Raw genomic sequence first — 115,343 nt, 5'->3', positions numbered from 1 at the left:
GAGCATTCCTCAACGCACCGGCGAGCCCGATATCGCACGCGATTATCATCAGGCAGTTGATCATCTCAAAAACGGCCGCTTGGCCGAATCGGAAGTTGCGCATCGGCGCGTGCTCTCCCGTCTGCCCACCCATGCTCCAAGCCTGCACCACATGGGCCTCATCGCGTATAAGCGGCAGGAAACGCATGATGCGGTCGAATACATCCGCGAGAGCGTCGCCAATCAGCCAAATTACCACGAGGCGTGGCTCAACCTCGCGATCATCCTCGGCGAAATGCGCCGGTCCCATGAGGCAATCGCCGCCTGCCGCGAGTGCCTCGCTTTGCAGCCTCGTAACGCTGAGGTCCACACGGTGTTGGGCAACCTCCTCACGGTGGTTGAGAACGAAACCGAGGCGATATCGACCTATGTCAAAGCGCTCGAGCTGAAGCCCGATCAGCCCGCCGTGCTCGTGCGGCTCGGCAATCTGATGCTGAAGTCCGGCCAGCCGGAAGCGGCGGCGGCGCGCTGCAGGCAGGCCCTCCAGCTCGATCCGGACTTCGCGGAAGCACGCGTTCTCGACCGCCGAATATCGGCGATGACACGCCCCGTGGCGTTGATTGCAGCGGAAATCGAAGCAGAATCGAAGAGCAGCGATGAGCTTGCGAAGCGCCTTGACGAACTCGCTTTGTTTCTTCGCCAGGACCGGCGGTACGACGAAGCGATAGAACTTTGCCGGCGCGCCGTTGCGGCGAATCCGGATAATGCGGACTACGTCTTCAACCTTGCCCTTGCACTCGAAGCACGCGGCAATTTGGAGGAAGCCCTTGCAAGTTACCAGGCCGGCCTCGCGATCGATCCTCAACGGGCTGACGCATACACCGCCGTCGGCGGCGTGCTGCGCGCCTTGAAGATGGAAGCGGGCGCCGTTCAGGCGCTCGAGCACGCGATCAAGCTAGACCCGACTTCTGCGCAAGCGCATTACAATCTCGCGATCACGCACAAAATATGTGAGCGGTACGAAGAGGCGGACTTAGCCTTCCGAAAATGCCTCGAATGCGCGCCCGAGGCTTTCGTCAACCGGTTCGAATATTTGAACCTGCTCCATTTTCAATGTGATTGGTACGGCGTCGACGAAGAGGGAAGTTATTGCCTCGAAAACTTCCGAACGAAGCCGATGCATATCTCGCCGTTCCCGCTGATTTCGCTGTGGTCTACGCGAGACGACCAACTGAAAGCGGCCCGCAACTACATCAAGCCGATCGCCGTTCCGCAGCAGCTTCGGTTCGCATCCTATCAGAACAGTCTCGGACGGGGCCGCCGAATTCGGCTCGGCTTTCTCTCCAACGATTTCTTCGAGCACGCAACCGCCATGCTGTTCGCCGAAGTCTTGGAAAAGCTGGACCACGACCGTTTCGAGATCTTCGGCTACTGCTTCAGCCCGGAAGATGGCAGCGCGATGCGCCAGCGCCTGCTGAAGGCATTTGAGCACGTCAGAAAAATCGGCGAGATGACGAGCCGCGATGCCGCGGCAGTGATCAATGCCGATGCGATCGACATCCTCATTGACCTCAAGGGATATACGAAAGACGCCCGCTCGGAAATTCCGAGCTATCGCCCCGCGCCGATCCAGGTGAATTACTTAGGATATCCCGCGACGATGGGCGCCGATTTCATCGATTACATTCTTGCCGATGCCATCGTCGCGCCGATGGAGCACCAGCCGGACTATTCGGAGAAAATCGTCCATCTTCCGAATACCTATCAGCCGAACGACCGCCAGCGGAAGATCTCGGATGAGCCGGTGACGCGCGCCGATTGCGGGTTGCCGGAGGATGCCTTCGTATTCTGTTCATTCAATAACAGCTACAAGCTCAATCCGACGATGTTCGACGTCTGGATGCACGTGCTCAGGCAGGTGCCGGGCTCAGTGCTTTGGCTGCTCGTGCCGAACGAGACCTGCGCCAACAATTTGAGGCGAGAGGCAACCAGCCGCGGCGTCGATCCGGGTCGTCTCGTTTTTGCCAACCGCACGTCGATTCCAAAGCACCTCGCGCGGCAGCGCCTCGCCGATCTCTTCTTGGATGCGCTCCCTTGTAACGCGCACACGACGACGAGCGACGCTCTCTGGGTCGGCTTGCCTGTTCTGACGTGCCTCGGCGAAACGTTTTCCGGACGCGTCGCCGGGAGTCTCCTCTCCGCGATGGGACTTCCCGAACTGATCACCACCGACCTCGATGCCTACACCGACCTCGCGATTGAACTCGCGCGCGACAAGGGCGAGCTCGACCGGATCCGGCGCAAGCTCATATCGATGAGAGATACCGCGCCGTTATTCGATTCCACGCGCTATGCACGCAACCTCGAAGCATCCTTTGAGAAGATGGTGGAAATCATGCGATTGGGCCAAGCCCCTCAGGCCTTTGCGGTTGTCGAACAGACGAGCGTTCCGCCGACAGTGCAAGCGATCAAGCCGAAGCCGCAAGGTCCGCGGGCAATCTACGATGCCTGCCCGCTTTGCGAAGGTCACGAGATTGCGCGCGCGAATGAAGCGCGAATAACGAACGACCCAGCTTACAATTCGATGCTTCCGCCGATGCTGAAATGGTGTCGTTGCGGATCCTGTGCACACGTCTTCACCGAAGGCTATCTGACACCGGAAGGTCACGAGATCGTCTATCCGGCGGCCAGGACCGAACAGAAAGTCGGAAAGGACGCCGAAAATCAACGCAAGATCTCGGCGAAAATCGTCGCCCGCGTCGCGCGCCATGTGCCGTCAGGAGATTGGCTCGACGTCGGGTTCGGCAACGCGTCGCTCCTTTTCACGGCCGCAGAATGGGGATTTTCCCCGGCCGGAATTGACGCAAGCGAAGAGAGCGTCGCGAAGCTCAAAAAGTTCGGATACGAGGCGCACCGCGATCTGGAATCCCTCGCCGCCGAGGACCGCTTTAGCGTCGTCAGCATGGTCGACGTCCTGGACCGCACGCCATTTCCGGCAACAACGCTCGGCCTCGTCAACAGGATGATGAAGCGCGGAGGCGCGCTTTTCATCTCATCGCTCAACATGGATTCGATTGTGTGGCGAGCGCTCGATGCGACGGGAACAAACCCCTATTGGGCTGAGATCGAGCGCTATCATCACTTCACGCGCGCGAGGCTCGTCAAGTTGCTCGAGTCGCAAGGCTTCAAATTCGCCGAGTACGACATCGGCGATCGCCATCGCAGTTCGATGGATCTCATCGCTTTGAAAATCTGAGCGTGATACCCGGCGACGGCCACATGTGGTCTTACAGGCGGAGTTACTGACAGAGCCCGCGCTGGGATTTCCGGACTTTCATATCGAGATGAAAATGATCGCGATGCGCATCATTGGTTTCCGGCCCGAGTACGGTGCCGAAAATATCGCAGGCGTCATCGTGCGCTTGACGAAGGAACGTTGACGACGCGAGTTTCGCCGCGGCTTCCTTCTCGGCTTCCTCCGATTTCGGCTTGTCTTCGCCCTTTTTTGCTTCGCCCTGTTTCGCGAGGTCGTGAGCGCCGAGCTTGGACGCCGATACAAGGATCTTGCTGCCTTTGATCTTCTCGTCGGCGGGCGCCTCGCTGGATTTGTCAGCGGCCCGCTTCAGGTCGCCTGCTGTCGGGCCCCATCCCTTGGAAATGCGGATGATCCTTCCGTCGGCGAGCACGAACGCCGATATGTCGACCGCATCCATCAACGCATGCTCGCTGAGCGGCGCCCGTGCGAGGCCATACCGATTCCGGCATGAGTAGGATTCCGCAATTACGCGCGTGACGGGCGAGCCGAAGCTTTTTTGAGCCGCGGGCTGCAGCTTATCGGTGATCCAAGTGCTGAGGCCCGCGATCATCGGACAATTGAGCGTTGCAGGCGGCTCGATCTTCACTTTGCTCTCGCCGACACTCCTGAGTTCGCGAGGCGCCGGCGCGCCGCAAATTCCTTCGCGGGCCGGCGGAAGTTCTTCCGAAACGACCGTGACGTTTGCGAGAAGCTGCGCGCATTCGGCTTTCGCAGCCGCGATCTCCGCATCCGTCCACGGCAACGCGGCCTGTTTCGAAGGTGGCAGCGGCTTAGCCGGAGCAGCCTGCGGATCGCCCGGCTTCAGCGGCTGCAACGGAGCAGGTGTATCGGTCGCCGGTAACTCCGGGCCTTTACTGTCGGTTGTCTTCGCCGATGGCGGCTCGCCGGCGGCCGTCGCCGAAGGTGCCTCCGCTTCGGCGGTGACGCCAGGTGCAACCGCAGGCGCTATGGGTTTAACTTCTGATCGTGCATGCAACTCCTGCTCGGCGGGCAGGCTCACGCGGCCGGCACGGATGATGTAGAAGCTGTTGGGCTCGAGCAGTGGAAGGAGTAAGAGCCCGAAGAAGACGACGCGGCTGAGCGTGATCGAATACCGAACGGCAAGGCTATGTGCCTTGCGCGCGGCCTTGGATCGAAGCGCCATGGCACGGGCTAACAATTCCTGTTGCACGCTCAAGACGGGATCCTACCGGCTGTTACCCTTTACAATGCGCCCGCGCGCAATCTTCACTTCTATAGATGGAAATTTTGACCACAGATGGTCTCGGGGACCAAACAAAAGTAAATTGGCCCGCGGAAGGTTCCGCAAGCCACATCTCGTACCAGAATTTCGTTCAGATTTCGTCAACGACCGAGGATATTGAGCTTCCTGTATTCGCGAGGCGTCATACCGGTCATCGCCTTGAAGAGGCGCCCGAAGTGCGAGACGTCACCGAAGCCCCATGAGTACGCGATATCGCTGATCTGCCGATGCGCCTGGGCGGGATCCGCAAGTGCCGCTTGGCATTTCTCTATGCGCTGGCTGAACAACAGCCTTTGCAGCGAAATTTGCTCCGCATCGAGTAATTGATTGGCATAACGAACCGAAATGCCCGCTGCTGTCGCGAGTTCTTCGCAGGTTACGTTGCTGTTCGTCAGGTTGGACTCGACCACGGCCTTGAGACGCATCAAGGAAGCAAGCCGCGCCGACGAGTGAGCAAAAGCGACGCCTTCCATTTCCTTCACCGCCAAAGCGACGAGATCGAGGAATTGCCGCGCGATCTCCGGCTGCGCTTGTGTGCTAATGAAGGAGATCTGGTCGGGAAGAAGTCGCGCAAATGCGGAAGCCAGTGCACCGCCGCCTTGATTGCCGTCGATGCGACGCGCCGTCCACCGGCTGAGCGGACCGAGGCGAGCCTCGCACTCGCGCCTCTGGAATTCAACCACAAGGCAACGGGCATGCGGCGATTGAATGAACGTCGACGCCCGTCCGGCATCGCTGAGGCAGATGTCTCCGGTATGGAGTTCCGCCTCGCGACCGTCCTGCCTAAGCTTCACCGTGCCGGTGAGGGGCATGATGATATGAACGAGATCGCCAAAGATGTTGGCCTGACGTTCTGTGCGCCACGCTCGCATGCCATTGCAGCGGAAGATGATGAGCGACATCCCCGGTACCGGAAGAAAGCGCAAATCTCCTTCGAAACCAGCCCGCTGATCCGGGCGGTTCTCGTAAGGTCCCAACACACGGCGGCTCGACTCGTACCAATACTGGAATCGGTCCCGCGGGTGTACATCGGATGTGTGAATGGAATACTCGGCCAGCCCATCTGACGACGGATGTGGCCAATCCAACTGCGTGCGCAACATAATTCTCGTCCCCTACCACTTTTGGATGATAGGTGGCAATCACGACACGTCAATTGCAAATTCGATTGGCCGCCGACATTCTATGGATGAATTGCCGGCGACCTTGTGAATGCGAAAAAACTCAGAGTACTACGCAGATGCGCCGTCTTCTGAGTGCGCCGAGAGGATCGTTCTGAGGGTCGAGGCGAACTTTGTCGCTTCTGAAGCAGGAACCGACGCGAGAAGTTTCTTTTCTACCCGCGAGTAGAGGCGGTCGGCGCCGGAAACGGCCTTTGCGCCGCGCTTGGAAAGACGAACGCAGTAGGCGCGGCCATCGAGCGGCGAACGCTTGCGTTCCAGAAGGCCCTTACGGATGAGGCGGCTGACGATACCTGCAACCGTAGAGCGGTCAATGCCTGTGATCGCGACGAGATCAGTCTGGCTCAGGTTCTCTTGACGTGAAATCGCGGTGAGGATCGCAAGCTGACGGAGCGTGAGATCGCTGTCGGCGCTTTCGGTCAAGTAGAGTTGGGCAGCGCACTGATCGACGCGGCGCAGAAGATGGATGACGGAACGCTGGGGATTGGTAGACGGCGGTTGGCTCATTGAACTTCTTTTCCTTGGTTTTTGTATCGCGCAAGTTGTTCAGCACGCAAATACTCAGTGAAGAAAACAGGTTTCAGCAGTCGCAGTCTCTTCTCATCGGGGGATGAAAATCGGATGTGAGGGAGATGGCCTCCAAATCGCGTCAAACCATCACGGCGCATTGGGCGCAGCTGTTCTCGAACAGAGACTAAGTCGTCGACGACAGAAGTTGCATTGAGATCGCCCCTGCACTTCGCTCCTGCACAAAAGAGACGAGTGCATTGAGGCCACAGGTGCCTGCATTCGTGGTGTGATTGCAGCTCGCCGTGATGCCGCGTGGGATACAATGGGGCATCATCCGCCGCCAATCCGGCATGTGAGCACTATTTTTCGCGAGATAAAAATCCCGTAAAGCGAACGAGCGCGGAACGCGATCAAATCGTGATCGCAGGGGACTGCGTAGCGGGGACGGAGGAGGGGGCGTTGGCAACGATTATTGCGGTACACGGTACGTTCGCGGCCCCGACAGCTGCGGGCTCCGACGGCGAACCTCCGCCTGTGTTGCAATGGTGGGAAAAAGGCAGCGTCTTCGAAAACGATATGCGCGCTCTCATCGACGCGCGTGACGGCGAGCTGAACTTCTTGCCCTTTCCCTGGGCCGGTGACAACAGCGAAATGAAGCGGCGCGACGCCGGCGAACGGCTGACGAAGACAATGCGCGAGCTCGAAGCCAAGAGCGAGCCCTATTGCATCGTTGGCCATAGCCACGGTGGCTCGATCCTTTCCGATGCCTTGCTCGACAATGCCGCTCGCAAGAGGCCGCTCGCGAACCTTAAGCGCTGGATTACCGTCGGCACGCCGTTTCTCAAGCTGCGTCGAGAGCTTTGGCTTCTCACGCGGCTGAGTTTGATGCGCAAGGTCATCTTCGTCGCGTCGATGATGTTGCTCTTGATGTTCATCGTATACGTCCTGGCGTCCCAGCTCGGCGGCGACCAGACGGTCTTCGGGAGAACTTTCCCGCGTGTATGGGTTATAACCGGCGTTCTCGCTAGCCTGCCCGCGCTTGTTTTCTACTTAGCGCTGCACTGGCTCGATAGCCGAAGCTTGCTGAATTATCATTCCAGGATCACGCGGCGCGCCAAAACCAGTTTTGGGTCGCGCTGGCTGCCGCTGTCACATCCTGAAGATGAAGCCATCCAAGGCCTCGCGCTGCTGCCTGACGCGCGGCTGAATTTTTTTGACAAATCCTTCGCCGTCTCGTCGATCACGCTGCTGTCCGTCATCGCGCTGCCTGTAATTTATTTTATCATTCTGCTGTCGCCTCCGGCCATGGTCGGCATAGCCGAATGGCTCAAGACGGAAATCTACGACGCAAATGCGTCTCCCGAGGCCGAAGCGGCATTGAGCGCGCTCCGCGAGCAGCTGATGGTCGCGCACAAAGGTGATGGCGAAGCCGTAACGACGGAAAGCGGGGGCGCCGTGCAGACGCCGCTGGACCGCCAGGCGGCGTGGCGGCAGTACCGCGAAAAGCGCCAGCAACTTGAAACCCAATATCCGAACCTCGACGCGATCGAGCGGGGCATGCGCTTCAAGAAGCGCTTCTTTGAATCGAGGGGACGCCCGTGTGACGGTGGCACATTGTGTGGAGGCGGACGTGACGTCGTCACCAATAGCGGCCTCCTGCTTCATGTCGTGACTGACGAGCTATCATGGGCGCTCGGAGCCGCCGACCTCCAGGATCGGCGGAAGCGTTGGTTCTGGTCGCTGTTTGTTCCCGCGATTATCGTCCCCGTTATCTTGGGCGTGGTCGCGCTTCTACTGATGGTCGTCATTCAGGCGTTCGCGACGTTCATCAGCGCTGTCGCGAGCATGTTCCTGAACCGCATCACCAATGCCGAGGTGAAGCGCGCCGCTTACGGCAACGACACCGAAGGAGAAATTGCCATCGGCGCGTTGGATCGCCCGATGTGGCTCGAAAAATCCCTGCCGCGGCTTCCGTCGACCATCGCAGACCTCATAACGGATTACAGCAATGCCGCAGCGAGCCAGTCGATTGCCAAGTTTCGCCGCGCCATCGGGCAGATCAGGTTTGCGGTTCCGTCACATACCGCGGACACGGCGATAAGCACGTACTTCACCTGGAAGGAACTCGTGCACGCCTCGTATTTCGACGTTCCCGAATTCCGCAAGCTGATCGCTCAGACCATCAGCCGCGCCGAAGGCTTTGCTCCAAGCGAACGCTTCAAGGCCGACCCCGATTTCGAGCGGACGGCCAAATGGCTTGATGAGATCGAGAATGCGCCAGGCACGACTGACGAACCGGCAGATCGCGAGCCTGGCCCCCAAGATTCAAAAGCCGTAGCGGCCGTCGTCGGCTCGACCGTGAAGGCATCACCCTAAGCGTCGATTGGCGGCATTCTCGCGATTGCCGCCGCGGCAGAGCGCATCTGAAAGACACGAGAGATCGCAATCTTCCCGCCGTGCCTTGACGTCCGTCGAGCATGCTGGTTGCTTGCCGCGGGGACTGTATATTGGGGGATGTCAGATATGGCGAAGGCTCAACACGAGCTGGCAGGTGCCGGCTTGGAAAACGATGCAAGCGAGCCATCCGGACATGGCCGGGGCACGCTTTCGGCGATGATCTCGGTGCTGGCGCTCGTCTTCTCCGGTTACAGCCTTTGGGAAAGTTCTCTCAAGGCGCCGGACATCAAAGTCTTCGTGCCATCTGTCATTCAATTCAGCGCGCCCTACAACAACACGAATTTCGAGATCATCGAGGTGCCCGTAACGCTCCTGAATGATGGGGGCCGCACTGGCACGATCCTGTCGATGGATCTAGAAGCCACAAACCCCAAGACCGGCGACACGAAACGTTTCTACGCCGCCGATATCGGCAGGTGGACGATGGATAAAGCCCGCGCCAACGGCTTTGAGCCGTTCGCGCCGATCCCCTTGGCCGGCAAGTCAAGCAAGACGCAGACGGTGCTGTTCTACACGAATGGCCCGGCTCAAAAGCCCGATCAGCTCATTCGCGAGCCCGGCGCTTACAACTTTCGTCTGGTGCTGGATCAGGCAGAGGTTAACGATTTTGGACCTCTCGACCACATTCTCGGGCGTGGTCCCGCGCAGGTGACGTTTGCAATGGAGCTGCGCGACTACGACGCGCGTGCTTTCCAGACCGGAACGCTTCCGCTTTATTCGACGACGGGGCGCTCCGCCAAAGGCGGAGAAACCGCACAGCCGTAGGCTCGATTACAAGAAGCGATCAAGGTTCTTCAGCATCTCGAGTGGTGGCGCGGCGACGTCAATCGCTCACCAGCGGACGCTCTTGCCCTGATAGTTGAGATAGCTGAGGCCGCGTTTGCCTGACTGCGCCGTGATCACATCGACCACGCGCGGAATGCTCTCGCTGACGTCGAGCGTCGCGTGAGGCCCGCCCATGTCGGTGCGCACCCAGCCGGGAGATATGATCACCAGGGACCGGCCGTCTTTCCGGTGCTCGGCGGCATAGCTGCGCATGAACGTGTTGAGCGCGGCCTTGCTGCCGCGATAGACCTCCCAGCCGCCATCCTCGTTGTCGGCCACGCTGCCGAGGCCGGATGACATCACGCCGATCGTGCCGGTCGGCGTCACGAGGTCGTCGAGTTCCTCGATGACCCGCATAGGGCCGAGCGCATTGGTGACCATCACGCGGATGAATTCGTCGGTTGAAACGTTTCTCACCGCTTCGTCCGGGCCGTTGGCGACACCAGAATTGACGAACAGAAGATCGAAGGTCTGGCCCGCGAGCTTTTCGCGAAGAGCCGCGATCTGATCCTGCTCGGCGATGTCGACGGTTTCGATCTGAAGTGAGGCGCCGTGCTTGTCTTTGAGATCGTGAAGTCCGGTCCGGCCGCTGCCCCGAACGGTGCCGACCACATCCCAGCCGCGCGACAGATATTCCTCGACCATCGCAAGGCCAAGACCACGGGACGCGCCGACGATGAGGGCCTTTGGTTTGGCATCGGGCATAGGGCGTTATTCCTATTTCGGCTTCAGGCTTGATTCTGTTGGACGATATAGACGTTAATGCATCAACGTTCGGTAATCCGCCCCAGTGGCGTGCCGCCGCGCCTGCTGAAGCATTCATAGCGCATTGCCCGCACTGCCAACTCGCACTATTCCGTGCCCCATTAGCGCGGACGTTTACTAACGCGGACATTTAAGCCTGACAATCTGCAAGCTTTCGATGCCCGCTGAAAGCAGGACCCGGTTTGCGATACCAAGCCCATAGATTCTCCGTCGCCCCCATGATGGATTGGACTGACCGGCATTGCCGCGTCTTCCACCGTGGGCTGACGAAGCGTGCGCTGCTTTATACCGAGATGGTGACGGCGGATGCCGTCATCCGCGGCGATCGCCAACGCCTGCTTGGCTTCTCACCAATTGAGCATCCGATTGCTTTGCAGCTCGGCGGATCCAACCCTGCAAAGCTCGCCGAAGCAGCAAGCATCGGCGCCGAGCTTGGCTATGACGAAATCAATCTCAATATCGGTTGCCCTTCGGACCGCGTTCAGGAAGGCCGCTTCGGCGCCTGCCTCATGGCGGAGCCCGAACTCGTCGCCGCATGCGTATCGGCGATGCGCGCGAGCCAGCCTGTTCCAGTGACGGTCAAGTGCCGTATCGGCATCGACGACCAGGATGCCGAAGCCGACCTGCAGCGCTTTGTCGACGTCGTAGCGGCGACCGGTGTCAGCACGTTCATCGTCCACGCGCGCAAGGCGTGGCTGAAAGGATTGTCGCCGAAAGAGAACCGGGAAATTCCACCGCTGGATTATCAGCGCGTCTACCGTCTGAAGGCGCGCCATCCCGAACTCACGATCGTCATCAATGGCGGCATCGAAACGCTCGATGAAGCCAGCAGTCATCTCGAACACGTCGACGGCGTCATGCTCGGCCGCGCCGCCTATCAAAATCCTTTCATTCTCGCAGACGTCGACAGCCGGATATTCGGTGAGAACGCCGCCCCGGCTTCACGGGGAGAAGCGCTCGCCGAACTCATTCCCTACGCGGAACGCCACATCCAAAACGGCGGACGCCTGTCGAACATCACCAAGCACATCCTCGGCATTTATCATGGTCAGCCGCGCGGACGGGCGTTCCGTCGCCTGCTGAGCGAGCGAGTGACGGATCCGTCCGCCACGGTCGACGTGCTGCGGGATGCGATTGCTCTCGCCGAGCACGGCCTCGGCCGCGAAGAGCAGTCGGACGCGGCTTGAGGCAACCAGGATGCCCGCCGCCATATCGATGGAATATCTGATCGCGTTGCTTGCGCTGCTCGCAGTCGCAGGACTCCTCGCTGGGTTTCTCTCAGGGCTGCTCGGCATCGGCGGGGGCGGCGTTCTCGTGCCTGTGCTCTACGAAGCCTTCGGCGTGGTAGGCGTTCCCGAGGACGTCAGGATGCACGTCACGCTCGGGACGACGCTCGGCGTCATCGCACCGACGGTGTTTCGATCCTTCTCGGCGTTTCGCGCGCGAGGGACCGTCGATATCGACGTCGTCAAACGCATGGGTCCCTGGATCGTCCTTGGCGTGATCGCGGGCAGCGTCATTGCGCATTATGCCAGCAGCGAAGCTCTCCGCTGGATCTGGGTCGTCTTCGGCACGGCGCTCGCCGCGAAAATGTTTTTGGGCAGGGATGATTGGAAGATTGCTGATAAGCTTCCGCGGCCGCCATGGCTCTCGACCAGCGGCGGCGCCGTGCTGGAAGCGGGCAAGAACGCCGGAAGCGCGATCGGCGTCGGCAGGGAAATCGGGGGCGCGATCGACAGCCTGAAGTCCAGCGGAATCTTCGACCAGTCAGTTTCGCTGCTGAGAGTCATCCTGAAGCCATTCGCCATCGTGATCTGGGTTGGGCGCTCTCGCGATCATGTTCCTGCCAAGGATACTCGGCGCGTTTGCGGCGGCCTACGGACGGCGCTCCCACTAGCACGGCGCCAAAGGACACCCTCGGTGTGCTCGTCAATCCGGCTGACGCAGAAACCTGAGGCGAGTGTTGAGATGATGGTTCGAGCCACCGCTCCCTATCGGTCTCCATTGATCTTGGTACGAATACTTGAGTGCCGCCCTTACTATCCGTACGCTATTACTCCTCGCCATACGCTTAAGACTACGCGCCGGTTGGGCCTGTTCGGGGGCTATTACGGTCATCATTTTCGCGTAGACAATGGCGGCCATTGTAGCGGACATAGTGGCTTTGGTTTGATCGGCTTCTCTTCTAGCGCTGTGGTTTTTGTGGCCGCAGTATCTATATGATGGTGAGTGAAGGCTCGGGCTGACGGCGTCACCCGCAGATGAGGTAAGGGATCATGGGCTCGCATTTTTTAAGTCGCCTGCTCGGCGGTTTCGGCGGTGGCAGCCGTCATGGGCGGCGCGGCCACGGCGATCGTGGCGACTATGGCTACGGGTCGCCGTCGGGCCAAAGAACGGCTGCGTTTCAGCGTGTAGTCGTATGTCCGTCGTGCCGCGCGGACAACGCGCCCGACAGCCGGTTCTGCGCGCAATGCGGGCAGTCACTCGGCTCTGTGGAGCAGGCTTGCGCCAAATGTGGAGTGACCCTTCCTCCGGGAACCAAGTTCTGCCCTTCATGCGGCACCTCTGTCACCTCCGGAGGGGCTGGGGCAGCTTGAGGGCGCCTTCTTGGGCGAGGATTTCATATGGCCAGACCGGTCTGGACCCATCATCCGGGGTATACCGAATTTCGTCATTCGCGTCCGCCGGCCCAGACACGCATCACGGCGCGAGAAAGCGCCGAGGTCAACTATCGATGTGGCACAGACTGTGGTAACAGCCATCAATGAGAATGAACGCCCTGATGGTGTGGGAGGTCGCCTCCCACCTGCTGGATCTCGCGATTGCTTATGTTCTGGCGCTTCCCATAGGCTGGGACCGGGAGCACGAGGATCGCAGCGCGGGCGTTCGGACATTTCCTCTCGTGGCGATCGGCGGTTGCAGTTTCGTCCTGATCGCGATCCGCGTTTTGGGTGAGACTTCGACCGGTCAGGCGCGGATTATCGAGGGACTGATCACCGGTGTCGGCTTCATCGGCGGTGGCGCCATCCTCAAGACAAGCGAAGGCGCTTCCGGCACGGCGACCGCCGCCAGTCTGTGGGCGACCGGAGCTTTGGGTGCTGCGGTTGGTTATGGGCTTTACGATATTGCGCTGATCTTGAGCATCGTTACGTTTGTGACATTGCGTTATTCGAGGCCGCTCAAGAAAAAAGCTCGCGGCGATGCAGAATGAGAGTGTGCCGAATTTTTTTGCGCACTACCCCGCCACGTGAATGTGTCCTCCGGCGTCAGCAACCGCTTCAAGAACTCACGATCGTCATCAATGGCGGCATCGAAACGCTCGATGAAGCCAGCGGTCATCTCGAGCACGTCGACGGTGTCATGCTCGGCCGCGCCGCCTATCAAAATCCTTTCATTCTCGCAGACGTCGACAGCTGGATATTCGGCGAGAATTCCACCCCGCCTTCAAGGGAAGAAGCGCTCTCGAAGCTCATTCCCTACGCGGAACGCCATATCCAAAACGGCGGCCGCCTGTCGAACATCACCAAGCACATCCTCGGCATTTATCATGGTCAGCCGCGCGGACGGGCGTTTCGTCGTCTGCTGAGCGAGCGAGTGACGGATCCGTCCGCCACGGTCGACGTGCTGCGGGACGCGATTGCTCTCGCCGAGCACGGCCTCGGCCGCGAAGACCAGTCGGACGCGGCTTGAGGCAACCCGGATGCCCGCCGCCATATCGATGGAATATCTGATCGCGTTGCTCGCGCTGCTCGCCGTTGCAGGCCTCCTCGCTGGGTTTCTCTCAGGTTTGCTCGGCATCGGCGGGGGCGGCGTTCTCGTGCCTGTGCTCTACGAAGCCTTCGGCGTGGTGGGCGTTCCCGAGGACGTCAGAATGCACGTCACGCTCGGGACGACGCTCGGCGTCATCGCGCCGACGGTGTTTCGATCCTTCTCCGCGTTTCGCGCGCGAGGGACCGTCGATATCGACGTCGTCAAACGCATGGGGCCCTGGATCGTCCTTGGCGTGATCGCGGGCATCGTCATTGCGCATTATGCCAGCAGCGAAGCGCTCCGCTGGATCTGGGTCGTCTTCGGCACGGCGCTCGCCGCGAAAATGTTTCTCGGCAGGGATGATTGGAAGATTGCCGGCAAGCTTCCGCGGCCGCCGTGGCTCGAGGGCGCGGCAGGCATCATCGGCCTCATCTCGACGCTCATGGGGATCGGCGGCGCGACATTCACCGTTCCGCTGCTCACGCTTTACGGGATGCCGCTGCTGAGAGCCGTCGGAACCGCGACCGGCATTGGTACGGTCATCGCCGTTCCCGGTATCGCCGGATATATTATTTCGGGCTGGGGCGAAGCGGACTTGCCGCCGCTATCGCTGGGCTACGTCAACCTCGGCGCGTGCGTTATAGCTCCGCTCGCGGTGTTGACGGCACCCTTGGGCGTGAAGGTTGCGCACGGCATTTCGAAACGGACGCTCGAACTGGCGTTCGCGGTCTTCATCTCGACCGTCGTCGCTCGCTTTCTTTGGACGCTTCTTTGATTGGCGCTGGCGACTCCGCTACGCGGAGCCGGCCGCCAGCGCGACACATGTGGCACTGACGACGAAGCAATCCCGCGCCCGGCGGCCGGCTCGCGGAACGCGAGTCGCCGGGCGCAAACCTAGAACTCCGCGCCCGGCGGCCGGCTCGCGGAACGCGAGTCGCCGGCGCCAATATTAAACTGCGATCTTCTGATTGTATTCGCCGACCTCGGGGAAGCGCGCCAGCTGCTGGTCGATGTCCTTGAAGATCGCCTTCATGTTTGCTTCCGACGTCGGGCTTTCGACGACGACGACGAGTTCGGGCTTGTTCGACGAGGCGCGAACGAGACCCCACGTGCCGTCTTCCAGCATCACGCGCACGCCGTTGACGGTGATGAGATCGCGGATCGCCTGTCCGGCGACGTGTCCGCCGCTCTCCTTCTGGCGCGTATAATGTTCTGTGATGCGATCGACCACGCCGTACTTCTTCTCGTCATCGCAATGAGGCGACATAGTCGGCGAGCCATAAGTCTTCGGCAGCGCGTCGCGCAGATCGGCGACCGTCTTCCCCGGGCTGCGATCGAGCATGTCGCAAACGGCGATGGCCGAAACGAGCCCGTCATCGTAGCCCCGGCCGAGCGGCTCGTTGAAGAAGAAGTGGCCCGACTTCTCGAAGCCGACGAGCGTCTTGTGCTCGAAATTATAACGCTTGATGTAGCTGTGACCCGTCTTCCAGTAGCTCGTGGTCGCGCCGTTGGCGACCAGCACCGGGTCGGTCGAGAAAAGCCCCGTCGATTTCACGTCGACGACGAATTTCGCGTTCTTGTAGATCGCGGAAAGATCGCGAGCCAGCATCACGCCGACCTTATCCGCGAAGATCTCATGCCCGTCGTTGGCAACGACGCCGCAACGGTCCCCGTCGCCGTCGAAAGCAAGCCCGACATCCGCGCCGGTTTCGAGAACCTTCGCCGAAACCGCGTGAAGCATTTTCATGTCTTCGGGATTGGGATTGTGGTTCGGGAACGTGTAGTCGAGGTCGGTGTTGAGAGGCACGACTTCGCAGCCGATCGCCGCGAGCACTTGCGGCGCGAAGGCGCCCGCCGTGCCGTTGCCGCTCGCACAGACGACTTTCAGGCGGCGCTTGAGCTTCGGACGATCCGTCAGCGATTTGATGTAACGCTCGGCCAGATCCGGCACGAAGATATACCGGCCGCCTGTTTTCGGCTCGAACTCGCCGTTGAGAACAATGGACTTCAATTCCGACATGTCGTCGGGCCCAAACGTCAGTGGACGCGCCAATCCCATCTTGATGCCGGTCCAGCCGTTGTCGTTATGACTCGCGGTCACCATTGCGACGCCTTCGACGTCGAGCGCGAACTGCGCGAAGTACGCCATCGGCGACAGGGCCAATCCGATATCGTGAACTTCGCAGCCTCCGGCCAAAAGGCCGGTCATGAGCGCCTGTTTAACGGCGGCGGAATACGACCGGTAGTCGTGGCCGACCACGAGACGCTTCGGAACGCCGCGCCGCGCGAAGAGGGTCGCCATGCCGAGCCCGACGGCATTGAGGCCCATGAGGTTGATTTCTTGCGGGTAGAGCCACCGCGCATCGTATTCGCGAAAGCCGGTTGGCTTGACGAGGGGCAGGCGCTCAAAGTCGGCGGTATTCGGCTTCAGGTCGGCGCGTGGCTTCGGCAGCATATGCCTCTCCTCGAACGTGATTCATTCGGGGAACCTAACGCACTGCGACCAGGGCGGGGTTCCGGGTTGCGCTCTATCAGCAATGTTGAGGGCGGAATAGTGGAATAGTGGAGCGTAAAATTGCGGCAAAGGGGAAAGTTACTCTTGCAGCACGAGCGTTCCTCCGCGCATTTCGACACGGGACAGCCGCCCTAGAAACGACATGCCGAGCAGCGTCCGTTCAGATGCGCCACGCTCGGACACGACTCCGGCCACGTTCCGTACCGTAATGTCGCCGATGCTGATGCGCGGAATTGTGACAGGCGCAACTCGGGCGATTCCGTTGGCCGTCTGGGCCGTGTGGGTGAAGTCCGAGGGCTTCACGAGAATGCCGGCCCGGCGCGCGTCTTCGTAAGTCAGCGCGACAAGGGAAGCGCCCGTGTCGACCATCACATCGATATCGCGCCCGTTGATGTCGGCCTCGGCCCGGAAATGTCCATAGTCACCGGCGGGCAATGTCACGGTGCCGGATTGAACACGTGTCGCTTCCTGGGCGTCGAGAACCGGGGCATCGCTTTGACCGGCCGCTGTCTGCGCGGAGAGACCCGTCGTCGCCTTCGCATGATCGAACGCCGAGACGAGAACGCCGGGATGCGTCAGAGTATATGCGAGGCCTGCCGCTCCGAGAGCGGCGAGCGCAAAAGACCCGAAGAGGCTGACCGTTGCCGATGACATTCCAGATGCCCCTGTCCAAGAGAGCAGTTCAAGATCGTGATCGGCGCTCTACTGCCGAAGCGTTGCAAAATTTCCGGTGAGTTCAACAGACGCCAAACGTCTTAAAAAACTTGTACCGAGCAGGTTTTCGTTAAGGGTTCCGGGCCGCGCGACGAGCCCTTCGACGTCGTCGATCGCCAAGGGGCCGATGCGTACCGACTTCAATCGAACGGGCGCGAGGTAATTCGTTCCGTTCGCGGTTTTGAAAGGCGTATCGAAAGCGAGATTGCTGACATCGATGCCTGCCTTCTCGGCGTCGGATTGCCGGAGCACGACCGTCGCCGACCCATTGTCGATCCGCATGGTCATCGCTTGTCCGTTGACTTCGGAATTGGCAAAAAAAGTGCCGTCCTCGTTGCGGCGGATGCGCACCGATGCAGATGCATCCCGCCTTGTCGGGGGGGCATCTGCGGCAGCGGTCGCTCCGGCGAAGAAGTCCGCGATGACCAGCGGCGTGTTCTTGTTGAACGCGCCCGCGACGAGCACGGCGCCCGAGATGCAAGCAGCGAGCGTCGGCCACAAAGCAAGCCGCCGTTCGCCGCGATGATTGAGCAGCGTCGCCAAATAGATGGCGACGAGTATCGCGATCACCGTTGCGGCAATCGGCAAATCTGGAACGGCATCGAGCTTCACGCCGCCGAAAAGGGTCGCGGCGAGAAGAGAGCCGAGACCGAGAATGACCATGAGTAGAATGCCGAGCATCAACGCCGAACCTCAAACGCAAAACAACTATCGTGCATCGCCCGCAACTCGGTAGGCGACTTGATCGGGGACGCCCGCTGGGGTCATGCGCATGCGGGGCTGACGCGCCGGACGCGGCGCGGGATCGCGGTGACGCTCCTGCCCAAGCGGCTGCAATGGCGCAATGGCCTGGAGCACGCGCTGGGGCGGAAGCGTCACGGTAACTTCCGTTCCCTTGCGCAATTCCGACTGCAGATCGAACGTGCCGCCATGTAAATGAATGAGGTTCTGAACGATCGGAAGCCCGAGACCCGTTCCGCCCTCGGCCGTTTCATGCGCAAGCGAGCCCTGGCCGAAGGCCTGGAGAACGCGTGGAATCTCTTCCTTTGGAATGCCGGGGCCGGTATCGGCGACCGTTAGAAACTGCCCGCCATCCTGAGTGTGGCCCACGATCAGCGTGATGCGTCCGCCCTTCGGCGTGAACTTCAACGCGTTCGACAGCAGATTGAGACAGATCTGACGGAGGGCCCGCGGATCGGCCCAGATATGCGGCAAGTCCGCGGCAAAGTCTTCGACGATCGAAAGGGTTTTCGCATCGGCCTTGATCTTGACGAGGCGCTGGCAATCCTCGGCGATGTCCGTGAGGCGCATCGTTTCCTCGTGCAGATCGTAGCGGCCCGCCTCGATGCGCGAGAGGTCGAGGATCTCGTTGATGATGCAGAGAAGGTGATCGCCGCTCTGATAGATGTTGCGCGCATAGTCCCGGTAAATGTCGTTGCCGATCGGTCCGAGCAGCTCTTTTTCCATGACTTCGGAAAAACCCATGATCGCATTGAGCGGCGTGCGAAGCTCATGGCTCATGGTCGCCAGAAAGCGCGATTTGGCTTTGTTGGCAGCCTCGGCGCGGCGGCGTGCTTCGTCCGAAATGGCGCTCGCTTCTTCGAGTTCCGAGATCAGGTTGTCCTTCTCGGCGCGGAACTCCACCATGGCGAGCGCTGTCGAGTGCAAGCCGCGCGCGAGATAGACGAAGAACACATGGATGCCGATGGCCATCGAGGCGAGCGCGAAATAGAACGGATCGCCAAGCGAGAACAGTCGGCCGGCGACCGCGACCGTCATGGGAACGGTGCCCGCGAGGAAAAGCCGAGGAAGTGTCGACGCGAACGTCATGCGGATGGCGAGCACAACCATCAACGTCGCGAAAATGAAGACATGCGATGAGAATGTCGCTGGCGACGCGCTCTCGGTATTGTGGATCGAGATGCCGATGAGTGCGAAAGCCGCCAGCGCGAATCCGTTGACGAGTTCGATGCGGTTGAAATGGCGGCGCCACTGGCCGACGTTGACTTCTGTGCGGGGAATTGAAAGCAACCGCCGGCACTGGTCCAGCATGTAGACGCGGGAGATGGAAACGATGGCGATCCAAGTCGTCGCTTCGGTGAACGACGCCCAGAACATCGACGTGATGTAGAAGATGAAGCAAAGGGCCGGCATCGCGAACGGCGCGCTGGTCTCGTTGCGCGCGAACATCGTGAGCAGTTCGTACTCGAATTCCGGCTTATGGACGGTGCCGTGAGTCAGCTTATCCCGGAATGATTTGAGATCATCCCGAGAACGGCCTCGTCGTGCCGGGCGAGCTGGCATTTCAGCTGCCGGTTCGACGCTGTAGGCGTTATCGTCCATACCGCGAGCCGCGTCCTATAGATGGGGTCGTACGGGGGTGTGCCCGCGCAACGCCTGTAAATTGGCGTCAATTTGTTAAAGCAAGACTTAAAGTCTCGCCGAACTGGTTGAGGGGTTTGTTATGCAACCCATACCGCCGAAGCAATGGCGCTCGTCTCAGAGACGCCGAAGATACGCCTATGTAAGGCCCCGGCGGGCTTATGTAAGGCTCGTATTGATGTTAACGCTGGCGGCGGCAGCCATTTTTGTGGGCCGCGACCATTGGCGCGTCCGCCGGGCACAGAACGAACCGTTCCCAGCCAGCATCAGCGGCGCCGCCCGGCCAATCGATGGCGACAGCCTGTTCGTAGGTGGAAACGAAGTGCGGCTTCTGGGAATAGATGCGCCCGAAGGCCGCCAGACGTGTTCGCGCGGCGATCAGACATGGAACTGCGGAGACGAGGCGAAGCTCGAACTCGCCCGCGCAATCGGCGGCGAGATAGTCTCATGCGATGTCCGCGAACGAGATCGGTACGGCCGGCTTCTCGCGCGCTGCACTGCTGGCGGTCGCGACATCAATGCCGCCATGGTCCAGGCAGGCATGGCGGTCGCCTATGGCGGCTATGCTGAAGATGAAGCCGATGCCAGGTCATCGCGACGCGGCGTCTGGTCCGGCGAATTCGAAGAGCCGCAAAAGTGGCGTGCGCGGCACAATTCTGAAGACACGAGGTAATGAAGTTGCGGATCATCGAAACACATGCAGCGCCAAGTCCAAGACGCGTGAATATCTTCCTTGCCGAAAAGGGAATTGAGGTCCCTCGCGAAGAACTGAACATGATGACGGACGATTTGAAGACAGGCGACTTCGCGAAGCTCAATCCCTGGGCTCGCGTGCCGGTCCTCATTCTCGATGATGGCCGCGCGATCTCCGAGACCGTCGCCATCTGCCGCTATTTCGAAGAGATCTCGCCGGAACCGGCGCTGTTCGGCATCGGCCCCGTCGGCAAAGCCGAGGTGGAGATGTGGAACAGGCGTATCGAGATCGGATTATTCAATGCGGTTTTTGCCGTCTTCAGGCATTTGCACCCCAAGATGGCGCATCTCGAGGTGCCGCAAGTCGCGGCGTGGGGTGAAGCCAACAAGGAAAAGGTCGCGCACGAACTGACGCGCATCGACGCGCGTCTGGCCGAAAGCCCCTTTTTGGCAGGCGACACCTACTCGATTGCCGACATAACGGCGCTCGTCGCCATCGACTTCATGAAGCCGGCGCGCCTCGGCCGGCCGGACGACTTCGGCAATGCGATGCGATGGTATCGCGAGGTCTCGTCTAGGCCGAGCGCTCAGGCCTGAGTTCTCGCGCTCGGTGGCCGGCTCTCCGAAGGAGAGTCGCCGAGCGCAACTTAAGAGGCTTCCCCGCGATGGGCCTGCGCCTCGAGATCGTCGCGGATGAGCCGGAGGTCGAAGCCGCCGGCCCCAACCGTGGAAAGAACTTCGTCGACGGGATGAGATCGCGCCGTCGCAGCAGCCCAGACAATGGCGGCTCGTTGGCCGGACGCGCAATAGGCGAGCGTGCGCCCGCCCGATGCGAATTCCTTCGCAGCGAGGGCGACGATGTCGTCCTTGAAGAGGTCCTGTCGCGTGACCGGGATCTGCACGTAGTCGAGGCCCGAGCGGTGGGCGGCGGCTTCGGCTTCAGTGCTCGGAATCTGATCGCGAGCCTCGTTGTCCGGGCGGAAGTTGATCACTTTGTCGAAGCCAAGCGACTTGACCTCCGCAAAGTCCTCTTCATCCAGCCAACCGCTTATGGCGACGCTGTCAGAGATGGGCCTGATGGGGGGCATGGTGAGAATCCAAGAACCGTTATTGCCAAGGGGGAAGGCCCATACATGTGGGAGACACCTTGCCCGATCAAGGTAGAATGTCGTTCAAACGAAAAAAAATGCTAATGCTCTCATTGACACCGGCAAATTAGAAAATATTAATTTCAAAATCGCAGATTACGCAAAATCATGTTTCTTGATCGAAGGGCGGCCGAATGTTGGACGAAATGGACGTCAAGATCCTGCGAATTCTTCAGCAGGACTGTACTCGCCCGGTAGCCGACATCGGCAAGGAGGTCGGGCTATCGACCACACCGTGCTGGCGCCGCGTTCAAAAACTTGAGGAATCGGGCGTTATCCAACGCCGCGTTGCGATCCTGGACGCGCATCAGGTGAACGCGGGAGTGATGGTGTTCGTCTCCATTAAAACGGATAAGCATTCGCTCACGTGGCTCGAGAAGTTCCACGAAGCCGTCGCAGAATTTCCCGAGGTCGTCGAATTCTACCGCATGTCGGGCGACATCGATTATCTGCTCCGCGTCGCGGTCCCCGACATCGCCGCCTACGACGCTTTCTATAAGAAGCTCATTTCGCGCGTCGACATCGCCAAGGTCTCATCTGCTTTTGCGATGGAGCAGATCAAGTACACGACCGCATTGCCGCTGCAGTTCGCGATCACCGAACGCTCGTCGAAGAGCGAGCGGGCGGAAGCATAATCCGCGTGCGGCCGGCTCCCCGGAGGGGAGTCGCACGCGGCGACCAAGCCTCTTGTGCGGCCGGCTCCCCGGAGGGGAGTCGCACGCGGCAAACAAAAACTTTTCTCAAGTTTCTTTCTTCGCGTCGAGCCGGGCGATAAGGCTCGACGTATCCCAGCGGCGTCCGCCGAGTTCCTGAACCTCGGCGTAAAATCGATCGACGAGTTTCGTAACCGTCAGATCGGCGCCGTTCGACTGAGCCTCGTCGAAGCAGATCGCGAGATCCTTGCGCATCCAGTCGACGGCAAAGCCGAAGTCGAACTTGCGGGCGTGCATCGTCTGCCAGCGATTATCCATCTGCCAGGACTGCGCCGCGCCTTTCGAGATCGTTTCGATCAACGCTTTGATGTCGAGCCCCGCACATTCCGCGAAATGAATGGATTCGGCCAACCCCTGCACGAGGCCCGCAATCGCGATCTGATTTGCCATCTTGGCGAGCTGTCCCGATCCCGAAGGGCCGAGAAGCCGAATGCTGCGTGCGAAATTCCTGATCAAGGGCTCGGCGGTGGTGAAGGCGCTCGCGTCGCCGCCCGCCATCACTGTCAGCGTTCCGTTCTCCGCGCCCGACTGTCCACCCGAAACCGGACAATCGAGAAATTTGAAACCCCTCGTGTCCGCGATCTCCGACAATTCGCGCGCGACCTTCGCCGAAGCCGTCGTGTGATCGATGTAGATCGCGCCGGGCCGCATGGTTGAGAACGCGCCGTCCGGCCCGATCGTGACGCTCCGCACGTCGTCGTCGTTGCCGACGCAGGCGAATACGGCATCGCAGCCGCGCGCCGCTTCCGCAGGCGTTGCCGCGACGGTTCCGCCGAACTGCTCTTTCCACTTCTCGGCCTTGGCAGACGTCCGATTGTAAACGACAACGTCGTGGCCGCCGCGCGTTTTCAGATAACCCGCCATGGGATAGCCCATGACACCGAGCCCGAGCCACGCAACCTTCGCCATGTTGTGATTTCCCATCTGCGCCAATCGACCGGGGAGAGCGGCCCACGGGGAGCGCGGCTCGACCTCTGCGGCTGATGGCAAAAAGGAGCCCCAAAATCAACAGAGATGATCGACGGAGATAATCACCAGAGATCGTTGGCGGCCGCAGTGAAGCGATCGCGAGAGCCTCCTATTGGCCTTCGCGGTGCCATCGTCCGTACCGGTCAAATCCGCGCACAGGCAGCCCGCTCGCGATGCAGACGAGACCTTCGCGGGCGTCGGGCCTGCAGTCGACGTGTTTGTCGGCGGCGGTGCGCCAATGGGCGAACTCGGGGCCGAAGCGACCCGCGACCTTGCTGCGCCACGCTTTGATGGCCGCACTTCGTGCATCGTGTTCGCGGATTTCGTAGGGAACGTTGCTGTCGGGGGCACTGGCGCGAACTTCAACGCGAGGTAGCCCGCGATCGTAGTCACCCGGCGGAGGTCCGGCGGCATCGACTGGCGGACCGTCAACATCATCGTTGTCGTCTGCGCCCGGTTGAGCATTTCCGCGCCCGTCGTCCCGGTTGTCGCCCCGATAGTCATCCCGGTAAGCGGGTGCCTGGCTCTGATCGTCAGTTGACGGCCTTTCGGCTGCGCCGCCGCCGTCGTTACCGGCTGGATCGATGGCATTGTTTTGCGGAAGCGCCTGACCGCCGCCCGGCGAGTTGTTCGGCGACCCATAGGGACCGTACTCGAACCTCTGGCCCGCCGGGGCTGTGCTCGAGCCGGCGGGATCGGCGAGTGACGGGTTTGCTGTGAGAACGGCGGCAAGACCAACGGCCACCGCACAAGCCGTCTTCGCGAGCAGGGCAGCCATGCATTATCTCCGCAGCAGATGTCACAGACGTATTGAATTCCGCGCCCGCAATTGAAACGGACCCTACCTGAGCCGACGCTGAACGGTATAACGCCTCGGCCTCCGCAGCCCCGCGCGCTAAACCACTTCGAAAAAAAGCGCTGAGGGCCAACCGCGTGCCAGTGTGATAACCAGTGTGATAAGACCTGCAAAACTGATCAAACCTGCCGGAAGATAATGACCAAATTAGCGACGTTTCATCCGCCTGAGCTTGCCGTCGGCTATGACGACATCGTCCGCGCCGCCGACGCCATTCGGGGCGCCGTGATCCCGACTCGCTTCGAGCAGAGCCGGACACTGGGCGCGCTGCTCAATGCCGAGATCTGGCTGAAATTCGAAAATCTGCAGTTCACGGCGTCCTATAAGGAGCGAGGCGCGTTGAACAAGCTGCTCTCGCTGTCCCCGGCGGAGCGCGAAAACGGCGTGATCGCGATGTCGGCCGGCAATCACGCGCAAGGCGTCGCCTACCATGCCCATCGCCTTGGCATCCCCGCGACGATTATCATGCCGGCCTGGACGCCGACGATCAAAGTCGAGAACACCCGTAGCCACGGTGCGAACGTCATTCTCGAAGGCCAGAGCCTTGAGGAAGCCTACGGCTTTGCCGTCGGCTACGGCGCCGAACGCGGCATGACCTTCGTTCACCCGTACAACGACCCCGCGATCATCGCAGGGCAGGGGACGGTGGCGCTCGAAATGCTCGCGGCCGCCCCCGATCTCGATGTGCTGATCGTGCCGATCGGCGGTGGCGGCTTGATCTCGGGCATGGCGGTCGCCGCGAAAGCGATCAACCCGAACATCAAGGTCGTCGGCGTCGAAGCCCAGCTTTATCCATCGATGCTCAACGCGGTGAAAAAATCGCATCTGCCCGTCGGCGGCGATACGCTCGCGGAAGGCATCGCGGTCACGGCTCCGGGAAGCCTCACGCAGCAGATCATCGAGACCCTCGTGGACGATATCTTGCTTGTTTCGGAAGTCGATCTCGAACGCGCCGTCTCACTGCTGATAACGATCGAGAAGACCGTCGTCGAAGGCGCGGGCGCCGCTGGATTGGCGGCGCTCATCGGGGCCAACAGGCTCTATAAGGGCAAGAAGATCGGTTTGGTGCTTTGCGGCGGCAACATCGATACGCGGCTGCTCGCGAGCGTACTGACGCGCGAACTCGCGCGCGACGGCCGCCTCTCGCGCCTCGCCATCGATATTCCCGATCGTCCCGGCCAGCTCGCCAGGGTCTCCGGAATTATCGGCAAAGCCGGTGCGAACGTCGTCGAAGTCTACCACCAGCGCGTTTTCACCGATGTGCCGGCGAAAGGCACCGAGCTCAATCTCGTCATCGAGACGCGCGACCGAAGACATCTCGAGCAGGTCGTCGCCGAGCTCAAGGCCGGCGGCTATGTGGTGGTTGTGAAAAGTTCAGGCGCCGGCACGCCCTGATGCGCAAGGCCGAACAAGAAAGAAAAAGGGCCCCGCGCTGCTGGCGAGGGGCCCAATCGGATCGGTATGGATCTAGAAAGTCAGGATCGAAGGGTGAGTCAGATAGGCAAGTGACTACTTTGTAGTGACGGTGCTTGGGATCTTTGCGTCTTGAACTTGAGCGTGGGGCATACGGGCAAGCGTCGTGATCAAGAGTGCTCCGGTCGCAAGGAAGCAGATCATCATGGTCGCTAAAGCCAGACGGTCGGCTGGCGAATTCCGATACCCTGCCTTGAGGTCCATTGCTTAGTTGCCTGCGCCTGTTTGATCGATTGAAGTAAGATCTTTGTAACCGATCTTTGATTTCGGGTCGATTTTGAAGTCGCGGAATGCCTAACTCGCACTTCAGCGATTTAACGAATTCTTCATCTCTGTTAACGACGGCACGCCGCGGCGACCCAACGGGCCGCGCCACGATGGTGCCGCGTCGCTTAAATATACCCGGCCGCTAGGGAGCGTCGGACAAGAAGAAGACACGGGCGGGGCCCCAAGGACGTGCGGTTGAGAAACCTGATAAATTTTTCATGCGTGATTGCGAGCCTGCTCGGCTTGGTGAGTGCAAGCAATCTCGTCATCGCGCAGGTGAGCCCCAACGCCACGAAGAACGCTGCCGTATCGGTGCCAGCTCGGCCCGACGAGCCGCGCGCGGCGAAGGCCTATAGTGCGCTCGAGACTCACTGCGCCCGCTGTCACCAGGCCGGACGGCTGGAGCGGCCTCTCCCATCGGGCGGCCTCGCGAACATTCTGGCGATCGATGATCAGGCGCGCGATCCGGTTCTGGTGAAGCCCGGTCTCCCCGACGCGTCGCGTCTCTACGACGTTTTCGAAACGCGCCATGCGCCGCTCGACGTTTTCACCGGTCCTGACGCGAAGCCCGAGCCGACGCCGGATGACATCCAAGCCGTTCGCCGGTGGATCAAGGATCTTGCCCCCGCCGTGCAGAGCTGCCCGTCGCGCCAGTCCGTGCGCCCGGCTGTGATCGATAAGCTGATGCGAGAGGCCCAGCACCTCGAACGCGATCAAGGCAAGGACGTGCGCTTCATCTCGCTCGTCCATCTCTACAACTCGTGCGCCACCCCAGCTGAAATGACGGCTTACGGCAAAGCGCTCAACAAGCTCATGAACAGTCTGTCGTGGGCCCCTGAACCGCTAAAGCTGACACCGCTCGACGATGCAGGCACGCTGTTCTCCTTCCGCCTCGCCGATTACGGCTGGGATGACGCGCGCTGGAAGCTGATCGAAAAGGCATATCCTTCCGCGCTCCAGCACGTCGTCGCGCCGGATGTCGTGAAAACCGCCGGCAGTCCGGCCATCGTGGTCAACGGCGATTGGCTCGCTGCCGCGGCCGGAGAAACGCCGCTCTATTACGCGCTGCTCGGGCTTCCCGCGAAGCTTGCCGACCTCGCGATAATGAACGGAACCGACCTCGACGCGAACATTCGAGCCGGCTCGGTGCGCCGCATTGCAATCCGGGAAAGCGCTGTGACGCGTGGCAACCGGCTGATCGAAAGACACCCCGGAAAGCCCGCCGGTCTCTGGCTCGCCTACGACTTCGCGACGAGTACCGGAGAGCAGAATGTCTTCGAGCACCCGCAGGGTCCGAAATCGGCGATGAAGGCGAAGCAGCCGTTCAAGCCGGATCAGATACGCGCGCTCTTCGCACTTCCAAACGGGTTTTACGCCTTCGCGCTGTTCGACGCTGCGGGCAATCGCGTCGACCGTGCCTTACCGGGTATCGAAAAGCCCTACGCAGGTGTCGAGGCCGATGCCGTCGAACCGGTGACGAAAGCGGGCGCCAATTGCTTTGCGTGCCACACGGACGGACTGGTGCAAGCCAAGGATGATTTCCGCGCAGCCGGTCCGGTCGATATCACCGCGGGACCGATGACGCCCGACCGTCGTGCCGCGCTGCCGCTCTTTGGCACCGACAGCGAAAATGCATTGTTGATGCTCGGCGGATGGGATCGCTATCGCGCCGCCGCCAAGGCCGTAGGCATCGATCTCGATGCGAGAGTGCACGGCGACGAGCTGGTCACGGGCTTGGCGCGCCGCTATCGCGAAGGCGCCGACTTCGAGGTGGCGCTGGGAGAAACAGGTCTTGAACGTCCGGAATTTCTGAAGGAGCTGGCCGATGCGAAGGGCGCGGCCGCCCCGCTCGCACGCCGCCTCTTGCATGGCGTGCTCTCCCGCAATGAGCTCGAGCATCTTTTTTCGCTTCTGAAAGGCACGGATGCGCCGGTTCAAACCACGGCGTCGGCGGGCTTTCTGCGCGACGTCAAGTCGGAGATCGGGCTGACGATGTGGTTCGACAAACCGCGTCCGGCGCCGGGCGACCTCGTGACGATCAAGGCCGAGGCCGACAACCAATGCTATCTGACCGTCATTAGCGTCGATTCAGCGGGCGTCGCGACGGTACTCTTCCCGAGCGACTTCCAGACCGACAACCTCATCACCGCGGGTGAAGCCGTCAGCATCCCGCCCTCCGACGCGCCGTTTCAACTGCGCTACAAGGCCGAAGGCAGCGAAACGATCCTCGGACGCTGTTCGACGAGCGCGACGCCGCCTGTCGGTATCGAGCATGATTTCGAACGGCAGCGTTTTACGGTTCTCGGCAATTGGGAGAACTTCCTTCAGGACACGCTCGTCACCGATTGGGAGATGCGGACGAATCCGGAAAAGGCCGAGCGCGCCCGTATCGCGCGATCAGGCGCCCTTCGCCGCCAGCAGGATCGCGGCGAACGCATTCCCGCGCCGCGGCCGGACGTGGCGAGCGAGAAGTCTCTGAGGGACGGGCGCGCGATTCTCGTCCTCGGGCGCAGCTAGCCTGCGATTCGCGTACGCCGGACCTTCATCTAGACCTTCATCAAACTGACATGTGCCGCGCGTGAGAGGTGCCAAAAGGCATCGCAAGGTGCGTCATTCGCGGCAGTCCCTCGCCACGGAGCGAGAATCCAGCGACCATGGAGAGCGTTTGGGTTCCGAAAGGCTTTACAGCAGGGGCCGAGATACCTAAATGCACCCCTTCAATATTGCATCCAGAGCCGACATTGCTCGGCTGCCGCGAGCGAAACCGGATAGGTCTTCCGCAGGAGGTTCTTTCGCGATGGAGAAGTTTGCCAGCGCCCTTGAAATGGTGACCGAGATGAAGCCGGATCTTCCGGTCTTCGCAGCTCGGCCCCACGCAGCCGGCCGTGCCGCCCGCTGGTTCATCAAGAACTTTCCGGGCGAGGTGGCCTACGCCTACAAGGCGAACAGCTCCGTGTTTCTGATCGGCGCTCTCTTCGGCGCGGGAATCAAGCAGTTCGACGTCGCCTCGGTGGCCGAACTGGAAGACGCCGCGACCATTCCGGGCGTGCGGCTCCACTTCATGCATCCGGTCAAATCCCGCTACGCAATCCGGCGCGCGTACTTCGACTACGACATCAAGTGCTTTGCCCTCGACAGCGAGGACGAGCTGCAGAAGATCGTCGAAGAGACCGAAGGGGCGAAAGACCTCGAGCTGTTCGTCCGCATCTCGGTGCCGGCGAAAAACAGCCGCGTTCCCCTCGAGCATAAGTTCGGCATCACGGGCCAACGGGCGCAGCGCCTGCTCGTCAAGGCGCGCCAGGTCGCCGACGAGCTGGGCATCACGTTCCACGTCGGCTCGCAGACGGTGACGCCAGACGCCTATGCAATGGCCTTCGAGGAAGTGAAGAAGCACATCGTGAAAGCCGGTGTGGTCGTTGACGCGATCGACATCGGCGGCGGGTTCCCGTCGCGCTACACCGATAGTGTCCCCGCGCGCCTCTCCGACTTCATGGAGGTCATCAAATCGTCGATGGCGAAGATGCCGGTGACCGAGCATTGCCGCCTGATCTGCGAACCGGGGAGGGCGCTCGTGGCCGAAGCAGAGAGCTTGATCGTAAAGGTCGATCTCAGAAAGCCCGGCAACCAGCTGTTCATCAACGACGGCTCTTACGGCGCGCTGTTCGACAGCGCACACCTTGGCTTCATCTTCCCGGTCCGGCTGATCCGCCCAGGTCTCGATCCGAACGAGCCGCTCGAGCCATTCGAATTCTGGGGCCCGACGTGTGACTCGATCGATCGCATGAAAGGACCGTTCATGCTGCCCGCGTCCGTCCGTGAAGGCGATTACATCGAGATCGGCAATCTCGGTGCGTACGCGCGCGCTATGGGAACGCGCTTCAACGGCTACGGCGAATACACCGACGTCATTCTGCAGGATGAGCCGATGTATTCGATCTATACCGAAGACCTCGAGCCGATGGCGCGCAACGCCTAAGCACGCGACTTATAGCTTCAGTTCGCCGGTTTCGCGACCGCGACCAACACCGGCGCGGCCCGATAGTTTTCCGGGAAAAGCTTCTTCAGGTTCTCGACCTTCGGCATGTCGTTGATGGCGATGTACGGATAAGTCGGATTGAGCGTCAGAAAATTCTGATGATAGTCCTCGGCTGCATAGAACGTGCGGCCGGGTTCCACCGTCGTCGCAATCTTCCACGGGAAGACGTGAGCGTTTTCGAGCTGCGCGATATACGCCTCCGCGATTTTGCCCTGTTCAGGCGTCTGCGGGAAAATCGTCGACCGGTACTGCGTCCCCGTGTCGGGTCCCTGCCGGTTGAGCGATGTCGGATCGTGCGCGACCGAGAAGTAGATCTGCAAGAGCTTCCCGTAGCTGATCGTCTTGGGATCGAATTTGATTTGAACCGACTCGGCATGGCCCGTATCGCCCGTGCCGACGACATTGTAGTGCGCGTCCGCCTGCTTGCCGCCGGTGTAGCCCGACGTCGCGCTCGTCACGCCTTGAACGTGCTGGAACACGCCTTGCACGCCCCAGAAGCAGCCGCCGGCTAGCACCGTTGTCTCCAAACCGGCATCCGCCGCCGGGTGCTCATCGGCAACCGGCGCCGGGATAGGCACGCCTTCCTCGGCGACGAGCCGCGATCCGCTCAAGAACGACAACACGCCGAGGATCGCGGCGGCGAGGGTGAGCCAAAAGAACCAGCGATCTGGCTTCGAGAACGGTGTGCTGTTCAGTGCCATGGGGGTCGCTCCGGCAGTAGGGCTGCGCTGACGCGGGCTCGCTGCATAATGACTACGTTACGGCGTGTACGCTGGATCTGCGGGCTTCGTTACCGCCCGGCATCGGAAATGATCAATGTGTGCAACGCCGCTTGCAATGCCGGCGAATGCGATAACGGCGGCGCCAAACGCGCGGCCCTTCAAAAATGATTTTTGCATGTGTGCCCCTTCGTAAACCGGGGCAGCACAGCACTTATCCAGTTGACCGGGCTGTTCCCTGCGGAACAGCCCGGCCAAATGCCCAGAGAACCGGGCTTACTTTGAAATGCGCGAGATCTTTGATCCCTCGAGCGTGAGATTGTACATCAAGCCCTTCGGATCGAGGATGAAGCCGACGACGGGGCTCGTGATCTTGTTCGTATCGATCGAGCCGCCGACGCCCACGGTGATAATCGCGACGGAGCCGTCGACCCCGACCTTCCATCCGGCCGTGCGCCGGAACTGTTCGAGCGCTTCAGGCGTCATGAACGCGATGATGACGGACCGCGCTTGCACGCCGAGCTGAAAGCCGAACGAGGCCGAGATCGTGTTATAATACCCTGCGTTACGTCCGTGGACGAGAAGCGCGCCTTCGCCGTATTCGCCGCCGACGCCAAATCCGGCTTTCACGACGGACGGAAAGACGAGAATGCCGGCAGCCTTGTTCGCGAGGTCACGCGCCCCGCCGATCTTGTAGAAAAATCTCTCGAGCGTTTCGTGCACGCTGCCATCGATCTCGCGCGCGGATGCCGCACGGCTCTCGGGCGCAGCCATGACGATTGCAAACAGCACCAGCAACGCGACGCTCATTCCCCTGATAGACATAGTGTTCTCCCTCGAACTCCCCCGGTTGACTAGTGACGGCGTTTGATGGCCGAATTTGCGCGCAATGTGGCGAAAACGCGATAAATGGCTTCCAATGGTACGATTAAACCACGCGCGTCTCCCTGCGCGCACGCCAAAAAGGCGAACACGCGGTTCAATATGCGAAGCATTAAGGATGGTGGGCGGTATAGGGATTGAACCTATGACCCCACGCGTGTGAAGCGTGTGCTCTACCGCTGAGCTAACCGCCCATTTTGGGATGGCCCATATGCGAGGCGTCGCATGGCACTGTCAAGCTCACCGCTTCGCCGCACCGGCCGGGAGGATAGCAGCGCTCGAAAGGATCGCCTCAATCGCGGCGCGGGTCGCGTGACCGTTGTCGATCTCGCTCTTCGGCGCGTAAGCGGTGATGATGGCGGCCCGTTTGGAATCGCCGATAATCAGCAGGAACCGCGACTCGGGCCCCTTGGCCCCGACAGCATCAGCCAGGACGTAGCTGTATGTGTCTCTCCGGTTCAGCGCACCGGTGGCGTACGCGGCGTTCGTATACTTGAGGCTCGCGAGAAAATCGAGAAACGGTTGCCCCCTGAATTCCTCCAATGCTTCCGGCGGAAGCTCTGAGACTTCGACTGTGATACCCGAAGCATCCTGACGGATGGTCGGCGTTTCGGCGCCCGCGACCTCTTTGAAATCGTCCGGCACCTCGAGCGTGACAGGCCCGACGACCGCCTTTTTCAACGCAAATGCGCTCGGCACTCCCGCGAAGGCCAAGGCGATTGCGGCGAAGAATAGGGTGGCGATAATCGGCAACGGCGAGGTTCTAAGCATCGAAGATCCTAGATCGGAGGCGTTGGGGGGATGAACATGAGGCTGTTCCACACCCGGCGGACTTGAAGCAAGGAGAGTTTGCGTGACCTGTGTGATTCGCGTCGCCTGTAACGCGGCACCTCTAGCCAAAGTTGTCGGCAATGCCGGCGCACGCTTGTTGACGGCGCATTTACCGCTGCGTTCAATGCTATGTAGTTCTTGCACGGAACCCCAGCAAAATGCGATGTCTCCCGCAAACAAACGCACGATTGCAGGGGGCGCCTGGGCGGCTTCTTAGATCGAAGTCGTTGGGGAGGATGCTTTGAAGCCAACGGAGCCGCAACGCCCGCATCTGATGTCGTTGGGCCTGAACAAGCTCGGCCTCATCGGCATCAAGGCCCCAATCCTCGCCGCCATCATCGTCGTGCTCCTCACCGCCGCTGCCGTCACCGGGTTGACGCGCTTGAAAGTGGACGACAGCCTCTCTGAGCTGTTTCGAACGAAGACACCGGAGTTCCACACCTACGAAGAGATCGACCGCCGCTTCCCGTCCAGCGAATACGATGTACTGGTCGTCGTCGAAGGCAAGAACCTTCTCACCCACGATGGCCTGAAGGCCTTCTCAGGCGCGGCCGCCGATCTGCAGCTGGCCGACGGCGTCAACGGCATCGTCTCGATGCTCTCGGCCCGCGGCAAACCCGATCCCACGGGATACGCGCCGCCCATCGTTCCGGATGAGCTGCCCGAAGGTCCGGCCTTCGACCAGATCATGGACGCGCTGAAAAGCAACGACATCGTCAAGGGCAAGTTCCTGTCGGAAGACGGCCAGCTTGCGTTGATAGTCCTCTCGCTCAATCGTGATTTCGTCGCCGAGAAATCCGCGAAAGCCGTTATCGGCGACATCGAGCGGACCGCGAAGGAAGATCTGGAACCCGCCGGTCTCAGCGTGAAACTCGCCGGCGCACCGGTGATGCAACTCGAAATCCGCAACGCCGTCGAACGCGATCAGATCGTCTATAACGGCCTCGGCCTGTTGTTCGGCGCGGCCATTGCGGCGCTGTTCTTCCGGCGCGTGTCTCTGATGCTCGTCGCCGCGCTGCCGCCCGTCATCGCGGTCTGCTGGTCGCTGGGTCTGCTCGGCTGGTTCAATTTTAAGCTCAATCTCTTCCTGAACGTGATGACGCCGCTCATCCTGGTGATGGGCTTCGCGGACAGCATGCAGATGGTGTCCGCCATTCGCATTCGTCTGCGCGAGGGCGATACCAAGCTTCAGGCCGTGACGTTCGCAGTGAACGTCGTCGGTCCCGCGTGCGTACTGGCGCATGGCGCGACGCTTCTCGCGTTCCTGGCACTTCTGTTGTCGGAATCGGGCCTCATCCGCACGTTCGGAGAAGCCGGCGCGATGGCGGTTTGCATCTCCTTCGTGGCCGTGATCGTCGTCCTGCCGATCCTGGGTCTGCTGTTCATCCGCAATGAAAAGTCCTTGGCGCGCGATCACGCGCCTGCCGACGGTATGATGGACGCGCTTGGCACGTTCGTCGGCGCCATCGTCGATCGCGTCATCAAGCACTCGGTCCTCTATACGCTCCTTGGAGTTGGACTTTTCATCTATTTCGCCTCGCTCCATCTGCAGCTTGAGCCGCGCTACCGGCTCGCCGATCAGGTGCCCGACCGCGAGCAGGCGCTCGCCGCGACGGGCCGCATCGACTCCAAGCTGACCGGCGCCAACCCCTTCCACGTCATGATTCGCTGGAACAACGGCGCCAGCCTTTACGATCCCGGCACGCTCAAAGTCATCGAGGAGACGCACCTCGCGCTCGAAAAGGCAGCAGGCCTCGGCAACGTCTGGTCGCTTGAAAGCCTCAGGCGCTGGCTGCGCGAAAACGGCGACGACAACGTCGAAACGGTGAAGAAGTACGTCAATCTGCTTCCCGACCATCTGGTCCGCCGCTTCATCGCCAAGGAGCAGGACGCGGTGCTTGTCACCGGCCGCCTGCCGGACGTCGACGCCAGTCAGATTCTGCCGCTCGTCCATAAGGTCGACGAGGCGCTCGATCCGGTCCGCAAAGCCTTTCCTGCCTATGAAATATCGGTGACGGGATTGCCGGCGATCGCCGCCCGCAACAGCCACCGCATGATCACGCAGCTCGATGAAAGCATCCCGATTTGCGTGCTTATCGCCGCGGTGCTGCTCGCCATTGCGTTCCGCTCCTTCTTTGTCGGCGTCATCAGCTTGCTGCCTGGGCTTTTCCCGGTCGTCACGACGGGAGCGATGCTGTGGTTTCTGGGAGGAGGCCTCGAGTTCTCGTCCGTCGTCGCGCTGATCGTGGTGTTCGGATTGGGCGTCGACGCGCTCATTCACTTCCTCAATCGCCTGCGATTGGAGGAAAAGCCCGGGGTGCCTCCCGAGGTTGCGATCCGCAACGCCCGCGTGCTCGTCGGCCCCGCGATCATCCTGACGACGATCGTGCTCGCCTTCGGCCTCGGCGTGACCGTTTTTTCCGAGCTGCCGTCGCTTCGGCTCTTCGGCCTCGTCTGCGGCGTGACGCTTCTCGCATCGCTCATCGCCGATCTCGTGTTCCTGCCCGCGACGATTCTCGTCTATCGCCGTTACATCAGCGGTCACGACGTCTGACGAAGCGGGTTGCCGCAAGGTTGCAGCAGGCGGCCCCGCGGGCGTAGTGTGTCCCTCATTCTCAGCGGAGCGAGGGGCAGCGATGCCGCAGAAGCTCATCATCGTCCTGGCGAACGCCGATCAGCGAAGCGGCGAGAGCTTGAGCGCACCGCTCTTCCAGGCATCTGTCGCCGCCGGAATGGACTATCACGTCGAGGTCATCTGCACGGGTACCGCGGCGACGCTTCTGAAAACCGGGGTCGCAGCCAGCATTCGGCTGAAACCCGATGAAGCCCGCTCGATCTACGATTTCATCAAGGAAGCGCACGCCGCAGGCGTCAGGTTCTTCTGCTTCTCGCCGGGGCTCGATGTCTGCGCCATGCGCAAGGAAGACGTGATCCCCGAATGCAGCGGCGTCATCGGCGCCGCGCATTTCATCGAGGAAATCATGTCGAGCGACTGCCGGGTTCTGACATACTGACGGCACTTCCGAGAAACGTCTCGATCGCGCGCGGCAGGTGCCGGTAGTCGTCGATGATGGCGTCGGGCCCGAACGACGCGACGGGATCGACGCTGTAGCCGAAGCTGACCGCGACGACCGGGATCGAAGCGGCTTTCGCCGTTTTGATGTCAGTCTCGCTGTCGCCGATCATGATGCTGGTCTCTGGCCGCCCGCCCGCCAGCGCGATGGTGCCCGTCAGGTGTCGCGGATCGGGCTTATAGGCGCCGAGGCTATCGCGGCCGGTCAAAGCCGAAAAATAGTGGTCGAGCTTCATCGTCTCCAGAACGGCGCGCGCTTGGGTCTCCATCTTGTTCGTGCAGACCGCGAGCGCGGCGCCCCGGGCCTTGAGCCCTTCGAGCGTCGCGATGACGTGCGGATAAGGGACGCTATAGTCTGCGATGTGTGCGGAATAATAGACGATGAACACCTCGAAGAGGTCGTGCAGCTCCCGCTCCGACAGCTTCCGGCCATGGGCTTTCACCGCCCCCTCGATCATCGCCAGCGCCCCGTGCCCGACGAACGGGCGAATTTCGAGTTCGTTGATGCGGTCGAGTCCGAGCGTCGCGAGCACGTGATTCGTCGCTTCGGCAAGGTCGGGAGCCGTATCGATGAGCGTGCCGTCAAGGTCGAAGACGATGGTCCAGCCCTGCATGAATTCTCCTCGCATTTTCAAAGTAGCGTATTCATCTCAGGCGCCCCTGTCACGGCGTCACGACGGCTCGCTCGGATGGCTGGCTTGAAAGAGCCGCATCCGGAGCCTAGAGAGGTCCCGCGCGGAGGGCGCGATTTTCGCAAAAGCTTGAGGCCGTAATGAGCACTGACGATTGGAAGCGACAAGCCGCCGAACAGGCGCTGACGTACGTTGAAGACGGTATGAAGCTTGGCCTCGGCACGGGCTCGACTGCAGCAAAATTCGTCGATCTTCTGGGCGCCAAAGTGAAAAGCGGCCTGAAGGTCGTTTGCGTGCCGACATCGGAGGCGACGCGCGCGCAGGCGGCAGCGCTGGGCATCCCGCTGACGACGCTCGACGAGACGCCGGAACTCGATTTGACGATCGACGGCGCCGACGAAATCGATTCGGACCTGCGGCTCATCAAGGGCGGCGGCGGTGCACTCCTCCGGGAGAAAATCGTGGCGGTCGCCTCCGATCGTGTCGTCATCATCGCCGACAACACCAAGCGCGTCGAAAATCTCGGCGCCTTCCCGTTGCCGCTCGAAGTCGTGCCGTTCGGACTGGCGGCGACCCAGAACTTGATCATCAAGCTTGCCGCCGATTGCGGATGCGAAGGCGAGGTGAAGCTGCGTGCTGGCACGAATGGCAAGCCATTCGTAACCGACAACGGCAATCATATTCTCGATTGCGCCTTCGGCTTGATTGACGATCCCGAAGCCCTGGACGACGCTCTGAAGCTGGTGCCCGGAGTCGTCGAATCCGGCCTGTTCATAGGAATAGCGGACGTCGGGATCATTGCGGGGCCAAAAGGCGTTGAAGTGCTGTCCGGCATTGAAGCCGATTTTGAAGAGGACTTCTGATTATGGGGCAAACCCTGCGAATAGCTGCTTTGTGCCTTATCTGCTTCACAACTGCGGCGCTCGCGGATAATGCCCCGCCGCCTCCCGATCCCGCGCGTGTCGCCGCGGCGCGCGAACTGCTCGAAGTGACGGGCGTAAAGAAGCAGATGGCTGGCATGATCGAAGCCATGGCGCGCGGCTTTGCCCAAGGCGTCGGTGCCGACGCATCGGAAGCGGGTAAAAAGCGTTCCGAGGAGTTCGATATCGGCATGAAGAAGCTCCTCGATTATCAGGAGCAGTTGATTACCGATTGCGCCAACCTTTACGCCGAGACGTTCACGGCCGAAGAATTGAAAGCTGTCACCGATTTCTATCGCTCGGGCCCAGGCGCCAAGTTCATCCAGAAAACGCCGGAGCTGATGCGGAAGGGCGCCGAGATCGGCCTGAAATACTCAAGCAAGATCGCCGACGAGATGAAGGCGAGCGCAACACCGCAGCCCGCCGATCAGAAATAGTTCACATCAGACCGAGCCATGACAAACTTTGATTTTGATCTCTTCGTCATCGGCGCGGGCTCCGGTGGCGTCAGGGCTGCCCGCATTGCGGCAAGCTACGGCGCCAAGGTCGCCATCGCCGAGGAGTATCGGGTCGGCGGGACCTGCGTCATCCGCGGTTGCGTTCCGAAAAAGCTTCTCGTCTACGCCAGCCGCTTCGCCGATGACTTCGAAGACGCCAAGGGCTTTGGCTGGACCGTCAGCGAGACGTTCGATTGGCCGTCCCTGATACGCGCGAAAGACAACGAAATATCGCGTCTCGAAGCCGCCTATCGCGCCACGCTCCAAAAATTCAAAGTGGAGGTTTTCGCCGAAAGGGCAACGCTCGTCTCGCCCAACGAGATTCGCCTCGCGACGTCGGGCCGGATCGTCACTGCGAAGACGATTCTAGTCGCGACCGGTGGACATCCCAACGTCGATCCCAAGCTTCCGGGCGTCGAACACGTCATCACGTCCAATGAAGCATTCAATCTGAAAGAACTGCCGCGCCGCATCGTCATTGCGGGCGGCGGCTACATCGCCGTCGAGTTCGCCTCGATCTTCAATGGCCTCGGCTCCGAAGTGACGCTGATCTATCGCGGCAACAAATTCCTTCGCGGCTTCGACGAGGATTTGCGCGACGGGCTCGCAGCCGCGATGACGGCGCGCGGCATTCGCATCATCACCGGGCAAGTATTCACGAAGATCGCGAAGACGGCATCGGGCCTCGCCGGCACGATCACCGGAGGCGAGACGCTCGAAGCCGATCAGATCATGTTCGCCATCGGCCGCTCTCCGAACGCGAAGAATCTCGGTCTCGAAGCCCTCGGCGTCCATCTCGATCCCGCAGGCGCCATCGTCGTAGACAACGCCTCGCAAACGTCGGTGCCGTCGATCTATGCCGTCGGCGACGTCACCAATCGCGTGAACCTGACGCCGGTAGCCATCCGCGAAGGCCACGCTTTTGCCGACACGCTATTCGGCAAGAAGCCATGGATGGTCGACTACACCACGATCCCGACCGCCGTCTTCTCGACGCCAGAGATCGGCACCGTCGGTTACACCGAGCAGGAAGCCCGCGCCCAATACGCCGACGTCCATATCTACAAAGGGAGCTTCCGGCCGATGAAGGCCATCGTGGCCGGCCGCGATGAGAAAATGCTCGTAAAGATTGTTGTCGAGGGCGCGACGGATCGGGTCGTCGGCGTCCACGTCCTCGGGCCGGATGCCGCCGAAATTGTGCAGATGGCGGCAGTTGCTGTTCGCATGCGCGCCTGCAAGGCCGATTTCGACCGGACGATGGCCTTGCATCCATCCGCCGCAGAGGAACTGGTAACACTTCGCGAAAAATGGCTCGCACCTGGCGAAGCTGCCGGTTGATCGGGGGATAGCCCCGCCGTATGCCTTCGGCCCACTTCACGACAAGACGGCTTCATGACGGCCGGGCGCCACGACCAGAGGGAACACATGACGCGGCTCAGCGGAAAGATCGCCATCGTAACGGGCTCGGGCGGCGGCATCGGGCGAGCCATCGCCGAGCGCTTTGCTGTCGAAGGCGCGCATGTTTGGGTCACCGACATCAACGGCGAAACCGCAGAAGAGACGGTCGGCTACATCAAGTCGAAGGGCGGCGCCGCGACCGCGATGACCGTCGATGTCTCAAAGGGGCAGGATACGACGGCGCTCCTCCGCAATGTCGAGAAGGCGCATGGATACGCAGACGTCCTCGTAAATAACGCGGGCATTCTCGTTCGCGGCGAAGTTCGTCAGTTGTCGGATTCCGATTGGGCGAAACTGCGCGAGGTCAACCTCGACGCAATTCTGAGGCTTTCGCGCGATGGGCTGCCGCTTCTGCGGAAGTCGAAGGCGCCGTCGATTATCAATATCTCGTCCATCATGGCGAACCGGGGCTTGCGTCCGCTCGCAGCCTACACGGCGACCAAGGGCGCGATCACCGCGTTGACCAAGGGCCTCGCCGTCGAATACGCCCCCTTTAACGTTCGCGTGAATTCCGTCGCGCCTGGTTATGTCGAAACCGGCATTACCGACCGCCTCTTGAAACTGCCGCCGGTCAAGAAGGCCCTGATCGACAAGACGCCGATGGGACGCCTCGGGCGGCCCGAAGACATGACCGGAGCCGTGGTCTTTTTTGCCTCCGACGACAGCCTATATTGCACTGGCTCGGAACTGGCAGTCGATGGCGGTATGTCTGCCGGACTCTGAGCGCATGAAAGCAGGTCACTCTGGCGCTAGCGCGGGCCGCGGATATCTCCTATAAGCCCCGAGATAATATGCCACAGAGCAGTTGAAGGCGCCGCCGCTGGGTACGCGCCCGATATGTGCTCTTCAGGAGTTAACTATGGCGTCGAACGCCCAAACTGAAAAATGGTCGCCGGACAGCTGGCGTAACAAGCCCATCATGCAGGTGCCGGAGTATCCGGACCCCAAGGCTTTGGCCGATGCCGAAGCCAAGCTCGCGACGTTCCCGCCGCTCGTTTTTGCAGGTGAAGCGCGGGAGCTGAAAAAGCAGCTCGCGGTCATCGCATCGGGCACCGGTTTTCTGCTCCAGGGCGGCGATTGCGCCGAAAGCTTCGCCGAGCACCGCGCCGATAACATCCGCGATTTCTTCCGCGTCTTTCTTCAGATGGCGGTCGTGCTGACGTATGCCGGCGGCGAACCCGTTACGAAACTGGGGCGCATTGCCGGGCAGTTCGCGAAGCCGCGGTCGTCGCCGACCGAGAAGAAGAACGGTCAGGAACTGCCGAGCTATCGCGGTGACATCATCAACGGCCCGGAGTTCACTTCGGAAGCGCGTATTCCCGATCCCGTCCGTCAGCTCGAAGCCTATCGCCAATCGGCGGCGACGCTGAACCTGATCCGCGCCTTCGCAACGGGCGGCTATGCCGACCTAGAGCGCGTGCATCAGTGGAACATGGGCTTCGTGAAGGATAGCCCTCAAGGCCATCACTATCAGGAGATCGCCGACCGCATCGCCGAGACGCTACAGTTCATGCGCGCCTGCGGGATCACGTCCGACAACACGCCGCAACTTCGCGCAACGAGCTTCTACACGAGCCACGAAGCGCTGCTTCTCGGCTACGAGCAGGCTCTGACGCGCAAGGATTCGACGAGCGGCGACTGGTACGCGACGAGCGGACACATGATCTGGATCGGCGACAGAACGCGCCAGCCCGATCACGCCCACATCGAGTACTGCCGCGGCATCAAGAATCCGATCGGCCTGAAGTGCGGTCCGTCCCTCGACGCCGACGGTCTGTTGCGCCTGATCGACCTTCTGAACCCGAAGGACGAGCCCGGCCGCCTGACGCTCATCTGCCGGTTCGGTTACGATAAGGTCGAGGCGCATCTCCCGAAGCTCATTCGCGCGGTGAAGAAGGCCGGCCGTTCCGTCGTCTGGTCTTGCGACCCGATGCACGGCAACACGATCTCCGCCGTCAATGGCTACAAGACGCGCCCCTTCGATCGCATCCTGAAGGAAAGCCTGTCGTTCTTCGAAGTCCACCGGGCCGAAGGAACGCATGCGGGCGGCATCCACGTCGAGATGACGGGCCAGAACGTTACCGAATGCACCGGCGGCGCGACGGCCATTTCCGAGCAGGATCTTTCGGACCGCTACCACACCCACTGCGATCCGCGCCTCAACGCCGATCAGGCGTTGGAACTTGCCTTCCTCGTTGCTGAGCAATTGAAGAAAGAGCGAGATGCTGAGGGGCGGCCGGAGCCGAAAACGCTGATCGCATAGCCGGCGCGATTTCCCGCCGACTGCAAATGCTGTATACTGAATGACGGCTTGCGATAGCGAGCCGCCAATTCGGTTTTACCGGATGTTGCGGCTATGCGAATACGCCTCTTTCTGATCTTGGCCGTTCTCGCGGGAATTTCCGCGGCATCGGCCCACGCGCGAACGGCCCCTGTCGATTCCCGCATCCATGCAGCCGAAATCTGCTGGGACCCCGACGTGGAATTCCCGGTTCCCTGTGAAGACGATGATGGTTGAGGAGGGTTCCGCTGCCGCGAGAACGTTGTGGTCCTGGACCTTGATTGCGGTGCACTCTAAATACCGGGCATGATCGCACCTCATTCACTCAAGATCGCCCTCGCGCAGCTCAATCCCGTCGTCGGGGATTTGAACGGTAATGCCGAGCGCGCCGCAGCCGCCCACGCCCGCGCCAAGGAACTCGGCGCCGACGTCGTCGTGTTCCCCGAGCTTTTTCTCAACGGCTACCCGCCCGAAGATCTCGTGCTGAAGCCCGCGTTCCAACAGGCGACGCGCGAGCGGCTCGAATGGCTGGCCGCCGCCTGCGCCGAAGGCCCGGCGATTTTGATCGGCGCGATCTGGAACCACGAGGGCAAAATTTATAATGCCGTCGCGCTGCTCGATGGCGGCCGCATCCAGGCGACGACACTGAAAGTCGATCTGCCGAACTACGGCGTCTTCGATGAGAAGCGCGTTTTCGCAGCGGGACCGATGCCGGGCCCGCTGAACGTCCGCGGCGTCCGAATCGGCGTGCCGATCTGCGAAGACATCTGGGGCTCTGAGGTCGTCGAGACGCTTGCCGAAACGGGAGCCGAAATCCTCGTGTCGCCTAACGGCTCGCCCTTCGATTGGCCGAAGCCCGACAACCGCATGAACGTCGCCGTCGCACGCGTGACGGAAAGCGGTTTGCCGCTCGCCTATCTCAATCAGGTCGGCGGCCAGGATGAATTGGTTTTCGACGGCGCGTCGTTCGTCCTCAACGCCGATTGCAGTTTGCCCATTCAGCTTCCCGCGTGGCGCGAAGCAATCGTTTTGACCGAGTGGAAAAAATCTGCCGATGTCTGGCGATGCGAGCGGGGAGATGTCGCGAAGCTTCCCGCAGGACCGGCGTCCGCTTATCAAGCCTGCGTTCTAGGTCTCAGGGACTACGTCGAGAAGAACGGTTTCCCCAGCGTCGTGCTCGGACTTTCCGGCGGCATTGATTCAGCGCTCGTCGCGGCCATCGCCGTCGACGCGCTGGGGCCCGAGCGCGTCCACGCGATCATGCTGCCTTCGAAATTCACGTCCGACGATAGTTTGCATGATGCCGCCGCTTGTGCGAAGGCGCTCGGCATTCGCTACGACAAGATTTCGATCGAACCGACCGTCGCCGGTCTCACCTGGAGCCTCAAGGATCTTTTCGCCGGCTCCAACGCCGATATCACCGAAGAGAACATGCAGAGCCGCGTGCGCGGCACGATCCTGATGGCCGTGTCGAACAAGTACGGCGGCATGGTCGTCACGACCGGCAACAAGAGCGAAATGTCGGTCGGCTACGCGACGCTCTACGGCGACATGAATGGCGGCTTCAATCCGATCAAGGATCTCTACAAGACCGAGGTCTACGATTTGACGCGCTGGCGGAACGCCCACCTGCCGGAAGGCGCACTCGGTCCCTCGGGCGTCGTCATTCCAGAACGTATCCTGACGAAAGCGCCGACCGCAGAACTTCGCGCCAACCAGACCGATCAGGATTCGCTTCCGCCCTACGAAGCGCTCGACGACATCCTCAGATGCCTTGTCGAGAAGGAGATGCCCGTCGCCGACGTGATCGCCCGCGGCCATACCGTCGAAACGGTGAAGAAGGTCGAACGGCTTCTCTATCTCGCCGAATACAAGCGCCGCCAGGCTGCGCCGGGCGTCAAGATTTCGGCCCGGAACTTCGGCCGCGATCGCCGCTATCCGATCACCAACAAATTCCGCGAGGATGTCGGGCCGGCCCGTCAACCTCGGCCGGGCACGCCGGAAGGCGCCCCAAAGGCCGCGGATCCCGCGCTGGATGCGTCGAAGACGCAGTAGGCGACCGCCCCCCCCGGATCGCACGCCTTGCGTTTGGGCTAGCAGGAAGTAGGGTGCGGCGCTGAATCGATCAAAGGCCAGACATGACACCGCGCGTCCGCTTCGCACCGAGCCCAACAGGGCGGCTCCATATCGGCAACATCCGGACGGCGGCGCTCAACTGGCTGTTCGCCCGAAAGCATGGCGGCAGCTTCCTGCTGCGCCTCGATGATACCGACACGGTGCGCTCGACGGAGGAATTCGCCGCCGCAATCTGCGATGACCTGACTTGGCTCGGCCTCACCTGGAACGATTTCGCGCGCCAGCAGGACAGGACGGCCCGCTACGACGAAGCCGCGGAGGCCCTCAAAGCGTCAGGCGCGCTCTATCCATGCTTCGAGACGGAAGAGGAACTCGACCGCCGCCGCAAGCGCCAGCTCGCGATGCACCGGCCGCCCATCTACGACCGCGCCGCGTTGAAGCTCTCAGCCGAAGAGATCGCCGCCAAAATCGCAGCCGGAGAAAAGCCGCACTGGCGCTTCAAACTGCCGAACACCTCGGAAGGGCGCGGGCTCGCGCCGCAGCCGACGCTCATTTCCTGGAACGACCTGATCCGCGGCGATCAGTCGGTCGATCTCGGTTCGCTGTCGGACCCGGTGCTGATCCGCGGCGACGGAACCTACCTCTACACCTTCACGAGCGTCATCGACGACGTCGACTTCGCCATCACGCACATCGTACGCGGCGAAGATCACGTAACGAATACGGGCGTGCAGATGGCGATCTTCGAAGCGGCGGGCGCAACGCCCCCCGCGTTCGGTCATCACTCGCTGCTGGTCGGCGCGGACGGACAGGCGCTCTCGAAACGCCTAGGCGCGCTCTCCATCCAAAGCTTCCGTGACGAAGGCCTCGAGCCGATGGCGGTCCTCTGCCACGCGGCGCTCGTCGGCACGTCGGACGCGATCGAGCCGTTGCAGTCGCGCGATGAACTTGCAGCCAAGCTCGATTTCTCGAAAATCTCGACGGCTCCCGGACGCTTCGATGTCGCCGAGTTGAAGGTGCTGAACAGCAAGCTCCTTCACACGCTCGAATACGCAGCCGTCGCGGAGCGTCTGCGCGCCGCGGGCATCGAAGGCCGCGAGGACTTCTGGAATGCCGTTCGCGGCAACCTCGAGACCTTCGCGGACGCCGGCATCTGGTGGAACGTCGTCGCGGGCGACATCGAGCCGGTGATCGAAGATTCGAAGTTGACCGTCGCTGCGGCGAGCGTCCTGCCGGACGCGCCGTGGAGCGAGAACACCTGGTCGGAGTGGACAGCCGCAGTCAAAGCGAAAACCGGCGCCAAGGGCCGGGCCCTGTTCCATCCGCTGCGGCTGGCCTTGACTGGCCTCGAAGCCGGACCGGAACTTAAGACGCTACTGCCGTTGATGGGCCGCGACCGCGTCCTCGCGCGCCTCGAAGGCAAACGCGCCTGACACCTCCGCCCCATCCATTGACGACCGAGCGTTACTGAGGCTGGGCCTCGGTCTGCCATCCGCCAGTATCGCCTGGCTGACCTGCAGGAGCTTGAGCCGCAGGCGAGGGGACCGGTGAACGCCCAGCCGTTGAACCGGTCGTTATCGCAGTCGCCCCCGCGCCATCGGCACGCCGCGCTGGCGATTTCGAGCCGGGCGTCGTCGCGTCCGCCTTCTTGTCGGCGGCACCTTCCGGCGGCGGCACGTATTCGGCGGTCTTGCACGAGCAGCCGTTCACGTATTCCTTGCGGTAGCGGAAGGCGAACTTGAGCCGCGTGTAGGGCTCTTGCGATCTGAGCGCCACGGATTGCTCGACCGTGCCGCCAGGGTTTGGATAGTAATACAACTCGGTCGGCGCCGCGCATTTCGAGGTGCACGCGTCGGCGTCCTGGGAGAAATGGCTCGGCAGCGTCGAGAAGCTCACCGGGAAATAGAAGCCGTCGCAAAGGCGAACGCAAAGCGTCCGGTATGTCTGCGCCCCGTTCGCAGCGTTGGGATTCCATACGTTGCCGCCGCTCGATTCCTCGTCTTCCCACATGCCGCTATCGCCGCGGCTGCGACGCGCCATGTCGACGTAGTTCGCGCCGCAGTTGTTGCGCGCAAGCTCGCGGATGATGTCGTCCTGATAGGAACGTCCGGCCGAACCGAGAATATCGCGCCGCCGGGCATCGAGATCGGCGAGCCGCCGCTTCGTCGCGTCTGACTGCCGTGCGAGGTCTTTGCACTGCGGAGTGTTCTTCAGCGACTTCGTGAACAGGAAATATTCATAGCACCCGCGATCGAGCTGCGCGCCGGTCTGGTCGGCGACGCGTTCAAGCTGCCGGATCTCGATTTCGAGTCGCGGCAAATCATTCTGCGATTGGCCGCTCTTTTGACCTTCCTGCACGAGCCGCTGCTCGAGCTGGTAGCAAATCGGGTTCTTGGCGGACCAGTTCGTCGCCGGCTGTGCCGGAGCCCCGGGGGCGCCCGGAGCCGCAGGCGCGCCGGGCGCTGCCGGAGAATTCGGATATTGCGGCTGAGCCGGATACTGGGACTGCGGCGGGTATTGCTGGCCGGGAGCGGGATAGGGCGGCGGGGCCTGCGCCGGTGGCGGCGGCTGCCGGTAAACGGGCTCCTGCGGAACGGGCGCGCGATCGCCGTCCTCACGGTCGCCGCCTCCACCGCCGAAGGGCCACCAGCTCTGCGCCGAGGCCACTTCCGAGACCAAAAGCAGGGCGAGCAGCGTCGCCGTCGCCACGAGTAGCAACCGGCGAGCGGCAATATTGATCGAATTCCCTTGGCTCACGCCTGCTCCCCGACGCCCCTTTTGACGGCTTTCGCGCTCCGGATGAAGTCATCCGAAGCGGCACTTTCCGGACCCTAAGCAGCGATTTGCTAGCGGGTCAATGCGGAGCAATTGCGACGTGGACCATTTTACGTGGGGTTTCAAAAACTTGGACGCCGCTTGACGGGGCAGGGGACAACCGCCTAAGGCGCGACGGCGCCCTTGTGCCGCCCGAGGCGGCCTATGGCATACTCACGTTTCCGGAATACCTTCCGGCCGAACCGCAGAGACACGCGACTGAAGAGGTCCAGTTTGGCGCTCAAACTTTACAATACGCTGACCCGGCAAAAGGCCGAGTTCGTGCCGATCGACCCGTCGAACGTCCGCATGTACGTCTGCGGTCCGACCGTCTACGACTACGCCCACATCGGCAACGCGCGCCCGGTGATCGTGTTCGACGTGCTGTTCCGGCTATTGCGCCATATCTACCGCCCCGATCACGTCACGTACGTCAGGAACATCACGGACGTCGACGACAAGATCAATGCCCGCGCCGCGCGCGACTACCCCGGCCTGCCGCTTAACGAAGCGATCCGCAAAGTCACGGAAGCGACCGAGAACCAGTTCCACGCCGACATCGCCGCCTTGGGCGTTCTGCCGCCCACCTACGAGCCGCGCGCGACGGAGTACATCCGCCGCAAGGACGGCCGCGAGGACATGGTCTCGCTCATCGAAGCGCTGGTGAAACGCCGCCATGCTTACGTCGCGGAAGATCACGTGCTCTTCGACGTCGGCTCGATGTCCGATTACGGGCGCCTCTCCAACCGCACGCTGGAGGAGATGGAGGCCGGAGCCCGCGTCGAAGTCGCTCCCTATAAGAAGGGGCCGATGGATTTCGTCCTCTGGAAACCATCGAAGCCCGGCGAGCCCGCGTGGCCTTCACCGAGCGGCATCAAGACTCCAGGCCGCCCCGGTTGGCACATCGAATGCTCGGCGATGGCAGGCGCGTTGCTCGGCCCCGTATTCGACATTCATGGCGGCGGCATCGACCTGACGTTCCCGCACCACGAGAACGAGATCGCGCAATCGCGCTGCGCCCACGGCACGTCGAAAATGGCCAACGTCTGGATGCACAACGGCTTCCTGCAGGTCGAAGGCGAGAAGATGTCGAAGAGCCTCGGCAACTTCGTGACGATTCATGAGCTGTTGACCGACGGCTGGCCGGGCGAGGTGCTGCGCTTCAACATGCTGAGGACCCACTATCGCCAGCCGATCGACTGGACGAAGAAGGGCCTCGAGGAAAGCCAGAAGATTCTGACGGGCTGGTTTGCGCACGAAGGCCTCGACACCGACGACCGCACAAGCTTGCCGCGTGACGTTATCGAAGCACTCGAGGACGACCTCAATACGCCGAAAGCCATCGCCGAGCTTCACGGCTACGCCGCTGCCAAGGATTTCAAAAATCTCGGCGCTGCGCTGGGCTTTCTAGGCTTCGATGGCGCAACATTGAGACAGGCGGACGCGCGCGCGGTAGAAACCGCGCAATCCGTGGCATCCACCGTCGAACCACTGATCATCGCCCGCCTTGAAGCTCGCAAGCGCAAGGACTTCGCCGAGTCCGATCGCATCCGCGACGAGCTCGCCAAGATGGGCATCGCCCTCAAGGACACGAAGAACAAGGAAACCGGCGAAATCGAAACCACCTGGGAAATCGCGCGTTGATCTGGGCCGTCATCCTCCACGCGCTTCGCAACGCTTGCCGCATCGAGGATGACGGGAATTCTCAACCGAAATATCCCGGCTGACCGATATCGGCAATGAGCCCGATCTCTCTGGGCTTCCAGCCGAGCCACTGCTGCGTCAATGCGCTGGATGCCGGCATGTCGAGACCGGCAAACATCGCGAGCGGGCCGTAATAATCGCCGGCGTCTTCCTTCCTGATCGAAATCACGGGCACATTCAGCGCACGGCCGATCACTTCGATCACTTGTTTCATGGGGACGCCCTCCTCGCCGACGGCATGATAGATCGCGTCCGCCGTGCCCCTCTCCAACGCGAGCCGATAGAGGCGAGCGACATCCAGTCTGTGCGCTGCGGCCCAGCGTTCGTTGCCTTCGCCGACATAGGCGGCCGCACCTTTCTGACGCGCAAGTTGGAGCAGATAAGTGATCAAGCCGGCTTTACCTTCGCCGCCGTGCACTTGCGGTAGGCGTATCGCAATCGCTCGCACGCCGCGGGAAGCATACGCCAAACCAGCCTGTTCGGACACGCGCGGAGCGGTCGGGCTGGACTCGCGCCGCATCTCTTCGGTCACCGTAACGTTCGGTGCAACGAGCCCCGTTCCGGACGTCACGATGAAGGGCTTGTTCGTGCCCGCCAGCACATCGCCCATCGCTTCGATGGCGCGCTTGTCGATCTGCCCGTTCTCCGCGAACTTCGAGAAGTCGTGGATGAAAGCGCAGTGGATGGTGCCATCGGTTTCCTTCGCGCCGCGCTTGAGGCTGTCGAGATCCTCCAGCGAGCCGCGATGAACCTCGGCACCAATTTTTTGCAGTGCTTCGGCATTGGCGTCCGAACGCGCCAGGCCGACGACCTGATGTCCGTTTGCGATCAATTCCTTGGTGGTGGCGGTGCCGATAAAACCCGCGGCCCCGGTTATGAAAACACGCATGAAATGCCCTCCTGGTTACGTTGGAGGGAAAGTCGTGCTAGTCTTTATGCTGGTAAAGTAGTGACGTTATACGGGTATAATTCCTACTAGGATGAGCCAAACCGACACCAGAGAGAGCGCGCTCGGCGCCTTCCTCCGCGACCGCCGCACCAAGCTCGACCCGGCCTCTTTTGGCTTGCCGCTGACGCGACGCCGCACGCCGGGGCTCAGGCGTGAGGAAGTGGCGCAGCGCGCCAACGTCAGCGCCACCTGGTACACGTGGCTCGAACAGGGCCGGGGCGGGGCGCCGTCCGCCGATGTCCTCGACCGGATCGCGCGGGCCTTGATGCTGACCGGCGCCGAGCGCGAGCACCTTTTCGTCCTCGGTCTCGGGCGGCTTCCGGAGGTTCGCTTGCAAGCGGACGACAGCGTCACGCCGCGCCTGCAAAGGCTCGTCGATGCGTTTGAGTACAGTCCCGCAATTGTCAAGAACGCCACCTGGGACGTCATTGCCTGGAACCGCGCGTTTGCAACGGTAATGACCGACTACGGCGCGCTTCCGCCGGAAAGACGCAACGTGCTCCGCGTCTTCTTCGGCAATCCGCATGTGCGCGCGGCGCAATTCGATTGGGAGAGTGTCGCGCGGTTCGTCGTCGGTGTTTTCCGCGCAGACGTCGCGCGCGTCGGCGCGAGCGCAAAGGTTGCCGCTCTCGTCGACGATCTCAGTCGGCAAAGCCCGGATTTCGATAGGCTCTGGCGCAGCAACGACGTCCTCAGTCATGGCGGTGGCTTGAAGCAGCTTCGCCATCCGGTCCTCGGGACGGTTAATCTGGAATTCTCGGCGTTTGCAGTCGATGGCCGTCCTGATCTCGGGCTGGTCGTCTACAACCCTGCCACGGAGGACGACAGGGAGCGCATCAAGGCTCTGATTGCATCTTCCGCGGAGGCGGCGACCTTACGGGGGGTTGCATCCCCGGCCACATAGGGATACGCGGAACACAGCATCCCTTAGCAACCGTTTCAGCGAGACAAGGCCGGCCCCATCCGGCCTAAAGCAATTTTCGACCCCGTGTACTTGAACCATGACCGACGACTATCCGCTCCGTCCCTTTCTCCCCGCCGATGCCATGGTGCTCCGCGATCTCTTCGCACAAAGCATCGATGGGTTGACCGGCGATGACTACGACGAGGATCAGCGGCTCGCATGGGTCGCGACAGCCGAGGACGCGGCCGCCTTCCGCGACAGGCTCGCGGCAGCGCTGACGCTCGTCGTTCATCTGGACGGCGAATACCTCGGTTTCGGGTCCCTTAAGGACAACAAAACCATTGATATGCTTTATGTGCATCCGGACTTCGCGGGCGAGGGGGTTGGAACCGCGCTTGTCGACGCGCTCGAGAAGATCGCAGCCGCACGCGGAGCCGAGGGGGTCACAGTCGATGCGAGCGATACGGCCGTGCCGTTTTTTGAGCGTCGCGGTTACGTCGCAGCGCAACGCAATTCCATTCCCCTCGATGATCAATGGCTTTCCAACACGACCATGGTAAAGCGTCTCGCCGGAAGTCCGGCAAAAGCTGAGCCTCAAGAAGCGTCATGAGCAAAGAGCGCCTCTACCTCTTCGATACGACGCTGCGCGACGGTGCGCAGACGACGGGTGTCGACTTTTCGCTGGAAGACAAGCGCCGCCTCATGCGCGTGCTGGACGACCTCGGGATTGACTATATCGAGGGCGGCTTTCCCGGCGCCAACGCCACCGACACGGAACTTTTTTCGTCGCGTCCCAACTTGAAGTCTGCCCGCTTCACGGCGTTCGGCATGACGAAGCGCTCGGGTCGTTCCGTATCCAATGATCCAGGCCTGCAGGCCGTTCTCCAGTCCGCCGCCGACAGCATCTGTCTCGTCGCGAAATCGTCCGACTATCAGGTGCGCGTCGCGCTTGGCATCACTAACGAAGAAAACCTCGAAACGATCCGGCAATCGGTCGGCGCCGTCGTCGAAACGCAACGCGAGGCGATGATCGACTGCGAACATTTCTTCGACGGTTACAAGTCGAACCGCGACTACGCGTTAGCCGTCGCCAAGACGGCCTATGACGCGGGCGCGCGCTGGGTCGTTCTTTGCGATACCAACGGCGGAACGCTGCCGCACGAGATCGAACGTATCGTTGCCGATGTCGCGAAGCACGTTCCGGGCGCGAACCTCGGCATCCATACGCACAACGATACCGACAACGCCGTCGCCAATACGCTGATGGCCATCCGCGCCGGATGCCGCCAGATCCAGGGCGCGCTCAACGGCCTCGGCGAGCGCTGCGGCAACGCCAACCTGACATCGATCATTCCGACGCTGCTTCTGAAAAGCGAATTCGCGGATGCCTTCACGACAAGCATCACGCCCGAAAAGTTGCGCACCCTCACGCACGCGAGCCGCGTTCTCGACGAAGTTCTGAACGAGGCGCCGAACCGCCACGCACCCTACGTCGGCGAAAGCGCCTTCGCGACGAAGGCGGGCATTCACGCCTCCGCGCTGATGAAGGCGCCGGAAACCTACGAGCATGTGCCGCCCGAAAGCGTCGGCAACGAGCGGCGCATTCTCGTCTCGAAGCAAGGAGGCCGTTCCTCGCTGACGTCGGCTCTCGAGCGGCTGGGCCTGCCGTCCGACAAGGACGATGCACGCGTGCAAGCACTCCTCGACGAGGTGAAGGCGCGCGAGGATCAGGGATATTCCTACGAGGCAGCCGAGGCGTCGTTCGAACTCCTGGCGCGCCGCGCGCTCGCAACCGTGCCGCGCTATTTCTCGGTCGATAATTTTCGCGTGACCGTCGAACGGCGCGAAGAGCGATCGAGAGCGATGAACGGCAATGGGACCGTCTCGCACGCAGTCGTCACCGTATCGATCGCGGGCGACGACGCGCCGCTGGTTTCGGTCGGTGAAGGCAACGGCCCGGTCAATGCGCTCGACAAGGCGCTGCGCAGCGATCTTGGCCGTTACCAGAAGCACATCGAGAACGTCGAACTCGTCGACTACAAGGTCCGCATCCTGACGCAGACGCACGAAGGCGGCACCGACGCCGTGACGCGCGTCCTCGTCGAAAGCCACGATGCAACCACTGGCGAACGCTGGACGACCGTCGGCGTCTCCCCGAACATCATCGATGCGAGCTTCGAGGCCCTTCTCGACAGTATCAACTACAAGCTCCTGAAGGACGAAGCTCACGTCGGGTGACAGGATTCGGCTGACGAGTCCGGGCCGCGCGTGTGATCACCCGCCCGCAATCGCGCCGACGATCAGGAACGGCTTCGATCCACTCCTGACTTCATCCGGCAGCGGCGCGTCCGCGGGCTCGTGCGAAAGATCGCGCTGACAGGCGAAAAATCTGAGGAACGGCCGCCGCTTTTGCGTACCGTGATCCCGGATCGTTCCACGCAACACGGGGTAGCGCGTCTCGAGTGCGTCGAGCAGCGACCGCTGCGTCGCTTCCCCGTCAACGTCGAGCAGGATCTCGCCGTTGACGTTCGCGTGCATTCTGAGATGCGACGGCAGCACCACGCGGATCATTTGAGAGCCTGAACTTCAACCGAGAGCACCGCCGGCAGATCGCGAACGATGGCGCTCCACGTATCGCCCGCGTCGGCCGAGGCATAGACTTGGCCGCCAGTCGTCCCGAAGTAGACGCCGCAAGTGTCGAGCGTATCGACGGCCATTGCGTCCCTGAGGACGTTCACGTAACAATTCGATTGCGGCAGACCCTTGGTCAAAGCCTCCCATTCGTTCCCGCCCGAGCGGCTGCGCCAGACTTGCAGCTTCCCGTCCATCGGAAAGTGCTCGGCGTCGCTCTTGATGGGCACGACGTAGATCGTCTCCGGCTCGTGCGCGTGCACGTCGATGACAAACCCGAAATCCGTCGGCAGATTGCCGCTCACCTCGCGCCACGAATTGCCAGCATCGTCGCTCCGCATCACGTCCCAATGCTTCTGCATGAAAAGCACATTCGATCGCGACGGGTGCATCGCGAGGCGGTGCACGCAGTGGCCGACTTCAGCGTGCGGGTCCGGTATGTACTCCGACCGCAGCCCCTTGTTGATCGGCTGCCATGTTTCGCCGCCGTCATCCGTTCTGAAAGCGCCCGCGGCCGAAATTGCGATGAACATCCGCTTTGGATCGACGGGGTCGAGCAGAATGGTATGCAGGCACATGCCGCCCGCGCCGGGCATCCAATGCGCTCCCGATCCATGGCCGCGCAGGCCCGAAAGTTCAGCCCACGATTTTCCGCCGTCGCTCGTACGGAACAAGGCTGCATCTTCGACGCCTGCAAAGACCGTATAGGGATCGGTGAGCGATGGCTCGATGTGCCAGACGCGCTTGAATTCCCACGGGTGAGGGGTGCCGTCGTACCATTGATGCGTGCCGGGAACGCCGTCATAGGCGAATTTGTTGTCGACCGGCGCCCAGGTCTTGCCGCCGTCGTCGGACCGCTGGATCTGCTGCCCGAACCAACCGCTCGACTGCGAGGCGTAAATACGATTGGGATCGGCCGGCGAACCTTTCATGTGGTAGATTTCCCAACCGGGAAAATGCGGGCCGCTGACGTCCCAGGATTTCCGCGTGCCGTCGGACGTCAAGACGAATGCGCCTTTTCGCGTTCCAACCAAGACCCGTACACCTGTCATGTCGCCTCCCTGTCATCCTGCCCGGCGAAGCCCGATTATCGCCTCGACCGGGAACATTTTGAAGTCCATCACCGCACGAGGACGCACGGCGAGGGGCCATCCCGACATAGGTTTCGGAAAAAAATGAGGGACGGCGGTGGCTTGCTGCGCGCCTTCCGATTGAGCTGCGCTGAGCCGGCCGAAAGGGGCAACCATTTCCGGCGACGGCGGGCTTCTTCAATCACGGATTATCGTATTGATCCGGCAGCTTGAAAAAGGGCCGCCGGACCGCTGGGTTTGATCGGAGGATGTTGCAACGGCCTCACCTGCTAGTCGTGGCCGCCCCCGCGCGGATACTTATCGAGACCGCGCTTTTTGAGATAGCTCGACACAACATCCGCGATCTTCACGTTATTGAGGTCCGACATTATGAAGTGCGTATTGCCACGCACGCCGATGTCGGGAAGATGCAGAAGCTCGGCGTTCCCGCCATGCTTGTTGATCGCATCCACGAAGAGCTGCGCCATCATCAATCGGCCGCGCCAGATGTCGATGCCGGGATAAACGCTCGGCTTATCGGGAGCGGGAATGTTATCGCCGTATACGAGCAGGACTGGAATTTTCGTAAGCGCCAGGAATTGGTCCATCGGCACCGTTTGAGCGACGATATCGCCCGCATTGGTCGGTATGTTTGCCGGCGCTTCACCCGCGGGGAAAGTCCAGCCGACCGGCTCGAACGAGATAATGCCCTTCACGTTCGCGCTTTTCTCGGCGGTACGAAATCCCGGATAGCCGCCGGCCGAATGCGACAGCAGAACGGCTGGGCCGGTTTTTTTAAAAATCGCCGCGCCTGCGTCAGAAGCAACTTCATCGTTCGCTGGCCCCGTGCTTGGCGTTTGCTGTTGCCACCATTGAAGTAGCGCGTCGGGATCGCGTGAGAACTGCACGCCAGGAAAGTAGTTCGGCCAAATGCCGATCCTGAACCGCACGAATATGCCTTGCTCGCCCGTCGGACCGGGGCCCGGAACAGGTGTTATCGTCGTCGGCTGCAACGCGCGCCCCGCGCGCCCGCGATTGGGCTGATCGAGGATGTACGTCGAAAATCCGCGGCGAATGAAGATGTTTTGAAAGCCGTCGCGTCCATCCGGCGTCGACTCCCACGTTCTCGCCATCTGGCCGCCGCCGTGCCACATCACGAGCGGATATTGGCGCGCGTTGGGCGGGATTTGGTACTGCACGTAGGCAAAGTCGCCGTGGATCGTTTGGCCGTCAGGCGTCAACTTTATCGGGTCGAAAGTTCCAGCATTGGTTATGACGCCGCCGCCGGCGGTAAAGCTTCCCTGATCCTTCAGAACGATGGATTTGTTGTTTTGCGAATTGCCGTCATGTGCGATCGCCCCGGAAATGCCGACGAGGCCGCCGGCGGCTAGCGCTGCGATAACCGCGAATGCAGCTTGGTTCATGCGTCTACCTCCGACAGAATATTTTTTTGAACGCTTGTTCGCCTGCAGACGGTCGCTCGCGTCCTGACGGCGCAGCTTTGTCTGCAGGCGGCGTCAGTATGGATCGATCGCGCCAAAGGCTGCTCGGCGGAGGAAGAACCGAACTCGTTGCGGAGCGCACTGCGGTCGACGAATGCGAGCCGCGCATTCGTCGAAAAACTTATCCCCGCTCTCCCAGCCGTCGGCATACTCCGCTGATCCTGCCGCGTGCGAAGGGCTCAAGGCTCGAGCTGGGCGCCTGAGGGCGGTGGGAGCGCGCCGGACTGCCGGGACCCATCAGCTGGATCCGGGGTCGTCTGCCGGCCGCGGTAGCCACTGCGTGGCGCCGTGGTTCAACGCCCGTTCGAAAAATCGGAATGCGCGGGCGGATGGCGGTGTCGACGGTTCGAAATGGGGGCCCACCTCCGTTGCGCGTCGCGGATCGGCGAAGGCTGCATCCCGAATAAAAACAGAAAAATGCGAGGCCGCGCCGATCTGCCCCTTCGCTTCCTTTCAACCGGCTCTGTTCCGCGGAGTTGGGCGCTAAGCCGCGCCCGGCGCACGAACTTTTCACCATGAGCAACCCCAATTTTTTTAAACGCAGAACGTTGGCGCGTTTCGCACGTTTTCGAAATCGACCAACGCATTTGCGCGGCGGGAAATGGAGATTGACGATGGATGATGGAACCGTGCGGGCCGCGCTCGTCCGCCATTGGGACGCTTCCGATGCGAATGATTTCGAGACGGAGCATGAGATCTACCGCGAGGATGCGGTGCTCGAATACCCGCAATCGGGCGAACGCATCCGCGGTCGGCGCAATATCCAAGAGAGCCGGTTCGTGCAGCCGAACAGAAAGCGTTTCAAAATCCGGCGAATGAGCGGCAGCGGCAACCTTTGGGTCACGGAATTCATTCTCACGTATGACGGCAAGCCATCTTACGCGGTGAGCATCATGGAGTTCCGCGAAGGACTGGTGGCCAACGAAACGCAATATTTCGCCGATCCGTTCGCGCCCGGACCTTCGCGCGCGCATCTTGTCGAGAGGTCCGCCTCTTGACCCTCACTTCCATGCCCGGCGGCCGGCTTGGCTGGAACGCGAGTCGCGGGGCACAAGCAAACAGCCCGTGCCCGGCGGCTGGCTTGGCAGGAACGCGAGTCGCGGGGCACAAGCAAACTGGCCGTGCCCGGCGGCCGGCTCGCGGAACGCGAGTCGCGGGGCACAGGCAAAGAAGCGCACAATCAAACAAGCTTCAGCGGCGCCGTCGCAACGGTCGTAACGCCGTGATCGTCGGTCCACGCGATCTCGAAAACGCCGGGGCCCGGAACGCGCATGTGAAATGCCAGATACGGGTTCGCCGAAATGCCCGGCCCGAACTCGGCGCGAAAAATTTCCTTGCCCTCGAACTTCGCAACGAAAGCATGGATGATGTCGCGCGGTATCGGTTTGCCGGTCTTGTCGTGGCGATTGCCGGTTTCCATCACATGCGTGATGAGCGTCTTGATCTCGATGACGTCGCCGATTGCGGCAGTCTCAGGAAGCTTGATGCGCGGATTGGCTGCCATGGTGCTTGCGCCTCAAATCCCGCAGCCGCCGATGACGACCTTGACGCGCGTCGTCGAAATCAGCATCTCGCCGTTCGACTGCTCCGCCAGGACCACGACGTCCTGCGTCTTCGCGAGCCGCATCCGCGATTGGACGCGCGCGACGGCGTTGACCGGCGACAAATGGAACGTGGCGACATGCGCGGCGGGATTTTCCGTCGAGAGAAGATGGATCGCCTTGATGTAATCCGCGTCCGTCATGGGGCTGTCGACAGCGATGGTGATCGGCACGAAATTTCCGTTCTCGGCCGTCTCGGGCAAATCAACCATGATCTTGCCTTCGATCGGGTTAGCGGAACCGGCGATCCGGGCGAAGTCATCCTTGAATTTTTGGCTGGGGGCGGGCGTGCCGGGCGCCGGGTCCTCGGCACGTGCAACGAACGGAGCAAGGGCCGCCGCTGCGGCGCCCGCTGCAATGAATTCCCGGCGGCTCAGAATTGAAATATCGATGGGATCTGGCACGCGCCGGGCCTCGAAGCTGAAGGTTGCGTGTAATATAGGATACCCGCTCGCTCGACCTCCAGCTTCCTTACGATTTATTTTCCTGACATCGGGTAGCTGCCCGTGGCAAATGAGCCATTGAAACGCCTAAGCTAACGGTCAAAAGGCGCGGCCGAACTTCAAGCCGGGTGTCGAAATGAGAGGCGGGGGAATGACCGAGATCACGCGCCGCGAATTTTCTCTGCTGACCGCAGGCGCAAGTCTCGTCGCGGCGTCCGGGCTGCCGTGCCCGGCTCTTGCCGCAGGCCCGGCCAGGATCATCGTCATCGGCGGCGGCCCCGGCGGCGTGACCGTCGCAAATCGCCTCAAGGCTTCCGATCCGCGCCTCGACGTAACGCTGATCGAGCCGAAGGAAAAATATACGACCTGCTTTTACTCGAACCTTTATCTCGGCGGGTTCCGGTCCTTCAAATCGATCACGCACGATTATGCGGGCGTGAAGCAGCGCGGCATCAACATCGTCACGGATACCGCGACGGCGATCGACACGAAGGCAAAGACCGTGACGCTGGCGCGCGGTTCATCGCCCATGAAGTACGACCGGCTCGTCGTCGCTCCAGGCATCGATTTCAAATACGAGACGATCGAAGGCTACTCGCCGGAAGCTGCCAAGATCATGCCGCACGCGTGGCAAGGGGGCGAGCAGACCTGGCTGCTCAAGGAAAAGCTGCTGGCGCTGCCGGATGGCGGCCTCGTCGTGATGTCCGCCCCGCCCAACCCGTACCGCTGCCCGCCTGGCCCGTATGAACGCGCCTGCATGATCGCGCACTTCCTGAAGACGAAGAAGCCGAACGCCAAGCTCATCCTTTTCGACGCCAAGAAAACATATTCGAAGCAGGCCGTTTTCGAGGAGGCGTTCGAGGAGTATTACAAGGGCATCATCGAGATCAACTTGACGAACGAGATCGACGATTTCGCGGTCGTCAAAGTCGATGCGGCGACCGGGATCGTAACGACGAAGGCCGGCCGCACGGAGCGGGCCGCACTTGCAAACATCATCCCGGCGCAGAAGGCGGGATCGATTGCGGCCCACGCGGGCCTCACCGAGAACGACTGGTGTCCGGTCCACCCCGACAACTTTGCGTCGACCAAGGCGAAGGACGTCTACGTCCTCGGTGACGCCGCGATAGCAAACGACATGCCGAAATCCGCGTACTCCGCCGTCAGCCAGGCGGGCGTCGTCGCAGCCGACATCCTTGCGAGCCTTGAGGGGAAACCGCACGCCCCCGGCAAATACAGAAATACGTGCTGGTCAATGCTCGCGCCCGACAACAGTGCTAAAATCGGCGGCGATTACGTGCCGGCAACAAAGGATGGAAAGCCCTATCTCGAAGTCAAAGAGCCGTTCATTTCCAAACCCGAAGACAGCGCCGAGGTTCGCCGCGAGACCTATCAGGAGAGCGCCGAGTGGTATCAGACCCTCGTCGCCGATCTTTTCGGTGAGGCCCCCGCGAAGCCCGTCCGCTGATTTCTGCAATCCTTAAGGATTAGCGCGCAGCATCTGTTCCGGCGGATTGGGAACGGGATGGGTGAGGGCAATGTACCTGCAAGTTAGGTTCCGTTGCAGAAACGTGATTAACTGGGCGCGAGACATGGCCGAACGACTGCCGGATACCTGAGGCCAGCAACGCGTCGTGGCGCCTCTTTATGGCGCCTCGTCTGGACTGCACGCGAGAAATCCCTAGATTGACGTATACGTTAACGCTGATGACTGGGCTCGCCGCGAATGCGGCAGCAGCCCGTATGGGAGGCACGGAAATGGCGCCCGTCGTACTTTTACTGGTGGCTTTGATCGGCTTACTGGCGCTGGGAATGATCCGCGCGCCGCTTTGGGGCTGGGCTGCAGCGGTCGGCGTCTTCACGTGGCTCGCGACCGGCGGTTGCTCCGGTATCCTGGCATGGATCGCGTGGATCCCGTTCTTGGCGCTCGCAGCGCTCTCGGTTCCGTCCGTCCGCCGGAACCTCGTCGTCGCACCCGTTTTCGCCCGGATCCGCAAAATTCTCCCCAAAGTCTCCGACACCGAGTCCCAAGCGCTCGAAGCAGGCACCGTCGGCTTCGACGCCGAGCTTTTTTCCGGCACGCCCGACTGGGACAAGCTCCAATCCATTCCGCCGATTGAACTGACGCCGGAGGAACAGGCGTTCCTCGACGGCCCGACGGAAGAGCTCTGCCGCCTCATCAGCGACTGGCAGATCCGCCATAACCTGCACGAGATCCCGGACAACATCTGGGACTTCGTCAAGGCGCACGGCTTCCTGGGCATGCTGATCTCGAAGGAGCACGGCGGTCTCGGATTTTCGCCTCAGGCCCAATCGCTCATTCTCGGCAAGATCGCCTCGCGCTCGCCCGACGTCGTGACGATCGTCATGGTCCCGAATTCGCTCGGACCGGGCGAGCTGATCGAGAAATACGGCACCGACGAGCAGAAGCATTATTACTTGCCGCGTCTTGCCAAGGGCGAGGAAGTTCCCTGCTTCTCGCTGACCGGCCCGACCTCCGGCTCCGACGCCGCCACCATGCGCGACATCGGCCACGTGACGCGCGGCACCTACCAGGGGAAGGACACGCTCGGCATCCGCCTCTCGTGGGACAAGCGCTACATCACCCTCGGGCCGAACGCGACGCTCGTCGGCCTGGCGTTCCGGCTTTTCGACCAGGGCAATCTTCTCGGCAAAGGCGAAGACGTCGGCATCACGCTCGCGCTCATCCCGGCGAGCCATCCGGGCGTCAACATCGGTCGCAGACATCTGCCTTCGGGCGCCGCGTTTCCGAACGGTCCCAACTGGGGCAACGACGTCTTCATCCCGATCGACTGGGTCATCGGCGGCGAAGCCATGGCCGGTCACGGCTGGCGCATGCTGATGGAATGCCTGTCCGCCGGACGCGCGATCTCGCTGCCGTCGTCGGCGACGGCGGGCGCCAAAATGATGCTGCGCGTAACGTCCGCTTACGGCCGCATCAGAAAGCAGTTCGGACTTCCCGTTTCGCGCATGGAAGGCGTCGAGGAACCGCTCGTGCGCATCGTCGAAGCCGCTTACGTCAACGAGGCGGCCCGCGCCATGACGGCCGCAATGGTGTCGCGAGGCGAACGGCCATCTGTCATCTCCGCGCTGATGAAATATCAGACGACCGAGAAGATGCGCCGCGCCGTCAACGACGCGATGGACATCCACGGCGGCCGCGGCATCTGCGATGGCCCCGCGAACTATCTGCAGTCGGCCTACCAGATGGTCCCCGTCGGCATCACGGTCGAAGGCGCCAATATTCTGACGCGCACGCTGATCACTTTCGCGCAAGGCGCGCTCCGCTCGCACCCGTATCTCTACAAGGAAGTGCAGGCGGCTCAGGACACCGATAGAAAGCGCGGCCTCGATGCCTTCGAAAACGCGTTCAATAATCACATCGCCTTTTCGCTCTCGAATGCGACGGGCGGCTTCGTCCACAATCTGACGGGCGGCGCCTTCGTCGCGGCGCCCGCCGGCGCGCTGCGGATGTCCCATTGGTATCGCCAGCTCGGACGCGCCAGCCGGTCGTTTGCGTTCGTTGCCGATCTTACGGTCGCGCTGCTCGGCGGCGGCCTCAAGACGAAACAGAAGATCACTGGCCGGATGGCCGACGCCCTCTCCGAGCTTTATATGCTCGCGGCGACATTGAAGCGTTACGACGATGACGGCCGCCCGGCCGGCGACGAGTACATCGTCGAACTTGCCGCTCAGAACGCGCTGTATCGCTTCCAGGAAGCCATCGGCGGCACGATCGACAACTTCCCTGTGCGCTGGGCGCGGCCGCTAATGCGCGTCGTCGTCTTCCCGCTCGGACGCCGCTTCAAACCCGCGTCCGACCTGCAGGGCCACCTCGTGGCGCGGCACGCGTTGCAGCCTGGAGATGTTCGTGACCGCCTGACACGGCACATTTTCGTATCGAAGGACGTCAACGATCCGACCGGCGTCCTCGAAGTGACGCTGGAAAAGGTGATCGCCGCCGAACCTATCGAAAAGCGGCTTGAGAAAGCCATCCGCGACGGCCTCGTACGCCGGTATCACGGGATCGACTGGTTCGCGGAGGCGCAAGCGAAGGGCGTCATCAGCGAAGCAGAGGCCGATCAGCTTCGCGAGGTTGAACAGCTTGTCGCTCGCGTGATTGCGGTCGATCACTTCGACCCCGCTGAATTGAAACCACACTATGTGACGCTCGGTCATAACGCGCGCGGAGCCGAGAGCCTGGCAGCGGAATGAGCCGGGTTGAAGTCTCGAACGATTGAGGTGAGTGATGACGGACGCAGCGACCGAAGCGAATGAAACGCAGTTGAAAGACTGGCGCTTCAAGATCGACGGCGAAAACATCGCCTGGGCGACCTTCGACCGCGAAGGTGAAAGCGCGAACTCTCTCGGGCGTCGCCCCATCGAAGAGCTGAACGCGATCATCGAGCGCGTCGAGGCGGAAGCTCGTGCGAAGACTGTTCGCGGCCTCGTCATCATGTCGGGGAAGGAGCGCGGCTACATCGTCGGCGCCGACATCCGCGAGTTCGAGACGTTCCAGAGCGAGCAGGACGTCGTCAACGCTCTGAAGCCGGTGAACGATCTGCTCGACCGGATCGAGAAGCTGCCCATTCCGGTCGTCGCGGCAATTCATGGCGTGTGCGTCGGCGGAGGCCTCGAGCTGATCCTCGCCTGCCACTACCGCATCGCCACGCGCGATGACTCGACCCGCGTCGGCTTCCCTGAAGTGAAGCTCGGCATCTTCCCCGGCTTCAACGGCACCGCGCGCTCGATCAAGCAGGCCGGCCCGATGGCGGCGATGCAACTGATGCTGACAGGCGGCATGATCCGGGCGACCGTCGCAAAGGCGCAGGGCCTCATCGATCAACTCGTCGGCAGCCCCGGAGAGCTGCATTGGGCGGCGCGCAAGGCCGTGCTGCAGAACCGCCGTTCGAAGTCGGCCGGTCTCGCCAAGATGTTGCTGGCTAAGTGGCCCGTGCGTGGCCTCATCGCCAACAAAATGCGTCAGGAGACGGCGAAGAAGGTTCGCGAAGACCATTATCCCGCACCGTTCCGTTTGATCGACCTGTTCGAGAAATTCGGCGGCGATCTCGGCACGATGAAGCGCGAGGAGACGAAGGCTTTCGCGCCGCTGATGGTGTCGGACACCTCACGCAATCTGCGCCGCGTCTTCCGTCTGACGGAGCTGCTGAAGGGCCAGGCGCCGAAGGGCTTCAAATGGCGGCCGAGCCGCGTTCACGTCATTGGCGCAGGCACCATGGGTGCCGATATCGCAGGTGTCTGCGTCGCATCCGGCATGGAAGTGACGTTGCAGGATATCTCCGCCGAACAGCTCGAGAAGGGCATCAAGGCGCAAGGCAAGCTCTTCGCGCGGAAATTCAAGACGAAGCCCGCGCGCGATGCTGCGAAGACGCGATTGATTGCGGACCCCGAAGGCAAAGGCATCTCTCGCGCGGACGTCGTCATCGAGGCGATCGTCGAACGGCTCGATGTGAAGCAGAAGCTGTTCGCTGACCTCGAAACGAAGATCAAGCCGGGCGCCGTGCTCGCGACGAACACGTCCTCGTTGAAGCTTGAGGACATCGCTAGCCCGCTGAAAGATCCGGGCCGCTTGATCGGGCTGCACTTCTTCTCGCCCGTCGCGCAGATGCCGCTCGTCGAAGTGGTGCGCGGAGCCAACACGCGCGACGAGGAAGTGAAAAAAGGCGCGGCGTTCGTCATCGCCATCGACAAGTTCCCGCTGATCACCAAGGACGTCCCGGGCTTCCTCGTCAACAAGGTGCTGACGCCCTACATGTTCGCGGCGATGAAGCGTCTCGAAGAGGGCGAGGACAAGGAAAAGATCGACGAAGCGGCGCGCGCCTTCGGCATGCCGATGGGCCCGATCGAACTGGCTGACAACGTCGGCCTCGACATCTGCGCCCACGTTGCGAAAATTCTGGGCCAGAGCAGCGAAGGCTCGCGGCTTGACCGGCTCGTTGCCTCCGGCCGTCTCGGCAAGAAAACGGGCGAGGGCTTCTACGTCTGGAAGGACGGCAAGCCCGTCAAGTCGGACAAGAAATTCGAGAAGGCGGATCTCGACCGCCTTGGACGCGAGCTTGTCGATCCGATGATCGCGGAAGCGCAGAAATCGCTCGACGACGGCGTCGTTGAAACCGCCGACCTCGTCGATGCGGGCATGATTTTCGGCACCGGCTTCGCGCCGTTCCGCGGCGGCCCGCTGCATTACAAGAAGAGCTTGAGCGCGGCCGGTCCTGCGTCCGCTCCGCACGCTGCAGCAGCCGAATAGTTTGGGAGATTGAAATGGCACGAGAACTCCGGCGCGTTGCAGTGATTGGCGGTGTCCGCATCCCGTTCTGCCGTTCGAATACACTTTATGCCGACCTCTCGAACCTCGACATGATGGCCGCCGCCTTGAACGGTCTGGTTGACCGGTTCGGGCTCAAGGGCCAGCACATCGACGAGGTCGTCGGCGGCGCAGTCGTCACGCACTCCAAGGATTTCAACCTGGCGCGCGAAGCGGTCTTGTCGACCAAGCTCGCGCCCTCGACGCCGGGCGTCACGCTGATCCAGGCGTGCGGAACCTCGCTGCAATCGGCGCTCATGTCAGCTGCCAAGATTGCAACGGGCGAAATTGAAAGCGCGATCTCCGTCGGCTCCGACACGACGTCGGACGCCCCGATTGTATTCTCGAAAAAATTCTCGAAGCGCCTCGTCGGCGCTCAGCAAGGCAAGACCGCGCTCGACAAGATCAAAGTCTTCAAGGGGCTTTCACCCACCGAGCTGGCGCCGCAGCCGCCGAGCGTCGCCGAGCCGCGCACGGGTTTGACGATGGGTCAGCACTGCGAGCTGATGGCGCAGGAATGGCACATTCCCCGCGCAGATCAGGACCAGCTTGCCTTCGAGAGCCATAAGAAAGGCGCTGCCGCCTATGACGAAGGCTACATGGACGATCTGATCGTTCCGTGCGCCGGCGTCTTCCGCGACAACAATTTGCGTCCCGACATCACGCTCGAGAAACTGGCGAGCCTGAAGCCCGCCTTTGAAAAATCCGAGCGGGGCACGCTGACGGCCGGCAACTCAACGCCGCTCACTGACGGCGCAGCGACCGTGCTTCTCGCGTCCGAAGAGTGGGCCAAGGCCCGCAATCTGCCGGTGCTCGCGTATCTGACGTTCGGCCAGCACATTGGCAACAATTTCGTCGGCGGCGACGGATTGCTGATGGCGCCGACCATCGCCGTCTCAAAGATGCTCGACCGCGCCGGCCTCACGCTGCAGGACTTCGACTTCTACGAACTCCACGAAGCTTTCGCAGCCCAGGTGCTGTGCACGCTCAAGGCCTGGGAAGACCCGGCATACTGCAAGACGCACATGGGCAAGGATGCCCCGCTCGGCTCGATCGATCGCGCGAAACTCAACGTCAAAGGCTCCTCGCTCGCCTTCGGCCATCCCTTCGCCGCAACCGGCGCCCGTATCGTTTCAAACCTCGCCAAGCTCTTGTCGACGAAGGGCGGCCGCGGCCTCATCTCTGTCTGCACCGCAGGCGGCATGGGGGTCGCGGCAATCATGGAAGCCCCACAGACGATCGAGGCCCGCGCCGCGGCGTAATGCGCCGGATCTGGAAGAGAAGACTTGGCCGTTTCGATGCGCTATTGAGCTTGCGGCCGAAGGCAAGCGAGGGACGCGCATGAGTGCGAAGGACGACAAGCAACTCGAGGCGGCGCGCGGGCTTGTCCGCGATCTCGCAGGCCGCCTCAATGCCGACGGTTGGGTGCGATTGTGGGACGGCACCCGCCTACCGCTCGGCAGCGCGCCGAAATCGGACTTCGAGATTTCCATTCGCGATCCGGGCGTCATCGGCGCGATCCTCCGCCGGCCATCGCTCGACTCGATCATCCGCCAATACGTCGAGAAGGGCATCGACTTTTCGGGCGGCACCCTCGTCGATTTCGGTTTGGGCCTCCAGGATGGCCGCAAGGCCAAATCCATAAAGATGAAGCCCGGAGAGTTCGCGAGCCTTGCCCTGAAGCTGTCGCCCTTCCTCTTCGCCAAATCCGCGGACGCACGCGACGCTCACGGCTTCGAGGGCGAGATAACCGGCAAGAACCGCAAGACCGAAGACAACAAGGCCTTCATCCAGTTCCACTACGACCTGTCGAACGACTTTTACGCGCTCTTCCTCGATCCCGAGATGGTCTACTCGTGCGCGTACTACACGGATTGGTCGAACGGCGTCGAGCAGGCGCAGCACGACAAGCTCGAGATGATTTGCCGGAAGCTGCGCCTGAAGCCCGGCGAGCGAATGCTCGACATCGGCGCCGGATGGGGCGGCCTCCTGTGCCATGCGGCGAAGAACTACGGCGTCGTCGCGCACGGCGTCACGCTGTCGGAAGAACAGCTCGCGTTTGCGCGCGACAAGGCCAAACGCCTCGGCATCGATGACCGCGTGACGTTCGAACTCAACGATTACTCGAAGCTGACGGGCACCTACGACAAGATCGCCTCGATCGGCATGTACGAGCACATCGGCTTGAAGAACATCCCGGAATACATGCGGAAGGTTCGTTCCCTGCTCGCCGACGACGGCCTGTTCCTCAATCACGCCATCTCGCGCCGCGCACATAAACCGAAAACCGGCTGGCTGAAATCGCGTATGCGCCCTGAAAAGAAGGCGATCGCGAAATACATTTTTCCGGGTGGCGAACTGGACGACATCGGTCATTCGATCGCGGCGATGGAACGGGCAGGGTTCGAGGTCCACGACGTCGAAGGCTGGCGTCTCCATTATGCGCGCACCTGTCAGCTCTGGTGCGAACGCCTGACCGCCAATCGTGAGCAGGCGATCGGCTATGTCGGCGAAGAGAAGTACCGGATTTGGGTCGCGTATCTGGCGGGCGTCAGCTTGGCGTTTTCGCGCGGTACGCTGCGTCTCTTCCAGACGCTCGCATCGAAGTCGGCAAAACCGAACCCCGTTCTGCCGCCGACGCGCGCCGATCTTTATCGCTGAAGGCTCAAGCGTTCTTTTTGAGATGTGCTTCGCAGCGTGCGCGGATCTCGGTGAGGTCCGCCAGCGAGCGCTCGATGTCGTGCCGCTTCGTCTCGATCTCCGCAATTGCCGCCGTCACCTTGTCGAGAAGGTGACGCGTCTGGGCGAGATGCCCGGGATCTGAATCGTAAAGCGAAAGATAGTCGCTCACGTCTTCGACCGTGAAGCCGAGGTTCCTGCCACGCAAAATCAGGATGAGCCGCGCCCGGTCCCGCTTCGAATACCGCCGCGCTGTCCCGATACGCTCCGGCGATATCAGCCCGCGGCTCTCGTAGAAGCGGATCGTCCGCGTTGTAATACCGAATTCTTTGGCGAGCGCCGAAATGGTGTAGGAGGGCTCGTGATGCGCGTCCTGATGGGCGCCCCGAGCCGGCGGAAGCGCGTTCGCGGTTTTGCCGGTCATGACGCCGGGCGGCCGCGCATGGCTTCCTCGGCGGCCAACTCCTTTTTGGAAAGCTTGCCGATCATCGTCTTGGGCAAGCTATCGCGAAACTCGATTGCGGCCGGCATCTCGATCTTGGAGATCTTCGGCTCCAGATGCTTGAGAATGTCTGCCGCCGTTGCCGACATCCCGCTTTTCAACTTGATGAAAGCTTTGGGTGCTTCGCCCCGGTAGTCGTCCGCGATACCGATGACCGTCACTTCTTCGACTGCCGGATGCGTATAGATCGCCTCCTCGATGCGCCGCGGATAGACGTTGTAACCCGAGCAAATAATGAGATCCTTGATCCGGTCGACAATCGAGAAATACCCGTGTTCGTCCATGATCGCGACGTCGCCCGTGCGCAGGAACTCTCCGACGAACTGCTTTTCGGTCTCGGCCGGCTTTTTCCAGTAGCCCTTCATGATCTGCGGGCCCTTGGCGCAAAGTTCGCCGCGCTCGCCTTGCGCCACTTCCTTGGTCGGGTCTTCGATATCGCGAAGCGAAATGGTCGTGCCGGGCATCGGCGGCCCAATGGAGCCGGCCACGGGTTCTCCCTGAACGGGATTGCAGGTCAGCACGGGAGAGGCCTCGGAAAGTCCGTAGCCTTCGACGACCTTTGCTCCCGACACCGCCTCAAACTTGAGCTTGACCTCCATGGGCAGCGGAGCCCCGCCCGAAAGACAAAAGCGCAGCGATGAGACGTCGTATGATTTGAATTTGGGATAGTTGAGCATCGCCGTGAACATCGTCGGCACCGCTGGCAAAACAGTCGGCCGCTCGCGGTTGAGGAGTTTGAGAACTTCGACGAGCTGAAACCGCGGAATCAATATGATCTTGGCCGCGAGTTCGACTCCGAGGTTCATCACGACGGTCATCGCGAAAACGTGGAACAGAGGCAGCGCTCCGAGGATGCTTTCGGTTCCGGGCTCCAGATCGACGCCCCACGCCGCGATCTGCGCGGCGTTCGCGGTCAGGTTTGCGTGCGTCAGCATCGCGCCCTTGGGCGTGCCCGTGGTGCCGCCGGTGTACTGCAGCACCGCGACATCTTCGTCCGGATCGATGGCGACGGGCGTCATCGGCGCGGATGTCGCGGCCAGCGTTAGGCCATTGATGACGCGATCGGCCGCGCGCGACGCTCGAACGTCCGCGACATCTTTCCTTTTGAAGAGGCGAAAGAGCACAGATTTTAGCGGCGGGAGCACGCTGGCGAACGGAATGACGACCGATCGCGCAATAACGCCGCTGAGCATCAGTGCCTCAGCCTTGGAAAATAGCAGGCTGAGATCATGCGTTATCATGATCTCAGTTTCGCTATCCTTGACTTGGAAGGTTAGCTCTTCGAGAGTATAAAGAGGATTGAAATTGACGACTGTGCCGCCCGCTTTCAGTATTGCAAAATAATAGACAACGAACGTCGGAGTGTTTGGAAGTAGGAGACCGACCTTAGTGCCGCGCTTTACTCCAATTGACTGCAGGCCGGCCGCGACCCGATCAACCTCCGATGCGAGCATCGAATAGCTCGTTGTCCGGCCGAGAAAGCTAATGGCGGGATTACCGGGAAACTCATTCGCTGCACGTTCGAGGAGCTCCGGCACCGTCCGCTTCGGTATTGGCATGTGCCAATCGACGCCGCGCGGGTAATGATCGACCCACAGGGGAGATATCATCGTCGCCTGAGTTGTTTCGGGTTTCATATCCGTCCGGTATGTTTGGAATTTATGTTGTCCGGATCCCGTTTACTTCGCAGAACTTTCGAACGCTTGCGGCGCTCGCTTAATATTAGTCAAATTCGGCTTCCGAAAGCTAGCGCTCGATCAAACCTATCCCCGCTAGGATGGTACAACTTTGGCACCCCAGCGGGGTCCCGGATGGTGCGCGACGGTCCGCGTCTAGACTTGCCGGTTGTTTAAGGATAAGTGACCCCCCCGCTTGCTGAAGAAATGGTCTTGGCTTAGGTAGATGCCAAGCAAAACTGGCCCATCGCAGACATTGCGAGGGTGGGAGAGGCCGATGGACGAAGTCGCGACGAAGGTTATCGAAATCCTCAAGAAGCATATGAAGGAGCCGCGCGACGACATCTCGCTCGACACCCAGCTAACAGATCTCAAGATCGAGTCTCTTGATCTTGCGATGATCGTATTCGACATCGAAGATGGCTTTGGGATCGAGATCCCATACAACGCCAACGAAGAAGTCGAAGCCTTCAAGACTGTTGGCTCGGTCGTGGATCGGGTGAAGTCGCTGATCGCCGCGAAGCAGGCTTCCGCAGCCAAAGCTTAACGGTCTCGCGGCGTCTTCGGACGTAACGGGTATGAATGCCGGAGGCCCCTCATGGGGCTTCTGCGCGTTCGTCAGAGAAGAAAGATTGATTGATGTCGAATGGTAAACCGGGGCGCCGAGTCGTCGTCACGGGCCTCGGAGTTGTAACCCCGATTGGGCAAAACGTTCCTGATTTCTGGGCCAGTTTGAAGGCGGGGAAATCCGGAGTCACCCCGCTCGCCGGATTTCCGTTGGACGATCTCAAGATTCTGATCGCTGCGCAGATCAAGGATTTCGATCCTAAGCAGCGCCTGAAACATTTCAAACGCGATCGCATCATCACGCTTGCCGATCGCTATTCCTGGTTCGCTGCGGCTGCGGCCGACGAAGCGATCAAGATGTCCGGCCTCGAGATGCCGCTGACCAATCCTTATCGCTCGGCTTGCATCATCGGCTCGGGCGCCGGTGGCCTCACAACATTTGAGACCGCCTACCGCGACCTCTTCATTCACAATAAGCGCGCGACTCATCCGTTGACGCTCTTGCGCATTATCGGTTCGTCTGCCGCCGCTCACGTCGGCATCGAATTCGGCGTCAAGGGACCGACGTTCGCAACCTGCTCGGCATGCTCGACGGCAACGCACGCCATCGGCATCGCCCGCGACTACATCCGCGATGGCATGGCCGACGTTGCAATCGCAGGCGCGTCCGAATCCGTCATCAACTACGGAACCATGAAGGCTTGGCAGGCGCTTCACGTTCTCTCGCCGGAAGGCTGCTTCCCGTTTGCGAAGAAGCGCAACGGCACGGTTCTGGCCGATGGCGCGGGTATCCTCGTTCTTGAGAGCCTTGAGCATGCTCAGGCGCGCGGAGCGACCATCCTCGCCGAGCTTTGCGGATACGGCATGGCTTCCGACAGCCAGGACATGGTCAAGCCGACCGTCGAAGGCCCGAGTGTCGCCATGCAGTCGGCCATCGAGGAAGCCGGCCTCACGCCGGACCAGATCGACTACCTCAACGCCCACGGAACGGCGACGGCCGACAACGACATCAACGAGACGAAGGCGATCAAGAACGTCTTCAAGGATCACGCCTACAAGCTTGCGATCTCCTCGACGAAGTCGATGCACGGCCATCCTCTTGGAGCAGGTGGCGGCATCGAAGCCGTCGCGACCATCATGGCGATGCGCGAGAGCTGGGCACCGCCGACCATCGGGCTCGATGAGCCGGGTGAGGGATGCGATCTCGACTACATCCCGAATGTCGGCCGGGAGATGAAGCTCAAGTACACGATGTCGAACTCGCTTGCGTTCGGCGGCCTGAACACATCGCTGGTCTTCGGACCCGCTCCCTGATCGCAGATCCTCTGTGCTTGTCTGAAGGTGCCTCGCAGGTGCTTTTCGCACCTGCAGCATTGGCAATGCACTGCTCGCCAAACGATTCTAGGCAACTTTTGGCCGGCGAGTGGCATTTTGTTCGGGTTCGAAGCCGTGAAGCCCCTTGTGGGCGGACAGCCTCGATGAGAGACTTCGCCTCTGCGACCGCAAACGATCCCGGTCGCGCAGCTGATCGGGATTGTGCGGTATGCGAAAAATCGTCATCCGGGCCGGGGGTGTTGCTATTCGAGCGAGGCTGCTCGACACGCCGACTGCCGAACGCATTTGGGCTGCGCTCCCCATCGAGTCCGCGGCGCGCACGTGGGGCGAAGAAATTTATTTCGACGCGCCGGTTAGCTCGGCTGCTGAGCCTGACGCGCGCGTCCTCGTCAAGGCGGGCGACATTGTCTTTTGGCCCGATGGCGATGCTATCTCAATCGGCTTCGGGCCGACGCCGCTATCGAAAACGCGGGGCGAAATTCGCCTCGCTGGACCTTGCAACGTCTGGGCACAGGCCCTCGATGACGTCCGCCAGCTCAAATCCGTCCACCCCGGCGTAGCCATTTCTGTCAGCGAAGCCGATGCATGATTTCGCTTCACTGAAATTCGGCGGCTGATCTTTTCGGACGGACCGCGTGACACTCGACTCTGTTGCCTGCATCGAAGATCTACGGCGTTTAGCGCACCGTCGGGTGCCGGCCGACGTCATGGGCTATTACGAATCCGGCTCGTACTCGGAGCAAACGCTCCACGCCAATCTCCGCGACCTCGCGAATATCCATATCCGGCAGCGCGTTCTCGCAGGCGCTGACAATCGAAATCTAACGCAAACCATTCTCGGTGAGAAAGCGCGTCTGCCGCTCGCGCTCGCGCCGGTTGGCATGAGCGGATTGGCATATCGCGATGGCGAGATCGCAGCCGCCCGTGCCGCCGAGAAAGCCGGCGTCCCGTATACGCTCAGCACGCTCTCGATCTGCTCGATCGAGGACGTAGCCGCCGCGGTTACGCAGCCGTTCTGGTTCCAGCTCTACTTTATGAAGGACCGCGGCTTCGTTGCCGATCTCATTGCCCGCGCGCGAGCTGCGAAGTGCTCCGCTCTTGTGCTGACGGTCGATCTTCAGGTTCTAGGTCAGCGCCACCGCGACATTCATAGTGGCCTCTCAGTGCCGCCGCGCTTGCGCCTGCGCACGATCGCCAACACGCTTTCGAAACCTGCCTGGATCGCCAATGTCCTCATGGGCAAAAGGAAGTCGTTCGGAAACGTCCAAGGGCGCATCGCCGGGACCGAGGGCCTCGCCTCCTACCGGGATTGGATCGGCAGTCAGTTCGACCAGGCGCTGTCTTGGGACGACGTCGCCTGGGTTCGCGAGAAATGGCCCGGCAAGCTCATTATCAAAGGCATTCTCGACGTCGAAGATGCACGCCTCGCTGCCCGAACAGGAGCGAGCGCAATCGTCGTTTCGAACCACGGCGGCCGCCAGCTCGATGGCGCCGTATCGTCGATCTCCATGCTGCCGCGGATCGCGGACGCGGTCGGATCGGACATCGAGATCATGTTCGACGGTGGTGTTCGATCCGGCCAGGACGTCTTCCGCGCGTTGGCGCTCGGAGCGAAGTCGTGCCTGATTGCGCGCGCCTATCTCTACGGCTTGTGCGCCGCGGGCGAGGCGGGCGTCAGCAAAGCCATCGACATCATCGCCAAGGAGCTCGACGTCACGATGGCGCTCGCCGGCGTACGCACCATCGACGCGATAACACCAAGCACTCTCGAGACCTGAACGAGGCTATTCGAGGCGGGTCAGATCGCGCAGTGCCGGGAAGAGCTTCATCCAGAGCAGCGCCACCGCAATCGTTCCAATGCCGCCGAACACGACCGCTGGGACGGCGCCGAGAAGCGCGGCCATCATCCCGCTTTCGAATTCGCCGAGTTGGTTCGACGCGTTGATGAAAAGGAAATTGACCGCGCCGACACGGCCGCGCATCTCGTCAGGCGTTTTGAGTTGGACCAGCGAAACCCGGATCACGACGCTGATCGTGTCAGCCGCACCCATCACCGCGAGCGCCAGCACCGACAGCCAAAGCGTATGCGAAAGTCCGAAGATCACGGTCGCAACGCCGAATACGATGACCGCTTGGAACATGCGCATTCCAACCCGGTCGATGATCGCGTGGCGACTGAGAAACCCCGTCATCAACAAGGCGCCGACGGCCTGCGCGCCGCGTAGCATTCCGAGACCCCACGGGCCCGTCTGCAGGATGTCGCGAGCGTAGATCGGCAGCAGCGCGGAAGCACCGCCAAGCAGAACAGCAAAGAGATCGAGTGAGATCGTGCCAAGGATGGCGGGATTATTGCGAACGAAATGCAGGCCCGCGAAGAGAGCCCCAGGCGTCGGTGACTCGCGCGCGCTGACCGACCTCTCGATTTTGATCTGGCCATTGAGGATCGCCGCGGTGGCCCAGAAGCCCGCCATGATCGCATAAGGCAACGCAGCGGAAACCCCATAGGAAAGTCCGCCGACGGCCGGACCGGTAATGGCCGCGAGCTGAAACACCCCTGTTGAAAGCGCGGTTGCTTTTTGCAGCATGCCCGTGGGCGCGACAGCTGGCAGCAATGCAGCTGTTGAAGGGCTCTCGAACGCGGCGGCGACACCGAAAAGTGCGACGGCGGCGAAAATCTGCGGCACGGTCAGCCAGCCTTCGTAACTGCCCCACGCGAGAAAGAGCGCGGTAAGTGCCTCGATAAGCTGGCAGAGCTGCATCAATCGCCGGCGGTCATATCGATCCGAAACGTGCCCGGCGACGAACACCAGAATTGCAGTCGGCAGAAATTGCACGAGACCTGCCATGCCGAGAGCAAGTGCGCTGCTCGTCATATCGTAGATCTGCCAGCCGACCGCGACCGTTAGTATCTGCGAGGAAAATTTCGAGAAACCGCGCGCCCAAAGGAAGACCTGCAGCGGTCGATGGCCCCAAAGGCCCGGCGTCTGAGGAAGAATAACAGGTGGCATCGGTTAGCTAATGCCGTCTCCGTCGCGATTTCAATCGAGAACCTTCCGCGGCGACGGATCGCCTCAAGCGACCGCGGAGCCGATGAATTGACGCTCGCAGAGTTATCAACACGGCATTCCAAACATATTGCAACCGCAAGAGGCATTTGGGCGCTTTAAGGCCCGAATCACTTCAGTTTACGACTTCGTCTTCTTGCCATTGACCATGCTGGTGACGAGCAGATGACCGAATTTGTTGTCGCGGTTTGCACAGCGCAGCGACCGGAAATGCTGAGGAGATGTCTGGAAAGTCTCGTGCAACTCACGGCACCGACTGATGCGCGCATTCAGATTATCGTTGTCGAAAATGCCTTGACGCCGGATTCGGCGGAAATCGTGTCCAGCATACAGCAAAAATCGCCGATAGAAATCCACTACCGGCTCGAACAACGATCGGGAATTCCTTTTGCCCGTAACGCTGCGCTCGATTTGGCAACTGCGCTTGGTGCCGACTGGATCGCGCTGATCGACGACGACGAATATGCCGAGCCTGACTGGCTGATAAAACTTTACGAAGGTAGCGTTACATTTGGCGCCGATGTAGCAAGTGGACCCGTCGACCAGATCTGCGTGGGAGAGCCCCCCGATTGGTGGACGCCGCGCATCAGGCCGTGCCGTCCGACGGGAAAAATTCTACGCGGAGCGGCAACCAACAACATTTTGATGCGCGCGCATTTGGTGCGTAAAGACGGCTTGGCGCTACGATTTGACGAACGGTTGCTGGGCGGTTCGGAAGATGTCGAGTTCTTCCGTCGGGCAACAGACAATGGTGCAAAAATCATATGGGTCGCCGAAGCTCGGCTCTGCGAAGAGCTGCCGGCGTCTCGCCTTTCCGTCAAAAAGCGCATTTCGCGGACGTACATGGTCGCGACTTCGCAAGCTCAGGTTTTACGAATTCAGCGCGGAGCCGTCAGGGGCTTTCTGACATTGCTCCCTAAGATAATGCGCGGACTTATCATCGGAAGCTCCGCTTTGCTGTTCAGCGCGATCGTGTGGATTGTTCGCCCCATAGCCGGAAAATCACTGTTCTACAGCGGGGCTCTCCGCATCGTCAAAGCCGCTGGCCAGATCTTGGGCGGCTTTGGATTTTACAGCGCATATTATCGAACCATCGACGGCAGATAATTGCCGTGATCAAGCGCACAAGATCTCTTTGATCGCGGATCGATATCGCGTCTTTTGAGAAATGAGACCTTCTATGATCTCGTCGAAAGATGTCTGGCCGTCCATCAGCGCCTCATATGCCCCGACGACCGTTGGAACCTGCGTTGCGAACGAGGCGTCGTCGGCCAGCATGACGTGCAATCCGCTTGCTCCGATTTGATCTGTGAGTGCGGATTTTTTCTGATCATCGACGGACGATCGGGTGATTTCCTGGCGTCGGCTCAGAACGATGACCGGTACGCCGTGATTGATTGCATTCACAGTGAGGTGATAGACGTCGCTCACAATGAACCGGCATTTTGCGAACGCCTCTAACGCGTCGGAAAAAATCTGCCTCTGCGATACTCTTCGCTTGCCGACGCTCCACGGCACTTCAACAGGGGTCAATCCCGTTGCCTTGATGATAGCGTCGAGTCCCTCGGTGACATCTTGGACCTGGGATCTTGCAAAGCAGTATCCGAAATATTTGCGTTCCCGAAAATCCTCTCGCTTCTCGGGCTCCAGCAAAAACGCCGGGTCAAGTCCGGTCAAAACGTTGCTGCGTGGTGAGCCTCCCGCAGCCTCCACGAGTTCCGCCCCGGACTGGGATTCTCGTGGCAAGATCCGTACTGCACTGTCAGCAAAGGTCTTCAGCGATGCGGAGAGGTTGTGTTGCGAAGCTGCCTCGCGCGATCCAAGAAAGCAGTTGCCGATTGAGGCGACGACCGTGCTCTTCGGCAAGACACTGGAAAGTTCGAGGTGCAGACGAGTCCAGTTGGCGACGCCCTCAGGGGCCGTGCGCGCGTACCGGAACTTGACTTCACGGTTTGCAAAATCCCGTGTGCCGTATACGGGATTGTTCTGGAAATCACCCCAAAAGAGGATGTGTGAGTACTTTGCAAGCTTGTTGGGTGTCCTAGAGACCTGATACTTTAAGGGCAGTCGCCAGCGTCGCTTTTGAAAGTTGATCAGCGTGTGCTCGATATTCCATGCGTCGAACACTCGGCTGGCCGCGAGATCAACCGAGAACATGCCTGTGTTGCCTGGATTGAACGCGCATACGATCCCAACTTTCCGCATTGGCCTTCTGAACTGTCCCGCTGGAATATCACCAAAGTTCCCTGTCAAATACTCGATAGCAATGAACCATGTCGAGCGCTACGAAATGCTCGCGGCTCTCGTCAAACGGCGGATGCACGACAACGTTAGCCACAAATGGCTCTTTGGTTATTGCTGGCCACGAACACGATTTCTTATCCAAGCGATGGACATCTCGAGATGAACTCGATCGCCGCAATTACAGCAGTGCCGCGCATCTTAGGATCACGCATCGAAGTTGATGTCCCGGAAATCGCGGGCACAATTTGGTTCGATTGGAGGGGGCCGGCGAATATCGTCGGTGTCGAGCCTCCGAACGCCAATTTCGCACTGCTGGCGGCGTTGCCGATCGCGATGAATACCGGCAGCAATTTGTACGTTCGGGGCGCGGTCGACGCCAAACTTCTCCAGAATGCCAAACGCTACACAAAAATCTGGTCGCAATGGCGTCCGGATAAATACAAGCAAGCCAAGCTTTTTGCGGAAAGTGAAATTGAAGAAGCGCCCCATCCGGGCTCGCAGCCATGGACGTACCCGTTCTCGGGTGGCGTCGACAGCATGTTCTCCATCTTTGCTAATTGCGCGGGTGACGCGGGACGCGACAACCGCACGCCGGGGAGCGTCTTTCTTGTTCACGGCTTCGACTACCCGTTGTCGGATACGACGTTTTTTCCACTCCTCGAACAGCGCGTATCGGCGATCGCTCAATCTCTAGGTCTGCCTATGCTCGTCTGTTCGACGAATTGGAGAGAGTTCTGCATCCAGTATGAACTCGACACGCAGCTTGGTCTTTCCGCGATCGCTCACACATTAAGCGCGACCCACGCGGGTGCCAGCATTGCCGCAGATTTTACTTTCGGCGAAGACCTCGAGATCATGCCGTGGGGAAACAACCAGTACATGCCGCACCTGCTCGGCTCATCGCGATTTTCAGTTGTCGGCGGAGGCGCAGATACGCTGAGGGTCGATAAGATGGCTTATCTTGCCAAAATCCCTGACGCGCTATCGAGGCTCGGTGTCTGCAGGAAGCCGAATGGCGTGGGCAACCGCCTCAATTGCGAGGAATGTGAAAAGTGCATTCGGACCGCAATGGGCCTTTACGTGGCGACCGGTGACGTCAAGCCGACCTTTTCGCGAATACCGGGTCCATCTCAAATCCTCTCGATCCAAGGTCTATCGGAGGTCGAGTTGATGTTTTGGTACGATATTCTTCGACGCATGCCGCGCCGGGATCGCGCAGCTCGATGGGCAATCACCACACTTTTATCGCGTTCGCGTTTGAACCTTGGGTTCAACGGTATCTTCCAGCCCCTCGAAAAACGATACATCCGCCCGCTTCACGCACGCGTTCGCAGCGCCTTGGGAGTCTGCTCGCACTGATTATCGATTGATTCTGCGAACGACGTTCACTTCGCCTTTCGCGACCGGATGAACTCTGCAATGGCCCGTGTCGCGCGAAAAGCCTGATTGACTGCAGCAACGACGAGCAAGCACGCGCCGAGCCAAAGTATGACCGCTATCGCGTAATCGACGATATTACGGCCATTCCCGAGGACGGCATGAACGATGCCGAAAATGCCCAGCACCACCAGGAAGACCAGCGCGATCGGCGCAAAATCGGGTTGTTCGTCTTGTGGCACCGTCTGATCCCGTCAATGCATGCTGTTGTTGTTGCGCAGATCCATCACGGAATTGCCAGTAACGCAACGCATACAAAACAGTAACAAAACGGACGCTATTCAGCCTTTGCTGACCACCAAGAACTCCCGACGAGCCCATTTTAGCGGCTTGCCGGGAGGCACAATGGGAATTGGTCAAAGGCGGGCGTTTTACCCCGGGCACATCGGGTCGCTGCATCAGGGTTATCAAGCTGAAAGCGGAAGCGGCTTCCACAAGGATCGACCGCGGCCGAGCCGCCTTCTCAACATTCTGACGGCAATCGGACGTACAAAGAACAATGAGCTGGGCAGTTATGCTGCGCCAGGCGATAACGCGGCCGGATCCTCGACGCCGGTGTCCGTACGTGACCTCGAAATCGTCGCGCCGAATTTCACCCGGCGCCTGTCGGGCGTCACGTCCACGCTCGAACGGATTTTGCCAGTTCTGGCGCGCAACGCGAGAATTGCCGCATTGGGCCCGGGGTTGGCGCCCTCGACGCCGAAAATGAGCGTTCTCGATTTGCCAACGCTTTGGCAAAAGCCCGCTGTCGGAGATTACCGGATTTGGCACGCGCGCCGGAATATCGAGATGCTGGCCGGAGTCGTTCTGCGGGACGTGCTTGGCTTTCCCCTGCGGCTTGTGTTCACTTCGGCGTCGCAACGACATCACACGCGCTGGACCCGCTCGCTGATCGCCCGCATGGACGGCTTGATCGCGACGTCCAGCAAAACTGCAATGTACCTCGAGCATCCAGCGACAGTGATTGGCCACGGCATCAACGCCGACGCATTTCACCCGGCTCAAAATCGGGCTGCCGCGCGCGACGAGCTTGGTCTTCCCGACTTGAAGCTGGTTGGCTGCTTCGGCCGCATTCGCCCCGGAAAAGGTAGCGATGTTTTCGTCGACGCAATGCTCCGCGTACTGGCGTCGCGCCCCGGCGTCGGCGCGGTATTGGTAGGGCGCGCAACCTTCGCACATACGGACTTTCTTGAAGGGCTTCGCGCCAAGATAGCGGCCGCAGGGCTTAACGAACGGCTCCTGATTTTACCGGAAGTCGGAACGTCGGAAATGCCGCGCTGGTATCGCGCGCTTGATATCTTTGTCGCTCCGCAACGATGGGAAGGATTTGGGGTCACCCCGCTCGAAGCTATGGCAAGTGGCTTGCCGGTCGTCGCAACGACGGTCGGAGCTTTTCCTGAGATCGTGGCCGATGATACCGGCATTCTGGTCGCGCCCTCGGATGTGGAGGCGCTAGCGGCCGCCACGGCCCGCCTGTTGGATGATCCGGGACGTGCTGCCGAAATGGGAGCAGCTGGCCGCGCCCGCGTCGCGACAGAGTTCTCGATTGAAACCGAAGCAGGCAAGATCCTCGAAGTTTATCGAGCCTTGTTGCGACACCCGTCGGCCGCGGAAGCGAGCGCAAGGGGTCTCGATGGTCTGCCGCTTGCCGACGCGGAATATTCGCACAGCAACCAAACGCATTGAGCAAGGGACAGCTAGAGGAGGCAAGCCTACGCTTGCGTCGGCGGCTTCTGCTTGAAGAGATCGATGTAGGCGTTGGCGACCGCCTCTTCGGAAAACCAGTCTGAAAGTGTGCTATTGCCATTTTCGGCAATTCGGGCCGCGAGATCCGGGTTGGCGATCAATCGCGCGATCGCGTTCGAAAAACCTTTCACATCGCCGATGTCGACGAGCAATCCGTTCTCGCCATCCCGCATAAACCAGGACGGCCCTTCGGCGCGGCTTGATACAACGGGCTTCTGTTGCGCCCACGCTTCGAGGATGACGTTTCCGAGCGGCTCGTGGCTCGATGGCATAACAAAGATGTCGGCAGCAGCGAGATACGGGCGCGGATCGGATTGCCATCCGAGAAATCGCATCCGATCCAGCATGCCAAGATCCATTGCGAGCTTTTCAAGATTGGCGCGCTCTTCGCCGTCGCCTGCGAGCCAGAGATGAACGCCCGGCAGCAGCGCAACAGCCGCGATAAGCTGCGCAAAGCCCTTACGCTCGACAAAGCGCCCCATGGACATGACCACAGGCGCGGAACGCGGCGTGCCGAGTGCAGTGCGATCGGCGGGAACGGCACGATCGGTGTCCGTGAAGTTGGAAATGACCTCAATGCCGCGCGTCCATCCCATCTTTCGCACGTGCTCGCCGATCGCCGGTGTATTGCAGACGAGGACATCGCAATTTTTGAAATAGCTGAGATTTGTCGGGAAATCGCCGAGCCGCGATATCCGGATGCAGTCCTTGTAATTCGGCATGAGGCGGCTTGCCCTCGTAGCCCATGCGAAAAGCGCGTCAGGCTTCGTCTCGCGAGCGATGCGCTTGACCTTGAGCGGCAACAGAATCCGTTCGGGCGATAGATTGCGGAAGTTGCTTTCGATGATGTTTGCCAGACCTTCGATCTCGCCGCGCCAGCTCCTGTCTTTGCGAATGACGACGGTTTGCTCGAGGCCGCGGCGAGAGAGTGCGCGGACGAGATGGACGAAAAAGCGTTCCGCGCCACCGTCCTTGCCGAAGTGATAGTGCATCACGTGCATTCGCAAACCCGCATTTAGCCGGCTGAGTCGACGGTGGGACGGCGCTTCATTGCGTGACGTTGATAAATTTTAGCTTGGGTCAAGAACGCATACACCGCGCCGGTCGCAGACTGGATGAAGCCCGGAGCGCCGCAGCGCCATAGACCGTGTCTAAAATAAAGCCGGAGGAAATAAATCGGCGGACTGAAGATAAGCTTCATCACGCTCGCAGGCTTTCCTTCAGCCACCTGCTGATCCGCCTTGAGGGTGGAGTAGCGATTTTCCTTCAGAATCTGCTCATCCATGATGAGCGGACGAAAATGCAGGATGCTGCCCGCCTCGGCATCGTTGACCTGCCCCGAGGGGACAATGCCCTCGTGAACCGTCTGCGATAGATCGTAAGCGCCTTTGCCTTTCCGGATAAGACGAAGGTTTTTGCGCTCACGCACGTGCTCCGGCGTGTAGCCGAGACCGATCAAATAGGGCCGCCGCGCCACCCGCCAGCCAACGACGGCGGTGTCCGCACGGATCAGCTCCGGGAACGCCTTGATGAGTGTCGCATCCAAACGTTCGTCGGCATCAATGTTGAGAGCCCAAGGCTGGTTGCATTGATCGAGCGCGAACTGCTTCTGCGCCGCATAACCGCGCCAGGCTTCCTGAAACACGCGTATCGGCCATCCCTTGTCGACGTAGGTGCGGATCAACGCGAGCGTGCCGTCCGTCGATCCGGAATCGACGACGACGATCTCCGCGCAATTGGCGAGGCTCTCTATGCATTTGCCGAGATAGCGCTCTTCGTTGAGGCAAATGATAAACGCAGAAATGGGAAGACGAGGCACGGCATCGTCCATAAGCGGTCTCCGCAAAGCCCGGAAGATATAAACGCAGCGCGCGCGAGCGCAATGCGCGTCTGCATTTCCAATGCGTTGGAATAGTTACAGACTTGTATGATTTCGACTTCGATCACAGCGCGACGGGCGTCGACAACAAGAGTGGGGCGCGTGCCGAAGCCACGGGGTGAATGCTTTATCTCAGCTCAATGAATAACATCGCACCGTGCCATTCCCGCTACAGCAGGCAGCATATGAGTCAAGTACGCTTTTTCGGCTGCTGTTGCGTTCTTAGGAAGGGTTCCAAGAATGCGAACGAGCATGGCGATCGTTATCGGCGGCGCGCTCTCCATGGGCCTCGATTCGAGTGCCGACGCCGCCGAATTCGGCTTTTCGTCATACGGGCTTGGCGGATCAGCTTTCGGCGCCGGTGCCACCCCACCGCCCGGCACCTACGTGTCTTTCGTCAGTGGCTATTACGAAGGCAAAATCAATGCGCCTGTGACTTTGGGCGGAGTTACATTGAACGTCGGCAGCAGAGTTCAGTTCTTCCAAGAAGCGGTGAATGGCCTTTACGTCCCCAAGCAGAAAATTCTGGGCGGAAACCTCGGGCTCGCGGTAACGGTGCCTGTCGGCCATATCGATCTGAAGGCAGCCGTCACTGGTCCGCTCGGCAACACGTTCGAAGAGGAAACATCGGGCGGGGGCCTTGGTGACTTAACGGCACGCATTCAGCTCGGTTGGCAAGAAGCCGATTTTGCCCATACCGTTTATTTTCAGGGTGTCGCCCCAACCGGGCGATACGCCGTCGGCTTCGAGCCCAACATCGGCCTTAATCGGCCGGGCATCGATGGTGGATGGGCTTTCACGTGGACTGAGAAAACAACGAAGCTCCAGTTCAACAGCACGTTGGGCATCACTTACAATTTCAACAATGACGCCACCGACTATTTGAGCGGCATCGATTTTCACCACGAGTGGGCGATCGGCCGTGACATCTCTAAGGGGCTCATGATCGGCATCGTCGGATATGACTATCGTCAGTTGACGGGCGACTCTGGATCCGGCGCCCGGCTAGGTTCGCTTCAGGGAAGCGTCGACGCAATCGGTGGCGGCTTGACCTACACGACGATGGCGAACGGTGCGCCTTTGATACTCAGCGCACGTCATTATGAGGAGTTTGCCGTCGAGCGCCGATGGAGCGGCAGCATGACAATTCTGTCCGGCACCATTCGATATTGACGTCCGCAAATCTAAATATTCGTACTTTGTATTTACCATGAGACGCAATCCGCTGCGCCGCGGCGACCTATTCGTTTGACTGCATTGGCCGCCCATTCGACAGTGACTTGGGACGGGCAGGGCGACTACGCATCCAGAGCGAGGCTGGAAATGCGGTTAGCCTTTGTCGGATTGTTAAATCGATTGTTTGAATCGATTTCACGTTTTTCTCTTTCCTCAACGCGCTTTTGGACTGCCGCATCGCGCAGCGTTGCCTCGACTTACGCAACGCTAAGTGGGGGGAAGCGGCGCACGGTGTCGACCACCAGACACCCATCACAAGCCTTCATTTGTAGCAATTCCAGCAACTTTCCAGTTCGGACATTTCGCGCAGAAATGTAACGCATCAACTCGTGTCCAAACGGCAGAGGTACGATGGTTGCCAACCACGCAGATGTCCAAGATATCGCCCACGAGACGATGACGAACGCGCATCGCAAGGGCATGGTTTTTATACCCGGCGGCATCTTTGCCATGGGGTCGAACCGGCATTACCCGGAAGAAGCACCCTCCCATCGCGTTGCTATCGATGGCTTCTGGATCGATGAGACGCCTGTCACGAACGCCGAATTCCGAAAGTTCGTTGAAGAAACGGGCTACATCACATTCGCAGAAATCGCGCCCACGGCCAAAGACTACCCCGGTGCCCTGCCGCACATGCTGAAGGCCGGATCGCTTGTCTTCCGTCCTCCTGCGGGGCCCGTCGGTCTAAACGACTGGAGCCAATGGTGGGAGTTTCGTTTCGGCGCGAATTGGCGTCACCCTTACGGCAAGGGCTCGTGGATCAAGGGGCAAGACGATCACCCCGTCGTCCACGTCGCCTACAAAGACGCAGAGGCATACGCCAAGTGGGCGGGAAAGGAGTTGCCGACGGAAGGCGAATGGGAATACGCCGCGCGCGGAGGCTTGGAGGGCGCCGAATTTGCCTGGGGCGGTGAGTTGACGCCCAACGGCCAGCACATGGCCAACACGTGGCAAGGCAACTTTCCTCACGAAAATCTCGAACTCGATGGCTTCGCGCGAACATCGCCGGTCAAGACGTTTCCGCCGAACGGCTATGGACTCTTCGATATGATCGGAAACGTCTGGGAGTGGACGACCGATTGGTATGCGCCAAAGCATCCAGCGGATGCTGCGAAAGCCTGCTGCATTCCCGAAAATCCGCGAGGCCCGAGCAAGGAGCGAAGTTTCGATCCGCAGCAGCCGAATATCCGCATTCCGCGGAAAGTTTTGAAAGGGGGCTCGCATCTTTGCGCGCCCAACTATTGCCGTCGCTACCGTCCCGCAGCGCGCCATCCGGAGCCAGTCGATACATCGACAAGCCATGTTGGATTCCGGTGCGTCATCCGAAAATAAAAAAAGCGAAAATCAGCAGTGGAGCCCTCCGATGAGTGTTGACGCGAAGGACAGAAAAGACGACGCACAGACCGAACTTCAGTGCGCCCTGGATCGCCGACATGTTCTGAGGAGCGGGGCATCTTTGCTCGCTCTATCGACGGCACTGACCGCCGGCGCGGCGGCGCAGGAAACCCAGCCAGCGGGACCAACCGCGGCGCCTTCGTCCGCCGGAAAGCCCAATATTCTTGTCCTTTGGGGCGATGATATCGGCATCGCGAATCTCAGCACGTACTCAAATGGGCTGATGGGATACGAGACCCCGAACATCGATCGGATCGCCAAGGAAGGGTTGAAGTTCCAGCACTACTACGGCGAGCAATCCTGCACAGCTGGCCGCTCGGCATTCCTGACCGGCCAGCACATCATGCGCAGCGGATTGAGCAAGGTCGGATTTCCCGGCGCACCGATGGGCATGAGCCAGCTTGACCCATCGATTGGCGGCCTGCTGAAAAATCTTGGCTACGCAACCGGACAGTTCGGCAAGAACCACGTCGGTGACCGCAATGAGTCATTGCCCACCGTCAATGGGTTCGATGAGTTCTTCGGCAACCTCTACCATCTCAACGCCGAGGAAGAGCCAGAACTGCCCGATTATCCCAAGGACCCGGCCTATCGCGCCAAGTTCGGCCCCCGCGGCGTTCTGAAGTGCAAAGCGACGGACGTCGACGACCCGACTGTCGATCCGCGCTTCGGCAAAATAGGTAAGCAGACGATCGAAGACACGGGCGCGCTCACCAAGAAGCGCATGGAAACGATTGACGACGAAACGTCATCGGCGGCTATCGACTACATGAAGCGACAGCACGCTGCGGGCAAGCCATTTTTCGTCTGGTTCAATTCCACGCGCATGCACTTGCGGACGCACGTCCGTCCCAGTCACCGCGGCCGGTATACGCATGGAGACAGCGAGTACATCGACGGCATGATGGAGCACGATGACACCATAGGCACGCTGCTCAAAGCGCTGGACGACATGGGGATCGCCGACAACACGATTGTTGTTTATTCGAGCGACAACGGCCCCCACATGAACACGTGGCCAGACGGGGCCATGACTTGGTTCCGCTCGGAGAAGAACACAAACTGGGAAGGCGCCTTCCGCGTGCCCTGCCTGGTTCGCTGGCCGGGAAAAATTAAGCCCGGAACCGTCACGAACGAACTGATGAGCCACAACGATTGGATCCCGACGCTCTGCTCCATCGCGGGTGAGCCGGACATCGTCAACAAACTCAAAGCAGGCTACACGGCAAACGGCATCAACTACAAAGTTCACCTTGATGGCTATGACCAGTCGGCGTTCCTGAAGGCCGTAAGCGGAAGCGCGACGAACAACAACGGGAAGAAAAGCGCGCGCAACAATTTCTTCTATTCCAACGACGACGGCCTGCTGGTCGCCTATCGCAAGGAGGACCTCAAGTACGTTTATTCCGAGCAGCGCATGGAAGGCACGATGGGCCTGTGGGCCGAGCCTTTCACAACGCTTCGCCTGCAGAAAATATTCAACCTCTTTCAAGACCCATTCGAACGGGCTGACATCACGTCCAACACGTTCTGGGATTGGCAGCTCAATCACGTCGGGGGCGTATATGGGACGATGGACGACGTCTTCCAATTCGCTTCATCGTTTAAAGACTTCCCGCCACGCTCGTTCCCGCCGAGCTTTAATCCGGCCAATATCCTGGACGAGGAAATGGACCAGATTAAACGGCAGGAGGCGTTCAAGAAGAACTTGGACCTCGACCGCATTCGCGGCGGCTTGAACAGGATGATCGACGAGCAGCTTCAACAGCGGGGCATGCAGTAGCTGCCGGGCATAGGCTCGCGCTGGTCGCGCTCGATCGCGGGGAGCGGTCCAGCGCGCCCCGTCGCTATCCAAATTCTGCGACGGCCCATACTGTTCGGCGATATCGTCCACGGGAAGAAATCCTCGACGGCAAGTGGATAATTCTCCGAGCCTAGTCCAGCGGCGAGAGAGCGTCCGTCCGCCGTCGTTAGGTGCGCCTCCGCAACCCTGATGTGGATTCGGTCGGTTGCATCGCAGCATGAGAGCTAATTCATGATCACCCTCAAATCCGCCGTGAAATAAGAAGAAACGTATTGAACTAAACTAGATGAGAGCTACGGTGCTTCTCCCGCCGACCGGCGGGTCCTTAGGCGATTGCATTCCGATGAGTGTCGAACTGATTGATCGGACCGGGTCGCTGACGCGCATCGGTGACCAACCGCTTCAGCGTCAGTTTTCGGCCGCAACCGTCTGGTACGCAACGGCTGCAATTGCGGTTGGCCTTGCTTATTACCATTGGTGTTACGAAGGCTGGCTCCAAACCATCATCTTCTCAGCGGCGATCACGTCGGCTCTGATATGTGCGCTGACGTTTCTTTCCAGGCGTGTTCTTTTTTCAATCACGCTCATCGCAATCTTAGTCGCGTCGATCGTAATCGCGTCCGATATCAAGCAGCACTACATCGAGATGGTGCTGCATGCCTACGACGTCGTATTCTACCTGATGTCGTGGTCGACCGTCGTCTACCTATGGACCGACCATAGGTCGATGCTGCTCGTGCTTCTGGCGATGATCACGTTCGCGCTTGTCTCGGGTCTGGTGCTTTGGCGCCTGGATAGCTCGCGTGTTCCGCGTCGCTCCAGTGGTGGGCTATTCGTTCTTTTCGTTGTGCTCAGTGTGGGCGCGAGCTACGCGAAAGGCGAACGGCGGAATACGCAGTTTTACTGGGACCATCTCTACGTTTCATCGTTCTATTCCTCGTGGTCGGAGACTTTGCAGACGCTTTGGAAAGGTCAATTGTTTGATGCGCTGAAATCGCAGCCGATGCCGCCCTTCAAAATTCCAACATGCGCCCTGCAGCAGAAGCCGCCGCACATTATCCTGATCCACCAGGAAAGCGTTTTTCCTCCCTCATACTTCTCCGAAATCGACTACGATCACGGGCTCGACCCATTCTTCAAGTCGTTTGACGGACGACTGCACAAACTACGCGTAGAAACGTACGGCGGAGCATCCTGGCTCACTGAGTTCTCAGTTCTCGCCGGCGTATCGTCCTATTCGTTCGGCGGTATGCGCACGTTCGTTCAATCACTCATGCAGGGAAAGATCCACGACGCCGTGCCACAGGTTCTGGCCCGCTGCGGATATCACAACAGTGTCTTCTACCCGGTTCCGAAGGCATTCGTTTCTAACGATCGCTTCTACGCGACCGTCGGAATGCCGGAGATCTTCGATTATAGGGCGCAGGGCGCCAAACGCTTCGATGAGCGTGATCGCTTCTACTATGCGAACGCGTTGAACGATATTGAGCGCCATATCGCGGTGTCGACCAGCCCGCTCTTCACATTCGTCATCACGTCGGCAACGCACCTTCCGTATGACAAGACGTACGAACCAAACGTGCACGTTTCGGGCGGCGGCCCTGGAACAGATCCGGAAATGAATGAATATCTGCGCCGTCTCGCGTTGGCGCACATGGACTACGATGAATTTCGGACGTCGCTCTCGAAGCGCTTTCCAAACGAGCGCTTTCTCATCGTGCAATACGGCGATCACCAGCCGATCGCAACGCGCACGCTGCTTGGCTTCGACGCAAGTTCGTTCGCCGAAGACATCAAGCTGACACCCGAAAGTCGGGGTCTGCTGACCTACTATTCCGTTGATGGCGTGAACTATAGCCCCCCGTCTTTGCCGGAGGTCGACGTTGTCGATGTGCCTTATCTAGGCACGATCATGCTGCAGGCCGCACGTTTGCCGTTGCCTGACTCCTATAAAGAACGGCTGCGCCTTCTGGGCCTCTGCGACGGACGCTACTTCACGTGCAAGAAATCGCAGGAGATCCTTGCGTTTCACCGGCGGCTTATGGATTCGGGCCTCATCGATGCCCGCTAATCGCACCGACTAGTAACGGCTAAGTTCAACGCGCATCAAGTCGGAGGAGCCGATGGCATTCGCAGCTCCTTCTGATAAATCGATGATGCGTCCTTTCACAAAAGGACCGCGATCGACGATCGTGACGATCACTGATCGGCCGTTGGCCAAGTTTCTCACCTTGATGTGCGTTCCGAGGGGAAGGGTGCGATGGGCCGCGACTTTGCTCCGGCACGTCACCTTTCGCCCGCTGGCACTATTGTGGTGACAATACCGAGAGGCGATCCCAATCTGACCGGCAGCGACGCCCTCCGGAATTAGGATCGCAAAGGCCGCCATAACAATGATTGCGCGCATATTGACCTGCCAGGATTGCCGATGTCCTGGCGTGTAACCACGCGCGGCAGAAACGGTTTCAAGATTTCTATGGTTAAAGGCGGCGAGCGTTGCTGCGGAGAATGCCACTGCGCGAATTAGAAAGTAACTGATCGCTCGGTTCGACGTGAAATCGTTCCGATGCGGTGGGGCTTCGCTGGAGGAAAGACAAGAACCCATTCCGCCCGGAGCACATGCACGCGCGGTCGAGACAATCGACGGGTTGCCGACGTTCGCAGATGCCTTCCTGCACCGACGCGGTATCCTTGTGGTGCACACGTTCAACGAAGGCGAAGAGCGTCCTAACGGCACTTTGCACTTGGCGACATCGTCCTAGCGGGACTGCGACCGCAGAAGAATTGTGCTCTTAATTGCTCGCCGTATTTTCCGTCCGATAGGGTCGCGTTTTCCAGAAGCAGGCACTTTGGTGTTGCCAAAAGCGCTTTCAATGAGGGATTGAAAATCCCAATCTCGAGAACCTGATTGCGCCAAGCGAAGTTGCGAGACGGGATTGATTGCGAGAGGGCGGCTTCGATAGACGGAATCGCTTCTAAACGGCGGCGCTTCAATTTCACAGAAACGAGCGCCAAAAAGCGCCTCATTGAAGCCCAGAGCTATTGCTGGCCCAAGCTGAGCAGAGCCAACAGCCGCTCTCATCGCATCGTTTTGGACAGAAGGACAGGCGTCACGCGCCCTTACTGCGGATTTCTCCCACACGTCGCTATCCCATCGATCCGGATGCAACAAGTGCGTCAGAAAGGGTTCTCTTATTCTAAACGCTGGCATCTCTTCAGAACAGGAATACGGAAATACGTAATCCCACCACGGGGCTCCCAGCTGAAAGCGGCGTATGCGATCGCTTGATATAGTCTTTGGGATCTTCGCTGGAGTGAACGCCACAAGATCATAGCCCAATTCGAAAATTGTGCCGCGCGATGCACCGTGATCCGCCACATCGATACGCCGAGCAGCAACGATAGAATCTTGCGAATGTTGTGCCAGAAAATCCGCGCAGCCTTCAACCGAGAGCATGTAAATGTCAGAATTGACGATTGCCACCGGCTCGGTCGGCGGCACAACATCTAAAAGCGCGCCAAGGCTGGGACCAAAACGGTTCGGAAAATGGGCCGCGTCATTCGACACGCCACAGCAGTCGATCAATCCCAATCGATTGATCGCATCCACTTCATCCAGGCGATTGATAGACAACGGTCGAAAACCGTTATTACGCCACGAATCGATGCACGATTTGAGATAGCGAGTGCCGATTTCTTCGCCGGTCTTACGGTCTTTCCGCGAAAAAACGGGCGGCACGGAAGTGATTAACAACATGAGCAGCCTAAACCTATTGATGCTGTTCGCGCAGGCCAGACATCCGCCGATAAGTCGACAAAAGATCGTAATCTACCAATGCCTTTTCTCGGGCGCGCAATGATGCAGCGTGGAATTCTTGGTAATTCAATAGGATCTGTAGGATGCCCGCTGATAGTTCCTCAACGTCCGATCCGATTACGCCATTCCCGCAAGTGATCAGCGACCCAGCGAAGGTGCCACGTGTCGCCACCATCGGCTTGGCTGTCAGAAGAGCTTCGACAGCGATTCCCGAACCCCGAGTCGGCGGATAACAAGTGGGATCGTAGGGTAGCAAAATAATGTTCGACCGTTCTAGCGTTGCCGTATAATTATTCGGATCAAGTCCGTGAGGGAGGCGTTCTATCAAGTCGCCGAACTTTTCGATCTGGGCATCGAACGTCCGCGCTTTTCGCGATGTCCTCCCCGAGCCCTGCAACAAAAACTTAACCTCAGCGGATTTCGCTTTCGCCAGAACACGCTCGATAATTGCGGGTAGAATTGCCGATCCTTTTTCCGCTCGCACTTCCCCAAGCCAAGCGACAACAAGTGGTTTCTTGACTGGGAATTCCTGCGCCACTGGCAATTCCGTTGCGTCAACTATGCAGCGGCAGATGTCAAATCTTAAGCCGGTTCTCTCGCTCCACAAAATTGCGGCGTCAGTCGTTTCCGCCGAGAGAGAAAGTTTGCGTGCAACAGTCGCGATGCGCTTGACAGCAGTCGCAAAACCGCCTGCGTATTCGGCGTAAGGCATGTTTGTATCCGACCAGCACGTTCTAATATGAATATGAGGCTGAGCATGTAGCAGATTTGAGCTGCACCAACCTACCAACATGTCGATCGTTTGCGCATCAGCGGTAGGCAAAATTATATTGTCGTCCTCCGTCAAGCACAGGTCCCGAAGAGCCTGCACAAGCTCTCTGCGCCGATCGCCCCAAAGCAACTTAGTCGAAAACCGTTGGCGAAAATTGATCTCCCACGCGCGTTCGCGAAGGGTGCTCCGCAAAATTCTCCTATCTCCAATAATCGGTCGCAAGGCTCTCCCCACAATTCCGATTTGATTTTGATAAATTGTGGAAGAGAAGGCCGGAACAAAGGTGACATAGTCGGGCACCAGCGCAGCATTGAGATGTTTGTGGCCAAGCCATGTGGGCTTATGTCCGAAACAGCGAGCGGCGAATGACAGTCTGCGAGCAGTATTCAAATGATGTCCAGCGGCGTCTCGCAGCGCGGGGTCGACGATCACACTCCGCAACTCGACCACATCTTGGCGAAGCTGAGAGGGAAATGCTCGGGCATATGGAAGCATCCCAGAAGTTTTTATGTGGCAGTCAGTTGATAAATTAGCTTTCAGGCTACGCGACAGATCCTCTCTGAAAGGAAGCCGGTTTGCAATCATTCAGCAAAAAAAAAACTGCTGAGAATCGTGACCCAAACGTGAGGCAATCGCGCCGGCGGCCTTGGAGCTTTCAACGCTACGCATAAAGTCCGCCGAGTAGGATCTACGTTCCAATGGCTGAATCTTGTCAGGACGTCGTCCGCTATCTCCCGTGAGACGTACTGAACAAAAGCGCTCTTGGAAGGCGGCATCAAACGTGATTCCGATCCGCGCGCACATATCTTCGATCACTTTTTGAGGTGAGGAAACGAATTTTTCGTACGTCCACAGCGGCAGTCCTTTGTGGTCATCAAGAAACTTTAAAGCGCGCTGGCAATAGTCATCAAATCCGGTCAGATAGGTATCGAAGCCACTAGACTGCATGCTTAAATATGCGTCGATGGGATTGCGAAAAGTTACGATGCGTTGCAGTTCGTAGTGCTCGGCGAGTAATTCAGCTAGTCGAGGTCGCGGGCTGCGGTCAGTTAAATAGTCGGAGTGGGAATGGTCTCGCAGGACCAGTTTTCTTCCGTTTCGTTCGCATGCGCGCACAACTGGCTCCAGCCGTGTCAAGAATAGAGAGTTCATCTCGCTCTCGGAGGGGCCGATTTCCGGATAATTTACAAGTAAGTGGACCAACGGGTCGAAAGGCATGAATATCGGCTCGTGCCTTCCGATCAGCGGGTGGACCTCGCTCAGAAGTACAACGTTCGGCTGGGCTGCAATGCATTTTGAAAAGACAGTACCGCCACTGCTGGACAAATGATGAATGATGGCAATCGCTGTCATGCTCTCTCCTCGACGGCCTGTAACAATAGTGAACAGTAACTGGGCGGAAGGACAAGCTCTATGACGTAGTCGGTGTTACTCAGCTAACGCGATCACCTCAGCGGAGGGCTCTGTTTCTGTGGTTCGGGCAAAACTTAGGGCGCTGATTTCGATCAGCGCTTTTTTATCTGCGCCGACCCTAGGATGGACCTAAAAGCAGTCCGCTGGGTGCCAAAATCGCGTTGGTGGGCCCGCCAGGACTCGAACCTGGAACCAGACGGTTTCTGGTATGATATCGCATGAACTCGCTTGATCCAATATGATCCTCTTGAATGTGCAGTAAATCCGAAAAACAAAGGACTTGTTGACAGTCTGATGTCGATCTTGCGGGGCCAATGCGGGTCACCTAGGTTCACAAAAGTGCCCCCACAAATGGACCCAGAATGTCATTGCGCGAATTGCAATTCACTGATCGTTCGGTTCGCGCAGCGCGGTATGTAGGATGTCAACCTGACGTCGAGTATCGCTTTAGAAACCTTGCCGGCCTCGTCCTTCACATCAGCAAGAGGGGGCGCAAGACCTGGAAGGCGCACTATTCGATTCAGAAGGACGGCGTCCGCAAAAAGCGAAAGGTCAGGTTGGGCCAGTACCCCGCGACTACCCTCGTTCAGGCGCGGAAAAAATCGGCTGAGCTACTGGAGCGGGTGGCCAATGAGGGAGACGTCGTCGCGAATGACGGGCTCCTGCTGGCTGCCCAGGCTAAGGGGAAGCTCACCTTTGCAGAGTTGCTCGATGACTACCTGGCCGAACGAAGAGGCCTTGCACGCATTGGAGAGGCCGAGCGCGAGCTGCGGAAGGATGCAATTCCCGCGCTGGGCGCAAAACACCCGGCACTGATCACTGCCGGAGATATCGACGAAGTGGGCCGCGCCATTCTGCGCCGTGGCTCAGAGGCGATGGCCTCGCGTTTCGTGATGCACATGAAGGCGCTATACAACTACGTGATCCTCGATCAACCTAGTCTAGCACAGCGTTATGGGATCACCTCGAATCCCGCGGTGATGCTCGGTCGACGCAGGAGAGGGGCAGGCGGCAGTTATACGAAACCGAAGGCGCGAGAGCGTGTTCTAGACGATCCGGAGATCGCGAAATGGTGGCGGGCGCTAGACGATAGCGAGAAGCGTCTCGGGACGAAGTTGGCGCTCAAGCTAGTATTGGTTACCGCACAGCGGCCAGGAGAGGTGAGGCGAGCACGCAAGCAGGACCTGCACCTAACCGCCGCCGAGCCCTATTGGATGATTCCTGTCGAGCACTCTAAAAACGGGCGCCAGCATTATGTGCCCCTGTCGCACCTGGCCGCGCAGCTCTTCACCGAAGCAGCAGCCGCCAGTTCGGACAGCGGTTCGCTGCTTGTTTTTCCGAGTCCTGATGATGCAGAGAATCCGATCGCGGATGTCGTGCTGCCATCAGCCCAGCGCGATTTCTTCGTCAAAACTCTTAAATCGATGACGCCTGCCACCGTTCACGATCTCCGTCGCTCGGCGGCCACGGGCATGCGACGCCTGGGGATCAATCGTGACACCGTTGGGATGGTGCTAAATCACACGGCCAAGGGCGTCACCGCGGAGCACTATGATTGGCACGACGGCGCCAGAGAAAAGTGGGAAGCGCTGGACCGGTGGGCGCGGCACCTGTCTCGCCTAGTGAAGTAAGTAGGCTTCGGGTGGTTTGATTTCGACCACGATTTCGCTCTTCAGCAGGCGATCTTCTCGAAGTTGGTGAGCGATGCCGCCGCAACGACAGCGCTTGGCGGGCCACGTATTTATGATGACGTTCCGGCGCGCGCAGAATTTCCTTTCATGACGCTCGGCCAGTCCGCGGAACACGATTGGTCGACCGGAACGGATGAAGATTACGAGCACGTCATCAGCTGCACGTCTGGTCGCGCGCCCGTGGCTGCAAAGAAGCATAGGCTGTCATCGCGGCTGCGCGTGATGCGCTACACAACCAGCGTCTTCCTCTCTAAGGCCATCGCCTCGTCAATCTGCGCCACGAGTTTTCCGAAGCACGCCGCGACGCCGATGGTGAGGCATTTCACGGCATTTCTCGCTTTCGTGCGGTGGCCGAGTCGATCGGACGTCACGCTTCACGACCATTCCAGCTTTCACGCCATTGAACAGCGAACACCCAGCCGCACGACCCCTATCCAACAGGAAGGAAATGGTTTGTTGCCTGTTTCATGGTACTAGTCAATTAGTATCTGACGATTCTCTTCTGTTTGGCGTGTCATGAGCAGCAACAAATCTAAGCCAGTCGAACTGCCCACCTACGCTGTGCTGGTTGGGCCATCTGGCGAAATCATAGACGTCCGGGCCCACCACATGCTCGACGACACAGCTCCAGTAAATCTCAAGGGTCGCAATTACGCGGATCAGTGCGCTTCAAGTTTTCGGGATGCGATCACCGGCTTGTTGAACCGCCGTCGGCAACTCCTGTCGCTCGTAATGCCTCCGCCGACACTCGGAACCCATGCGTGGTTCGCGGTCGTCGGAGTTCCGCTCGGCGTTTCGAAGGAGGGCGGGGCGCTATTCGTGCATATGGACATTTCACCGTGGGTCGGCAGCGACAAGCACCAAGCAGAGATGCCTTCTGAACTTAGCCAAGGGCTGCTTCAGAGGGCTATGGCCATGACGCTCATGGGCGGCGAGCAATTGGCTCATCAGGATGGGCGAAAGCCGAAAGGTTATTACGACGGCATTGAAAGTCTCACGGACCGTCAACGCGAAGTACTCAAGCTCATCGGTATGGGAAAGAGCAATGTGGAGATTGCGGGCGACCTATCTTGCTCGATTAACACCGTTAAGCGGCATGTGACCGCCGTTCTGCAGAAGCTTAAGCTGCCAAATCGTACACGGGCGGCCATGCTCGTGAACCAAATAGACCGCACCACGAAGGAGTGAGAGATAACTCCCTCACGTCGCGCCTTGTCCTGAATCGACCAGCCTACGAAACTCCGCATATATCTCTTGGTAATTGCGCTCAAGGTAGCGCGTAACACGGGTGTTATCGATCAGCTTACGCAGATAACCGATCGTGAGAACGAGCTCCAAATGATCGCCACCATAGGATTGCTCGACCATTTTAAACTCTCGATCTAGGCTCGTAGATTCGCGAGCCATCATATCCATTTGCCGCTCGGTGAGCCCCTTCACCTTTTTGGGCTTGTCGGGCTCGACAAGTTGCTCCTTTGGCGTACTCGCAAGGAGGGATGCTGCGTACCCTTGAGAAAAGATGTTCATTGAGATCATCAGCTCGGCAGCCTCGATTTGTCTGAGGGGGGTCATTTTTTTGAGCGCCCCAAAAGTGTGTACCGGCACATGCTTATCTTTGAGAAGATCGACTGCCTCTGAGCATATTCCGTGAAGCATCTGCGTCTTCGCTCGCAGTGTTGGAATTCTGACGTCGAGCGCTTTTGCGATCGTTTTCTCCGGAACTCCTCGCTCTATGGCCCGAACAATCATCTTGTGTTCTTGAACGGCAGCGAGCCGGCTGATGTGTCTGTTGTACGTGAACGCTTCATCGTCGATCGCGATCAAACACACCAAATGCGTATGCGCTAAATCTTTGCACGCCTCCAACCGAAGGTGGCCGTCGAGCATGATGTACTTACCGGCTTCGCCCGAACGTAAAACAACGGGCGGTTCGATGGTGCCGACTTCTCTAATGGATGAGCAGATCTGCCGATACTTGACGCCTTTCTTTACTGCAGGTGCGACTTGATGGAGCGGCGCAATGTCGTTGATCGCTATGCGCACGGTCTTACGTTCGAAGCTCAGCTTTACTGGACCACGAGATTTCGCGCTCATTGGGCCGACACAGCTCCCGTTTCAATCCGCGAGGCCAGGCTTTTGGGAAGAGTGTCCAAGCCCTCAGACTGCAGCAACGATCGGAAATTCTCATCATGAAAAAGTGTTCGGAGCGCGTGAGCCGCGAATATCAATTTGTCCCGGGTGGCTGAAGCTTTCCTGATAAGAACGCGCTTTCTATCGACATCTTGTTGGAACGTTTTGACGAGCGCGTGGGATGTCAAAGAAGTTTGTCGTTTCTGATGCTTGGAAGGAAAGCCCTTGCCGTATTGGCGACGTCGATCGATTAGGCGCTTAACCGCCATAAGCTTTCGTCCGCGCAGGATTTTCTTTTCGTACGCTTGAGTAAGAGCTTTCTGAACACCGGCATCGTCCGATTCAGCTATTTCAATTGCCACGCTGATTGGAATTTGGCCAGCTTCTACCGCTTGCAGAAGGCGTTCCTCGCCCCGATCAAAGAGTCTGCTGATGTCGCTGACATAGTTGTTGTGTAGGCCCGTTTTGGTGGCTATCTCATTTACAGAGTAGCCGCGTATTTTCATGCGCTGAATGTCTTTGAAGAGGTCTAGAGCGCCCCTACGTCGGCGAGCGCAGTTCTCGACTAGACTCCTTACCAAGCAGTCGTGCTCGCTTGCCTCGATAACCACTGCTGGTATCTGCTTTTCGCCGAGGGCGAGGTAGGCTTCGTATCGGCCCTGGCCGCATACTAGGTCGTACCGATTCCTGTCCAGATGCTGTCGGCGGGCGACAGTGATGGGGCGTTTCAGTCCGACAGTCGAGATATTGGCTTTTATCTGCTCAAAAGACCGATCTGGCCGTACGCGAGGATTGAGCACGTCGATCAGATCGACAGAAATCAGTTCGATTTCTTGGACCTCTTCTTCGGTCATGCTGCCAACCCCGCTACGCTGTTTCTCGCGGTGAGTTCGAATAGAGGCTGTAGACTGTCGACGCGGTAGGCCTCAAACCAAATGCCGTTACTTTCTCCAAGCCGAATTTTTTTCTCGACGAAGTCAAGACGAGGCAGAAGGTAATAGTCGCGCGGACGCTCGTTGGCCCCGTCCATGCGTACGGCGATAATCAAATCGAAGCATGTTCGGCGATCAAAGTGGACTATCCATCTCGATGCGCCGGACAATGTTGTGCGGCATCTAGCGATGGTAACCGTCGCTAAAACTTCACCGTTGATGAGGATCGCGCCAGAATCGGGAAGCAACCGAGCGCTACCGCCGTGCGCATGAATGCCCTCCAAGATGTTTGAAACAATTTCGGGATGAAGCGCACGCAGCGTCCGATTAATTTCGTAGTGTCTCTCGTCGCGCTCTGCTGAATAACCAATTAACTTATAGGCGCGCCTCAGACTTCCGAAACGTCGTACGTAGCTGCTGCTAGAGGGGGCGGATTCCCACTCATCAATAATCAGACCTGATAAGCGTCCGTTTGCGTCGAGGACCTGCTGCAGAACTTCAAGCATCTGGCCATCGGAAAGGCGAGCAGTTCGCCTTTCGATAATTTCACGAACCGCGAGAAACTCTTCCGACGTGACGATTGGGTCGAAGGCGCCCGTGGCACGGATCCACATGTCAGGAGAGTTTGTCACGTACTTCTTTTTGAGCTTGAACGAACGCCGATTCCAAACGTTGTTTCCGACATATTTCTCGTTCGTGAGCAGCTGATGCACTGTCCCACGCGTCCACGATCTCCCATAGTCTGTTACAATCCCGCGCACGTTGAGAAGTGCTGCAATTTCAGCCTCAGATTTTCCATCGCGAATGAAGCTTCTATAGACCCAACGTACCGTCCCAACTTCGTTTGCAGGCCCGGGAATCAAGACGACCCGGTCTGTCTGAATGCTTTTGTGTTCGCCTGGAGCCAATTCACCTTTGGCATTGCCGGATTGATCAATAAGCTTGCGGCGCAAGCCATAGCCGGGCGGGCCACCCTGCCTGAATCCCAGCTCGATTAGTCGACACTGGCCAGCGAACACCTTGGCGGATAGTTCGCGACTGTACTCGCCCGCCATCGCGCGCTTGACGCCTTTGACGATGGTCGAGACGGGGCTCCCATCATTTTCGAATTGTTCGGCACAGTATTCGACACGGATGCCCGCGCGTTTGCAGATGTATTCGTAATAGGCGCTCTCGTCGGCGTCTTGAAATCGACCCCAGCGGCTCACGTCGTAAACAAGCACAGCTTCGAAGTCGGCGTCTTTGTTCTGTACGTCGTCGATTAGATTTTTGAGACCCTCCCGGCCATCGAGACGTAGACCGCTCTTGCCCTTATCAGCATAAGTGCGGACGACGTCGTACCCACGCCGAGCTGCATACTGCCGAATGGCATCGGATTGATTTTCGGTTGAGTATTTTTGATGTTCGGTCGACATCCGAACATATTCAGCAGCACGAATCCCCACGGGTCCACACCCGTTTAATCGATGAACGCTTTTCGGACGTCGCTGACATTATGCCTTCGAGATGACAGTGTTAATACAACTGCGTCGCTGTCGGACGTTTGCTGCGATTTCTGGTTGTCGAAGGTCGCGCGCTTATGTCTCTCGACTATCCCGCGACGGGGCGCCATCAGTGATTAGCTGCTGACCGAAGCAACTCGCCGTGGTAGGCGAACGAACTCTGCCTTCGAAGCAGCCAATCTAGGAAGACGTAAATGCCGTCCGGTTACGAGCAGTCTCCAGATTATGGTGGTCGGCCACCTGTAGATCCGCGTCGGTCGGCTTGGCTGGTAGCTTGGGTCCTCGCAGTGGCGATGATCGCTTGTTGGATAAAATTCGGCTAGTTCAACTGCTGCCCATCGACGAACGACAACCGCAAAAGCACCTTATCGACTTTGCGCTTGTGTTCTTGAATCGTGCTCTTGATCGATATCAGCAACTCGCGATCCATTTCTTTCAAAGCGTCTGGCGACGTTTGTTCGAGTTCACTGAGGATCGAAAGTATTCGCGTTGGATCGATGGGCATCACAGGTCCATGACTGAACGTTACCACACAGGCGGTATGGCTTGGGTGGCTCTATAAGCGGAAATCATTTCCGAGGTTATGTCTGTCGGAAAGCACAGTGGCTTTGCACCGCCGGCTTTGCTCCACGCGCTTCGCCCCCCGCACGCCCGGCCATTTCGCATCCTGTCGCTTGGGCAGGCGCATGGACGACCCCGCGCTTTGTAAAGTGCGATCGAGCCCGCGATGATCAGCGCAGCAATCGCAGCATCGGTTAGCACTTCTTTTGTCGTCGTCTCCGTCGATGCAGATTCGGCTCTTGGGTCGGGCAACGGCAAGGCGTCAGCGCGCAACAGCGTCGCGTGAATTGTCAGGCCGGATGCAGCGACTACAAGGAAACGCTTGAACATCGAGATATCCCCCAAATGAGACTATCTCGGGTCGCGGGCGTCGGCAACTGACCCGTTCCTTGAACGCGTTGGGCTCGGCGGAGCAGAAACCATTCGTGAGTTGAACGGCTGACGCACAATCGAGTATCCGGCAGGTAGGGGGGGATCGGCAAGCCATCTGGAGGCCTGCTCGATGTCGCCGTACGACCCAAAACTCTATCCTACAGAATGATATTGATCGCGCTCACCCGTTGCCGCGTGGCAATGACTGGATGGCCGTGACGCTCGCGCACATCGAGGAGTGCGGCATTAGAATCATCCTCGGCTGTTGTGGCTCCGATAATCGAGCAACCCGAATTGATCCGCAGCCCGCGATCTTCGCGGGCTGGAACGGCAGCGTGATCCGCTAGGTCGGAGACGGTGAGCGCGAACTAGTTACTATGAGCTGGAGCTTCGTGCTCCTCCAGCCGGGCAAAGCATCGTGCCATGTCACCAATGTGCGCGACGACAAAATCCTATCGAGCCGTTTCTGGAAGCCGTCATTTGAGCAGTGCCGCTGCCTCGTGCCCGCGTCCAGCTACTGCGAACCCGATACCGGTAAGCCGGCAAGGCGCCATTGGTTCGCCGTCAATGGCGACGAAGAGCGGCGCCTGTTTGCATTTCCCGGCATCTGGCAGCGCTGGAAGGGACCGGTGAAGAAGGACGGCCCGAACGTCGAGCTGGACGTCTACTCGTTCATGACGACGGCGCCGAACGCACCAGTTGAGCACCATCGCTTTGCCGAGGTGTCAGCCCCCTTTCGCATACAGACTCGATTGCGGCTTTGGCTAAAGTGGTCGACTTTAGTGTCCGAGCAAGTGCGCGAGCCAGGGGGCGCAGACAGGTATCAAGATGAGAGATAACCAGATGGCAATTTCGAGTATCGACGGAAATGCCTTCTGAATTGATTTTCCGATCCTCGCCAGCAGCGCCACAGGCGCCAATATGATCCCTTCTAAAACCTCTCCCGCCAGGGCTAGCCTTCTCTGTCTTGCCTGGTTGCGCGCGTCCAGAAGGTCATCCCTGACCCACATCGCGCCCACGATGTCATTGGCAGCTAGATACTGGGCAAGCTCCGCGAGTGCCCCGCCCTGTGGCTCCGCGCCCCAAAACTCGGCACTTCTTGCGAGTCTGGCGCATTCGGTCTTGATCAGAGAGTGATCCATTTTGGGGATGGCCGCTACAAATTGCATGTTTATCAACAACAAGTATCCGATTCCGCGAAAGCAAATTGGAATTGGCGATAGCGGGCAACAAAAAAGCTGAATCCATCCAATGACTTGAGTGTGCTGCCTGTCCAGAAAAATTTGACAGGCAGTTCAATGGGTTACGATGGAAGTTTAGAAGAGAAAGGCATATAAACGACATATCGCAAGACTGATCATACGGGGTCTAATACGATGGCATCGCCAAACGAAGACGCGATTGTCGCTGGAATCGTCGCGGGGCGCATTTTTGGTATTTCCGGCGCTGCAGAGCGCCTCGGTATTTCTGTCAGCACGTTGAAGCGCGGTTGGCCCAAGGGTGCCTATCCCGCGCCAATTCGAACATCAAATTCAAGGATCGGTTTTTTGGAGTCCGACATCATTCGCTGGCAACGCGAGCGCATTGCAGAGCGCGACGCACGCGTCATGCAGAAGTCAGCGTAACGAGTTTTCAGAAACGAAAGAACCGGCAGTCCTGCAAGACCACCGGCTCAGATTGTGGAGCGAGGCTCGCCAGAACCTCGCGGATTTTTGTCGAAGATCGGGAAGATCAAGACAGCAGATCTGATCTCCCACTTACGAGCAGTCGAAAGCGCCGTCAAGATTGTCTTGACGACGAACGGGGGGAGATTTGTGCATTGTCCAAAAAGAATGAAACGAATGAGTTGAGCGATTTTCAACGCATCGACGCCATCTTGTTTGATCCAGAAATCAATATGCGTCCGAAGCTGGCTGCGCTCGTTGCGCTTCGTCGCGAAAATAGTGAAAGTGGAACCTCGTGGGCGTCCAACTTCACATATGCAGCAGCCGTTGGCTCGACTGATCCGCGCGCAGGAAGTCGAGCGCGCCAAGCCGCGATCAAAGAAGGTTTGATTTTCGTAACCGAGCGCCCTGGCCGAGCGCCAATCGTGCAAGTGAATGCCCAGCGCATCTATTCTATCCACGACAGTCTGATCGCCGAACGCGCCAAAAGGAAAGTCTATTCCATCTACGGCTCTGTGCCCAATACCCCCGCCAATTCGGGCGATAGCAGCCCCACCACTTCAAACGATGGTGCGGCGAGCAACACCAGTACCATTTCACACGATTGTACCCCCGCCATTTCACACGATATTGCCCCTGCCAATTCAGACGATACACCCCCGCCATTTCAGGCGACCAAAAGGATTAATAACGGCCAATCGAAAGACCAAGTGAAGGGCCAAAGGGCGACGAGCGCCCAAACCCCGCTTCTTGCTGGCGCAAGCTCTTCCGAGAAGAGTAGCGGTAATCGTCACGCTGGAACGGGACCAAGTGAAGACCCCCCTATGTCCCCCCGCTCGAAGATTGCAGATACAACAAATAGGGGTCAGCACGTTGTTGGTGCAACATTGGGGTCTGGGTTCGGCTCCGACCTCAACAACCTGAACCCTCACGCCTACAGCGTCCGGAACAATCGCCGCTATGGCGCACTGACGACGCTCGATGGCTCGGAGGGGGTCCACTACGACATCCAGCTCGGGAAGCTCACGCTGGTCAATGGAACACTTGTGTCGTTCGAGACGCACTGCGCAGAGCGCGGCCTCGATCTCTCCGCGGCGCTCGTGAAGGCCGCGACCCGCATCGCCAAAGATCCGCGCAATGCGACGCCGACGATGGTCCTCGCCGAGATCAACCAAGCGCTTGCCTACCAGGAGCAGGACAAGCGCTCGCCTGCTGCTGGCGGCCCGAAGCGCTTCAGCATCGGTCGCGGCGGATGGGGTGCGAGAAACTTCAAAGGCATCTGAGGCTCACGAGGATCGCTCAGGAGCGGCGTTTGCGTTCATGTCGGTGACGGAGCTGGTCGTTTTCACGGGAACAGCGCGCAGATTGATCGAGGGAGGCACGAACATGGAATACTATCCAATCGCCGATTTGATGGCGCAAGATCTGACGAGCAGCGACGAGTCGCGAACAAATTCTGTTGTTCCGATTGTGGTCACCCTTCATTCGGCGGGGCGGGGGAAATTCACAGCGATGCTCGATGCTCATCGGTTGGTCGAGCGAGCGTCGTCGAGTGTGATCTTTGCGGCCTGCCGCGCTTTGGTAGCCGCCGGCGTTCCCGATGGACCAGCGCGCTTCCGTCATGCCCAGTCTCCTCACGCAATCGACGCCGAGGTGAAAAGTATCCATGCGGCCTCGAAGCTTGTGGCCTATGACCGCCAGCGTTCGGGATTGCGCATCCAGTTTTGGACTGCCTCGGAGGAGGAATAGCCCGTATTGAGCCGTAGGCGGCTTTTTAGTCCGGTGGCCACCAGCCTACCAGCCGGCATTCAAATGCCCGTCCTAGGTCGAAACCGGGTACAGCAAAGGACATTCTAGTCGAGCAGGGGCTGTTACGAGACTTGCTACAGCAGTCCATAACCCAAGAGTGGATGCAACTCAGATTCCGTGCACTCGCTGCGATCCAACAGCCTTCTTTGTAATCCGAGCATTGTCTGAGATGAGTGGCATCATATGGACGCTTGCGCGGTAGCTCTGCAACCTTATGCGATCAACCTCGATCCAGTGATGGAGCGGTCGCCTCGTCGCCGCTCTTATCGACCCAGCCGCTTTTGAGGCAAAGCAGACATCAAATGGTAGGCAGCGCCCTCGGACTTGGTCGAAAATGACCCCGAAGCGGACATCCGCCATTTCGTGGTTCGAACCCTCTTACGTCATCCGGCTGCGTGATCGGCTTATCGTTGGGGAATGAGGCTTGTGAAGCCTTTGCCCGATTCCAAATGCCACCTAAATAAAGGGCCTGCGCCCTGTATACTGCTCGCGCGCATAAAAAACCTTTTCAAAAAGACATTCCCGGCAGGACGCCTTGAACGACACACTTAATCAGAAACCAGCCTCCACCGAACTGACCGGCGGTGCGGGGTTCACATATGAAGACACGGTTGTCGCCTATTATCTCGCGCATTTGCTCCGGCATGAGCGCGCGGCTGGCCAGCCCGGCATTGTCGCTAGCGTCGCAGTTCAACGGCAAGGTCACGGCCATCCGATGGATGACGTCATCGTCGGGCTGGACGATGCCGGGACAAAAAAAGCGATCGATCTTCAGGTCAAACGCTCCGTCACGATCAGCGGCGCTGACGAGAAATTCAAAGAGATCATCGCGGCGGCTGTGAAGACGCAAGGATGCGAGACCTTTGGCAAGGGAACGGACGCGAGCGGGATTGTCGTTGAGCATGTCACGGATGCGACCTTCCGAAGCCTTTCGCGGCTGATCGGCAAGGCGAAGGCGAGCCCTGACGCCAAGGACTTCGAACAATACTTCGCGCCGACAGGCACGGCAGGAGCCGACGATAAGAAATTACGAGAAGCCCTACGGATTGTAATCAACGCAGCAAATCTGGATGAGGAAGTAAGCTTCTACCGGAACTTTGTAGCGCTCCACCTGGCAGGTTTGGACGAAGGCGGGGCGCTCCGCGCCGAGATCGTCAATCGCCTGCAAGAGCTCATCGCAGATAATGTGGACGGTCAAGACATCCTTCTTTTTGACCGCCTTTGCCGCATCGCGCGCGAAGGCGCAGCAAACGCAACCAAATGGACGCGATCCTCCTTGCTCGCCCAACTGAAAGGTTCTGTGCGTCTCAAAGTGGCACCGAACTTCAGCGACGACATCAATCGGCTGAACACCGCATCGCTCGATGCCCTCAACGATGTTTCCGAATCTGTTGATGATTTTCATGTCGCGCGCGACGGTTTGCAGGCGGAAGTCGCGCAGCAGCTTGAGAGGCATCGCGTTGTTTCCATCGGCGGCCTGCCGGGTTGCGGCAAGTCAGCCGTACTGAAGCACTTTGCAGCCAACGCGGCGAAGTCGGGTCCGATCCTCTTTCTCAAAAACGACCGGTTGCAAGGAACGAGCTGGACGACGTTTGCGACATCGCTCGGTCTGCGCCACACCAACGTGCCCGATCTTCTCGCTGAAATCGGTGCTTCAGGTACGCCCATCCTCTTCATCGATGGCATCGATCGTATCCGGCCAGACCAACAACACATCATCACCGATCTCATCCGCGCCATTGAGGCCGACCCAAGTCTCCAGCACTGGAAGGTACTCGCCAGCTCGCGCGATCAAGGTCTCGAAGCCTACCGGAATTGGTTTCCCCGACCGTTTTATTCCGCGAAGGGTATGGGCAGCGTTTCTGTCAAGGGGTTTTCCGAGGAGGAGGCCGAACTCCTTGCCAAATCTAAGCCTCATCTCCGCCGACTCCTTTTCAGCCCCAGCCGCGCGGTGGAGCAGATCGCCCGGCGTCCGTTTTTTGCAGCGGTTCTGGCCAAAGCCCTTCCGCAGGACGCCGAGCCGAAAACCGAAGCTGATTTGATCAACGCGTGGTGGCTGCGTGCCGGACACGACGCGATGGCTGAAACGGTGCCGCAACGTCAGCGCGCGCTTATCGATCTTGCTGAAAAAGGCGTGCGTAATCTCGGCAAGGAAATCTTAGTCCGCGCTCTCGAACCGGAGACCGTCGCGCAACTGGCAGCGCTTCAGGCGGATCACATTGTGCGTCTTGAGCGCGCAGGCGCGATGGTGTCATTCACGCACGATATATTCTTTGAATGGGTTTTCTTCCGCCTGCTCATCGAGCTTGGCGACAAATGGCCTTCGGCGCTTACCGCCGCAGGCGAGCCGCCATTGCTTGGTCGCGTGGTGGGTTTGCTGGCTCAAGACGCGCTTACCGAAACGGGTCGATGGACCGCCGGTTTATCCCAGCTTGATAGCTCTTCGTTGCGTGCCCAATGGCGGCGCGAATGGCTCACGGCACCGCCGTTTACGAACGCCTTCGAGAAGGCCATCGAGGAGTTCACACAACGTGTGGAGGCCGACGACTTTGCCTTGTGCGAAAAGCTGTTGGTGTGGTTTCAGGCGCAGCACACCGTGCCAAGTCCCATCATTTTGCAACGGGGCATCAAGATCGAAGGCATGAACACTATGAGCATGGCCGATCTCATGGGATGGCCTTCGGACGGGGAAGCATGGGGACGCTTCATTGATTGGATCATCGCGCGACACCAGACGCTCCCGGCGCGTCTCGTTCCGCAGGCGCTCGAAGTCTTCGGCGTTTGGCAGAACATTCTCTCTGATTTTAAGAACAAGCGCTCGAAGGAGATTCTGGCCACGTGCAGTGCGTGGCTGATCGATCTCGAAGCCGAGATTTATGCCGAGGTCTATTCGCGCCCTTGCGGCAAATGGGACGTACTCGGCAGCGAAGCGCAGAAGAGCCTCGCAATAGGACTGCGTAGCATCATCCTCCGCTCCGCCCGTGGCTATCCCGAGTTCGCCGTCGCTCTTTTCGAGCGTGCTGCTGGCGACGAGCGCATGCTGCGGTCCGCATTCGACGATCTCGTGGGCTTTACGCCGATCATGGCGGAAGTCGAACCGGAGGCGGTTGAAAAGGTCGCTGCGGCCAAACTCCTGCAGGAGTTGCCGCAAGATGAGTATGACCGCCGACGTCGCGAAGAAGAAGAGCAGGCCAAGTGGCGCGAAAAGCTTAGAGCAATTCCCGAAGAGAAACGCACGCATCAGCAAAACATGGCGTTGTCGTCGATCAACTTCCCGACAAGCATGTCAGATTTCGATTTGGATAATATCGGCCTCGAAGCCCACAATCATTATTTCTACCCTTCGTCAGCGCTCCACGAACCCTTCGCCAGTCTGCTAACGAAGAGTTCCGCGGTAGGACTTCGCCTCATCAAGAAGCTTACGAACCATGCGACCACCGGCTGGCATCAAATCCATAGATTCCACCGCCGCGAACGCGGCACGCCGATCCCTGTCGTGCTTGATTTCCCGTGGGGGCGGCAGGAGTTCTGGGGAGATTGGCACGTCTTCGGCTGGGGTCTTGGAATGCTTGGCTCGGAGCTTCTCCAGTGCGCCTATCTTTCGCTCGCCTATTGGGCGTTCAAGGAGATCGAGAAAGGCCGCTCCGCCAGCGACGTAATCAAGCAAATCCTTGAAGGCAGTGAGTGTTACGCATCGCTGGGTCTTTGCTTGCGCCTCGCCATCGAAACGTTCGAGGTCTCGGAAACCACACTGCCCATCGTCACGTGCCAGCGCCTTTGGGAGCATGACATGGCGCGCCTTCTCCAAGAGCCGCAGAAGGACATCGACCTATTCGGGCTCGGGTTCCTCACGAAATTGACAGGCGAGAAGGCCAAGGCGAAGGCGTTTCTCGAAAGCCGTGAATATCGCAAACACGATGTGCGCGAACTCGCGAAGCATTTTGCCATCAGCGGTGACATGAGCCTGCGGGATCGTTTCAAGAAGGCGCTTGAGGCTTTCCCGGAAAACCTCCCCTACATCGTCGAAGAAGAACGCGAAGACGCCCAGGGTACCCAGGAGTTGAAGGAGAAGGCCGAACTCTGGTCTGGTCTCGGCAATATCGAAAATTATCGACGGTACGATATGGAAGGCGATCAAGTCGCCATAGGCTATGAGCCGCCGAAACCGCTGCCCGAAGCCACACAAGAGAAAGCCGCCAAGGCCACTGAATCATTGGGCCAAAACCGTGTGCTCAATTGGGCAATCAAATCCTTGAATGAGGGGAAGCCTGTCGAGGGATGGACGTTAGAAAAGGCTATCGACTACGCTAAGAAGCACGACCGTAGCGACCTGTTCGATGAGCGCGCCGATGTTGGGCCCCACGCGATCCAAAGCGGCGTCTCCGCTATCGCCGCGTGCGTTATCCGATTTTCTGACATCGATTCATCGGATCGGCCATGGGCATGGACCGCGGTGGAGCGCGTTGTGAAAATGCGCGAGCCCAAAGATTTCCATGGGTCAAAGATTCCATGGCATCCTGCCTTCCATGTTATTTCCGCGCTATTCCACGACTGCAAGAGCGGCGCGCCCCGTTCAGAATCGTCAGTCAGCCTGATGCAGCTCGCGAGCCATCCGAACGAGGATGTGCAGCTCATGGCTTTCCAAGCCCTCTATTTTGGCCCAGACCCGCATGTGAAGTGGGTGGCCGCGCACTTCGCGTTCGACCTTGCGCACTACATTGATCCGATCCGCAATGAAAAGACCTTCGAGCGTGACGACACGGCAGATCGTGAGGCACGCAGGGCAGTTCTCGCGAAGGCATTGCACGCCCTTGGCGTCGAAGCCGAGGAGGAGTTTACGCCTTTGCCGCCTGCTTGGGTGAAGGCATCGAAGCCGAACAGACGGGAGGGGGAATATTGGACCAACCCGAAGCGCTCGTTTGACGGTCAATATGCCGCCAAGCTCTTCACCCACTTTCCGCTTGAGGAGTGGTGCCGGTCAGATGTTTACCGCCCGAAGATTGAACCACTCCTTGTTGACCTCTCGCGATGGACCGCCGAGCGGTTGATGCCTTCGTGGGACGATAAGAAACGCCCGGACAAACAAACGAATCTTTTCCAATGGGACCACACGTTGGGCACCATGTTTGCCCGCGTCTTACCGTTTTTCGAACTGCAATGGGTTCAAGAACACTTGATCAAACCGTTCTCGCCGGACAACGAGGGAGCATTGCGCGTACTCGCAGAGTTCGCGGACAGCGTCGTAAGTCGTCATATCTTCGATGCAAAAGATATCCCGGCCAATGCGCTGCCGATTCTGGACGACTGCGTGCAACGAGTGATCGACGACAGAACATTCTCGCCAAACGGATATCGTGCGGGCGAAGTGCACGGCCACGATCTGCCGAGCATCATCAGGGCACTTCTGTTTGTGAACGTCGAAGCTGAATGTCCGGGCGCCGCGCGGTTCGTCAATGGCGATTGGGGCAGCATCGCAATCATCATGCCTCACGTGACGAAGCTGATGAAAGCAACCGGCTGGTCGACCTTCGTCATGCAAAACTTCCTGACCTTGTGCGAGCGGACCGGCGCGTCCTACCCGATTGATGCGTTTATCGAACAAGCCACGGCGGCGTTGGATTCAATCGAATACGCAAAGGGAAGTTGGATTGGGACGTCTTTGCCCGCACGGCTTGCTGCCATCATCCAGTGCCTGGCAGAGGCGAATTACCCCCTTGAAGTAGCTCGCGCGCGGGGATTGTTGAGGATCCTCGACGCCCTGATCGACCTTGGAGACCGGCGCAGCGCGGCGCTCGAACAGGACGAGGCGTTTCGTCGGGTACAAGGCTTAGTTGCTTGATTGGGGCTTTTCTCGGCGCCACCTAACCTTCGGTATCGACAGGCACGCGAACCGGGAACGAGCGCCGCACATATAAATTGTGCCCGAGCGCAGCGACAAACCAGCGGTAGCTGATGAAAATTATCTTTCGCTTCCCACTTACACGTCCGATCGAGTTGGATGACCACTGGGCATTCGCTGCCCTTGGCGGAGAGTTCTCCGTTGAGGTCGAGGATAAGCTCGCAAAGGCATTCCTAGTGTCCATCGCGGGGGAGCCGCTGACGAGCGCACCGCTTGTGGAGGAGCTTTCCGAAGGACCGGCAAAGCTAAGCATCACTGACCGCTGCATGCATAAAGCCTCCGTCCACTCCAAAATGAAGCGCACCCTTTCCTATCTGAAGTGCATGTTCGATGTGGAACTCGACATAGAGACCGTGGATATCCGCTACATCGCCGAAAGCGATGAGGAGAAAGACAAAATTGATCTGCTCTCGATGGGCGTTAGAAGGCAACCACGCCCCCTTACGCTAACTTACGACTTTATCACTCGTGCGGTGCTCGCAGCCGACCTCACATCAGGCGACCCGGATTTCACGGCAACACTAACCGATTTTGCGCGGCGAGAGTTGCTCGACCGGCGATACATCGACTCGTTCCGGTATTCGTTCATGCTATTTGAATCGCTTTACGGAGGCGGAAAGTTCAAGAGCGAGGCTCTCAAGGGTGCACTTAGTGAAAACGAGGTATTTTTAGGCGCGATCGAGATGGTGATCCAAAAGGGAAAGGCGGATCGGTTAGTTTCTGAACCTGAGCGCGCATTCTTGGCGACGTTCAACACCCCAAAATCCTTGATCGGCGAATTGGTGGAAAAACGCGGCCACTACTTTCACGGTAATCTGAAGAAGCCAAGCGCTTGGCATCCAGACCGGCAGGAGGAGGCCGAAGCACTCGCCTTGGTCGCAATGATGATCACCGAGAAAATCGCGTTCACGTTTGCCGAACCATTATGGGATGACTCCGTGGTGCGTGCACACCAGCAACGCGCATTTGAGGCAGGAGCAAAGTACGTGGTTCACGTGACATTCACCTACAGAAATCGCGGCGAGGGCTTCGACCGAAAAGGCCAATTCCGCATGAACTATCCCGCAACGAAAGCGACGCCGACGCTGGCCATGCGAGCAGTAAAGGACTTTCTTATGACGTTTGAAAACGACGCCCCACTTGGCGCTGTGAAAGAGGTCTCGGCGCGGGGAGTCGATGGTACGCTCATCTTCACAATGTCCTTGCATGTGCCGGACAAGTAGTAGTTAGCCACTCGTTTCAGGAATGACCGCTCTTGGCCCTACGCGTCATTTCGCAGCCGTGCGTAAACCGCGTCGCTTTAGTGGCAGAGCAGACTGCTCCTATACGTCACGTTGCCACGCTTATGAAATGCGCGGCCTAGAACAATAGCAGTGCCGTGGACAGCCGTTCTTCAAATTTAGACTGCAGATCGTGTTTGATGCTGTCGAGAAAATCGAAGCTGCCTTTTTTCAGTCTCTTCGATTTTTTGGGAGGGCTCTTGAATATGTTGAACGTGATTTTCTTTTCGTCGCGAATGTCCGCAAAGATAATGTGATCTTCGCGCTCCAGCGTGAGTGACAGCACATTTCCATCGAGATGACGGCTGAAACCCAGCGAGATTACTCTGGCTTCAGCCCAAGAAATCTTCTCGGCTGCTCTACAAGTGCCGAACCAGGAACGAGATCCTTCATCCACAAGTTCCGGCGGACTGAATGGGTGGACTTTATACAGTGTTTCCGTCGTTCGCCGCGCCGCAAGCACACGCGCTTTGTCTGCATCTTCGGCTTGCTGAGCGGTTCTCTCGGCCTCTCCAAATTCGCGCTCGACATATTTTCTGCCGAGCCGGAATGCAGCCTCGGAAACATCGCAATGGTGCGCGTTGCCGAAGCCGGTCAAGTGGTGAATCAAGCCTCTCGGAATAGCAAAGCCTTCGGCATACGGACCCATCGTCGATCTTCCACAAAGAGGGCAATCGGCGCGTCGCGTTCCAAAGGACTCTGTTATCGCGTTCTCAGGAACTCTATTGGCAATTTTCTCTGCGGCCAGCTCTTTCCACCTCCAAAAATCGCGGGTCGACTGACACTCGTAAAACGATTCAAGAATCTCTTGGTATTCGATCGGCACGAGGCGGATGATAGTTCTGCGCGCCGAGTCTAGCTCCTCCTCTAGTTTTCGAATCTTATCTTCGAGGGGATCGAATGCTGATGTCGAATGAGACCGAGTACGCATGGTGATACCCTGAAGTAGCGCCTCAATATTGGTGCTGGTTCATTCCATAATAGTTTCGCGGCGTCATTACGTCCGGAAACGAAACAGCAATTCGATGCGCGTTGGTCGAGATAGGTGAGAAGCGCACCTGGTAACCGGACGATGACAGAGCGAGAGTCGGCGCGAAAAGCGAACTCCCAAAAGACTAATCCGCCGCCGGGGTTGTTTTGGGATGTAGCTTCGCCTTAGAAATCAGCATGCCAAGTTTTGGGGGGAAGGCGATGGCCAAGGCAGCGCCTAAGAAGCATTATCACATAGAATTCGCGACTCGCCACGCGAAAAACAGCATCCGCAGCTTGAGAGCATTTTCGGCGCTGTCTCGCGCAGAGAGTTTGGTCGAAGATATAAATTCGTTCATTGCGCTCAAGAAAGAGTGTGAAGAGAAAGGAATAGCTTTTGGCCGCTTCATCTACACCTATGAGATAATCAACTATTACGCGGTCGGTTTCATCACCTGCTTGGAGTGGCATGTGCGTTCCCGCGTCGTGGATCTGTTGACGTACGACCCTTCACGCATAACCAAAGACGATGTGAAGGCGGCGCGCGAAGAGGCTTTAAGCCAAATGATGATGGAGGAAGTCACCGTGCCTCTATTGGTTGGCGCGTCCATCCGGGTGGCCAACACCGCCGCTTACGTCCGGGAACTCCAAAGAGTGTTCGACGGCCTCAATATCAAAGCCACCGCGGAAAAGGTATTACGCGATTGCGAATTTCATGAATCTCGGTGGGGCCAAAGGATCAAAAAGTCACTGCACGACATTATCGACGAGCTTTTTGAGATAAGGCACACCCTTGTGCATGAAATCGGCTGGGGCGTCATCGGTCACTTCTCGGTGCGTGACTTGTGGGAGTTAGAGCGGCCTAAGCAGTTTGGTGCGGCGGTCATCAAGTGCATCCAACTCCTGGAAGCGGAAATCACGAAACACGCGTCACAGGATTTCCCGAACCGGCTCGACGCCTCGTTCGTCCCGGAAGACGACCTTGGCAAGCTGCAGTCTCAGATTGCCGCCTTGGAGAAGAAGCTCGAAGCGCATTACGCCAAGGTTTCCCATTTGGCCGATCCGAAGCACTCTCCGGTGGCTATTTGGAAGGATGCAGAGGTTGCCAATGCCGCTGCTATCAAGGCTGACCTGGACGTGATTGATCACTCTGTCTTTCTGCGCCCCGTGAGGCATCTCGACTATCGGCCTGAGATGGAGATGGACCTACTCAGAAGTCGGTTTCGCTATTTGACGGCACTGGCAGATGCGTCGGATTGGTATGAATTCGACTCCACAGGGGACGAAGAGAAGAAGTCGTGATTCAATTCAGATGTGCTGACCTCTGCCCGATCGTTCTAGTTGGCGAGAGCAAAGTTCGTAAGTCGTGCCGACAGCACTGCCATTCCGCTTCGTGTCCTTAACTCGCCATCTAACGGCGGCTTCGGCTTCTCAGTCATGTGGAATGCAGCTCACTTGCAGGGATTAGCTCCCTGTTTTGGGTTGAAACGATAATGTGCGCCGGTTTCCCTTTGCACCATTATTAGACTCCGCAAAAATGTATGCCGCTAGCGAGATCTGCACTTGCCAGTTTCGCAAAGCTGGGGAGGATGCGCTTCAGGCATTAGGGAGCAAAGGAGAGCAGCGGGTGGAGCAGAATTCCTATGCGCGCAAGAAATTCTGGGAGGCGTTGAACATCCTAGTCGGCGACGGACCGTTGAGAAAGCGATTTGGATTCGTCTACGGAATGCTGCTCATTTTAAATGTAGAAAAGGATTTCCCGGAAGATCTAAGGGAGCGCTTCACGAAGCTGATTGGTCAAATGGATGAGCGGAAGGTCGGAGGTCAGAACGGACCTATTGAGATCAACGTCGATCCGCCCCTGTCTGACGAACTCGCCGAAGAAGTTCTTGCAATCTATACGAACCTGAGGGGCGGCATTTAGTACTCCAAGCTAGCGACACGCGCCGAATGGCGGAGACACGACTATTGCAAATTACTTATTCTATGTATTCCGGCTTCGGCTTTGCCGCGGGCTGTTCGTCAATGCCGATTGCTCTTTGAGGCTGAAGGATTGAATGTGCAGGATATTTTCCAGCATCCAAGCATCACAGACTGGCTGCAAGCAATAGGATCTATAGGGACATTGCTAGTCGCGATGCTCGCATTTTACCGCTGGCGGCAACCAGATGATGCGAGGCGTCAAGCAGACTTTGCTCAAAAGCTTCTGCGCGAAGTACAGGAAGTCGAAGAGCTGCTTTTTCGTCGGCGCCAATTGTTCATCATGCAGGAGGGATCACGTTCTGAGATGGTGGACAAGTATGGTGCATTCTTCGATGACTTCGAGGGATTTGACACCGAAATTAAAGCGGCGAGGGATAATCTTCAAAGACAGCTGGAAGAGGCGCGAATATTGTGCGGAGATGCCGCCGCATCGATGATGGATCGGCTTGCGAAGCGGTGTCGCGAACGTCTAAGTGCTAATTTCACGATGCGTAACCTAGAGAGTTTCGTGGAGAAGCCAGAGAAGGATCCGTATCCCCCGCACATTCCTCCGTGGCCAATGGAAGAGCTGGTCGAGTCTGGCAACGTGCTCGGAGCGATAGTTCTGAAGCAAGGCCAACGCGGTCGTGAATTCGAGAAAGACCGGTGGGCTGATACTGTTAAAGCCGAAGGTCGTGAACTGCGGCAAGCCCTGGCAAAGTTGATCGTGAACGCGTCCGCTAGGCATAGATGAATGCAATTTCATGATTCACACTGCGAAGGTCGGCTCATGGCGTCAGAGAGGGGGGCTTCGAACGACGCGTCCAGAAAACCCCGGCGCCTTGCGTGGAACTGCAAGATGTCAGCTGCACACCATGTTGCAAAAGAGCTGACACAACCTTCTGCTAAGTTGAGAGTTGGCGCCATGCGTCAAGCGCTCGGAAATCGTGATCGTCCCTGCAGACTCTATCCGCCCGATTGTCCGCTCAGTGACGCCAGCCGCCGTAGCCAGCTCTGTGATCGTCAAGCCGGCCAGTGCTCGTGCCGCTGTGATCTGGCGTCCGTGCCACTTATCCATAGGAGCGAGGTAGCAGATTCCGCCGAAGACGGATGTCGTCATTGTCGGGGACGAAAAAGTCCCTAAATAGGTTCCGACAAGGGATGGTTATCGGGACCTATCTCGTTTTGTGGCGCCGGGGAGGCGCGCCATGGCGATGACAGACATCATTCCGCGCATTGATCTTCTGTCGAAGGACGCCCTCGACTTCCTGAAAGCATCGCTCGCTCCGAACACGCTTCGCGCCTATGCCGCTCAAATCAAAGCTTGGGAGGCATATTGCGCAGGGCAGGGCGCCGCTCCCTATCCTGCAACCCCCGTGGCGGTGGCGAACTGGGTCGCCGAACGCGCGAACAGCGGACGACGCGGAGGTAGGCGAGCAGGGGACGGTGAAACCGGCCAGGCGATCGCAACGGTCCGCACGGCGATCCCCGCTATCCGTGCTGCCCATGTTGCGAAGGGGCTGAGCTTCGATACCCATCACCCCGCTCTCCGCGGCGTGCTTCAAGGCATCAAGCGAGAGAAGGCCGAGTTGCCCAGTCAGTCCGCTGCGCTTCAGACGCGCCAGCTCCTCGACATCATCGAAGGCCTAGGTGACGATCTAGTCTCAGTCCGAGATGCTGCTCTGTTGGCGCTGGGCTTCGCGGCAGCGCGCCGGCGGAGTGAGCTTGTCGGTCTTGATCTAGATTGGCTGGCTGAGGGAAGCGGTATCCTCGTTCGGAACGCGAAGGATTTCCGGATAGTGCTCGTGCGCGGCAAGACTGTGACCGATGATGATGATCCCATCATCGTCAATCGCGAGGACAACAGGGAAGCGGCAAAGGCGATTGATCGCTGGCTCGATAGTGCTCGGATCGAGCCCGGCAAACCCGTGTTCCGGTCAATCAGGAAAGGTGACCGGCTGCAGCCAGAACGCCTATCGCCTGACTATGTGGCGCGAATCGTGAAGGCACGCGTGGCGGAGCACCTTGTCAAAAGTGGTGTGCCGGAAAAGCTCGCTCAGTCTGAGGGCGCGCGATATGCAGCACATTCCTTGCGCCACGGCTTTGCAACAAGCGCCGCGGAGGCGGGCGCATCCACGTTGGAGATCGCCAGCGTGACCGGGCACCGATCGCAGGCCATTCTTGCGCGCTATGTCAGGCAGGCCGATAAGAACAATCTGCGACCTGGCCGACGACGTGGGGTGGGACTGCGACTGGAGGGTTGACCAGTGTTTAGGACAAAAAATTCCAGACTAATTTGGCCGTTCTAGGCGGCCTTGTTGAGATCAAGCTCGTAGCCCGCGGCTCTTAGCTCCCGACCAAGCCGTAACTTCCAGCCGCCCGCCGTATCCATATCTATCCAAATCACGCCAGCAAAATCCGTCGGTACGTCCACGCGGCCACGCATCAACACACACACGCGTTCACGCTGCAAATGAGCCATAAAATACCCGAGTTCTAGCAAAACGTTTTGCCGCGCTCGCGGTGCCAGAGTTTCGCCCTTGGCGCAACCTTCATCGTCGGGGGTCAAGATCACTACCGCAAATCCAACATCTCGATTTGCCTCGATCTTTTCAATGATCGTGCGGCTCTGGCTCGCGCGTTCCTGGAGGATGACAGTTTCAAATTCACTGTGCTCCAAAAAACGCGCCACTTCCCACAACGCTTGGTGGTCGTGGCCGTGGACGATGAACACCTTACGCGGTGCAGGTGTTCTCATCACCGCTGTAATTCTTCCCTGACGTACGACATAGCTGCGGTAGTCCCGAACAAAGGGAATGATCAATTGCGACACGACTGCGCGCACGTCACCCATAATCTTACGGCCCGTGTAATAGTACGTGTGCCCGAAGTCCTGAATCCATTCCGGAGAGTCCGCAAACCGCTCAACGAGCAGCAGCGTCAAGCCAAGTACCTTTTTAGGCTCATCGGGCCATGCTAGGCGCGCACTTCCAATCATGCCCCCCTGTGTAGCAAAACTTTCGTTCAGAAATCCGTCGAGATCGAGCCCGTCGGTCAGACTTTGATTGATGTTGGCCAAAGCCTCATGCCGCAGCAACGTACCCAACCGTCGTAACGGACGTTCATAGGACTGAAATTCTGCCGTTTGCAGATCCAAAACGGCGTTATTAATTTGGTCAAAGAGTTCGGGGTCGTCTGACATTTTCCTCACTCGGGATTCAATCGCGCCGCTGCAGCTTGGTCCAAAATTCCTTGGCGATAGGTCTCTTTGAGATCCTCAACGATTTGCGTGATAAGCGCGTTGTTGGAATGCGGGCCCACGCGTTCATCGATTATGCGTTCGAGATCGGATATCGCCTTTTCGATACTTGAGGGATCATGAGGGTCGAAACTCACAGTTCCGAGTTCGCCATCGAGTCCCTCGATAGCTTTCCCAGCATCCCCAAACATCCGACCCAGTTCAGCAAAATCCTCGATCCCGCTCATTTTCATCCCTCCACGGCATTAGCGCCTGCATAAGCACCTGACCGATCGAATCGATTCGCACTGACGGTACACGAAAGCGAATCACCAATTCAAAAGGGATATTTTTGTCGGATCCTCTTGACCGGCTCAAACACGTAGCGAATTCCTATTCGAAGGATCTTGTAAGGCTGCTGCATGAGCAACGGACATATATTCGAATATCTCGACTACTATCTGGGCCTTTCGCACCCACCCCACTATGCGGTGATGGTCAATGGTCCATGGGGCATTGGCAAATCATTTAACGTCAAAAATCATCTGCAGAAGCTGAAGGCAAACGGCAAAAAAATTGCCTACGTCAGTCTGTATGGCGCCAAATCAACCGACGATATCGCGTTCTCTTTGCTCGCCGCGC

At 59.4% G+C, this 115,343-nt stretch carries 99 protein-coding genes, 1 tRNA gene and 1 pseudogene (2 of these 101 running past the window's edge); 59 read left to right on the top strand and 42 right to left on the bottom strand.

Annotated elements, in window-relative coordinates; translation table 11 throughout:
- Positions 1 to 3,235, top strand: the 3' portion of a protein-coding gene (locus K2Q04_RS06130) for a tetratricopeptide repeat protein (protein WP_291160680.1). The gene continues 41 nt to the left of window position 1, outside the view; 3,235 of the gene's 3,276 nt are visible here — the last part of the coding sequence; its start codon lies beyond the left edge, outside the window; it ends in the stop codon at positions 3,233 to 3,235.
- Positions 3,236 to 3,278: 43 nt separating this feature from the next.
- On the opposite strand, the gene K2Q04_RS06125 is transcribed toward K2Q04_RS06130, so the two are convergent.
- From K2Q04_RS06125 to K2Q04_RS06115, 3 genes are all read right to left on the bottom strand, one after another.
- Entirely contained in the window at positions 3,279 to 4,439 is a 1,161-nt protein-coding gene (locus K2Q04_RS06125; RefSeq protein ID WP_291160678.1) for an extensin family protein, read from the bottom strand.
- A gap of 200 nt (positions 4,440 to 4,639) precedes the next feature.
- Entirely contained in the window at positions 4,640 to 5,641 is a 1,002-nt protein-coding gene (locus tag K2Q04_RS06120; protein ID WP_291160675.1) for a helix-turn-helix domain-containing protein, read from the bottom strand.
- A 129-nt stretch (positions 5,642 to 5,770) separates the two neighbouring features.
- Complete coding sequence (locus K2Q04_RS06115) at positions 5,771 to 6,226, bottom strand: MarR family transcriptional regulator (RefSeq protein ID WP_291160673.1); 456 nt, start codon at positions 6,224 to 6,226, stop codon at positions 5,771 to 5,773.
- A gap of 462 nt (positions 6,227 to 6,688) precedes the next feature.
- Between K2Q04_RS06115 and K2Q04_RS06110 the strand changes: the two genes are divergently transcribed.
- Positions 6,689 to 8,605, top strand: a complete 1,917-nt coding sequence (locus K2Q04_RS06110; protein ID WP_291160671.1) for a hypothetical protein — start codon at positions 6,689 to 6,691, stop codon at positions 8,603 to 8,605.
- A gap of 147 nt (positions 8,606 to 8,752) precedes the next feature.
- A complete protein-coding gene (locus tag K2Q04_RS06105; protein ID WP_291160668.1) occupies positions 8,753 to 9,451 on the top strand; it encodes a hypothetical protein in 699 nt (232 codons plus the stop codon).
- Positions 9,452 to 9,517: 66 nt separating this feature from the next.
- Here K2Q04_RS06105 and K2Q04_RS06100 read toward each other — a convergent pair whose 3' ends face one another.
- Positions 9,518 to 10,216, bottom strand: coding sequence for an SDR family NAD(P)-dependent oxidoreductase (locus K2Q04_RS06100; protein ID WP_291160666.1), 699 nt, complete (start codon positions 10,214 to 10,216; stop codon positions 9,518 to 9,520).
- Positions 10,217 to 10,458: 242 nt separating this feature from the next.
- Here K2Q04_RS06100 and dusA point away from each other — a divergent pair, with 242 nt between their 5' ends.
- The 6 genes from dusA (at position 10,459) to K2Q04_RS06075 (ending at position 14,801) form a co-directional block, all read left to right on the top strand.
- Positions 10,459 to 11,463 (top strand): tRNA dihydrouridine(20/20a) synthase DusA, encoded by a 1,005-nt coding sequence (dusA, locus tag K2Q04_RS06095; RefSeq protein WP_291160663.1) that lies wholly within the window; start codon positions 10,459 to 10,461, stop codon positions 11,461 to 11,463.
- A 10-nt stretch (positions 11,464 to 11,473) separates the two neighbouring features.
- Positions 11,474 to 12,499 (top strand): sulfite exporter TauE/SafE family protein, encoded by a 1,026-nt coding sequence (locus tag K2Q04_RS06090; RefSeq protein ID WP_291160660.1) that lies wholly within the window; start codon positions 11,474 to 11,476, stop codon positions 12,497 to 12,499.
- A 53-nt stretch (positions 12,500 to 12,552) separates the two neighbouring features.
- Positions 12,553 to 12,873: a zinc-ribbon domain-containing protein gene (locus K2Q04_RS22185; RefSeq protein WP_366935739.1), complete on the top strand. Its 321-nt coding sequence runs from the start codon at positions 12,553 to 12,555 to the stop codon at positions 12,871 to 12,873.
- A gap of 167 nt (positions 12,874 to 13,040) precedes the next feature.
- Positions 13,041 to 13,487 carry an MgtC/SapB family protein gene (locus tag K2Q04_RS06085; RefSeq protein ID WP_291160657.1) on the top strand — a complete coding sequence of 149 codons (447 nt, stop codon included), beginning with the start codon at positions 13,041 to 13,043 and terminating at the stop codon, positions 13,485 to 13,487.
- A 17-nt stretch (positions 13,488 to 13,504) separates the two neighbouring features.
- The gene (locus tag K2Q04_RS06080; protein WP_291160654.1) at positions 13,505 to 13,966 is read left to right on the top strand and encodes a tRNA-dihydrouridine synthase; all 462 of its coding nucleotides are present in this window, start codon (positions 13,505 to 13,507) and stop codon (positions 13,964 to 13,966) included.
- 10 nt (positions 13,967 to 13,976) lie between these two features.
- Positions 13,977 to 14,801, top strand: a complete 825-nt coding sequence (locus K2Q04_RS06075; protein WP_291160652.1) for a sulfite exporter TauE/SafE family protein — start codon at positions 13,977 to 13,979, stop codon at positions 14,799 to 14,801.
- Between the two features lie 174 nt (positions 14,802 to 14,975).
- Here K2Q04_RS06075 and K2Q04_RS06070 read toward each other — a convergent pair whose 3' ends face one another.
- The 4 genes from K2Q04_RS06070 to K2Q04_RS06055 form a co-directional block, all read right to left on the bottom strand.
- Entirely contained in the window at positions 14,976 to 16,481 is a 1,506-nt protein-coding gene (locus tag K2Q04_RS06070; RefSeq protein ID WP_291160649.1) for a phosphomannomutase/phosphoglucomutase, read from the bottom strand.
- A 138-nt stretch (positions 16,482 to 16,619) separates the two neighbouring features.
- Positions 16,620 to 17,195, bottom strand: coding sequence for a TIGR02281 family clan AA aspartic protease (locus tag K2Q04_RS06065; RefSeq protein WP_291160647.1), 576 nt, complete (start codon positions 17,193 to 17,195; stop codon positions 16,620 to 16,622).
- A 48-nt stretch (positions 17,196 to 17,243) separates the two neighbouring features.
- Positions 17,244 to 17,936: a TIGR02281 family clan AA aspartic protease gene (locus tag K2Q04_RS06060; protein WP_291160645.1), complete on the bottom strand. Its 693-nt coding sequence runs from the start codon at positions 17,934 to 17,936 to the stop codon at positions 17,244 to 17,246.
- Positions 17,937 to 17,963: 27 nt separating this feature from the next.
- Positions 17,964 to 19,598, bottom strand: coding sequence for a HAMP domain-containing sensor histidine kinase (locus K2Q04_RS06055; RefSeq protein WP_291160642.1), 1,635 nt, complete (start codon positions 19,596 to 19,598; stop codon positions 17,964 to 17,966).
- Positions 19,599 to 19,815: 217 nt separating this feature from the next.
- On the opposite strand from K2Q04_RS06055, the gene K2Q04_RS06050 reads away from it, so the two are divergent.
- Entirely contained in the window at positions 19,816 to 20,310 is a 495-nt protein-coding gene (locus K2Q04_RS06050) for a thermonuclease family protein (RefSeq protein WP_291160639.1), read from the top strand.
- Between the two features lie 5 nt (positions 20,311 to 20,315).
- Entirely contained in the window at positions 20,316 to 20,927 is a 612-nt protein-coding gene (locus K2Q04_RS06045; RefSeq protein WP_291160999.1) for a glutathione S-transferase, read from the top strand.
- Positions 20,928 to 20,977: 50 nt separating this feature from the next.
- Here K2Q04_RS06045 and K2Q04_RS06040 read toward each other — a convergent pair whose 3' ends face one another.
- Complete coding sequence (locus tag K2Q04_RS06040) at positions 20,978 to 21,418, bottom strand: TIGR01244 family sulfur transferase (RefSeq protein WP_291160637.1); 441 nt, start codon at positions 21,416 to 21,418, stop codon at positions 20,978 to 20,980.
- A 197-nt stretch (positions 21,419 to 21,615) separates the two neighbouring features.
- On the opposite strand from K2Q04_RS06040, the gene K2Q04_RS06035 reads away from it, so the two are divergent.
- Positions 21,616 to 22,113: an Lrp/AsnC family transcriptional regulator gene (locus K2Q04_RS06035; RefSeq protein WP_291160997.1), complete on the top strand. Its 498-nt coding sequence runs from the start codon at positions 21,616 to 21,618 to the stop codon at positions 22,111 to 22,113.
- A 105-nt stretch (positions 22,114 to 22,218) separates the two neighbouring features.
- Here the strand turns inward: K2Q04_RS06035 and K2Q04_RS06030 are convergent, their stop codons facing one another.
- Positions 22,219 to 23,115: an NAD(P)-dependent oxidoreductase gene (locus K2Q04_RS06030; protein WP_291160635.1), complete on the bottom strand. Its 897-nt coding sequence runs from the start codon at positions 23,113 to 23,115 to the stop codon at positions 22,219 to 22,221.
- A 154-nt stretch (positions 23,116 to 23,269) separates the two neighbouring features.
- Positions 23,270 to 23,938, bottom strand: coding sequence for a hypothetical protein (locus tag K2Q04_RS06025; RefSeq protein ID WP_291160632.1), 669 nt, complete (start codon positions 23,936 to 23,938; stop codon positions 23,270 to 23,272).
- Positions 23,939 to 24,154: 216 nt separating this feature from the next.
- Between K2Q04_RS06025 and K2Q04_RS06020 the strand changes: the two genes are divergently transcribed.
- The 3 genes from K2Q04_RS06020 (at position 24,155) to K2Q04_RS06010 (ending at position 29,732) form a co-directional block, all read left to right on the top strand.
- Positions 24,155 to 25,411 carry a threonine ammonia-lyase gene (locus tag K2Q04_RS06020; RefSeq protein WP_291160629.1) on the top strand — a complete coding sequence of 419 codons (1,257 nt, stop codon included), beginning with the start codon at positions 24,155 to 24,157 and terminating at the stop codon, positions 25,409 to 25,411.
- Between the two features lie 540 nt (positions 25,412 to 25,951).
- Complete coding sequence (locus K2Q04_RS06015; RefSeq protein ID WP_291160626.1) at positions 25,952 to 28,273, top strand: DUF4384 domain-containing protein; 2,322 nt, start codon at positions 25,952 to 25,954, stop codon at positions 28,271 to 28,273.
- Positions 28,274 to 28,553: 280 nt separating this feature from the next.
- Entirely contained in the window at positions 28,554 to 29,732 is a 1,179-nt protein-coding gene (locus K2Q04_RS06010) for a type III PLP-dependent enzyme (RefSeq protein WP_291160624.1), read from the top strand.
- Between the two features lie 17 nt (positions 29,733 to 29,749).
- Here the strand turns inward: K2Q04_RS06010 and msrA are convergent, their stop codons facing one another.
- The 4 genes from msrA to K2Q04_RS05990 all read right to left on the bottom strand — a co-directional run bounded on the left by msrA (position 29,750) and on the right by K2Q04_RS05990 (position 32,164).
- Positions 29,750 to 30,493, bottom strand: coding sequence for a peptide-methionine (S)-S-oxide reductase MsrA (gene msrA / locus K2Q04_RS06005; protein WP_291160623.1), 744 nt, complete (start codon positions 30,491 to 30,493; stop codon positions 29,750 to 29,752).
- A gap of 294 nt (positions 30,494 to 30,787) precedes the next feature.
- Complete coding sequence (locus K2Q04_RS06000) at positions 30,788 to 31,336, bottom strand: YSC84-related protein (RefSeq protein WP_291160620.1); 549 nt, start codon at positions 31,334 to 31,336, stop codon at positions 30,788 to 30,790.
- Positions 31,337 to 31,512: 176 nt separating this feature from the next.
- A tRNA-Val gene (locus tag K2Q04_RS05995) sits at positions 31,513 to 31,587 on the bottom strand.
- Between the two features lie 46 nt (positions 31,588 to 31,633).
- A complete protein-coding gene (locus tag K2Q04_RS05990) occupies positions 31,634 to 32,164 on the bottom strand; it encodes a hypothetical protein (RefSeq protein WP_291160617.1) in 531 nt (176 codons plus the stop codon).
- A 301-nt stretch (positions 32,165 to 32,465) separates the two neighbouring features.
- Here K2Q04_RS05990 and K2Q04_RS05985 point away from each other — a divergent pair, with 301 nt between their 5' ends.
- Both K2Q04_RS05985 and K2Q04_RS05980 read left to right on the top strand, forming a co-directional pair.
- Entirely contained in the window at positions 32,466 to 34,778 is a 2,313-nt protein-coding gene (locus tag K2Q04_RS05985) for an MMPL family transporter (RefSeq protein ID WP_291160614.1), read from the top strand.
- A gap of 82 nt (positions 34,779 to 34,860) precedes the next feature.
- On the top strand, positions 34,861 to 35,238 hold the full coding sequence (locus tag K2Q04_RS05980; RefSeq protein ID WP_291160611.1) for a DsrE/DsrF/DrsH-like family protein: 378 nt from the start codon (positions 34,861 to 34,863) through the stop codon (positions 35,236 to 35,238).
- Here the strand turns inward: K2Q04_RS05980 and K2Q04_RS05975 are convergent.
- Positions 35,204 to 35,911, bottom strand: coding sequence for an HAD family hydrolase (locus K2Q04_RS05975; protein ID WP_291160608.1), 708 nt, complete (start codon positions 35,909 to 35,911; stop codon positions 35,204 to 35,206). The genes K2Q04_RS05980 and K2Q04_RS05975 overlap by 35 nt on opposite strands.
- Before the next feature lie 158 nt (positions 35,912 to 36,069).
- On the opposite strand from K2Q04_RS05975, the gene rpiA reads away from it, so the two are divergent.
- The 7 genes from rpiA to gltX all read left to right on the top strand — a co-directional run bounded on the left by rpiA (position 36,070) and on the right by gltX (position 44,594).
- Positions 36,070 to 36,792 carry a ribose-5-phosphate isomerase RpiA gene (gene rpiA, locus K2Q04_RS05970; protein WP_291160605.1) on the top strand — a complete coding sequence of 241 codons (723 nt, stop codon included), beginning with the start codon at positions 36,070 to 36,072 and terminating at the stop codon, positions 36,790 to 36,792.
- A 2-nt stretch (positions 36,793 to 36,794) separates the two neighbouring features.
- Positions 36,795 to 37,286 (top strand): DUF2059 domain-containing protein, encoded by a 492-nt coding sequence (locus K2Q04_RS05965; RefSeq protein WP_291160602.1) that lies wholly within the window; start codon positions 36,795 to 36,797, stop codon positions 37,284 to 37,286.
- 18 nt (positions 37,287 to 37,304) lie between these two features.
- Positions 37,305 to 38,684, top strand: coding sequence for a glutathione-disulfide reductase (gene gor / locus K2Q04_RS05960; RefSeq protein WP_291160599.1), 1,380 nt, complete (start codon positions 37,305 to 37,307; stop codon positions 38,682 to 38,684).
- 87 nt (positions 38,685 to 38,771) lie between these two features.
- Entirely contained in the window at positions 38,772 to 39,527 is a 756-nt protein-coding gene (locus K2Q04_RS05955; RefSeq protein ID WP_291160596.1) for a glucose 1-dehydrogenase, read from the top strand.
- Positions 39,528 to 39,663: 136 nt separating this feature from the next.
- Positions 39,664 to 41,067 (top strand): class II 3-deoxy-7-phosphoheptulonate synthase, encoded by a 1,404-nt coding sequence (locus K2Q04_RS05950; RefSeq protein WP_291160593.1) that lies wholly within the window; start codon positions 39,664 to 39,666, stop codon positions 41,065 to 41,067.
- Between the two features lie 324 nt (positions 41,068 to 41,391).
- Positions 41,392 to 43,140, top strand: coding sequence for an NAD+ synthase (locus K2Q04_RS05945; protein WP_291160591.1), 1,749 nt, complete (start codon positions 41,392 to 41,394; stop codon positions 43,138 to 43,140).
- Positions 43,141 to 43,223: 83 nt separating this feature from the next.
- On the top strand, positions 43,224 to 44,594 hold the full coding sequence (gltX, locus tag K2Q04_RS05940; protein ID WP_291160588.1) for a glutamate--tRNA ligase: 1,371 nt from the start codon (positions 43,224 to 43,226) through the stop codon (positions 44,592 to 44,594).
- Positions 44,595 to 44,625: 31 nt separating this feature from the next.
- On the opposite strand, the gene K2Q04_RS05935 is transcribed toward gltX, so the two are convergent.
- A complete protein-coding gene (locus K2Q04_RS05935; protein WP_291160585.1) occupies positions 44,626 to 45,918 on the bottom strand; it encodes a DUF2865 domain-containing protein in 1,293 nt (430 codons plus the stop codon).
- Positions 45,919 to 46,209: 291 nt separating this feature from the next.
- Between K2Q04_RS05935 and cysS the strand changes: the two genes are divergently transcribed.
- Positions 46,210 to 47,619 carry a cysteine--tRNA ligase gene (gene cysS, locus K2Q04_RS05930; protein WP_291160992.1) on the top strand — a complete coding sequence of 470 codons (1,410 nt, stop codon included), beginning with the start codon at positions 46,210 to 46,212 and terminating at the stop codon, positions 47,617 to 47,619.
- 61 nt (positions 47,620 to 47,680) lie between these two features.
- On the opposite strand, the gene K2Q04_RS05925 is transcribed toward cysS, so the two are convergent.
- Positions 47,681 to 48,568, bottom strand: coding sequence for an SDR family oxidoreductase (locus tag K2Q04_RS05925; RefSeq protein WP_291160582.1), 888 nt, complete (start codon positions 48,566 to 48,568; stop codon positions 47,681 to 47,683).
- A gap of 91 nt (positions 48,569 to 48,659) precedes the next feature.
- On the opposite strand from K2Q04_RS05925, the gene K2Q04_RS05920 reads away from it, so the two are divergent.
- The 3 genes from K2Q04_RS05920 to cimA all read left to right on the top strand — a co-directional run bounded on the left by K2Q04_RS05920 (position 48,660) and on the right by cimA (position 51,770).
- Entirely contained in the window at positions 48,660 to 49,532 is an 873-nt protein-coding gene (locus K2Q04_RS05920; RefSeq protein ID WP_291160580.1) for a helix-turn-helix transcriptional regulator, read from the top strand.
- A 97-nt stretch (positions 49,533 to 49,629) separates the two neighbouring features.
- A complete protein-coding gene (locus K2Q04_RS05915) occupies positions 49,630 to 50,142 on the top strand; it encodes a GNAT family N-acetyltransferase (protein ID WP_291160576.1) in 513 nt (170 codons plus the stop codon).
- Entirely contained in the window at positions 50,139 to 51,770 is a 1,632-nt protein-coding gene (gene cimA / locus K2Q04_RS05910) for a citramalate synthase (protein ID WP_291160574.1), read from the top strand. Before K2Q04_RS05915 ends, cimA begins: the two co-directional genes overlap by 4 nt.
- A 36-nt stretch (positions 51,771 to 51,806) precedes the next feature.
- On the opposite strand, the gene K2Q04_RS05905 is transcribed toward cimA, so the two are convergent.
- From K2Q04_RS05905 to K2Q04_RS05895, 3 genes are all read right to left on the bottom strand, one after another.
- A complete protein-coding gene (locus K2Q04_RS05905) occupies positions 51,807 to 52,103 on the bottom strand; it encodes a MoaD/ThiS family protein (protein WP_291160571.1) in 297 nt (98 codons plus the stop codon).
- A complete protein-coding gene (locus tag K2Q04_RS05900; protein WP_291160568.1) occupies positions 52,100 to 53,215 on the bottom strand; it encodes an exo-alpha-sialidase in 1,116 nt (371 codons plus the stop codon). The genes K2Q04_RS05905 and K2Q04_RS05900 overlap by 4 nt, the downstream gene beginning before the upstream one ends.
- Positions 53,216 to 53,523: 308 nt before the next feature.
- Entirely contained in the window at positions 53,524 to 54,657 is a 1,134-nt protein-coding gene (locus tag K2Q04_RS05895; RefSeq protein WP_291160565.1) for an alpha/beta fold hydrolase, read from the bottom strand.
- A 692-nt stretch (positions 54,658 to 55,349) separates the two neighbouring features.
- Here K2Q04_RS05895 and K2Q04_RS05890 point away from each other — a divergent pair.
- Positions 55,350 to 55,733, top strand: a complete 384-nt coding sequence (locus K2Q04_RS05890) for a nuclear transport factor 2 family protein (RefSeq protein ID WP_291160563.1) — start codon at positions 55,350 to 55,352, stop codon at positions 55,731 to 55,733.
- A 182-nt stretch (positions 55,734 to 55,915) separates the two neighbouring features.
- On the opposite strand, the gene soxZ is transcribed toward K2Q04_RS05890, so the two are convergent.
- Together soxZ and soxY are read right to left on the bottom strand one after the other, a co-directional pair.
- Entirely contained in the window at positions 55,916 to 56,239 is a 324-nt protein-coding gene (soxZ, locus tag K2Q04_RS05885) for a thiosulfate oxidation carrier complex protein SoxZ (protein ID WP_291160561.1), read from the bottom strand.
- A 12-nt stretch (positions 56,240 to 56,251) separates the two neighbouring features.
- Complete coding sequence (gene soxY / locus K2Q04_RS05880) at positions 56,252 to 56,740, bottom strand: thiosulfate oxidation carrier protein SoxY (RefSeq protein WP_291160559.1); 489 nt, start codon at positions 56,738 to 56,740, stop codon at positions 56,252 to 56,254.
- A 190-nt stretch (positions 56,741 to 56,930) separates the two neighbouring features.
- On the opposite strand from soxY, the gene K2Q04_RS05875 reads away from it, so the two are divergent.
- The 5 genes from K2Q04_RS05875 (at position 56,931) to K2Q04_RS05855 (ending at position 65,786) form a co-directional block, all read left to right on the top strand.
- Positions 56,931 to 58,247, top strand: coding sequence for an NAD(P)/FAD-dependent oxidoreductase (locus K2Q04_RS05875; protein WP_291160557.1), 1,317 nt, complete (start codon positions 56,931 to 56,933; stop codon positions 58,245 to 58,247).
- A gap of 218 nt (positions 58,248 to 58,465) precedes the next feature.
- A complete protein-coding gene (locus tag K2Q04_RS05870) occupies positions 58,466 to 61,015 on the top strand; it encodes an acyl-CoA dehydrogenase (protein WP_291160555.1) in 2,550 nt (849 codons plus the stop codon).
- Positions 61,016 to 61,049: 34 nt separating this feature from the next.
- On the top strand, positions 61,050 to 63,068 hold the full coding sequence (locus tag K2Q04_RS05865) for a 3-hydroxyacyl-CoA dehydrogenase NAD-binding domain-containing protein (RefSeq protein ID WP_291160553.1): 2,019 nt from the start codon (positions 61,050 to 61,052) through the stop codon (positions 63,066 to 63,068).
- A 14-nt stretch (positions 63,069 to 63,082) separates the two neighbouring features.
- Entirely contained in the window at positions 63,083 to 64,387 is a 1,305-nt protein-coding gene (locus K2Q04_RS05860; RefSeq protein ID WP_291160551.1) for an acetyl-CoA C-acetyltransferase, read from the top strand.
- Positions 64,388 to 64,466: 79 nt separating this feature from the next.
- Complete coding sequence (locus K2Q04_RS05855; RefSeq protein WP_291160549.1) at positions 64,467 to 65,786, top strand: cyclopropane-fatty-acyl-phospholipid synthase family protein; 1,320 nt, start codon at positions 64,467 to 64,469, stop codon at positions 65,784 to 65,786.
- A gap of 4 nt (positions 65,787 to 65,790) precedes the next feature.
- Here K2Q04_RS05855 and K2Q04_RS05850 read toward each other — a convergent pair whose 3' ends face one another.
- Complete coding sequence (locus K2Q04_RS05850) at positions 65,791 to 66,228, bottom strand: MerR family DNA-binding transcriptional regulator (protein ID WP_291160547.1); 438 nt, start codon at positions 66,226 to 66,228, stop codon at positions 65,791 to 65,793.
- Positions 66,225 to 67,943 carry a long-chain fatty acid--CoA ligase gene (locus tag K2Q04_RS05845; protein ID WP_291160545.1) on the bottom strand — a complete coding sequence of 573 codons (1,719 nt, stop codon included), beginning with the start codon at positions 67,941 to 67,943 and terminating at the stop codon, positions 66,225 to 66,227. The genes K2Q04_RS05850 and K2Q04_RS05845 overlap by 4 nt, the downstream gene beginning before the upstream one ends.
- 316 nt (positions 67,944 to 68,259) lie before the next feature.
- Between K2Q04_RS05845 and K2Q04_RS05840 the strand changes: the two genes are divergently transcribed.
- From K2Q04_RS05840 to K2Q04_RS05825, 4 genes are all read left to right on the top strand, one after another.
- Entirely contained in the window at positions 68,260 to 68,529 is a 270-nt protein-coding gene (locus K2Q04_RS05840) for an acyl carrier protein (RefSeq protein WP_045836129.1), read from the top strand.
- 92 nt (positions 68,530 to 68,621) lie between these two features.
- Positions 68,622 to 69,863 (top strand): beta-ketoacyl synthase, encoded by a 1,242-nt coding sequence (locus tag K2Q04_RS05835; protein ID WP_291160543.1) that lies wholly within the window; start codon positions 68,622 to 68,624, stop codon positions 69,861 to 69,863.
- 229 nt (positions 69,864 to 70,092) lie between these two features.
- On the top strand, positions 70,093 to 70,473 hold the full coding sequence (locus K2Q04_RS05830) for a cyclophilin-like fold protein (RefSeq protein ID WP_092869617.1): 381 nt from the start codon (positions 70,093 to 70,095) through the stop codon (positions 70,471 to 70,473).
- Positions 70,474 to 70,519: 46 nt separating this feature from the next.
- Positions 70,520 to 71,662, top strand: a complete 1,143-nt coding sequence (locus K2Q04_RS05825; RefSeq protein ID WP_291160541.1) for an alpha-hydroxy acid oxidase — start codon at positions 70,520 to 70,522, stop codon at positions 71,660 to 71,662.
- Between the two features lie 6 nt (positions 71,663 to 71,668).
- Here the strand turns inward: K2Q04_RS05825 and K2Q04_RS05820 are convergent, their stop codons facing one another.
- Complete coding sequence (locus K2Q04_RS05820) at positions 71,669 to 72,892, bottom strand: MFS transporter (RefSeq protein WP_291160539.1); 1,224 nt, start codon at positions 72,890 to 72,892, stop codon at positions 71,669 to 71,671.
- Between the two features lie 222 nt (positions 72,893 to 73,114).
- Here K2Q04_RS05820 and K2Q04_RS05815 point away from each other — a divergent pair, with 222 nt between their 5' ends.
- On the top strand, positions 73,115 to 74,056 hold the full coding sequence (locus K2Q04_RS05815) for a glycosyltransferase family 2 protein (protein ID WP_291160537.1): 942 nt from the start codon (positions 73,115 to 73,117) through the stop codon (positions 74,054 to 74,056).
- A gap of 9 nt (positions 74,057 to 74,065) precedes the next feature.
- Here K2Q04_RS05815 and K2Q04_RS05810 read toward each other — a convergent pair whose 3' ends face one another.
- Positions 74,066 to 75,154 (bottom strand): polysaccharide pyruvyl transferase family protein, encoded by a 1,089-nt coding sequence (locus K2Q04_RS05810; protein WP_291160534.1) that lies wholly within the window; start codon positions 75,152 to 75,154, stop codon positions 74,066 to 74,068.
- Between the two features lie 198 nt (positions 75,155 to 75,352).
- Between K2Q04_RS05810 and K2Q04_RS05805 the strand changes: the two genes are divergently transcribed.
- Complete coding sequence (locus tag K2Q04_RS05805; protein WP_291160531.1) at positions 75,353 to 76,552, top strand: hypothetical protein; 1,200 nt, start codon at positions 75,353 to 75,355, stop codon at positions 76,550 to 76,552.
- A gap of 26 nt (positions 76,553 to 76,578) precedes the next feature.
- On the opposite strand, the gene K2Q04_RS05800 is transcribed toward K2Q04_RS05805, so the two are convergent.
- On the bottom strand, positions 76,579 to 76,812 hold the full coding sequence (locus K2Q04_RS05800; protein ID WP_291160528.1) for a hypothetical protein: 234 nt from the start codon (positions 76,810 to 76,812) through the stop codon (positions 76,579 to 76,581).
- A gap of 163 nt (positions 76,813 to 76,975) precedes the next feature.
- Here K2Q04_RS05800 and K2Q04_RS05795 point away from each other — a divergent pair, with 163 nt between their 5' ends.
- Entirely contained in the window at positions 76,976 to 78,316 is a 1,341-nt protein-coding gene (locus K2Q04_RS05795; RefSeq protein WP_291160525.1) for a glycosyltransferase family 4 protein, read from the top strand.
- Positions 78,317 to 78,342: 26 nt separating this feature from the next.
- Here K2Q04_RS05795 and K2Q04_RS05790 read toward each other — a convergent pair whose 3' ends face one another.
- Positions 78,343 to 79,377 carry a glycosyltransferase gene (locus K2Q04_RS05790; RefSeq protein ID WP_291160523.1) on the bottom strand — a complete coding sequence of 345 codons (1,035 nt, stop codon included), beginning with the start codon at positions 79,375 to 79,377 and terminating at the stop codon, positions 78,343 to 78,345.
- 14 nt (positions 79,378 to 79,391) lie between these two features.
- Positions 79,392 to 80,207: a glycosyltransferase family 2 protein gene (locus K2Q04_RS05785; RefSeq protein ID WP_291160520.1), complete on the bottom strand. Its 816-nt coding sequence runs from the start codon at positions 80,205 to 80,207 to the stop codon at positions 79,392 to 79,394.
- Between the two features lie 288 nt (positions 80,208 to 80,495).
- Between K2Q04_RS05785 and K2Q04_RS05780 the strand changes: the two genes are divergently transcribed.
- The 4 genes from K2Q04_RS05780 (at position 80,496) to K2Q04_RS05765 (ending at position 86,761) form a co-directional block, all read left to right on the top strand.
- Entirely contained in the window at positions 80,496 to 81,428 is a 933-nt protein-coding gene (locus K2Q04_RS05780; RefSeq protein WP_291160518.1) for a transporter, read from the top strand.
- 459 nt (positions 81,429 to 81,887) lie between these two features.
- Positions 81,888 to 82,823, top strand: coding sequence for a formylglycine-generating enzyme family protein (locus tag K2Q04_RS05775; RefSeq protein WP_291160989.1), 936 nt, complete (start codon positions 81,888 to 81,890; stop codon positions 82,821 to 82,823).
- A 31-nt stretch (positions 82,824 to 82,854) separates the two neighbouring features.
- Positions 82,855 to 84,669 carry an arylsulfatase gene (locus tag K2Q04_RS05770; RefSeq protein ID WP_291160515.1) on the top strand — a complete coding sequence of 605 codons (1,815 nt, stop codon included), beginning with the start codon at positions 82,855 to 82,857 and terminating at the stop codon, positions 84,667 to 84,669.
- Between the two features lie 364 nt (positions 84,670 to 85,033).
- Positions 85,034 to 86,761, top strand: a complete 1,728-nt coding sequence (locus K2Q04_RS05765) for a sulfatase-like hydrolase/transferase (protein ID WP_291160512.1) — start codon at positions 85,034 to 85,036, stop codon at positions 86,759 to 86,761.
- A gap of 9 nt (positions 86,762 to 86,770) precedes the next feature.
- Here the strand turns inward: K2Q04_RS05765 and K2Q04_RS05760 are convergent, their stop codons facing one another.
- From K2Q04_RS05760 to K2Q04_RS05745, 4 genes are all read right to left on the bottom strand, one after another.
- Positions 86,771 to 87,097 (bottom strand): septal ring lytic transglycosylase RlpA family protein, encoded by a 327-nt coding sequence (locus K2Q04_RS05760; protein ID WP_291160509.1) that lies wholly within the window; start codon positions 87,095 to 87,097, stop codon positions 86,771 to 86,773.
- A 351-nt stretch (positions 87,098 to 87,448) separates the two neighbouring features.
- Entirely contained in the window at positions 87,449 to 88,447 is a 999-nt protein-coding gene (locus tag K2Q04_RS05755; RefSeq protein WP_291160506.1) for a hypothetical protein, read from the bottom strand.
- Positions 88,448 to 88,460: 13 nt separating this feature from the next.
- Positions 88,461 to 89,219: a glycosyltransferase gene (locus K2Q04_RS05750; protein ID WP_291160503.1), complete on the bottom strand. Its 759-nt coding sequence runs from the start codon at positions 89,217 to 89,219 to the stop codon at positions 88,461 to 88,463.
- 645 nt (positions 89,220 to 89,864) lie between these two features.
- Positions 89,865 to 90,632, bottom strand: coding sequence for a hypothetical protein (locus K2Q04_RS05745; protein WP_291160501.1), 768 nt, complete (start codon positions 90,630 to 90,632; stop codon positions 89,865 to 89,867).
- A 422-nt stretch (positions 90,633 to 91,054) separates the two neighbouring features.
- Between K2Q04_RS05745 and K2Q04_RS05740 the strand changes: the two genes are divergently transcribed.
- The 3 genes from K2Q04_RS05740 (at position 91,055) to K2Q04_RS05730 (ending at position 93,571) form a co-directional block, all read left to right on the top strand.
- Positions 91,055 to 92,323: a site-specific integrase gene (locus tag K2Q04_RS05740; protein ID WP_291160498.1), complete on the top strand. Its 1,269-nt coding sequence runs from the start codon at positions 91,055 to 91,057 to the stop codon at positions 92,321 to 92,323.
- Positions 92,324 to 92,389: 66 nt separating this feature from the next.
- A complete protein-coding gene (locus K2Q04_RS05735) occupies positions 92,390 to 92,860 on the top strand; it encodes a DUF3168 domain-containing protein (protein ID WP_291160495.1) in 471 nt (156 codons plus the stop codon).
- A gap of 39 nt (positions 92,861 to 92,899) precedes the next feature.
- Complete coding sequence (locus K2Q04_RS05730) at positions 92,900 to 93,571, top strand: helix-turn-helix transcriptional regulator (RefSeq protein WP_291160493.1); 672 nt, start codon at positions 92,900 to 92,902, stop codon at positions 93,569 to 93,571.
- Positions 93,572 to 93,583: 12 nt separating this feature from the next.
- Here K2Q04_RS05730 and K2Q04_RS05725 read toward each other — a convergent pair whose 3' ends face one another.
- The 4 genes from K2Q04_RS05725 to K2Q04_RS05710 form a co-directional block, all read right to left on the bottom strand.
- The gene (locus tag K2Q04_RS05725) at positions 93,584 to 94,477 is read right to left on the bottom strand and encodes a plasmid partitioning protein RepB C-terminal domain-containing protein (RefSeq protein ID WP_291160492.1); all 894 of its coding nucleotides are present in this window, start codon (positions 94,475 to 94,477) and stop codon (positions 93,584 to 93,586) included.
- Positions 94,474 to 95,367 carry a ParB/RepB/Spo0J family partition protein gene (locus tag K2Q04_RS05720; protein WP_291160489.1) on the bottom strand — a complete coding sequence of 298 codons (894 nt, stop codon included), beginning with the start codon at positions 95,365 to 95,367 and terminating at the stop codon, positions 94,474 to 94,476. The genes K2Q04_RS05725 and K2Q04_RS05720 overlap by 4 nt, the downstream gene beginning before the upstream one ends.
- Positions 95,364 to 96,890: a recombinase family protein gene (locus K2Q04_RS05715; protein WP_291160487.1), complete on the bottom strand. Its 1,527-nt coding sequence runs from the start codon at positions 96,888 to 96,890 to the stop codon at positions 95,364 to 95,366. The genes K2Q04_RS05720 and K2Q04_RS05715 overlap by 4 nt, the downstream gene beginning before the upstream one ends.
- 376 nt (positions 96,891 to 97,266) lie before the next feature.
- Positions 97,267 to 97,452, bottom strand: coding sequence for a hypothetical protein (locus tag K2Q04_RS05710; RefSeq protein ID WP_291160484.1), 186 nt, complete (start codon positions 97,450 to 97,452; stop codon positions 97,267 to 97,269).
- A gap of 799 nt (positions 97,453 to 98,251) precedes the next feature.
- On the opposite strand from K2Q04_RS05710, the pseudogene K2Q04_RS05705 reads away from it, so the two are divergent.
- From K2Q04_RS05705 to K2Q04_RS05680, 6 genes and pseudogenes are all read left to right on the top strand, one after another.
- A pseudogene (locus K2Q04_RS05705) lies at positions 98,252 to 98,719 on the top strand (SOS response-associated peptidase family protein); the annotation flags it as partial.
- 537 nt (positions 98,720 to 99,256) lie between these two features.
- Complete coding sequence (locus K2Q04_RS05700; RefSeq protein WP_291160483.1) at positions 99,257 to 99,505, top strand: hypothetical protein; 249 nt, start codon at positions 99,257 to 99,259, stop codon at positions 99,503 to 99,505.
- An 863-nt stretch (positions 99,506 to 100,368) separates the two neighbouring features.
- The gene (locus tag K2Q04_RS05695) at positions 100,369 to 100,827 is read left to right on the top strand and encodes a hypothetical protein (protein ID WP_291160480.1); all 459 of its coding nucleotides are present in this window, start codon (positions 100,369 to 100,371) and stop codon (positions 100,825 to 100,827) included.
- Positions 100,828 to 100,930: 103 nt separating this feature from the next.
- Entirely contained in the window at positions 100,931 to 101,293 is a 363-nt protein-coding gene (locus K2Q04_RS05690; protein WP_291160477.1) for a hypothetical protein, read from the top strand.
- Between the two features lie 595 nt (positions 101,294 to 101,888).
- Complete coding sequence (locus K2Q04_RS05685) at positions 101,889 to 107,192, top strand: hypothetical protein (protein ID WP_291160475.1); 5,304 nt, start codon at positions 101,889 to 101,891, stop codon at positions 107,190 to 107,192.
- 113 nt (positions 107,193 to 107,305) lie between these two features.
- Positions 107,306 to 108,475 (top strand): hypothetical protein, encoded by a 1,170-nt coding sequence (locus tag K2Q04_RS05680; RefSeq protein WP_291160473.1) that lies wholly within the window; start codon positions 107,306 to 107,308, stop codon positions 108,473 to 108,475.
- A gap of 136 nt (positions 108,476 to 108,611) precedes the next feature.
- On the opposite strand, the gene K2Q04_RS05675 is transcribed toward K2Q04_RS05680, so the two are convergent.
- Positions 108,612 to 109,181 (bottom strand): hypothetical protein, encoded by a 570-nt coding sequence (locus K2Q04_RS05675; RefSeq protein WP_291160471.1) that lies wholly within the window; start codon positions 109,179 to 109,181, stop codon positions 108,612 to 108,614.
- Between the two features lie 542 nt (positions 109,182 to 109,723).
- On the opposite strand from K2Q04_RS05675, the gene K2Q04_RS05670 reads away from it, so the two are divergent.
- From K2Q04_RS05670 to K2Q04_RS05660, 3 genes are all read left to right on the top strand, one after another.
- Entirely contained in the window at positions 109,724 to 110,803 is a 1,080-nt protein-coding gene (locus tag K2Q04_RS05670; RefSeq protein WP_291160469.1) for a hypothetical protein, read from the top strand.
- A 325-nt stretch (positions 110,804 to 111,128) separates the two neighbouring features.
- Positions 111,129 to 111,425, top strand: coding sequence for a hypothetical protein (locus K2Q04_RS05665; protein ID WP_291160466.1), 297 nt, complete (start codon positions 111,129 to 111,131; stop codon positions 111,423 to 111,425).
- A 129-nt stretch (positions 111,426 to 111,554) separates the two neighbouring features.
- Positions 111,555 to 112,217: a hypothetical protein gene (locus K2Q04_RS05660; RefSeq protein WP_291160463.1), complete on the top strand. Its 663-nt coding sequence runs from the start codon at positions 111,555 to 111,557 to the stop codon at positions 112,215 to 112,217.
- A 108-nt stretch (positions 112,218 to 112,325) separates the two neighbouring features.
- Here K2Q04_RS05660 and K2Q04_RS22180 read toward each other — a convergent pair whose 3' ends face one another.
- Positions 112,326 to 112,541, bottom strand: coding sequence for a helix-turn-helix transcriptional regulator (locus tag K2Q04_RS22180; RefSeq protein ID WP_366935740.1), 216 nt, complete (start codon positions 112,539 to 112,541; stop codon positions 112,326 to 112,328).
- A gap of 130 nt (positions 112,542 to 112,671) precedes the next feature.
- On the opposite strand from K2Q04_RS22180, the gene K2Q04_RS05655 reads away from it, so the two are divergent.
- Positions 112,672 to 113,727 (top strand): tyrosine-type recombinase/integrase, encoded by a 1,056-nt coding sequence (locus tag K2Q04_RS05655; RefSeq protein WP_291160460.1) that lies wholly within the window; start codon positions 112,672 to 112,674, stop codon positions 113,725 to 113,727.
- A gap of 41 nt (positions 113,728 to 113,768) precedes the next feature.
- Here K2Q04_RS05655 and K2Q04_RS05650 read toward each other — a convergent pair whose 3' ends face one another.
- Together K2Q04_RS05650 and K2Q04_RS05645 are read right to left on the bottom strand one after the other, a co-directional pair.
- Positions 113,769 to 114,665 carry a nucleotide-binding protein gene (locus K2Q04_RS05650; RefSeq protein WP_291160458.1) on the bottom strand — a complete coding sequence of 299 codons (897 nt, stop codon included), beginning with the start codon at positions 114,663 to 114,665 and terminating at the stop codon, positions 113,769 to 113,771.
- 5 nt (positions 114,666 to 114,670) lie between these two features.
- On the bottom strand, positions 114,671 to 114,949 hold the full coding sequence (locus K2Q04_RS05645) for a hypothetical protein (protein WP_291160455.1): 279 nt from the start codon (positions 114,947 to 114,949) through the stop codon (positions 114,671 to 114,673).
- 174 nt (positions 114,950 to 115,123) lie between these two features.
- On the opposite strand from K2Q04_RS05645, the gene K2Q04_RS05640 reads away from it, so the two are divergent.
- Positions 115,124 to 115,343, top strand: partial view of a P-loop NTPase fold protein gene (locus tag K2Q04_RS05640; RefSeq protein ID WP_291160453.1) — the 5' end (the start) only. 1,607 nt of this gene lie beyond the right edge of the window; 220 of the gene's 1,827 nt are visible here — the first part of the coding sequence; the start codon lies at positions 115,124 to 115,126; its stop codon lies beyond the right edge, outside the window.

The organism is Hyphomicrobium sp. (assembly GCF_019753045.1).
Taxonomy (GTDB): domain Bacteria; phylum Pseudomonadota; class Alphaproteobacteria; order Rhizobiales; family Hyphomicrobiaceae; genus Hyphomicrobium_B.
Note: the sequence above shows the minus strand (reverse complement) of the source record. Positions and strands in the feature narration are given on the sequence as shown.

What these genes read in the sequence shown, in the direction of transcription:
- K2Q04_RS06125 (WP_291160678.1), bottom strand. Translation starts at nt 4,439, where the DNA reads ATGGCGCTTCGATCCAAGGCCGCGCGCAAGGCACATAGCCTTGCCGTT.
- K2Q04_RS06120 (WP_291160675.1), bottom strand. Translation starts at nt 5,641, where the DNA reads ATGTTGCGCACGCAGTTGGATTGGCCACATCCGTCGTCAGATGGGCTG.
- K2Q04_RS06115 (WP_291160673.1), bottom strand. Translation starts at nt 6,226, where the DNA reads ATGAGCCAACCGCCGTCTACCAATCCCCAGCGTTCCGTCATCCATCTT.
- K2Q04_RS06105 (WP_291160668.1), top strand. Translation starts at nt 8,753, where the DNA reads ATGGCGAAGGCTCAACACGAGCTGGCAGGTGCCGGCTTGGAAAACGAT.
- K2Q04_RS06100 (WP_291160666.1), bottom strand. Translation starts at nt 10,216, where the DNA reads ATGCCCGATGCCAAACCAAAGGCCCTCATCGTCGGCGCGTCCCGTGGT.
- K2Q04_RS06090 (WP_291160660.1), top strand. Translation starts at nt 11,474, where the DNA reads ATGCCCGCCGCCATATCGATGGAATATCTGATCGCGTTGCTTGCGCTG.
- K2Q04_RS22185 (WP_366935739.1), top strand. Translation starts at nt 12,553, where the DNA reads ATGGGCTCGCATTTTTTAAGTCGCCTGCTCGGCGGTTTCGGCGGTGGC.
- K2Q04_RS06085 (WP_291160657.1), top strand. Translation starts at nt 13,041, where the DNA reads ATGAGAATGAACGCCCTGATGGTGTGGGAGGTCGCCTCCCACCTGCTG.
- K2Q04_RS06075 (WP_291160652.1), top strand. Translation starts at nt 13,977, where the DNA reads ATGCCCGCCGCCATATCGATGGAATATCTGATCGCGTTGCTCGCGCTG.
- K2Q04_RS06070 (WP_291160649.1), bottom strand. Translation starts at nt 16,481, where the DNA reads ATGCTGCCGAAGCCACGCGCCGACCTGAAGCCGAATACCGCCGACTTT.
- K2Q04_RS06065 (WP_291160647.1), bottom strand. Translation starts at nt 17,195, where the DNA reads ATGTCATCGGCAACGGTCAGCCTCTTCGGGTCTTTTGCGCTCGCCGCT.
- K2Q04_RS06060 (WP_291160645.1), bottom strand. Translation starts at nt 17,936, where the DNA reads ATGCTCGGCATTCTACTCATGGTCATTCTCGGTCTCGGCTCTCTTCTC.
- K2Q04_RS06055 (WP_291160642.1), bottom strand. Translation starts at nt 19,598, where the DNA reads ATGGACGATAACGCCTACAGCGTCGAACCGGCAGCTGAAATGCCAGCT.
- K2Q04_RS06050 (WP_291160639.1), top strand. Translation starts at nt 19,816, where the DNA reads ATGTTAACGCTGGCGGCGGCAGCCATTTTTGTGGGCCGCGACCATTGG.
- K2Q04_RS06040 (WP_291160637.1), bottom strand. Translation starts at nt 21,418, where the DNA reads ATGCCCCCCATCAGGCCCATCTCTGACAGCGTCGCCATAAGCGGTTGG.
- K2Q04_RS06030 (WP_291160635.1), bottom strand. Translation starts at nt 23,115, where the DNA reads ATGGGAAATCACAACATGGCGAAGGTTGCGTGGCTCGGGCTCGGTGTC.
- K2Q04_RS06025 (WP_291160632.1), bottom strand. Translation starts at nt 23,938, where the DNA reads ATGGCTGCCCTGCTCGCGAAGACGGCTTGTGCGGTGGCCGTTGGTCTT.
- K2Q04_RS06020 (WP_291160629.1), top strand. Translation starts at nt 24,155, where the DNA reads ATGACCAAATTAGCGACGTTTCATCCGCCTGAGCTTGCCGTCGGCTAT.
- K2Q04_RS06010 (WP_291160624.1), top strand. Translation starts at nt 28,554, where the DNA reads ATGGAGAAGTTTGCCAGCGCCCTTGAAATGGTGACCGAGATGAAGCCG.
- msrA (WP_291160623.1), bottom strand. Translation starts at nt 30,493, where the DNA reads ATGGCACTGAACAGCACACCGTTCTCGAAGCCAGATCGCTGGTTCTTT.
- K2Q04_RS06000 (WP_291160620.1), bottom strand. Translation starts at nt 31,336, where the DNA reads ATGTCTATCAGGGGAATGAGCGTCGCGTTGCTGGTGCTGTTTGCAATC.
- K2Q04_RS05990 (WP_291160617.1), bottom strand. Translation starts at nt 32,164, where the DNA reads ATGCTTAGAACCTCGCCGTTGCCGATTATCGCCACCCTATTCTTCGCC.
- K2Q04_RS05980 (WP_291160611.1), top strand. Translation starts at nt 34,861, where the DNA reads ATGCCGCAGAAGCTCATCATCGTCCTGGCGAACGCCGATCAGCGAAGC.
- K2Q04_RS05975 (WP_291160608.1), bottom strand. Translation starts at nt 35,911, where the DNA reads ATGCAGGGCTGGACCATCGTCTTCGACCTTGACGGCACGCTCATCGAT.
- rpiA (WP_291160605.1), top strand. Translation starts at nt 36,070, where the DNA reads ATGAGCACTGACGATTGGAAGCGACAAGCCGCCGAACAGGCGCTGACG.
- K2Q04_RS05965 (WP_291160602.1), top strand. Translation starts at nt 36,795, where the DNA reads ATGGGGCAAACCCTGCGAATAGCTGCTTTGTGCCTTATCTGCTTCACA.
- gor (WP_291160599.1), top strand. Translation starts at nt 37,305, where the DNA reads ATGACAAACTTTGATTTTGATCTCTTCGTCATCGGCGCGGGCTCCGGT.
- K2Q04_RS05955 (WP_291160596.1), top strand. Translation starts at nt 38,772, where the DNA reads ATGACGCGGCTCAGCGGAAAGATCGCCATCGTAACGGGCTCGGGCGGC.
- K2Q04_RS05950 (WP_291160593.1), top strand. Translation starts at nt 39,664, where the DNA reads ATGGCGTCGAACGCCCAAACTGAAAAATGGTCGCCGGACAGCTGGCGT.
- K2Q04_RS05945 (WP_291160591.1), top strand. Translation starts at nt 41,392, where the DNA reads ATGATCGCACCTCATTCACTCAAGATCGCCCTCGCGCAGCTCAATCCC.
- gltX (WP_291160588.1), top strand. Translation starts at nt 43,224, where the DNA reads ATGACACCGCGCGTCCGCTTCGCACCGAGCCCAACAGGGCGGCTCCAT.
- K2Q04_RS05925 (WP_291160582.1), bottom strand. Translation starts at nt 48,568, where the DNA reads ATGCGTGTTTTCATAACCGGGGCCGCGGGTTTTATCGGCACCGCCACC.
- K2Q04_RS05920 (WP_291160580.1), top strand. Translation starts at nt 48,660, where the DNA reads ATGAGCCAAACCGACACCAGAGAGAGCGCGCTCGGCGCCTTCCTCCGC.
- K2Q04_RS05915 (WP_291160576.1), top strand. Translation starts at nt 49,630, where the DNA reads ATGACCGACGACTATCCGCTCCGTCCCTTTCTCCCCGCCGATGCCATG.
- cimA (WP_291160574.1), top strand. Translation starts at nt 50,139, where the DNA reads ATGAGCAAAGAGCGCCTCTACCTCTTCGATACGACGCTGCGCGACGGT.
- K2Q04_RS05905 (WP_291160571.1), bottom strand. Translation starts at nt 52,103, where the DNA reads ATGATCCGCGTGGTGCTGCCGTCGCATCTCAGAATGCACGCGAACGTC.
- K2Q04_RS05900 (WP_291160568.1), bottom strand. Translation starts at nt 53,215, where the DNA reads ATGACAGGTGTACGGGTCTTGGTTGGAACGCGAAAAGGCGCATTCGTC.
- K2Q04_RS05895 (WP_291160565.1), bottom strand. Translation starts at nt 54,657, where the DNA reads ATGAACCAAGCTGCATTCGCGGTTATCGCAGCGCTAGCCGCCGGCGGC.
- K2Q04_RS05890 (WP_291160563.1), top strand. Translation starts at nt 55,350, where the DNA reads ATGGATGATGGAACCGTGCGGGCCGCGCTCGTCCGCCATTGGGACGCT.
- soxZ (WP_291160561.1), bottom strand. Translation starts at nt 56,239, where the DNA reads ATGGCAGCCAATCCGCGCATCAAGCTTCCTGAGACTGCCGCAATCGGC.
- K2Q04_RS05875 (WP_291160557.1), top strand. Translation starts at nt 56,931, where the DNA reads ATGACCGAGATCACGCGCCGCGAATTTTCTCTGCTGACCGCAGGCGCA.
- K2Q04_RS05865 (WP_291160553.1), top strand. Translation starts at nt 61,050, where the DNA reads ATGACGGACGCAGCGACCGAAGCGAATGAAACGCAGTTGAAAGACTGG.
- K2Q04_RS05860 (WP_291160551.1), top strand. Translation starts at nt 63,083, where the DNA reads ATGGCACGAGAACTCCGGCGCGTTGCAGTGATTGGCGGTGTCCGCATC.
- K2Q04_RS05855 (WP_291160549.1), top strand. Translation starts at nt 64,467, where the DNA reads ATGAGTGCGAAGGACGACAAGCAACTCGAGGCGGCGCGCGGGCTTGTC.
- K2Q04_RS05850 (WP_291160547.1), bottom strand. Translation starts at nt 66,228, where the DNA reads ATGACCGGCAAAACCGCGAACGCGCTTCCGCCGGCTCGGGGCGCCCAT.
- K2Q04_RS05845 (WP_291160545.1), bottom strand. Translation starts at nt 67,943, where the DNA reads ATGAAACCCGAAACAACTCAGGCGACGATGATATCTCCCCTGTGGGTC.
- K2Q04_RS05840 (WP_045836129.1), top strand. Translation starts at nt 68,260, where the DNA reads ATGGACGAAGTCGCGACGAAGGTTATCGAAATCCTCAAGAAGCATATG.
- K2Q04_RS05835 (WP_291160543.1), top strand. Translation starts at nt 68,622, where the DNA reads ATGTCGAATGGTAAACCGGGGCGCCGAGTCGTCGTCACGGGCCTCGGA.
- K2Q04_RS05830 (WP_092869617.1), top strand. Translation starts at nt 70,093, where the DNA reads ATGCGAAAAATCGTCATCCGGGCCGGGGGTGTTGCTATTCGAGCGAGG.
- K2Q04_RS05820 (WP_291160539.1), bottom strand. Translation starts at nt 72,892, where the DNA reads ATGCCACCTGTTATTCTTCCTCAGACGCCGGGCCTTTGGGGCCATCGA.
- K2Q04_RS05815 (WP_291160537.1), top strand. Translation starts at nt 73,115, where the DNA reads ATGACCGAATTTGTTGTCGCGGTTTGCACAGCGCAGCGACCGGAAATG.
- K2Q04_RS05810 (WP_291160534.1), bottom strand. Translation starts at nt 75,154, where the DNA reads ATGCGGAAAGTTGGGATCGTATGCGCGTTCAATCCAGGCAACACAGGC.
- K2Q04_RS05805 (WP_291160531.1), top strand. Translation starts at nt 75,353, where the DNA reads ATGAACTCGATCGCCGCAATTACAGCAGTGCCGCGCATCTTAGGATCA.
- K2Q04_RS05795 (WP_291160525.1), top strand. Translation starts at nt 76,976, where the DNA reads ATGGGAATTGGTCAAAGGCGGGCGTTTTACCCCGGGCACATCGGGTCG.
- K2Q04_RS05790 (WP_291160523.1), bottom strand. Translation starts at nt 79,377, where the DNA reads ATGCACGTGATGCACTATCACTTCGGCAAGGACGGTGGCGCGGAACGC.
- K2Q04_RS05785 (WP_291160520.1), bottom strand. Translation starts at nt 80,207, where the DNA reads ATGGACGATGCCGTGCCTCGTCTTCCCATTTCTGCGTTTATCATTTGC.
- K2Q04_RS05780 (WP_291160518.1), top strand. Translation starts at nt 80,496, where the DNA reads ATGCGAACGAGCATGGCGATCGTTATCGGCGGCGCGCTCTCCATGGGC.
- K2Q04_RS05775 (WP_291160989.1), top strand. Translation starts at nt 81,888, where the DNA reads ATGACGAACGCGCATCGCAAGGGCATGGTTTTTATACCCGGCGGCATC.
- K2Q04_RS05770 (WP_291160515.1), top strand. Translation starts at nt 82,855, where the DNA reads ATGAGTGTTGACGCGAAGGACAGAAAAGACGACGCACAGACCGAACTT.
- K2Q04_RS05765 (WP_291160512.1), top strand. Translation starts at nt 85,034, where the DNA reads ATGAGTGTCGAACTGATTGATCGGACCGGGTCGCTGACGCGCATCGGT.
- K2Q04_RS05760 (WP_291160509.1), bottom strand. Translation starts at nt 87,097, where the DNA reads ATGCGCGCAATCATTGTTATGGCGGCCTTTGCGATCCTAATTCCGGAG.
- K2Q04_RS05755 (WP_291160506.1), bottom strand. Translation starts at nt 88,447, where the DNA reads ATGTTGTTAATCACTTCCGTGCCGCCCGTTTTTTCGCGGAAAGACCGT.
- K2Q04_RS05750 (WP_291160503.1), bottom strand. Translation starts at nt 89,219, where the DNA reads ATGCCTTACGCCGAATACGCAGGCGGTTTTGCGACTGCTGTCAAGCGC.
- K2Q04_RS05745 (WP_291160501.1), bottom strand. Translation starts at nt 90,632, where the DNA reads ATGACAGCGATTGCCATCATTCATCATTTGTCCAGCAGTGGCGGTACT.
- K2Q04_RS05740 (WP_291160498.1), top strand. Translation starts at nt 91,055, where the DNA reads ATGTCATTGCGCGAATTGCAATTCACTGATCGTTCGGTTCGCGCAGCG.
- K2Q04_RS05730 (WP_291160493.1), top strand. Translation starts at nt 92,900, where the DNA reads ATGAGCAGCAACAAATCTAAGCCAGTCGAACTGCCCACCTACGCTGTG.
- K2Q04_RS05725 (WP_291160492.1), bottom strand. Translation starts at nt 94,477, where the DNA reads ATGAGCGCGAAATCTCGTGGTCCAGTAAAGCTGAGCTTCGAACGTAAG.
- K2Q04_RS05720 (WP_291160489.1), bottom strand. Translation starts at nt 95,367, where the DNA reads ATGACCGAAGAAGAGGTCCAAGAAATCGAACTGATTTCTGTCGATCTG.
- K2Q04_RS05710 (WP_291160484.1), bottom strand. Translation starts at nt 97,452, where the DNA reads ATGCCCATCGATCCAACGCGAATACTTTCGATCCTCAGTGAACTCGAA.
- K2Q04_RS05700 (WP_291160483.1), top strand. Translation starts at nt 99,257, where the DNA reads ATGGCATCGCCAAACGAAGACGCGATTGTCGCTGGAATCGTCGCGGGG.
- K2Q04_RS05695 (WP_291160480.1), top strand. Translation starts at nt 100,369, where the DNA reads ATGTCCCCCCGCTCGAAGATTGCAGATACAACAAATAGGGGTCAGCAC.
- K2Q04_RS05690 (WP_291160477.1), top strand. Translation starts at nt 100,931, where the DNA reads ATGGAATACTATCCAATCGCCGATTTGATGGCGCAAGATCTGACGAGC.
- K2Q04_RS05680 (WP_291160473.1), top strand. Translation starts at nt 107,306, where the DNA reads ATGAAAATTATCTTTCGCTTCCCACTTACACGTCCGATCGAGTTGGAT.
- K2Q04_RS05675 (WP_291160471.1), bottom strand. Translation starts at nt 109,181, where the DNA reads ATGGGTCCGTATGCCGAAGGCTTTGCTATTCCGAGAGGCTTGATTCAC.
- K2Q04_RS05670 (WP_291160469.1), top strand. Translation starts at nt 109,724, where the DNA reads ATGGCCAAGGCAGCGCCTAAGAAGCATTATCACATAGAATTCGCGACT.
- K2Q04_RS22180 (WP_366935740.1), bottom strand. Translation starts at nt 112,541, where the DNA reads ATGGATAAGTGGCACGGACGCCAGATCACAGCGGCACGAGCACTGGCC.
- K2Q04_RS05655 (WP_291160460.1), top strand. Translation starts at nt 112,672, where the DNA reads ATGGCGATGACAGACATCATTCCGCGCATTGATCTTCTGTCGAAGGAC.
- K2Q04_RS05650 (WP_291160458.1), bottom strand. Translation starts at nt 114,665, where the DNA reads ATGTCAGACGACCCCGAACTCTTTGACCAAATTAATAACGCCGTTTTG.
- K2Q04_RS05645 (WP_291160455.1), bottom strand. Translation starts at nt 114,949, where the DNA reads ATGAGCGGGATCGAGGATTTTGCTGAACTGGGTCGGATGTTTGGGGAT.